This is a genomic window from Staphylococcus sp. HMSC62D11, from assembly GCF_001839145.1.
In the GTDB taxonomy this organism is placed as follows: Bacteria; Bacillota; Bacilli; order Staphylococcales; family Staphylococcaceae; genus Staphylococcus; species Staphylococcus lugdunensis.
On the sequence record NZ_KV840184.1, the window covers coordinates 97381 to 212723 of the forward strand.

Annotated in this window: 119 protein-coding genes, 1 other RNA gene, 2 pseudogenes, 1 riboswitch and 2 other annotated features (1 of these 125 running past the window's edge); of the genes and pseudogenes, 7 read left to right on the plus strand and 115 right to left on the minus strand. The window is 33.0% G+C overall.

Features of this window, described 5'->3' with window-relative positions; translation table 11 throughout:
* Window positions 1–115 precede the first annotated feature (115 nt).
* The gene (locus tag HMPREF3267_RS03390; RefSeq protein WP_002459026.1) at window positions 116–946 is read right to left on the minus strand and encodes a lipoate--protein ligase family protein; all 831 of its coding nucleotides are present in this window, start codon (window positions 944–946) and stop codon (window positions 116–118) included.
* 150 nt (window positions 947–1096) lie between these two features.
* On the opposite strand from HMPREF3267_RS03390, the gene HMPREF3267_RS03395 reads away from it, so the two are divergent.
* Entirely contained in the window at window positions 1097–1483 is a 387-nt protein-coding gene (locus tag HMPREF3267_RS03395) for a rhodanese-like domain-containing protein (RefSeq protein ID WP_002459025.1), read from the plus strand.
* Window positions 1484–1788: 305 nt separating this feature from the next.
* Here HMPREF3267_RS03395 and gcvPB read toward each other — a convergent pair whose 3' ends face one another.
* The 30 genes from gcvPB to HMPREF3267_RS03550 form a co-directional block, all read right to left on the minus strand.
* Complete coding sequence (gene gcvPB, locus HMPREF3267_RS03400) at window positions 1789–3264, minus strand: aminomethyl-transferring glycine dehydrogenase subunit GcvPB (protein WP_002478135.1); 1476 nt, start codon at window positions 3262–3264, stop codon at window positions 1789–1791.
* Entirely contained in the window at window positions 3254–4603 is a 1350-nt protein-coding gene (gene gcvPA, locus HMPREF3267_RS03405) for an aminomethyl-transferring glycine dehydrogenase subunit GcvPA (protein ID WP_002478134.1), read from the minus strand. The genes gcvPB and gcvPA overlap by 11 nt, the downstream gene beginning before the upstream one ends.
* A 16-nt stretch (window positions 4604–4619) precedes the next feature.
* Entirely contained in the window at window positions 4620–5711 is a 1092-nt protein-coding gene (gene gcvT / locus HMPREF3267_RS03410) for a glycine cleavage system aminomethyltransferase GcvT (protein WP_037544364.1), read from the minus strand.
* Window positions 5712–5784: 73 nt separating this feature from the next.
* A riboswitch (glycine riboswitch) is annotated at window positions 5785–5884 on the minus strand.
* Window positions 5881–6399: a shikimate kinase gene (locus HMPREF3267_RS03415; RefSeq protein ID WP_002459021.1), complete on the minus strand. Its 519-nt coding sequence runs from the start codon at window positions 6397–6399 to the stop codon at window positions 5881–5883. It overlaps the preceding riboswitch by 4 nt.
* Before the next feature lie 153 nt (window positions 6400–6552).
* On the minus strand, window positions 6553–7011 hold the full coding sequence (locus HMPREF3267_RS12835; RefSeq protein ID WP_014533299.1) for a competence type IV pilus minor pilin ComGF: 459 nt from the start codon (window positions 7009–7011) through the stop codon (window positions 6553–6555).
* Window positions 6974–7267: a hypothetical protein gene (locus tag HMPREF3267_RS03430; RefSeq protein ID WP_002459018.1), complete on the minus strand. Its 294-nt coding sequence runs from the start codon at window positions 7265–7267 to the stop codon at window positions 6974–6976. The genes HMPREF3267_RS12835 and HMPREF3267_RS03430 overlap by 38 nt, the downstream gene beginning before the upstream one ends.
* A complete protein-coding gene (comGD, locus tag HMPREF3267_RS03435; protein ID WP_225306455.1) occupies window positions 7254–7748 on the minus strand; it encodes a competence type IV pilus minor pilin ComGD in 495 nt (164 codons plus the stop codon). The genes HMPREF3267_RS03430 and comGD overlap by 14 nt, the downstream gene beginning before the upstream one ends.
* Window positions 7681–7995, minus strand: coding sequence for a competence type IV pilus major pilin ComGC (comGC, locus tag HMPREF3267_RS03440; protein WP_002459016.1), 315 nt, complete (start codon window positions 7993–7995; stop codon window positions 7681–7683). Before comGC ends, comGD begins: the two co-directional genes overlap by 68 nt.
* A gap of 14 nt (window positions 7996–8009) precedes the next feature.
* Entirely contained in the window at window positions 8010–9074 is a 1065-nt protein-coding gene (comGB, locus tag HMPREF3267_RS03445) for a competence type IV pilus assembly protein ComGB (protein WP_002478130.1), read from the minus strand.
* On the minus strand, window positions 9046–10020 hold the full coding sequence (gene comGA, locus HMPREF3267_RS03450) for a competence type IV pilus ATPase ComGA (protein WP_002478129.1): 975 nt from the start codon (window positions 10018–10020) through the stop codon (window positions 9046–9048). Before comGA ends, comGB begins: the two co-directional genes overlap by 29 nt.
* Before the next feature lie 46 nt (window positions 10021–10066).
* On the minus strand, window positions 10067–10690 hold the full coding sequence (locus tag HMPREF3267_RS03455; protein ID WP_002459013.1) for an MBL fold metallo-hydrolase: 624 nt from the start codon (window positions 10688–10690) through the stop codon (window positions 10067–10069).
* Between the two features lie 3 nt (window positions 10691–10693).
* Window positions 10694–11017, minus strand: coding sequence for an MTH1187 family thiamine-binding protein (locus HMPREF3267_RS03460; RefSeq protein ID WP_002459012.1), 324 nt, complete (start codon window positions 11015–11017; stop codon window positions 10694–10696).
* The gene (locus tag HMPREF3267_RS03465) at window positions 11017–12003 is read right to left on the minus strand and encodes an ROK family glucokinase (protein ID WP_002478128.1); all 987 of its coding nucleotides are present in this window, start codon (window positions 12001–12003) and stop codon (window positions 11017–11019) included. The genes HMPREF3267_RS03460 and HMPREF3267_RS03465 overlap by 1 nt, the downstream gene beginning before the upstream one ends.
* Window positions 12000–12203 carry a YqgQ family protein gene (locus HMPREF3267_RS03470; RefSeq protein ID WP_002459010.1) on the minus strand — a complete coding sequence of 68 codons (204 nt, stop codon included), beginning with the start codon at window positions 12201–12203 and terminating at the stop codon, window positions 12000–12002. The genes HMPREF3267_RS03465 and HMPREF3267_RS03470 overlap by 4 nt, the downstream gene beginning before the upstream one ends.
* The gene (locus HMPREF3267_RS03475) at window positions 12187–13644 is read right to left on the minus strand and encodes a rhomboid family protein (RefSeq protein WP_002478127.1); all 1458 of its coding nucleotides are present in this window, start codon (window positions 13642–13644) and stop codon (window positions 12187–12189) included. The genes HMPREF3267_RS03470 and HMPREF3267_RS03475 overlap by 17 nt, the downstream gene beginning before the upstream one ends.
* A 16-nt stretch (window positions 13645–13660) precedes the next feature.
* Window positions 13661–14197 carry a 5-formyltetrahydrofolate cyclo-ligase gene (locus HMPREF3267_RS03480; RefSeq protein ID WP_002459008.1) on the minus strand — a complete coding sequence of 179 codons (537 nt, stop codon included), beginning with the start codon at window positions 14195–14197 and terminating at the stop codon, window positions 13661–13663.
* A gap of 249 nt (window positions 14198–14446) precedes the next feature.
* Entirely contained in the window at window positions 14447–14596 is a 150-nt protein-coding gene (gene rpmG / locus HMPREF3267_RS03485) for a 50S ribosomal protein L33 (RefSeq protein WP_001830957.1), read from the minus strand.
* Between the two features lie 203 nt (window positions 14597–14799).
* Window positions 14800–16881: a peptidoglycan D,D-transpeptidase FtsI family protein gene (locus tag HMPREF3267_RS03490; RefSeq protein WP_002459007.1), complete on the minus strand. Its 2082-nt coding sequence runs from the start codon at window positions 16879–16881 to the stop codon at window positions 14800–14802.
* 118 nt (window positions 16882–16999) lie between these two features.
* Window positions 17000–17602, minus strand: a complete 603-nt coding sequence (locus tag HMPREF3267_RS03495) for a superoxide dismutase (protein WP_002459006.1) — start codon at window positions 17600–17602, stop codon at window positions 17000–17002.
* 225 nt (window positions 17603–17827) lie between these two features.
* Window positions 17828–18247 carry a Fur family transcriptional regulator gene (locus tag HMPREF3267_RS03500; RefSeq protein WP_002459005.1) on the minus strand — a complete coding sequence of 140 codons (420 nt, stop codon included), beginning with the start codon at window positions 18245–18247 and terminating at the stop codon, window positions 17828–17830.
* 2 nt (window positions 18248–18249) lie between these two features.
* Window positions 18250–19089, minus strand: a complete 840-nt coding sequence (locus tag HMPREF3267_RS03505) for a metal ABC transporter permease (RefSeq protein ID WP_002478125.1) — start codon at window positions 19087–19089, stop codon at window positions 18250–18252.
* A gap of 78 nt (window positions 19090–19167) precedes the next feature.
* On the minus strand, window positions 19168–19944 hold the full coding sequence (locus tag HMPREF3267_RS03510; RefSeq protein WP_002478124.1) for a metal ABC transporter ATP-binding protein: 777 nt from the start codon (window positions 19942–19944) through the stop codon (window positions 19168–19170).
* Window positions 19945–20055: 111 nt separating this feature from the next.
* Window positions 20056–20946 (minus strand): deoxyribonuclease IV, encoded by an 891-nt coding sequence (locus HMPREF3267_RS03515; protein WP_002478123.1) that lies wholly within the window; start codon window positions 20944–20946, stop codon window positions 20056–20058.
* Between the two features lie 9 nt (window positions 20947–20955).
* The gene (locus HMPREF3267_RS03520) at window positions 20956–22299 is read right to left on the minus strand and encodes a DEAD/DEAH box helicase (protein ID WP_062077677.1); all 1344 of its coding nucleotides are present in this window, start codon (window positions 22297–22299) and stop codon (window positions 20956–20958) included.
* A gap of 36 nt (window positions 22300–22335) precedes the next feature.
* Window positions 22336–23436: a Nif3-like dinuclear metal center hexameric protein gene (locus HMPREF3267_RS03525; protein WP_070823833.1), complete on the minus strand. Its 1101-nt coding sequence runs from the start codon at window positions 23434–23436 to the stop codon at window positions 22336–22338.
* On the minus strand, window positions 23426–24115 hold the full coding sequence (locus HMPREF3267_RS03530; RefSeq protein WP_062077680.1) for a tRNA (adenine(22)-N(1))-methyltransferase: 690 nt from the start codon (window positions 24113–24115) through the stop codon (window positions 23426–23428). The genes HMPREF3267_RS03525 and HMPREF3267_RS03530 overlap by 11 nt, the downstream gene beginning before the upstream one ends.
* A gap of 69 nt (window positions 24116–24184) precedes the next feature.
* Window positions 24185–25291, minus strand: a complete 1107-nt coding sequence (gene rpoD / locus HMPREF3267_RS03535) for an RNA polymerase sigma factor RpoD (RefSeq protein ID WP_002458998.1) — start codon at window positions 25289–25291, stop codon at window positions 24185–24187.
* A 292-nt stretch (window positions 25292–25583) separates the two neighbouring features.
* Window positions 25584–27398 (minus strand): DNA primase, encoded by a 1815-nt coding sequence (gene dnaG / locus HMPREF3267_RS03540; protein ID WP_002478118.1) that lies wholly within the window; start codon window positions 27396–27398, stop codon window positions 25584–25586.
* A 60-nt stretch (window positions 27399–27458) separates the two neighbouring features.
* Window positions 27459–28277 (minus strand): pyruvate, water dikinase regulatory protein, encoded by an 819-nt coding sequence (locus HMPREF3267_RS03545; RefSeq protein WP_002458996.1) that lies wholly within the window; start codon window positions 28275–28277, stop codon window positions 27459–27461.
* A 13-nt stretch (window positions 28278–28290) separates the two neighbouring features.
* Window positions 28291–28914 (minus strand): transcriptional regulator CcpN, encoded by a 624-nt coding sequence (locus HMPREF3267_RS03550; RefSeq protein WP_014533295.1) that lies wholly within the window; start codon window positions 28912–28914, stop codon window positions 28291–28293.
* A gap of 323 nt (window positions 28915–29237) precedes the next feature.
* Here HMPREF3267_RS03550 and HMPREF3267_RS03555 point away from each other — a divergent pair, with 323 nt between their 5' ends.
* Complete coding sequence (locus tag HMPREF3267_RS03555; protein ID WP_002478117.1) at window positions 29238–30629, plus strand: glycine--tRNA ligase; 1392 nt, start codon at window positions 29238–29240, stop codon at window positions 30627–30629.
* A 119-nt stretch (window positions 30630–30748) separates the two neighbouring features.
* On the opposite strand, the gene recO is transcribed toward HMPREF3267_RS03555, so the two are convergent.
* From recO to lepA, 19 genes are all read right to left on the minus strand, one after another.
* Window positions 30749–31504: a DNA repair protein RecO gene (gene recO, locus HMPREF3267_RS03560; RefSeq protein ID WP_002458993.1), complete on the minus strand. Its 756-nt coding sequence runs from the start codon at window positions 31502–31504 to the stop codon at window positions 30749–30751.
* 20 nt (window positions 31505–31524) lie between these two features.
* Window positions 31525–32424 carry a GTPase Era gene (gene era, locus HMPREF3267_RS03565; RefSeq protein ID WP_002458992.1) on the minus strand — a complete coding sequence of 300 codons (900 nt, stop codon included), beginning with the start codon at window positions 32422–32424 and terminating at the stop codon, window positions 31525–31527.
* On the minus strand, window positions 32424–32831 hold the full coding sequence (cdd, locus tag HMPREF3267_RS03570; protein WP_002458991.1) for a cytidine deaminase: 408 nt from the start codon (window positions 32829–32831) through the stop codon (window positions 32424–32426). The genes era and cdd overlap by 1 nt, the downstream gene beginning before the upstream one ends.
* A 14-nt stretch (window positions 32832–32845) precedes the next feature.
* Complete coding sequence (locus HMPREF3267_RS12250; protein ID WP_080513643.1) at window positions 32846–33193, minus strand: diacylglycerol kinase family protein; 348 nt, start codon at window positions 33191–33193, stop codon at window positions 32846–32848.
* On the minus strand, window positions 33189–33650 hold the full coding sequence (ybeY, locus tag HMPREF3267_RS03575) for an rRNA maturation RNase YbeY (protein WP_002458989.1): 462 nt from the start codon (window positions 33648–33650) through the stop codon (window positions 33189–33191). Before ybeY ends, HMPREF3267_RS12250 begins: the two co-directional genes overlap by 5 nt.
* A 2-nt stretch (window positions 33651–33652) precedes the next feature.
* The gene (locus HMPREF3267_RS03580) at window positions 33653–34603 is read right to left on the minus strand and encodes a PhoH family protein (protein ID WP_002458988.1); all 951 of its coding nucleotides are present in this window, start codon (window positions 34601–34603) and stop codon (window positions 33653–33655) included.
* Between the two features lie 267 nt (window positions 34604–34870).
* Window positions 34871–35578, minus strand: a complete 708-nt coding sequence (locus HMPREF3267_RS03585) for a hypothetical protein (protein ID WP_002458987.1) — start codon at window positions 35576–35578, stop codon at window positions 34871–34873.
* Between the two features lie 16 nt (window positions 35579–35594).
* Window positions 35595–36581: a flotillin-like protein FloA gene (floA, locus tag HMPREF3267_RS03590; RefSeq protein ID WP_002458986.1), complete on the minus strand. Its 987-nt coding sequence runs from the start codon at window positions 36579–36581 to the stop codon at window positions 35595–35597.
* A 17-nt stretch (window positions 36582–36598) separates the two neighbouring features.
* Window positions 36599–37306, minus strand: a complete 708-nt coding sequence (locus HMPREF3267_RS03595; RefSeq protein WP_062077682.1) for an NfeD family protein — start codon at window positions 37304–37306, stop codon at window positions 36599–36601.
* Window positions 37307–37817: 511 nt separating this feature from the next.
* Window positions 37818–37994, minus strand: coding sequence for a 30S ribosomal protein S21 (gene rpsU, locus HMPREF3267_RS03600; protein WP_000048060.1), 177 nt, complete (start codon window positions 37992–37994; stop codon window positions 37818–37820).
* Window positions 37995–38117: 123 nt separating this feature from the next.
* On the minus strand, window positions 38118–39464 hold the full coding sequence (gene mtaB / locus HMPREF3267_RS03605) for a tRNA (N(6)-L-threonylcarbamoyladenosine(37)-C(2))-methylthiotransferase MtaB (protein ID WP_037540772.1): 1347 nt from the start codon (window positions 39462–39464) through the stop codon (window positions 38118–38120).
* A 5-nt stretch (window positions 39465–39469) separates the two neighbouring features.
* The gene (locus HMPREF3267_RS03610; protein ID WP_002478113.1) at window positions 39470–40222 is read right to left on the minus strand and encodes a 16S rRNA (uracil(1498)-N(3))-methyltransferase; all 753 of its coding nucleotides are present in this window, start codon (window positions 40220–40222) and stop codon (window positions 39470–39472) included.
* A gap of 1 nt (window position 40223) precedes the next feature.
* Entirely contained in the window at window positions 40224–41162 is a 939-nt protein-coding gene (gene prmA, locus HMPREF3267_RS03615) for a 50S ribosomal protein L11 methyltransferase (RefSeq protein ID WP_037544379.1), read from the minus strand.
* A gap of 3 nt (window positions 41163–41165) precedes the next feature.
* Complete coding sequence (gene dnaJ / locus HMPREF3267_RS03620) at window positions 41166–42299, minus strand: molecular chaperone DnaJ (protein ID WP_002478111.1); 1134 nt, start codon at window positions 42297–42299, stop codon at window positions 41166–41168.
* Window positions 42300–42502: 203 nt separating this feature from the next.
* Window positions 42503–44338, minus strand: a complete 1836-nt coding sequence (gene dnaK / locus HMPREF3267_RS03625; protein ID WP_002478110.1) for a molecular chaperone DnaK — start codon at window positions 44336–44338, stop codon at window positions 42503–42505.
* Between the two features lie 56 nt (window positions 44339–44394).
* On the minus strand, window positions 44395–45015 hold the full coding sequence (grpE, locus tag HMPREF3267_RS03630; RefSeq protein ID WP_002478109.1) for a nucleotide exchange factor GrpE: 621 nt from the start codon (window positions 45013–45015) through the stop codon (window positions 44395–44397).
* Between the two features lie 28 nt (window positions 45016–45043).
* Complete coding sequence (gene hrcA / locus HMPREF3267_RS03635; protein WP_002458977.1) at window positions 45044–46024, minus strand: heat-inducible transcriptional repressor HrcA; 981 nt, start codon at window positions 46022–46024, stop codon at window positions 45044–45046.
* Between the two features lie 102 nt (window positions 46025–46126).
* A complete protein-coding gene (gene hemW, locus HMPREF3267_RS03640) occupies window positions 46127–47248 on the minus strand; it encodes a radical SAM family heme chaperone HemW (protein WP_062077684.1) in 1122 nt (373 codons plus the stop codon).
* A gap of 182 nt (window positions 47249–47430) precedes the next feature.
* Window positions 47431–49254: a translation elongation factor 4 gene (gene lepA, locus HMPREF3267_RS03645; RefSeq protein WP_002478107.1), complete on the minus strand. Its 1824-nt coding sequence runs from the start codon at window positions 49252–49254 to the stop codon at window positions 47431–47433.
* A gap of 356 nt (window positions 49255–49610) precedes the next feature.
* On the opposite strand from lepA, the gene rpsT reads away from it, so the two are divergent.
* Complete coding sequence (rpsT, locus tag HMPREF3267_RS03650) at window positions 49611–49859, plus strand: 30S ribosomal protein S20 (protein ID WP_002458974.1); 249 nt, start codon at window positions 49611–49613, stop codon at window positions 49857–49859.
* 47 nt (window positions 49860–49906) lie between these two features.
* Here rpsT and holA read toward each other — a convergent pair whose 3' ends face one another.
* The 33 genes and pseudogenes from holA to HMPREF3267_RS03810 form a co-directional block, all read right to left on the minus strand.
* The gene (holA, locus tag HMPREF3267_RS03655; protein WP_002478106.1) at window positions 49907–50881 is read right to left on the minus strand and encodes a DNA polymerase III subunit delta; all 975 of its coding nucleotides are present in this window, start codon (window positions 50879–50881) and stop codon (window positions 49907–49909) included.
* Between the two features lie 66 nt (window positions 50882–50947).
* Entirely contained in the window at window positions 50948–53149 is a 2202-nt protein-coding gene (locus tag HMPREF3267_RS03660) for a DNA internalization-related competence protein ComEC/Rec2 (protein WP_062077686.1), read from the minus strand.
* A 5-nt stretch (window positions 53150–53154) separates the two neighbouring features.
* Window positions 53155–53616: a ComE operon protein 2 gene (locus HMPREF3267_RS03665; protein ID WP_002458970.1), complete on the minus strand. Its 462-nt coding sequence runs from the start codon at window positions 53614–53616 to the stop codon at window positions 53155–53157.
* A gap of 141 nt (window positions 53617–53757) precedes the next feature.
* Complete coding sequence (locus HMPREF3267_RS03670) at window positions 53758–54438, minus strand: helix-hairpin-helix domain-containing protein (protein ID WP_104013900.1); 681 nt, start codon at window positions 54436–54438, stop codon at window positions 53758–53760.
* Window positions 54439–54525: 87 nt separating this feature from the next.
* Window positions 54526–55251: a class I SAM-dependent DNA methyltransferase gene (locus tag HMPREF3267_RS03675; protein WP_037540780.1), complete on the minus strand. Its 726-nt coding sequence runs from the start codon at window positions 55249–55251 to the stop codon at window positions 54526–54528.
* Window positions 55252–55605 carry a ribosome silencing factor gene (gene rsfS / locus HMPREF3267_RS03680; RefSeq protein WP_002478103.1) on the minus strand — a complete coding sequence of 118 codons (354 nt, stop codon included), beginning with the start codon at window positions 55603–55605 and terminating at the stop codon, window positions 55252–55254.
* Window positions 55606–56190, minus strand: a complete 585-nt coding sequence (gene yqeK, locus HMPREF3267_RS03685) for a bis(5'-nucleosyl)-tetraphosphatase (symmetrical) YqeK (RefSeq protein ID WP_002458966.1) — start codon at window positions 56188–56190, stop codon at window positions 55606–55608.
* Window positions 56180–56752 (minus strand): nicotinate-nucleotide adenylyltransferase, encoded by a 573-nt coding sequence (locus tag HMPREF3267_RS03690; protein ID WP_062077688.1) that lies wholly within the window; start codon window positions 56750–56752, stop codon window positions 56180–56182. The genes yqeK and HMPREF3267_RS03690 overlap by 11 nt, the downstream gene beginning before the upstream one ends.
* Complete coding sequence (gene yhbY, locus HMPREF3267_RS03695) at window positions 56753–57043, minus strand: ribosome assembly RNA-binding protein YhbY (RefSeq protein WP_002478102.1); 291 nt, start codon at window positions 57041–57043, stop codon at window positions 56753–56755. It abuts the gene before it with no gap.
* Window positions 57037–57852: a shikimate dehydrogenase gene (gene aroE / locus HMPREF3267_RS03700; RefSeq protein ID WP_062077690.1), complete on the minus strand. Its 816-nt coding sequence runs from the start codon at window positions 57850–57852 to the stop codon at window positions 57037–57039. Before aroE ends, yhbY begins: the two co-directional genes overlap by 7 nt.
* Before the next feature lie 12 nt (window positions 57853–57864).
* Window positions 57865–58965 carry a ribosome biogenesis GTPase YqeH gene (yqeH, locus tag HMPREF3267_RS03705; protein ID WP_062077692.1) on the minus strand — a complete coding sequence of 367 codons (1101 nt, stop codon included), beginning with the start codon at window positions 58963–58965 and terminating at the stop codon, window positions 57865–57867.
* On the minus strand, window positions 58966–59493 hold the full coding sequence (locus HMPREF3267_RS03710) for a YqeG family HAD IIIA-type phosphatase (RefSeq protein WP_002458961.1): 528 nt from the start codon (window positions 59491–59493) through the stop codon (window positions 58966–58968).
* A gap of 22 nt (window positions 59494–59515) precedes the next feature.
* Window positions 59516–60202, minus strand: coding sequence for a 5'-methylthioadenosine/adenosylhomocysteine nucleosidase (locus HMPREF3267_RS03715; protein ID WP_002492909.1), 687 nt, complete (start codon window positions 60200–60202; stop codon window positions 59516–59518).
* 144 nt (window positions 60203–60346) lie between these two features.
* Complete coding sequence (locus tag HMPREF3267_RS03720; RefSeq protein WP_002458959.1) at window positions 60347–61579, minus strand: NRAMP family divalent metal transporter; 1233 nt, start codon at window positions 61577–61579, stop codon at window positions 60347–60349.
* A gap of 12 nt (window positions 61580–61591) precedes the next feature.
* Window positions 61592–62347 carry a 5-oxoprolinase subunit PxpA gene (pxpA, locus tag HMPREF3267_RS03725; RefSeq protein WP_002478099.1) on the minus strand — a complete coding sequence of 252 codons (756 nt, stop codon included), beginning with the start codon at window positions 62345–62347 and terminating at the stop codon, window positions 61592–61594.
* Window positions 62347–63708 (minus strand): acetyl-CoA carboxylase biotin carboxylase subunit, encoded by a 1362-nt coding sequence (locus HMPREF3267_RS03730; protein ID WP_002458957.1) that lies wholly within the window; start codon window positions 63706–63708, stop codon window positions 62347–62349. The genes pxpA and HMPREF3267_RS03730 overlap by 1 nt, the downstream gene beginning before the upstream one ends.
* A gap of 12 nt (window positions 63709–63720) precedes the next feature.
* Window positions 63721–63954 (minus strand): annotated as a pseudogene (locus HMPREF3267_RS12840) (acetyl-CoA carboxylase biotin carboxyl carrier protein subunit); the annotation flags it as partial.
* 101 nt (window positions 63955–64055) lie between these two features.
* A pseudogene (locus HMPREF3267_RS12845) lies at window positions 64056–64164 on the minus strand (acetyl-CoA carboxylase biotin carboxyl carrier protein subunit); the annotation flags it as partial.
* 2 nt (window positions 64165–64166) lie between these two features.
* Window positions 64167–65171, minus strand: coding sequence for a 5-oxoprolinase subunit C family protein (locus HMPREF3267_RS03740; protein WP_037545699.1), 1005 nt, complete (start codon window positions 65169–65171; stop codon window positions 64167–64169).
* Window positions 65161–65892 (minus strand): 5-oxoprolinase subunit PxpB, encoded by a 732-nt coding sequence (gene pxpB / locus HMPREF3267_RS03745; RefSeq protein WP_037545702.1) that lies wholly within the window; start codon window positions 65890–65892, stop codon window positions 65161–65163. Before pxpB ends, HMPREF3267_RS03740 begins: the two co-directional genes overlap by 11 nt.
* Window positions 65893–66227: 335 nt before the next feature.
* The gene (greA, locus tag HMPREF3267_RS03750; protein ID WP_002458953.1) at window positions 66228–66704 is read right to left on the minus strand and encodes a transcription elongation factor GreA; all 477 of its coding nucleotides are present in this window, start codon (window positions 66702–66704) and stop codon (window positions 66228–66230) included.
* Between the two features lie 24 nt (window positions 66705–66728).
* Window positions 66729–67355 carry a uridine kinase gene (gene udk / locus HMPREF3267_RS03755; protein ID WP_002458952.1) on the minus strand — a complete coding sequence of 209 codons (627 nt, stop codon included), beginning with the start codon at window positions 67353–67355 and terminating at the stop codon, window positions 66729–66731.
* Window positions 67355–68623 (minus strand): peptidase U32 family protein, encoded by a 1269-nt coding sequence (locus HMPREF3267_RS03760; protein WP_002478095.1) that lies wholly within the window; start codon window positions 68621–68623, stop codon window positions 67355–67357. The genes udk and HMPREF3267_RS03760 overlap by 1 nt, the downstream gene beginning before the upstream one ends.
* 11 nt (window positions 68624–68634) lie before the next feature.
* Entirely contained in the window at window positions 68635–69558 is a 924-nt protein-coding gene (locus HMPREF3267_RS03765) for a peptidase U32 family protein (RefSeq protein WP_002478094.1), read from the minus strand.
* On the minus strand, window positions 69555–70196 hold the full coding sequence (locus HMPREF3267_RS03770) for an O-methyltransferase (RefSeq protein ID WP_002478093.1): 642 nt from the start codon (window positions 70194–70196) through the stop codon (window positions 69555–69557). The genes HMPREF3267_RS03765 and HMPREF3267_RS03770 overlap by 4 nt, the downstream gene beginning before the upstream one ends.
* 362 nt (window positions 70197–70558) lie before the next feature.
* Entirely contained in the window at window positions 70559–70867 is a 309-nt protein-coding gene (locus HMPREF3267_RS03775) for a DUF1292 domain-containing protein (RefSeq protein ID WP_002458948.1), read from the minus strand.
* A 12-nt stretch (window positions 70868–70879) separates the two neighbouring features.
* Window positions 70880–71308 (minus strand): Holliday junction resolvase RuvX, encoded by a 429-nt coding sequence (gene ruvX, locus HMPREF3267_RS03780; RefSeq protein ID WP_002458947.1) that lies wholly within the window; start codon window positions 71306–71308, stop codon window positions 70880–70882.
* Between the two features lie 3 nt (window positions 71309–71311).
* Window positions 71312–71572: an IreB family regulatory phosphoprotein gene (locus HMPREF3267_RS03785; RefSeq protein WP_002458946.1), complete on the minus strand. Its 261-nt coding sequence runs from the start codon at window positions 71570–71572 to the stop codon at window positions 71312–71314.
* A gap of 65 nt (window positions 71573–71637) precedes the next feature.
* Window positions 71638–74268, minus strand: coding sequence for an alanine--tRNA ligase (alaS, locus tag HMPREF3267_RS03790; protein ID WP_062077694.1), 2631 nt, complete (start codon window positions 74266–74268; stop codon window positions 71638–71640).
* 267 nt (window positions 74269–74535) lie between these two features.
* On the minus strand, window positions 74536–76923 hold the full coding sequence (locus tag HMPREF3267_RS03795) for an SF1B family DNA helicase RecD2 (RefSeq protein WP_002478091.1): 2388 nt from the start codon (window positions 76921–76923) through the stop codon (window positions 74536–74538).
* Window position 76924: 1 nt separating this feature from the next.
* The gene (locus tag HMPREF3267_RS03800; protein ID WP_062077698.1) at window positions 76925–77596 is read right to left on the minus strand and encodes a tetratricopeptide repeat protein; all 672 of its coding nucleotides are present in this window, start codon (window positions 77594–77596) and stop codon (window positions 76925–76927) included.
* A gap of 141 nt (window positions 77597–77737) precedes the next feature.
* Window positions 77738–78850 (minus strand): tRNA 2-thiouridine(34) synthase MnmA, encoded by a 1113-nt coding sequence (mnmA, locus tag HMPREF3267_RS03805; RefSeq protein WP_002458942.1) that lies wholly within the window; start codon window positions 78848–78850, stop codon window positions 77738–77740.
* The gene (locus HMPREF3267_RS03810) at window positions 78850–79992 is read right to left on the minus strand and encodes a cysteine desulfurase family protein (RefSeq protein WP_062077700.1); all 1143 of its coding nucleotides are present in this window, start codon (window positions 79990–79992) and stop codon (window positions 78850–78852) included. The genes mnmA and HMPREF3267_RS03810 overlap by 1 nt, the downstream gene beginning before the upstream one ends.
* Before the next feature lie 229 nt (window positions 79993–80221).
* Here HMPREF3267_RS03810 and HMPREF3267_RS03815 point away from each other — a divergent pair, with 229 nt between their 5' ends.
* Window positions 80222–81223, plus strand: coding sequence for an LLM class flavin-dependent oxidoreductase (locus HMPREF3267_RS03815; RefSeq protein ID WP_002458940.1), 1002 nt, complete (start codon window positions 80222–80224; stop codon window positions 81221–81223).
* A 201-nt stretch (window positions 81224–81424) separates the two neighbouring features.
* Here HMPREF3267_RS03815 and HMPREF3267_RS12435 read toward each other — a convergent pair whose 3' ends face one another.
* Together HMPREF3267_RS12435 and cymR are read right to left on the minus strand one after the other, a co-directional pair.
* Entirely contained in the window at window positions 81425–81565 is a 141-nt protein-coding gene (locus HMPREF3267_RS12435; RefSeq protein WP_002458939.1) for an SAS049 family protein, read from the minus strand.
* A gap of 109 nt (window positions 81566–81674) precedes the next feature.
* Window positions 81675–82097, minus strand: a complete 423-nt coding sequence (gene cymR / locus HMPREF3267_RS03820; RefSeq protein WP_002458938.1) for a cysteine metabolism transcriptional regulator CymR — start codon at window positions 82095–82097, stop codon at window positions 81675–81677.
* 83 nt (window positions 82098–82180) lie between these two features.
* Between cymR and HMPREF3267_RS03825 the strand changes: the two genes are divergently transcribed.
* Complete coding sequence (locus HMPREF3267_RS03825) at window positions 82181–83449, plus strand: replication-associated recombination protein A (RefSeq protein ID WP_002458937.1); 1269 nt, start codon at window positions 82181–82183, stop codon at window positions 83447–83449.
* 31 nt (window positions 83450–83480) lie between these two features.
* Here HMPREF3267_RS03825 and HMPREF3267_RS03830 read toward each other — a convergent pair whose 3' ends face one another.
* From HMPREF3267_RS03830 to HMPREF3267_RS03940, 24 genes are all read right to left on the minus strand, one after another.
* A complete protein-coding gene (locus HMPREF3267_RS03830; protein ID WP_062077703.1) occupies window positions 83481–84272 on the minus strand; it encodes a tRNA threonylcarbamoyladenosine dehydratase in 792 nt (263 codons plus the stop codon).
* 87 nt (window positions 84273–84359) lie between these two features.
* Window positions 84360–84550: non-coding RNA, 6S RNA (gene ssrS / locus HMPREF3267_RS03835), on the minus strand.
* Between the two features lie 109 nt (window positions 84551–84659).
* Window positions 84660–86426, minus strand: a complete 1767-nt coding sequence (aspS, locus tag HMPREF3267_RS03840) for an aspartate--tRNA ligase (RefSeq protein WP_002458935.1) — start codon at window positions 86424–86426, stop codon at window positions 84660–84662.
* Window positions 86427–86448: 22 nt separating this feature from the next.
* Window positions 86449–87708: a histidine--tRNA ligase gene (hisS, locus tag HMPREF3267_RS03845; RefSeq protein ID WP_062077705.1), complete on the minus strand. Its 1260-nt coding sequence runs from the start codon at window positions 87706–87708 to the stop codon at window positions 86449–86451.
* Between the two features lie 334 nt (window positions 87709–88042).
* Complete coding sequence (locus HMPREF3267_RS03850) at window positions 88043–88918, minus strand: N-acetylmuramoyl-L-alanine amidase (protein ID WP_002458933.1); 876 nt, start codon at window positions 88916–88918, stop codon at window positions 88043–88045.
* A complete protein-coding gene (gene dtd, locus HMPREF3267_RS03855) occupies window positions 88915–89367 on the minus strand; it encodes a D-aminoacyl-tRNA deacylase (protein WP_002458932.1) in 453 nt (150 codons plus the stop codon). The genes HMPREF3267_RS03850 and dtd overlap by 4 nt, the downstream gene beginning before the upstream one ends.
* A gap of 15 nt (window positions 89368–89382) precedes the next feature.
* Window positions 89383–91572 carry a RelA/SpoT family protein gene (locus HMPREF3267_RS03860; protein WP_002478083.1) on the minus strand — a complete coding sequence of 730 codons (2190 nt, stop codon included), beginning with the start codon at window positions 91570–91572 and terminating at the stop codon, window positions 89383–89385.
* Between the two features lie 259 nt (window positions 91573–91831).
* Window positions 91832–92350, minus strand: a complete 519-nt coding sequence (locus HMPREF3267_RS03865) for an adenine phosphoribosyltransferase (RefSeq protein WP_002458930.1) — start codon at window positions 92348–92350, stop codon at window positions 91832–91834.
* Between the two features lie 19 nt (window positions 92351–92369).
* A complete protein-coding gene (gene recJ / locus HMPREF3267_RS03870) occupies window positions 92370–94646 on the minus strand; it encodes a single-stranded-DNA-specific exonuclease RecJ (protein WP_062077706.1) in 2277 nt (758 codons plus the stop codon).
* 260 nt (window positions 94647–94906) lie between these two features.
* A complete protein-coding gene (gene secDF / locus HMPREF3267_RS03875; RefSeq protein WP_002478081.1) occupies window positions 94907–97195 on the minus strand; it encodes a protein translocase subunit SecDF in 2289 nt (762 codons plus the stop codon).
* A gap of 185 nt (window positions 97196–97380) precedes the next feature.
* Window positions 97381–97641: a preprotein translocase subunit YajC gene (gene yajC / locus HMPREF3267_RS03880; protein ID WP_002458927.1), complete on the minus strand. Its 261-nt coding sequence runs from the start codon at window positions 97639–97641 to the stop codon at window positions 97381–97383.
* 18 nt (window positions 97642–97659) lie between these two features.
* Window positions 97660–98799, minus strand: a complete 1140-nt coding sequence (gene tgt, locus HMPREF3267_RS03885; RefSeq protein WP_002458926.1) for a tRNA guanosine(34) transglycosylase Tgt — start codon at window positions 98797–98799, stop codon at window positions 97660–97662.
* Window positions 98800–98817: 18 nt separating this feature from the next.
* A complete protein-coding gene (queA, locus tag HMPREF3267_RS03890) occupies window positions 98818–99843 on the minus strand; it encodes a tRNA preQ1(34) S-adenosylmethionine ribosyltransferase-isomerase QueA (RefSeq protein ID WP_062077710.1) in 1026 nt (341 codons plus the stop codon).
* A 2-nt stretch (window positions 99844–99845) separates the two neighbouring features.
* Window positions 99846–100850, minus strand: a complete 1005-nt coding sequence (ruvB, locus tag HMPREF3267_RS03895) for a Holliday junction branch migration DNA helicase RuvB (protein WP_002478078.1) — start codon at window positions 100848–100850, stop codon at window positions 99846–99848.
* 38 nt (window positions 100851–100888) lie between these two features.
* Complete coding sequence (gene ruvA, locus HMPREF3267_RS03900; RefSeq protein ID WP_002492123.1) at window positions 100889–101497, minus strand: Holliday junction branch migration protein RuvA; 609 nt, start codon at window positions 101495–101497, stop codon at window positions 100889–100891.
* Between the two features lie 12 nt (window positions 101498–101509).
* Window positions 101510–101965 carry an ACT domain-containing protein gene (locus tag HMPREF3267_RS03905; RefSeq protein ID WP_002458922.1) on the minus strand — a complete coding sequence of 152 codons (456 nt, stop codon included), beginning with the start codon at window positions 101963–101965 and terminating at the stop codon, window positions 101510–101512.
* 11 nt (window positions 101966–101976) lie between these two features.
* Window positions 101977–103269: a GTPase ObgE gene (gene obgE, locus HMPREF3267_RS03910; RefSeq protein WP_002478076.1), complete on the minus strand. Its 1293-nt coding sequence runs from the start codon at window positions 103267–103269 to the stop codon at window positions 101977–101979.
* Between the two features lie 188 nt (window positions 103270–103457).
* A complete protein-coding gene (gene rpmA, locus HMPREF3267_RS03915; protein ID WP_002458920.1) occupies window positions 103458–103742 on the minus strand; it encodes a 50S ribosomal protein L27 in 285 nt (94 codons plus the stop codon).
* 11 nt (window positions 103743–103753) lie between these two features.
* Window positions 103754–104074, minus strand: a complete 321-nt coding sequence (locus HMPREF3267_RS03920; protein WP_002458919.1) for a ribosomal-processing cysteine protease Prp — start codon at window positions 104072–104074, stop codon at window positions 103754–103756.
* A 5-nt stretch (window positions 104075–104079) separates the two neighbouring features.
* Window positions 104080–104388, minus strand: coding sequence for a 50S ribosomal protein L21 (rplU, locus tag HMPREF3267_RS03925; RefSeq protein ID WP_002458918.1), 309 nt, complete (start codon window positions 104386–104388; stop codon window positions 104080–104082).
* A gap of 13 nt (window positions 104389–104401) precedes the next feature.
* Window positions 104402–104485: a sequence feature (ribosomal protein L21 leader region), on the minus strand.
* A gap of 59 nt (window positions 104486–104544) precedes the next feature.
* On the minus strand, window positions 104545–105039 hold the full coding sequence (gene mreD, locus HMPREF3267_RS03930; protein WP_002458917.1) for a rod shape-determining protein MreD: 495 nt from the start codon (window positions 105037–105039) through the stop codon (window positions 104545–104547).
* Window positions 105039–105881: a rod shape-determining protein MreC gene (mreC, locus tag HMPREF3267_RS03935; RefSeq protein WP_002478075.1), complete on the minus strand. Its 843-nt coding sequence runs from the start codon at window positions 105879–105881 to the stop codon at window positions 105039–105041. The genes mreD and mreC overlap by 1 nt, the downstream gene beginning before the upstream one ends.
* A 195-nt stretch (window positions 105882–106076) precedes the next feature.
* Entirely contained in the window at window positions 106077–106208 is a 132-nt protein-coding gene (locus tag HMPREF3267_RS12720; protein WP_002458915.1) for a hypothetical protein, read from the minus strand.
* A gap of 78 nt (window positions 106209–106286) precedes the next feature.
* Window positions 106287–106757 carry a DUF4930 family protein gene (locus tag HMPREF3267_RS03940; protein ID WP_002478074.1) on the minus strand — a complete coding sequence of 157 codons (471 nt, stop codon included), beginning with the start codon at window positions 106755–106757 and terminating at the stop codon, window positions 106287–106289.
* A gap of 166 nt (window positions 106758–106923) precedes the next feature.
* Between HMPREF3267_RS03940 and HMPREF3267_RS12255 the strand changes: the two genes are divergently transcribed.
* On the plus strand, window positions 106924–107106 hold the full coding sequence (locus HMPREF3267_RS12255) for a hypothetical protein (protein ID WP_002458913.1): 183 nt from the start codon (window positions 106924–106926) through the stop codon (window positions 107104–107106).
* A 260-nt stretch (window positions 107107–107366) separates the two neighbouring features.
* Here the strand turns inward: HMPREF3267_RS12255 and radC are convergent, their stop codons facing one another.
* From radC to HMPREF3267_RS03960, 4 genes are all read right to left on the minus strand, one after another.
* The gene (radC, locus tag HMPREF3267_RS03945) at window positions 107367–108044 is read right to left on the minus strand and encodes a RadC family protein (RefSeq protein WP_002458912.1); all 678 of its coding nucleotides are present in this window, start codon (window positions 108042–108044) and stop codon (window positions 107367–107369) included.
* Complete coding sequence (locus tag HMPREF3267_RS03950) at window positions 108041–108751, minus strand: prepilin peptidase (protein ID WP_002478073.1); 711 nt, start codon at window positions 108749–108751, stop codon at window positions 108041–108043. The genes radC and HMPREF3267_RS03950 overlap by 4 nt, the downstream gene beginning before the upstream one ends.
* A 173-nt stretch (window positions 108752–108924) precedes the next feature.
* Window positions 108925–110202: a bifunctional folylpolyglutamate synthase/dihydrofolate synthase gene (locus HMPREF3267_RS03955; protein ID WP_037540795.1), complete on the minus strand. Its 1278-nt coding sequence runs from the start codon at window positions 110200–110202 to the stop codon at window positions 108925–108927.
* A gap of 12 nt (window positions 110203–110214) precedes the next feature.
* On the minus strand, window positions 110215–112845 hold the full coding sequence (locus tag HMPREF3267_RS03960; RefSeq protein WP_062077712.1) for a valine--tRNA ligase: 2631 nt from the start codon (window positions 112843–112845) through the stop codon (window positions 110215–110217).
* A gap of 40 nt (window positions 112846–112885) precedes the next feature.
* Window positions 112886–113122 (minus strand) — a binding site (T-box leader).
* Window positions 113123–113178: 56 nt separating this feature from the next.
* Between HMPREF3267_RS03960 and HMPREF3267_RS03965 the strand changes: the two genes are divergently transcribed.
* Window positions 113179–113739 carry a DNA-3-methyladenine glycosylase I gene (locus HMPREF3267_RS03965; protein WP_002478070.1) on the plus strand — a complete coding sequence of 187 codons (561 nt, stop codon included), beginning with the start codon at window positions 113179–113181 and terminating at the stop codon, window positions 113737–113739.
* Between the two features lie 178 nt (window positions 113740–113917).
* Here the strand turns inward: HMPREF3267_RS03965 and HMPREF3267_RS03970 are convergent, their stop codons facing one another.
* Entirely contained in the window at window positions 113918–114991 is a 1074-nt protein-coding gene (locus HMPREF3267_RS03970; protein WP_002478069.1) for an AbrB family transcriptional regulator, read from the minus strand.
* 75 nt (window positions 114992–115066) lie between these two features.
* Window positions 115067–115343 carry the 3' end of a glutamate-1-semialdehyde 2,1-aminomutase gene (hemL, locus tag HMPREF3267_RS03975; RefSeq protein ID WP_002458906.1) on the minus strand. Its footprint extends 1007 nt past the window's final position, so the window shows 277 of its 1284 coding nt (coding positions 1008–1284); the start codon falls outside the window, past its right edge; it ends in the stop codon at window positions 115067–115069.

The following is a 115343-nucleotide window of genomic DNA, read 5'->3' on the forward strand; positions in this document are numbered from 1 at the left end:
CAATACGAAGTATTGTGAAAATAGAGAACAGCAGTAAGATATTTTCTAAAAATTATCTTACTGCTGTTTATTATGGATTTACACCGTCCCAGACCCTGTTTTATTAAAGAAGTGATTATTTTCTATAATTCCATTCATCTGAACGATATTTATCTTCGAGTTTTTTTACTTCTTGCAATTGTTCATCTGTTAAAGTGAGTGGCTTTAATTCTATACCTAATCCTTGTTTGAAACCTTTTTCAAATGCTTGTTCCATATCCGTGATAGAAATATAGTGATCAGCAATATCATTTAGGGCAACAGCTTTATCTACAAAAGCAGCTTTCATTTTACTTTTTAAACGCTCGTTTTTGAAGATAAACATATCAAATAATTCATCAACATCAACATCTTGAAGTAATGAACCGTGCTGAAGAATAACCCCTTTTTGTCTTGTTTGTGCACTTCCTGCAATTTTTCTCCCTTCAACTACCAATTCATACCAACTTGGTGCATCAAAGCATACTGCACTACGAGGTTGTTTAAGCTTTTCTCTTTCTTCTTTTGATTTAGGTATAGCAAAGTAAGCGTCTAACCCAAGTTCTTTATATCCTTCTAATAATCCCTGTGAAATAACGCGATACGCTTCTGTTACAGTAGAAGGCATATTAGGGTGAGATTCAGGAACAATAACACTGTATGTTAGTTCTTTATCATGAAGAACACCACGTCCTCCGGTTTGACGTCTTACAAGTCCGAAACCTTTTTCTTTTACTTTATCAATATCAATTTCTTTCGTTAATCGCTGAAAGTATCCCACTGATAATGTTGCAGGATTCCACGTATAAAAGCGAATAACTGGCCCAATGTCACCACTGGCAACAAAGTTTAATAAGGCTTCATCCATAGCCATATTATAAAAAGGATCATGACTACCAGTATTGATAAAATTCCATGTTTCAGTCATAAAAAAACTCCATTCACTAATCTATATATTTCTATGCTAGCATTAAAGTAAAATTACTAAAATAATTTACGGAATTAGCATTAAATTATTTTGATAATTTGCGCCAACAGTCTTATAATTATAATATCGGTAATTTAGGGAGGATGCAAGATGAATATCTCTTTGATCATTGCTATAGCGATTATTGTTTTAATCATTCTTTACATGCTATATAATTGGATTTTGAACAAAAGATCCGTAACAGAATTAGATCAAAATGAATTTCATAGTGGTCTAAGAAAAGCACAAGTGATAGATGTGCGAGAGAAAGTTGATTACGATTACGGACATATTAATGGTGCCCGAAATATTCCTATCACGATGTTTAAACAAAGATTTCAAGGTTTGAGAAAAGATCAACCTATTTATCTTTGTGATGCAAATGGTATCGCAAGTTATCGTGCTGCAAGAATATTAAAGAAAAATGGCTACAAAAACCTTTATATGTTAAAAGGTGGCTATAAAAAATGGACTGGTAAAATCAAGTCCAAAAAGTAATACGATAAAAATTAGATGCGTTTGGGACATCATTAGAAAAATTAGCCAGTAAGTGAGTTTCTTGTAAATTCATTTACTGGCTAATTTATTGACTACACTTCCTATGATTGGCTTTCTTAGAGGACAGCTTTCAGCCACTTCAACTCGCCCCGCTTGAAAAATGGCTTCGCATTTCTTTGTGCTGGGGCCCCGCCACTAGCAATGTGCGCTCATGTGTTTTTAATATATGGAACTAAGATATTGGATTTTAGAAAAAATAAATCCCTTATAGAGAAACGTGCTTGTCTATAAGGGATTATTTATGATTATTCTTTTTCAGCGTGCAAATTTTCGAATTTTAATACTGGTTTACGTGCTGCTTGTGTTTCATCCAAACGATCAATAATAGTGGTATGTGGTGCTTCTAATACTTTATCAGGATCGTTTTTTGCTTCTTCTGCAATTTCAATCATTGCATTAATAAAGTGGTCGAGTGTTTCTTTAGACTCAGTTTCTGTTGGTTCAATCATCATTCCCTCTTCAACATTTAATGGGAAATAGATTGTTGGTGGATGTACACCAAAGTCTAGTAGACGTTTTGCCATATCGAGTGTACGCACGCCATGTTCTTTTTGTTTAGAACCGCTAAGCACAAATTCATGTTTACAATACTGTTCATAAGGTATTTCAAAATAGTCTTTCAAACTAGCTTTAATATAGTTAGCATTTAATACTGCAGCTTCAGATACTTCTTTAAGACCTTCAGCACCCATCGTTCTGATGTAAGTATACGCTCTTAAATAAATACCAAAGTTACCGTAAAATGGTTTGACACGTCCAATAGAATTTTCAATGTCATTGTCGTATTTATATGTTTGCCCTTCTTTAATAACCATAGGTTTAGGTAAATAGCTAGCTAATTCTTTTTTTACACCAACTGGTCCAGAACCAGGGCCGCCACCACCATGTGGACCTGTAAATGTTTTGTGAAGGTTTAAGTGTACGGCATCAAATCCCATATCTCCTGGGCGTACTTTATCCATGATAGCGTTTAAGTTCGCACCATCATAATAAAGTAATCCTCCTGCTTCATGTACGATTTCACGAATTTCCATGATGTTTTTTTCGAAAATTCCTAATGTATTTGGATTAGTTAACATAATAGCTGCTGTATTTTCATTAACAACACGTTTCAAGTCATCAATATCAACTTCTCCACGTTCATTTGATTTTACAGTGACAGATTTAAATCCGGCAAATGATGCAGAAGCAGGATTTGTACCATGAGCAGAATCAGGAACAATAACTTCATCTCGATGGCCTTCACCATTTTTTTGATGATACGCTTTGAAAATCATTAATGCAGTCCATTCACCGTGAGCACCTGCAGCTGGTTGAAGTGTGACTTCATCCATGCCAGTTATTTCTTTAAGTTCTTCTTGTAGGCTATAAATAATTTCTAAAGAGCCTTGAACTTGATCCTCATCTTGGAGCGGATGAGATTCAGCAAATCCTGGAATACGTGCAACTTTTTCATTAATTTTTGGATTATACTTCATCGTACAAGAACCTAAAGGATAAAACCCAGAATCAACACCAAAGTTTTTGTTTGATAACTCTGTATAGTGACGAACTAAGTCTAACTCAGCAACTTCAGGTAATTCCGCTTTTTCTTTTCGGATAAATTTCTCATCTAAAATTGATGATACAGCGTCGGTTTTGATATCAGATTGTGGTAATGAATACGCATATCTTCCTTCTTTAGATCTTTCAAAAATTAATGGGCTAGATTTACTTACCATTTAACTCACCAGCTTTCTTAACGAATGTATCAATTTCTTCTTTTGTTCTTAATTCAGTAACTGCAATCAACATATGATTGTTCAAGTCATCTGATACGGCACCAAGATCAAATCCGCCAATAATACCTTCGTCTTTTAATTGAGCGTTGATATCTGCAATTGGTTTATCAAATTGAACCACAAATTCATTAAATGATGTACCATCTAAAACTTTAAAATCATGAGACTTAAATTGTTCTTTTGCATAATTTGCATGTTCTAGATTTTGAACTGCAATATCATAAATCCCTTGTTTACCAAGCGCAGACATAGCAATTGATGAAGCTAGTGCATTAAGTGCTTGGTTTGAACAAATGTTAGATGTGGCTTTATCACGACGAATGTGTTGTTCTCTAGCTTGTAAAGTTAAAACAAATCCACGATTTCCGTGGTCATCTTGTGTTTCCCCAACTAAACGACCTGGTACTTTACGCATTAACTTTTTGGTCGTTGCAAAATATCCACAATGTGGCCCACCAAATTGTGCTGGAATACCGAATGGTTGCGTATCGCCTACTACAATATCTGCACCAAATGAACCTGGAGGTGTCAGTAAGCCTAACGCTAATGGATTTGCATAGACGATAAATAATGCTTTTTTATTTTCAATAAATGAATGGATTTTTTCCAAGTCTTCAATTGATCCATAGAAATTAGGATATTGTACTGCAACTGCAGCTGTATTATCATCGATAGCTGCTTCTAATTTGTCTAAATCAGTAACTGTACCGTCAAGATCTACTTCAACAACTTCGAAATCTTTGCGTACTTTCACATACGTGTCTAAAACTTGTAATGCTTGATAATGTAAACCTTTAGATACAACGATTTTGTTTTTCTTAGTATGGTTAAAAGCTAAGATACAAGCTTCGGCAAAACTTGTTATGCCATCATACATTGAAGAATTGGCAACATCCATATTTGTTAATTCACAAATCAATGTTTGAAATTCAAAAATAGCCTGAAGCTCACCTTGAGAAATCTCGGGTTGATAAGGTGTATAAGCGGTATAGAATTCTGATCGTGAAATCATTGCATCTACGACAGATGGTGCGTAGTGATCATATACACCAGCGCCTAAAAATGAAGTATGCGTCTCTTTCGTAATGTTTTTATTTGCTATATTGTTTAAACGTTTCAATAAAGTGGTTTCAGACTCTCCACTAGCAATATTTAAATTCCTATTTAAAAGAATATCTTTAGGTACATCTCCAAATAGGTCATTAATAGATTTCGCACCAATAGTATCTAACATTTCTTGCTTATCTTTATCAGTTAATGGAATATAACGATGACTCAAAGTACACACCCCTTAATTATTTTTCAATTTGATTCTTTTTAACAATTTTAGCTTTTAATTGTCTTTTTCTAACTTGAACTAATAATTCCCGTCCCATTTCAAATTCGTCACGATTAATAATTGCTAAAGCAATAGATTTTCCAGATGTTGGTGATTGAGTACCAGAAGTGACTTCTCCAATCACGTTACCATCTAAATCCATAACTTCATAACCAGTACGAGCAATGCCTTTTTCTAATAATTCTAGGCCTACAGTTCTTCGTTTAGAACCATTTTCTTTTTGATCTTTCAAGACAGATTTACCGATAAAGTCTTCTTCAATTAAAGGTTTAGCTGCAAAGGCAATTCCGCCTTCATATGGTGTAATACTCTCTGTTAAATCTTGACCATGTAATGGCAACCCAGCTTCTAAACGTAATGTATCACGTGCACCAAGGCCACATGGTACAACATCGTGTTCTAACAAGCCGTTCCAAATATCAACAGTATCATTAATATCACAATAGATTTCAAAGCCGTCTTCACCAGTATATCCAGATTGTGATAGAATTACATTTTTTCCTAATAATTTTACATTTTGTTTGAATTCAAAAGGTTTCATTTCACTAACATCTATATCAACTAATTGACTGACTAAATCTCTTGCTTTTGGTCCTTGAATAGCTAATTGACCATATTTGTCTGAAACATTTGATACTGTCACATCAAACTTTGAACTTTGCTTTTCTATCCAAGTAAAGTCTTTATCAGTATTTGCAGCATTGACGATTAATAAATAATCATTATTTTCTAATTTATAAATTACTAAATCATCAATGACACCGCCTTCTTCATTACATAAAGCAGTGTATTGAGCTTTATTATCAGTTAAGTTGTTTGTATCATTTGAAAGTAAATATTGGACAAATTTACTAGCATCATTACCTTTAATAGCTATTTCTCCCATATGACTGACATCGAACAACCCAATATCATATCGAACTGCTTTATGTTCATCTTTAATACTAGTAAATTGAACAGGCATAGCCCATCCACCGAATTCTACAATCTTAGCACCACTATCTACATAGTTTTGATACAATGGTGTTTTTTTTAATTCGCTTGTCATTTAAAAACCCCCTATTATTTTATAAAAAAACAGGATAGCCAAAGCTACCCTGTTTATAAACGAATTCAGGATGCGTTACAGTATTATCCTTTTGCCTGAGAGTTTCGTTTATACAACTTGCACCTTCGGCGACAAAGTAGTTTAACTACTTTATGCTCTCTAATACTGATCAATCGCGATTTATGCTATTGATAATCTCTTCATAAAGTTGTTGAATAGAAAAACTACTATTCACTTTTATGAATGCGATTTCATTATATCTTGAAACCCTTGTTAAATACAAGCTTTTTAATTGGGATTTGGTTTTGCTTTTAGCATTAGGTCGATGTGAATCGTTAACAATTCTTTGATAAATTATATCGATGTCGCAATCTAACCATATCACATTTTGTTGCGTTTTTAGATAATGAAAGGAAGCATCATTTTCAATAATTCCCCCACCTGTTGCAATAATATCAAATTGCTGTAACGCTTCTTTTAAGTAATGATATTCTAACTCACGAAAATGTTGTTCGCCACGTGTTGCAAATATTTCAGGTATTGATTGCTGCTCGTTTATTTCAATGAATTGATCTAAGTCAACAAAAGATAGAGTGAGCTTTTGAGCCATAAATTGTGCTAACGTTGATTTTCCAGTACCCATAAATCCAATAAAAATAATTGGTTTTGTAAAATTAAACAATGTCATCTTCCTTTTTTGAACGTCTCAATAATCTGATTATTGTAATACATTTCTAAATTATTTAAAGTCTTAAGCTTTACTGTATATTGTACCGTATATAAAAATAAAAGTGATAGATAAATTGTAAAAATTACAAGAAGCGCGATACTTATAAAAGCTTTATTGTGATAGGTATAAGTTTTTTTCATAAATATTCATGACACCTCCACTTTGCAAATGAATTTTAATAAATTGATGGTTCACAATAGTAAAGGACGCTGACTGTACATCGTTTAATAAAATAATATTACCTTTGTGTGGATATTCTAAAATTATTTTATGAGATTGATATTTGAGCCATAGTAATTCATGATTCTTTTTTATCAGTATCTTCTGAGGAGTTTTGACTTCAAAAGTAGCATGCTGAAAAACTTTATTTTGGTGTAATGATATAGCAAATAATTCATATTCAACATCAAAAGCATTCGTTGCTTGATGAAAATAGTAATTTGCATTATGAATAAAGAGAGGAAGCAACATACAGAGGGTGAAGGTTATAAAAAGGGTTAATAGCATCTCAATTAACGTAAATGAAGCGATCCTAAATTTTAATACATGTTTTAATATGTGTCTGTGCATTTAAACCACAAATTGATGATGAGTTTAAATGAATATAATACTCATCAACAGTAACTCCTTTAGCTAATTCTTGAAATTTGTAGTGCTTAACTGCGTTTAGCATGACGTTTAAATTATCCAAATGATATAACTCCTCTTGATAATTATTATTTAATTGTTGAAATGAACTGATTATCGTCGTATATATTAAAACAACGATTAACAGTCCGAATAGACTATCAATAAGTAGTACACCTTGAAGTCTATATTTTTTCATAACGTATTCTCCCTTGGTCGATATTAAAAATTATTCTATAAGTTGCAGTTGGATATTTTATATAAAGAGAACCAAATTGGTTGATTTCTCCTTGGGCATTGAAAGTTAGAAGTGAAATATTAGATATACGGTAAATATAACCATTAGAGATACTAAAATGATACTTTTGACCATGTTGTTCAATCACTTTTATTTGATTACTGTTTTTTGAAAATAATAAAGTAATGGATTGATGATTCCGAAGTGCTTTAGATTTATAAAAGTCAAATTGATTGATTAGTAATGTTACATTATTATTGTGAGCAGATTGAATGTAATGATAAGTTGAAAGATAGCTTATTGAGATGAAAAGAAGAAGTTGTATGATAAATAAGGCAAGCATTGTTTCAATTAAAGTGAATGCTTTAGCTTTGTTAATTTGCAACTGCCTCACCATTTGATATGCTGATGGTTTCCCCAGATTTGCAATTCTTTTGACCATCTTTAATAAAACCCTCAGAAATTAAATCATCAATGCTTTTTGGAGATCCATTATGCTTTAGAGTATAGGCTTCTATTTGGCTATTGACCATCTTTACTTGTGCTTCACAACCTGTTGATTGTACATGTGCTGTTTGTTTGGCAATGTTTGGAATAATTAAGATAAGCAAGACACTAATAATTAGTAATACTAATAACATTTCTATTAGTGTAAACGCTTTGCATTTTTTATAAAAAGAAAATTTCATAATTAGCTCCTTTATTATTTAATTGTTTGAATCAAATTGAACATTGGTAACATGATGACTAGATAAATAGTGATGATAAAGCAACCTAAAATAATAAAGATGAAAGGCTGAATAAATTTTAAATGTTTATTGACTCTTTCTTCAAATTGCTGAATAAGGATTTGACTATAAAAGTGCAATTCCATATCTAATTTGCCACTCTTTTCTCCTTGTTCTAAAAATTTAATTAAATCATTTTGAAAACAAGCTTCATCTTTGAGAATTTGTGATAATGATTGACCTTGATTAGATTTTTCTAATAATCGCTGTCCAAGGTAATTTAAAAACATATCATTGTTCTGCTCAGTATATATAGATACTATTTTTTGAAGTGATATACCATTCTTATAAAACAATGCTAGTTCGTTAGCTAATTTATATGTCATTAGCAATTTATAATAGTTGTTAGCAATAGGTATATGAGTTATAAATTGTATTTGCTTATATACATCGATACGTTTTAAAAAGTATTTTATTATGAGTACAGAAATCATTAATAAAGTTGAGAATAGTAAAATAATATTAGGTAGGTAGCTGATAAGTATTGTAAGGAGATGTTGTCCTCGTGATACAGGAACATTCATAGTGTCATAAAGTTGTGTAAATTGAGGTAAGACAGTTAATTTTAAAGTTGTCAGTATGCCAAGAAAAACAATAATTAAAACGATTGGATATTGTATGGTTTTAATAAACCGTTCTTTTGCTTTGATATGTCGTTGCATATATTGAGCTGTTTGTCTTAATGAATTAGTAAATTCACCATACTGTTCTGCAAAATAAATTTGTGAAAGAATACCTGGAGAAAATGTTAATAATTTTAAAACTTCGTAGCAATTACCTCCGCTTTTTATAGTGCTTATTACTTGTGATGCTAACTGTACATTTTTAGAAAGATAATAAAAATTAAGGAATTTAAAGCTTTCAAGTAATGTAAAACCATTGTCTAACAGATTACACAAGCTTAATAACAACTCTGCTTGTTGTTTGTGAGTTAAAGGCTTGCGATGATAATTAAGTATATTTATTAGCAGTTTCTTCACAAATGACCCCTTCTTTTGACATGTTACCAATTAACTGTGATAAATGATGAAATGATTTAGGCAAGGTATGATTATGTTCAAAAAAGTATTCTATTTGATGATTTATCATCATTTCGCAAACCAATGCTCGTTGTTGATTTAGGGTGGTAATGAGTCTTTGATTAGAGATTAAATTAATTGATTGACATATTTCTTGAACTGAAATTCCCATTTCTAATAATCTTAATAAAGTTCCTTTGCAGTTGTTTGCGTGAATTGTAGATAATACTAAATGGCCACTTAAACTTGCCTGAATAACACATTTTGCGATACTGGCATCTCTAATTTCGCCAATTAAGATAACATCAGGATCACAGCGCAGAATAGCTTTAAATGTTGATACATAATTAATGCCTGCTTTATCATTTACAGATACTTGTGTAATGCCTGATATCAACTGTTCAACTGGATCTTCAATTGTAATAACATTTAAATTAAGCTCTTGTTGTGCATATAAAACCATTTGATACATCAGTGTACTTTTACCAGATCCAGTTGGACCACTAAATAATAACAATCCTTGCTTTTTATTCATAAACTGTTTGAAATCATTAAATTGGTAACACGTTTTATGTTGTTGAAAGTATTGTGGTACGATACGAATGACGCAACTTTCTGTACCTAATGATAGTGGTAAAGTTGAGATTCTTAAGTAATATTGTTGCTTATATTGATAGGTATATCTTCCACTTTGGGCGATTTGATGTGTTGATACATCTAAGCCAGCTTGAAATTTCATAAACGTTAACAGTTTAGTATAGATGCTTAAATTTAATTCTTCATAATCTACAAGTTGGTCATTAACACGAAATTTAATGATGACAGTAGTTTGACTTGGAATAAAGTGAATATCACTTGCATTCTGTTGTATCGCTTTGTTAACAATTTCCTTAAATAATATTTTCATAAAAGCACCTCCTACATATATAAACGTAGGAGGTGTTATTTTTACTTTAACCATTTAAATAGGGATTTAATTGTTCATCATCAACTGTCGTATAATCTCCGTGTCCAGGGAACAAAGGTAAATCGCCATCTAATTCAAAGAGTTTATCTTTGATAGAGTCAACTAATGTTTCGTAATCACCACGATATAAATCTGTTCGTCCTATGCCATTATTAAATAGTGTATCACCAACTATTGCAAAGTCATTAAAGACATAAGATAAACTACCTGGAGAATGTCCTGGTGTATGCAAGACATCAAACTCAAAGCCTTGAATATTTGCATGGCCTTCTTGAAGCGGCTTAGGTTTAGCTGTGCTAACAACTATTGGCATACCATATTGTTGGAATTTTTCAGATCCGTTCTTTTCTGGTGTAGTCAGAAAGCTGAATTCTTCATCATTCATATATAGGGGAACTGGATATTTTGCTAATACTTCATCAAGTGCGCCTATATGATCAAAATGCGCATGTGTTAATAAAACAGCTTGTAATGGTTTGTTAATTTGATTTAATTTTTTAAAGATTTTATCTACTTCACCTGCGGGATCAAATAAAATAACGGAATGATCATTTTCAACAAAATAAGTATTGGTATCAACTAAACCTAACGTTAGTTTTGAAATTCTCATAATTTATTCACCTTTGTTGTCCAAATGTTTTTGGACAGATTTTAGTTTATCATTCATTTTACGTTTTTTATCTCTTCGATCATCTATACGTAAATTCGTACAAACTCGGTCTAATCCTTTATCAAATGGTAATTCGTGTATGGCTTGTACTACTTCAAATAAATCTTTTAAATCGCCTTCTATTAAAGTATTCATAGGTGTTAATTGATAATCAATTTTCCCTTGGTCTTTAAACTCTTTTAATTTTGTTTGTATTTCTGCAATATATTTACTTACACTTGGTCCTTCTGTACCTACTGGAATAACAACTACATCTACAATAGCCATTATTTAACACCATCCTTTTCAATAATATAAGTTTTAATTAAACCGGCAGCGCCTGTAATACCAGCATCATTACCTAGTTTAGCTTGAACAATCTCTGTATTGTGCTGAGCCGGTTTGAACGCATAATGATGAAAATCAGTTTTGATGTTTTCTATTAATATTGCACCTGCTGTAGACATACCACCACCTAGCACAATATATTTAGGGTTACTAGTTACACTAATGATACTACATAAATAGCCAATATGATTAGCAACCTTTTCAGTGATAAAAATACAGAATTGATCACCAGCTTTTGCTGCATCAAAAACTGCTTTTGCAGTAACTTTATTTTCTTTAATTAAAGGTAAAATTGATGATTTAAAAGTTAATTTTGGATAATAAAAGTTAACTAAATTAACCACACCAGTAGCTGAAGCAACAGTTTCAATACAACCAGCATGTCCACAATTACAATCAAATCTTTGATCAAAATCTGTTCGAATGTGTCCTAATTCCGCACCTGAACCATTGTGTCCATGAACTAATTTTCCGTTAGAGATTACGCCTCCGCCAAGTCCAGTACCAAGTGTAATAGCTACAACATCATCGGCACCTTTGCCGGCACCTTTATGTTTTTCGCCAAGTGCTGCAACATTAGCATCATTATCTACATAAATTGGACAATCAAGCATTTTGGAAAAAATTTCTCTTACATTTACATGGTTTGTCCAATGTAGATTAACAGCACCATATACAACACCACTTTCAAAATCAACAGGACCAGGAACTCCTATCCCAAGGCCTATTACATTGTCCATTGTGTAATTTTGTTGTGGTAGTTGTTTTTCAAATGATTGTTTAATTTGTGTTAATAATGTCACACCTGATGGATCAGAAGTATCTGTATGAATCGACCATTTTTTTAATTGATTCAATTGTTCATCAAAGATGCCTAGTTTACAAGTTGTGCCACCAATATCTGCTGCTAAAATTATGTTCTTCATTTGTGTTCATTCCTTCTTTGGTTAATAATCAATAAACTTTTTAAATAAGTATCTTTTGAAATAAGCTGATAATCAAATAAGCTTCTAATCTCTTGTGCCATCATTTCACACGTATCTTTTGGATTTTTAAAATAAATAATATAGCCAAATTCTTTAAGTAATTGTTGAACATCATAAAAACTATTAATTTTTGTCTTCATTGACTATTTTCAACTCTTTTTTTAAATTTAAATAATCCGCATTGTTGGGTTCTACCTTTAAAGCATGATTAATATATTTTTCAGCTTTTTTATTGTCACTAAGTGATCGATTTGCGATAGCTAATTCATAATTTAATAATCCTGAATTAGGATAATTGCGCAATCCCCTTTCCCACTCAGCGATGCTCTCAGCTTTAGATTTGGTAGCTGCTGTAATTAACCCCTTTAAATAGTATGTTTTAGCATCATCATAATGATTATCCAACGTCTGTGAAACTATTTTTTCGGCTTCGTTATAGTTATAATGATTCATTTCATCTTCTATAAGAATATTGTAAATATTATCTTCTTTAATCGTGAATATTCTAACCTGCAATAAAATGAAAAGTATTAAAAATACGATTAAGAGCAACCAAAAAATATTCCGATTCGCTTTATAATAATAGCCTATATAGATTAGTAATAAGCCAGATATAAAACCACCAAGGTGTGCCATGATATTAACGTTTGATAATAACAGCGAAAACCCAATTAGTATAACTAATGCAATCAATAATTGGCCAATCATCTTACGAGAATAAACTTTACTTATTATCATCATTGCTATTATGGCACCTATAAGCCCAAAAATTGCCCCACTAGCACCAGCTGAAACAGTATCAGTATTAAAAGACAAAGATAAAAAATTTCCGAAAAGTCCAGAAATAATATATAAAATCAACATTTTCATTGGGCCTATAATCGCTTCAACAATTTTACCAAATATAAAAAGCGATAGCATATTCATCAATATATGTTCAAAATTAAAGTGTAAGAACATCGAAGTAATAAGTCTATACCATTCTCCATGAACAACGTTAAAGTGGACTAAACCACCCATGTCTAAGAGCTTTATATTTGAAAAGCGATTTAATAGTAATATCATGCTAAGCCAAATTACAATATTTATAGTAATTAAACTATAGGTAGCAGGAGAAAATTTTGCCATATATTTGTCTAGAGGATTTTGATTTAGCACTCTTTTTTTGTAATAAGCTGTTGTTTTACTATCTTTTTTATTAAAAAGACGACGTAAAAATTTATTCGGTATACATTGTTGCGCATCAGCTTCAGACGCTATTATTTTAACACTTATTTTTAACGGCTGTAATTCTTGTAAATCTTCAATGGGGACAGGTTTGTCCGAAAAGTAGTAAAAATCACAGGTTTTTGGTTGGAAGTTAAATTTTAGCGCAATATCATTGATGTTTTCTTTAATCTTTGATTTGTCAAATCTAATTTCTTGTGATGAGTTAACGGTATCTTTAATAATAATGAGAGACTGTTTTTTTCTATTGCATAACCATAGTTCATGCTGTTCGCTATTTTGATATATATAGTCATAGTTTAAATATCTAATCCAGTAATAACTTGATTTCCAATAAAGTTTTTCTAATTTCATGGCGTCCTCCATAGCGCTATGTTGTATAAATAATTAATTGATCCACAGCCTGATCATAATAATCAGTTGCAAAGTTCACGATTTGGAAATCATAAACTAAACTAATCGTATGAGAAGGATGTTCACTTAAAAAGCGGTCATAATATCCGCCCCCGTAGCCTATTCTATATCCGTCTTTATTAAAGGCTACACCAGGGACAATAATTAAATCTAACTCATTGGTTGTAGCCGTGTTTGAAGTAGAATAATTAATTCCTTTTGCATCTTTACTTATATCATTTAATGATAATAATTGCTTAAATGTCATATGATTTTCATTATAATCAGTGTGAGGAACATATATTTGTTTTCCCATTTTAATTGCCGTTTCTATAATGTCATATGTATTCACTTCATGGGGCATAGAAAGCACGATAGAAATTTTTTGAGCTTTTTGAAATACTTCTTGCTGGAATAATTGACCCTTTAGCCATAGGTCTGCAGTTTTTTTAGAAGAAGCATCAAAAGATTTCATCTTTGAAATCATATTTTGACGAATTTGTTTTTTAGTCAATCTATCACCCTCTTATCCACTTATTATAACGTTTATAAAATATATTGTCATTTATACAAAACGATAATTTGTAATAATTAAAACGGTTTGAACATAAATAAAACGGATTAAAATTGCAACACCTAAATCTTTTTATCTGTATGATTTCTATTCAAAGCCAATAAAAAAGCCAGTAAATGAATTTACAAAACTCACTTACTGGCTAATTTATCTAGGAATAATGTCCTAGCTTGTCAAACCATTACCAAATTATTTAGTTTCACGGTGTAAAGTATGTTTATTATCACGTGAACAATATTTTTTCATTTCAACACGTTCAGGATTATTTCTTTTGTTTTTAGTTGAGATGTAGTTTCTGTCACCACATTCTGTACAAGCTAATGTAACGTTTACGCGCATGATTATACCTCCTTACCTTATCTAAATACGACTTATTAATCATACCACTATCATACTTAATTGAAAAGTACTATTTTTAATTGGCTGTGTTAATAGCTGCTAAATGAACACCTATACTTCTGCAATGAATATTAAGTCTTAAGTGGATTGTTGATGTATTAGACGGCTATTATTGTTAGCTTAAACCTATATACATTTTGATGTTAATCTGTTTCATTATTACCATCGTTATCCTTTTTATCGGCATGATCTTTAAAATAGTAATTAATAATATCTCTTCCTAAATCGCCACCGTTTAACCATGGTGGTGGCACCGGTTGATTTGTATAAACGATAGAAAATGCTAATTGTGGATTATCTATCGGTGCATATCCAATATATGTTGAATTAACACGTGATTCGCCATTTTGGAAGACTTCAGCTGTACCTGTTTTTCCTGCAGAAGGCACAGTGGTTTTATGGAAACTTGCATATCCAGTACCGTCTTGTTTATTAAAGGCCATTTTAAAGCCTGCTTTAACTTCATCAAGTTGATCTTGTGTATTATTGACTCTATTTAATACGTTACCCTTAATTTTTTTCTTAAGTGGTCCTAACTCATCGGTATTTGTAGAATCATGTATTGCAAGACCGATATGAGGTTGTATGCGATATCCGTTATTAGCAATTGTAGACACATATTGCGACAATTGTATTGGCGTATAGGTATCGTATTGTCCTATCGCTAAGTCTAAATAATTACCAGGATTATTTGTCAATGGTGCCGTTTGACCTGCAGTTTCGTTTGGTAAATCAATGCCAGTTTTTACTCCTAAGCCTACTTGATTAAGGCCTTTACGAAGTTTTTGCCCCGCTGCTGAGATATCGGTTGGTAATGTCATGCCAGATGAATATGGATCTCCAGCTAATTTTAATGCAGTTTTAAACATATATACGTTCGATGAATGCATTAAGGCTTCTTTGTCATTGATTGTAATACGATTATTTTTATTAAAATAAGAGCGTTTAGTGAGTCCGCCTCTGAAATGTAGTGGTTCGTCTACCATTTCTTCACCAACTTTTATGGCGTTATTTTGATATCCAGCAAGTAGTGTGCCACCCTTCACTGATGACCCAACTGCGAACTGTGCTGTGAAGTTACCAATGTCATAGTCAGTTAGCTTACCATTTTTATCAATTTGTTTACCAGCCATTGCTAAGATATCACCGTTTTTAGGGTTTTGAACAACAATCATAGCGTTATCCATATCTTTTGCACCCTGACTTCTTAATTTATTAATTTGCTTTTCTAATAACTCCTCAGCTTTTTTCTGTAAATCTATGTCTATAGTTAGTTGTAAATCATGACCACGTGCACCTGGATTGATTACTTCAGAATTAATAACACGTCCTGATTTATCGGTCGTATATTTCATTTCTTTTTTCTTACCACGTAACACATCTTCATATTGATATTCCAAATATGACTTGCCCACACGATCATTTCTAGAATAGCCTTTAGCAAGATATTGTTCCGTTAATTCTTTAGGTACACCTTCAGCAGGTGTAGAAACATTACCAAAAATACCTCTTAGGCTATCACCATAAGGATATTTACGATCCCAATCCATAGTTGTATTAATGCCAGGTAATTTATTTAACTGTTGAGATACGGCTGCATATTCTTTTTCTGAAACATCTTTATTTTTAATCATTTGTGGGTCTAAAGTTGAACCAGCTGACATTTCTCTATAGATTGCTAGTACTTGCAAATCATCTTTAGAGAATGAATTTAATTGCTTTTTACTTATTTTATTATGAAGTGCTTCATCGTATTGATCTTGAGTAATACTACCATCATCAATTAAGTTTTGTTCTTTTGTCATCATTTGCTGGGCTTGTTTCGGATGAAGTTGTATCCAAAAGTCTTGTTTGTCTCTAGTTGTTATTTTATCTGTATCCATATGAATTAATTTGGCTAACTTTTTAGCCGTGTCTAACATTTCTTGTTGGGATGTTTTCTTAGATCTCGTATATGTAATAGCCATTTTTGAAGCATTATCTACAAGCACTTTGCCGTTTCGATCTAATATACGTCCCCGTGGTACAGATTCATTTACAGTGATATTTTCGTTATCTTTGATTTCTTGTTTGTAATGTGAGCCTTGTGCGATTTGCAAGTATCCTAATCTGAGTACAATTATTACAAAAATAAAGACAATGAGTCCGAATATAAAATTAATGCGGTGATTCATTGTATTTCTTATTTTTTCATCGTTTGATTTTTCCTTTAACCTTTTAAGCAAAATAACCTACCTCTATTCAACTTCTCTACTATCAAATGATATATGAAATCGCGAGATATTTCTATTATTTTGGTAAAAAAATAACGGTCTCGATAGCGAGACCGTGATATGTGACTAATTATTTTTGAGCTTCATTATATAATTCGTCAACTTTTTCCCAATTTATCACATTCCAAAATGCACTAATATAATCAGGACGTTTATTTTGATATTTTAAGTAGTATGCGTGTTCCCATACATCTATACATAAGATAGGTGTTTTTCCTTCAGTTAATGGGTTGTCTTGGTTAGGCGTTGTAACAATTTCTAATTTACCGTTATTTACAACTAACCATGCCCAACCTGAACCAAAACGACCTGCAGCTTTGTCAGCGAATTCTTTCTTGAATTCATCTAAAGAACCCCATTGTTCTTTAATTTTATCAACTACAGTACCTTTTTCTTCAGAATTAGGAGTTAAAAATTCCCAGAATAGTGAATGGTTTAAGTGTCCACCACCATTATTACGTACAGCTGTTTGAATGTTTTCAGGAACGCTATCTAAATTGGCAATAATTTCCTCAATAGATTTAGACTCTAAGTCTGTACCTTCAACTGCAGAATTTAATTTAGTCACATACGTATTATGATGTTTATCATGATGGATTTCCATTGTTTCTTTATCAATATGTGGTTCTAATGCATCTGCTTCATATGGTAATTTTGGTAATTCAAAAGCCATTATTAATCATCCTCCTAAATATGTTCTAACTCATAATAACAAGTAATCTGGGATACAACAAAGTATTTGCTTATCCATATACTATATTATTATTCTTACTATATTACTATAGCGCATTTGAAATTATTTTAAACATAAAACTAATATAAATACTTAAATGGAAGGAAATTCAGACTATTGACCTATATTTAAACATTTATTGGTATAAATATGATTGATGAAAAGTTAATGTGATTTATGTTGACAAGACTCACATGTACCATATATTTCAAGTTTATGCGTGTGGATATCAACGTTTGGTAAAAATTGTTTAACTTCATCAATTGGGCAATATTCAATGATTTTAGTATCACCACATTGTTCACAAATAAAATGGTGATGGTGGTGATTTGTACATGCAATTCTAAATTTCATTTCTCCGTCTAGTTCTGTACTTTCAATGATTCCTAAATCTTTAAATAAATGTAAGTTTCTATAGACAGTATCAAAAGAAATTCCAGGATAATGTTGATCTAATTGTTGTTGGATATGCTTTGCGTTAATATATTTATCTTTTTCAACAAAAATATCAAGCATGTGTTTTCTCTTATCTGTATATTTTAAACCATTATCTTTAAGGATTTTAATAGCATCATTTGTATTCATAATTAAACACCCTTTTTAAAATTTACTTTTTGTAGTAGCATAGTTAATCCTAGCATTATCACTAATAAAGCAACGATAACACCGCCAGGAGAAATGTTCATATAAAATGCTAATACTAAACCTAATACAACTGACAATTCCCCTAGTATAATACTACTGATGATAAGTTGTTTAAAGCCATTTGTAATTCTCATAGAAATTGCAATAGGCAAAGTGATTAATGCACTTACTAATAAAATACCAACTACGCGCATGGATGCTGAGATTACCATAGCCACAATAATAATAAATAAGAATTGTATCCATTTTGGAATGCCGATAACGGTAGCATATTCTTCATCAAATGATAGGATAAACATTTCTTTGTAAAATAGCATGACAAAGCTGAATACAATTATAGTAATAATAATAATTGTCACTAAATCACTTAAACTTACTGCGCTAATCGATCCAAAGAGTAATCCAACTATTTCTTGATTAAAACCATCTGCCAAAGATATAAATATGGCACTTAAAGCGATACCTGCACTCATAATTATTGGGATAGCTATTTCTTGATAATTTGTATAAGAAGTACGTAATTTTTCAATAAGTAAGGCACCTATGATTGCAAAAAGTATGCCAAACCACATTGGATTTATGATAATGAGCGCAGGAAAAACGGTTAGTATAAACATGCCAAAAGATATTCCGCCTAAAGTGACATGACTTAAAGCATCAGCAATAAGGGATAATCTACGAACCACAATAAATGCGCCGATCAATGGGGCAATAAAACCTATTAAAAGTCCGCTAATCAATGAGTATCTCATAAAATCAAAGTTTAATAATGCATCGATCAAAAGTAAACACCTCTAATCAAACTTGTGTGATAACGATATACATTTAATAACATAATCTGACTCCTAGTGATATTAGTATTATGATTTTTGACAACATTGTCGGTTATGTTGATGGTCAACAAATTGTATTGGGTGACCATAAATTTTAGAAATTTCGACTTCATCCAAAGATTTAAACGCTTCTGTTGTACCATGAAAATGAAGATGTTTATTTAAACAAGCCACTGTTGTTGCAGTATCTGCTACAACGCCTATATCATGTGTAACTAAAATGATAGTGATGCCTTCTCTCTTTAATGTTTCTAATGTTTCATAAAATTCACTAACATGTTTAGCATCAATGCCATTAGTGGGCTCATCCAATACAAGTACACTAGGGTTAGATATTAGTGCACGTGCAATAAGGACGCGTTGTTGTTGACCGCCAGAAAGTTTGGCAATATTTTTATGCATTAAATGACTAATATTCAATTTGTTTAAGACATGTTCTACTTGTTGATAATCGTTTTTATTAAAGTGTTGAAAAAGTCGCTTTGTTTTCGTTAAGCCACTCATAACGACTTCTCTTACACTTGCAGGAAATCCTGCATTAAAAGCAATTGCTTTTTGTGATACATAGCTTATTTTTAATGATGACTTTTTCTTTTTATATTGTTGCCCATCTACATAAATGTCGCCAGTTTGCAATGGCAATAATCCGAGGATAATCTTTAACAACGTTGACTTCCCGGCACCATTTGGACCGACAATTGCTAAAAAGTCACCTTTATTTATTTTAATATTAATATTTTCAAGAACTTGCTTATGATCATAATAATAATTAATATTTCTCAATTCAAATACTGGTGTTGACATCTTTTTCACCCCGCAATTTACTATACATATATTTATAAAATTTGTAAATAGTAACCTTTACGATAGAATTGCAAAAACTGAGACTTTATCAAAATCTCAGTTTTTAAATAGTTATTGCGTTAGCAATTTATCTTTGAGTTGTGGATCAAATTGTTGTGCTTTTAGCATCTCAATTTCAAGCTTGTAAGGTGCTTTTTTATTTTTCTTATCTTCACCTACAAAAGGTGTTTCAAGAATTTTAGGTATATCTTTAAAAGCATCATGATGGACAATATAATTTAATGCATCAAAGCCAATGTATCCAAATCCAATATTTTCATGACGATCCTTATGTGCACCACGTTCATTTTTACTATCATTGACGTGAACAACCTTGATGCGATCAACACCAATTATTTTGTCAAATTCATTTAAAACACCGTCAAAATCTTCTTTAACATTATATCCAGCATCATGAGTATGACATGTATCAAAACAAATAGATAAACGTTCATTGTTGTTTACACCATCAATAATGCGTGCAATCTCTTCAAAAGAGCGTCCAACTTCAGAGCCTTTTCCTGCCATTGTTTCAAGTGCGATACGAACGTCATTATCATTCGTTAGTACTTCATTCAAACCTTCAATAATACGTTTAATACCGGCATCTGCACCAGCACCAACATGTGAACCAGGGTGTAAGACGATATCTTTAGCTCCTATCGCTTGAGTACGTTCAATTTCATTTTGTAAAAAATTGACGCCTAATTCGAAAACTTCTGGTTTTGTAGTATTAGCGATATTAATAATGTAAGGCGCATGTACTACAATATTTGATAGGCCATAGGATTTCATTGCTTCATGACCTTTTGCGATATTTAAATCTTCTATCTTTTTTCTACGTGTATTTTGTGGCGCACCGGTATAAATCATGAATGTTGATTCTCCGTAACTATGCGCATCCTCAGCAGCACCTTGTAACATTTTTTTACCACTCATTGACACATGAGATCCTAATAGCATAACTATCACCTAACCTTTTTTGTTTTTTCTATTCTGTCTATTTTGTCGTTTGCTATATTGTTTTCTTTCTTGACGCTTCATTTGTTCAACCTGTTGTTTAAATTTCTTTTTATAGCCAGGCTTCACTTTATTTTTAGATTTACTACGTACTTTTTGCTTTACTTCATTAGTTAAGTGGTCGTCTTTACGTTCGCGCTTTTTCCGTGTATTGAATGATTTCACTGGTTGTAATTCATTGTTTTTGATATCGACCGTTTCAAATTGATAACCTTTGTCCTCAATTAATGAAATATTATGTTCATCATCAGGACTATATAGTGTAATAGCTACGCCTCTATAATTACCTCGACCTGTTCTTCCAACTCGATGTGTGAAGAAATCGATATCATTTGGTACATCAAAATTGATAACATGGCTCACACCTTCAATATCGATTCCACGAGAAGCTAAATCACTTGCAATAACAAATTGGAAGTCTAAATTGCGAATGCGTTTCATTTGCTGTTTACGTTCACGCGGTGTTAAACCTCCATGTATCATGCCGACTTTGATGCCAGATGCATTTAGAGAGTCTGCTAATTCATTAGCATTTTCACGACTATTGCAGAAAATAATACATAAATAAGGATTTAAAATATCAATTAATTGTAATGTTTTTTCAACTTTAGCTGTACCTTTTGTTGGAATAAGATAGAATTCGATATTTTTCTTATTTTGAGATTGATTATCGACAACTATGAACTCTGGTTGATTTAGATATTTGTTTAAAAATGGATGCAGTGATTTAGGTATAGTTGCGCTAAAGACTGCAATATTTGACGTATCATTTAGACGCGCTGCAATTTGATCTACTTGATCTATTAATCCTAAATCAATCATTAAATCTGCTTCATCGATAATTAAGTACGAAGCTAAATGAACATGTAAATGACCACTCATTGCTAAATCATTAATCCGTGTAGGTGTACCAATGATGAATTGTGGTTGTATATGCGTACGTTGTTTGTCTTTTTCAATGTCAGTTCCCCCGATAAACAATGAAACCTTAACGTTTGATTTGAATTGTGCCAAATGCTGAGTAGCCTGATAAAGTTGTTGAGCTAGTTCTCTGGTTGGTGCAACCACTATCACTTGAGGCTCTTTAAGATCTATGTCAATTAAATGCATGAGTGGCAATAAAAAAGCGTGTGATTTACCTGTACCAGTTTGAGATTGTCCGATTAAATTTGTTCTTTTTAATATTTTAGGAATAATACGATTTTGTATTTCCGTAGGCTTTTCAAAATTTAAATCTTTAATCGCATCTAGCATGGTTGATTCTAAATTAAATGTTTCAAATGGATGCTTGGACATGAAAATGCCTCCTAATTTATGTTTATTTTACTATGATTAATAGTATTGAAATGGATCAGTATTGATAGAAGAAGATGCTATTGTTATATCAGCTTCATGATCAGTTAACCAATCAGATAATAGCTGTTTCAAACCATCTTTCATGACGTATTCACTATAATGGTTGATATCTAAAATATTCATGCCTTCTGTTTTTGCATCGAGCGCATCATGATGTTTAACATCTCCAGTTACAAAAATATCTGCTCCTCTTTGAAATGCTACGTGCTCAAAGCCGATACCTGAGCCGCCAATGATTGCAACTCGACTAATTGTTATATCAGGTTTTCCAGCATAACGCAAGCTTGGAATAGCTAGAGTGGATTTTGTTTCTTGAATAAAATCTTTAACATTTTGAGGTGTTGCTAAATTTCCAATCATTCCTAAACCGCTATCAGCTTCTTTTGATAGTTCAATAAAATCATAAACTGGTGTTTCATAAGGATGATACTGTTGAATTAAATGTTCTGCAAGTTTACGTTGTTGTGATTGAATCATAAATTCAAGCTTAACTTCATTCACATATTCAATGTGAACTATTTTACCGATAAAAGGATTAGCTTCACCTACTGGTTTAAACTGTCCCGTACCTTTACTTTCAAAAAAACAATATTCATAGTTGCCTTCTTGTGCTAATCCAGCTTTACTAATTTGGCGTTTAAATTGTTCCAAATGTTCTTCGGGAATAAATGTTTGAACTTTGTAATATGTTGTAGTTTGAGGCACTAATATTTCAGTATCTTGCAATTTTAATTTGGTAGCTAGCATAGCGTTGACACCTTTGTAATAGTGATCTAAATTAGTGTGTAACGCGATAACTTGGATATCGTGTTGAATTATTTTACGTATCAACCGTCCATAACCGTCATCTGTAATGGATGTCAGTCCTTTAAAGATTAAAGGATGATGACATATAATAGTGTTGATTTCTTTTGTTAATGCTTCTTCAACCACTTCATTTGTGCAATCTAACGCAGTTAAAATTCCAGTCATCTTTGTATGTTTGTCACCAATTAATAAGCCAACATTATCCCATGATTCGGCAGTTTTTAAAGGGACATGTTTTTCAATTATTTGCATTAATTCATCAATTTTCATTGGCTAACACCTCTTCAATCAACTCGACTTCAAGAGAGACCTCTTGAAGTCTCTCCTGATGTGTCGTTGGATTTAACTGTTTTTTTATATGTTTTAGTGCAGTAAGTTCATGATGCCACTTCGAAAAGAAAATATCATTTTTATTGCGCAATAAGATGGGACCAAATTTAAGTTCGTATTTAGTATATTGTGGTTTCTCATTGCTATACTTTGCGACAACAATTTCGTAAATATGACCTTTTTCTATCAAAATTTCTTCCGCAATAATAGTAAAGTTTAAATTTACTAGCGTTTTACGCAACGTCTCAGTTTGAATATTACTTTGAAGGATAAGTCGTGTTTGTTTTGATAATTTTGCCTGGCCTTCAGTTAATATTTTAGCAATGAGCGGTCCACCCATGCCACAAATTGATATTGAATCAATTACGTCATTATCATAAATAACTGCTAAGCCGTCGCCTAATCGAACATCTATTTGTTGTGTTAAGTGATGTGCATGGACATTTTGTTTAGCTGCCTTAAACGGTCCTTCGATAACTTCTCCTGCTATTGCGTTATTACATAAATGATGTTGAACTGCATAGATGGGTAAATAAGCATGATCTGAACCAATGTCAGCCAAAACGCCTGGTTGAATATATTTGCTAACAGTTTGCAATCTTTTATTTAGTGATATCATTGATTTCTCCTTTATGTAAAAGAGGCTGAGACATCTTATATTGTCTCAGCCGAATAAAGCGGATATGATTTAGTCCATAAAGTCTTTTAAGCGTTTGCTTCGACTTGGATGTCTAAGTTTTCTCAAAGCTTTTGCCTCTATTTGACGAATACGTTCTCTTGTTACACCAAATACTTTACCAACTTCTTCTAAAGTGCGTGTTCGTCCATCGTCTAAACCGAATCTTAAGCGCAGTACATTTTCTTCTCTATCAGTTAATGTATCCAACACATCTTCGAGCTGTTCCTTAAGCAATTCATAAGCTGCATGGTCAGAAGGACTTTGAGCTTCTTGGTCTTCAATAAAATCACCAAGATGACTATCATCTTCTTCACCGATTGGCGTTTCTAAAGACACTGGTTCTTGAGCAATTTTTAGTATTTCTCGAACTTTTTCAGGAGGTAGGTCCATTTCTTCACCAATTTCTTCAGGTGCAGGATCTCGTCCTAAATCTTGAAGTAATTGACGTTGAACGCGGATTAATTTATTAATCGTTTCTACCATATGCACTGGGATACGAATTGTACGTGCTTGGTCAGCAATTGCACGAGTAATTGCTTGTCTAATCCACCACGTTGCATAAGTTGAGAATTTAAACCCTTTATTGAAGTCAAACTTCTCCACAGCTTTAATTAGTCCCATGTTGCCTTCTTGAATTAAGTCAAGGAATAACATGCCTCGTCCTACATATCTTTTAGCTATGCTTACCACAAGTCTTAAGTTTGCTTCAGCTAAACGTGATTTAGCAATTTCATCGCCTTGTTCAATACGTTTTGCTAATTCAATTTCTTCTTGTGCATTAAGAAGGTTAACACGTCCAATTTCTTTTAAGTACATGCGGACAGGATCATTTATTTTAACGCCTGGAGGTGCACTTAAATCATTTGGATTAAGTTTTTCATCGGTATCTGAACTATCTTTTTCGTTTACTAGTGAAATGTCATTATCATTCAATTGATCAAAAAATTCATCCATTTGATCGGTGTCCATATCGAAGTTTTGCATTTTTTCTGCAATTTCTTCATGGCTCAAATGGCCTTCTTTTTTACCTTTTTCAAGCAATTGTTTTTTTACATCTTCTAAAGTTAAAGTAGGATCAATTGTTTGCTTTTTAATTTTTACTTTGTTATCAGACATGAAAAGGCCTCCCGAAAATAATATAAGCTTTCAATAGCGATATTTAATTATATAACAAACTTATATAATGTCGATAGTATAATTAAAAATTCATAACAATTACGCACAAGTATTGTCGTTATTTTTATTTACTACGTTATAATCATTTTGAATTAATAGACAAATATCAATCACAGACTATATTTACCCATTAAAAGCGCATAATAACCATTATACAATATAAACCTTAAAATAGAAACAGTCTGTGCACTAATATTATTATGTTTTGAAATACTTATCATTTGTTACATCATCACATTCGTTGTTGATTTTTTTGAACAATCATTTGTAAATAGTATTTAACCATATCAATATCGCCGGTACGCTGCGCTTCGTTTAACTTGTGATTTAAGATTTCAATCGAATCTTCATCATTATTTTCCATTAAGGTCGCGATATAGTCTTCAATTTCATGGTCAAAAGGCTCTAAATTTAAATCATAATTATCTAGTGAAATCATCATTTCTCTCAAATCACTAGAATCTGTATATTGAATGAAATCGCTGATATGATAATTGTCATTTTCAGCATAAAAATCTTTTAATATCTCAAATATTTGTTTGAAAGAGGGATTAGAAAAAAGTTGACTATTGATATTTGCTGCATAATTTAAAAATGTATCTTTATCATTCATAAAATGTTTTAGTAAGCCACGCTCTGCTTTTTCACGTTTATTTAAATGATTAAAATTGTCTATTTGAGGCGCATGCATAGGCTGATTATCATGAAAATATGCACCAGAATAATAGTTATCGTAATCATATTCAGTAATTGAATGAGATTGTTGAGCTATTTCATTATTTAAACGATTTGCCTCAATATTAAACACACCAGCTACATCTTGAACAATTTTGTTTTTCAGAATATTTGATTGTACAAATGCGACATCTTGTATAGCTTCCTTCAAATATCGTTCGTAGGCTAAATCATTATGTTGTATTTCGTCTTGTTTCGTCTTGTATTTAAAGACAATAAAAGATTTCTTTTCAGTAGCTACAAAATTCAAAAATTCCTCTTTACCATATTTCACTATATATTCATCTGGATCCATATCATTTGGTAACTGTATAATATAAACATTAAGTCCTTGTTGTAATAATACTTGGCCTGTTTTAAGTGCAGCTTCTCTACCAGCAAAGTCGCCATCAAACATAAGGGTAACATTGCTGGTTAATTTTTTTAAAAATGTTATATGCTCTTGTGATAGAGCTGTTCCCATGCTGGCAACTACGTGTTTTAATCCTGCAGCGTCTGACTTAATGACATCCATAAATCCTTCTAAGAGAATAACTTCATCATTTTTACGTATACGTTTTCTAGCATAATCAAGATTATATAATAACCTTCTCTTTTGGAATATAGGTGTTTCAGGACTGTTTAAATATTTGGGCTCTTGATTACGATAGGTTCTGCCTGAATAGCCTACAATACGTCCTTGTGCATTGTTTAATGGAAACATGATGCGGTCTCTAAAGCGATCATAGTAGCTAAAGTTTTCTTCATTTCTGGACAGTAGCCCTGCTTCGTATGCAAGTTCAATATCATAGTCATTCTTTGTTAAAAAATCTAAACAGAAGTGTGCATTATCTGGGGCATATCCTATGCCGCGTTGTTGAATTAACTCGTCGGTAAAACCGCGTTGTTTTAAATAGTTTAATGCTTCTTCCCCTTCAACTGTTTTTAATAAAGCATATTGATAATATGTTTGCATCAATTCGTGCATCTCTATCATTTTTAAGTCATCAGATGCGATTTGTGGTGTTTCTGAAGGTGTACCAATATCAACGTTTATATTGACACGTGCACCTAATTCTTTCACTGCTTCAACAAAAGAGATATCTTTTATATCTTGTGTAAATTGAAAGACATTTCCACCCTTTTTACAACCAAAGCAATGACAAATTTGCTTATCTTCAGAAACTGTAAATGAAGGTGTTTTTTCATCATGAAAAGGACACAAACCTATATAATTGCGCCCTCTTTTTTCTAATTTAACGTATTCACTTACCAAATCTAAGATATCAGTTTTTTCTTTTATTTCATTAATCACGGATTGTTCTATTCGCAATTTCGATCACCTATTACTTGTTAGTCGTCAAATTATAACGCTTTTTTGTTTCAAAAGATATTATTTTGATTGACGCTGTTCTATAAGTGCAATAACATCATTTGCAGTTTCCTCAATCGCCTTGTCAGAAACATCGATAACAGGACATCCTACCCGTGCAACAATGTCTTCGAAGTATTTAATTTCTTCTTTAATTCTAGCGTCGGTTGCATAACGTGCAGAATCTCCTAAGCCAAGTTGTTTTAAACGTTGCTTTCGAATACGATTTAATTTATCTTCACTAATTTTAAGTGCAATACATTTTGCAGGATCTATTTCAAATAGTGCATCAGGCGGTGTAACCTCTGGTACAATTGGCACATTCATTACTTTATAACTACGATGAGCAAGATATTGAGATAGCGGTGTTTTCGATGTTCTTGAAATACCTATGAGCACGATATCTGCTTTTGGCAAACCTTTTGGATCTTTACCATCATCATATTTTACAGCAAATTCAATCGCATCTATTTTTTTAAAATAAGCATCGTCCAATCGATGAACCATTCCAGGCTCATAATAAGGTGTTTGTTCAACTGACTCTGATAATATACTCATCAATGGACCCATAATATCAACAGACTGAATCTGTTTATCTTTAAGTTCTGCTTCCATATATTTGCGCATTTCAGGTTTAACTAATGTATAAACAATGATAGCCTTTGTGTCATGCGCAACTTGAATGACTTCATCAATATTTTCAAACGATTCGATATAAGGATATCTTAAAAATTCATTTTTGCATTGTTTAGGATTAAATTGAGACACACAAGCCCGTGCCACGAGTTCAGCTGTCTCTCCAATTGAATCTGAGGCAATAATAATCTTTATATTTTCCATTAATGTATACCACCTATTCTTTAAATAAAGATACAAAAAGTTTTGTTATTGTTGTTTTTGAAATACGACCCACAACTTCGTATTTATTATTGTCTTTTTTTCTAACTACAGGTAAAGCATCAATTTCTTTTTCTATCATTTGATTTGCAGCATATACGACTAATTCCGATTCCTCTAAATATGTGACGTTTGGCATTCTTGTCATATTGATACTAATCGGCATAGTATGTATATCCTCACCAATCATAGAAGCGCGTAATAAATCTTTGCGAGAACAAATGCCTATAAAATCATTATTGTTATTCACAATGAACAATGTGCTCGCATCTTCTAAGAAAATCGTGCAAATGGCATCGTAAACAGTCATATCTCCCTTTACTACAACTGGATGTGACATGTAATCTTTGACATTATATTGGCGCAATTGATCTTTAAATATTTTATTTTTAGATTTACCAGAATAAAAATAGCCAACGCGAGGTCGTGCTTCTAAAAAACCAGACATAGTTAAAATAGCTAAATCAGGTCTTAAAGTTGCTCGTGTAAGATTTAGGTGTTCAGCAATATGCTCACCAGTGATAGGTCCTTCATGCTTAACAATATCAATTATTTGCTCTTGCCTTTTACTAAGTTCTATAGGTCTTCACCCCTCTTAATTTCTATTATATTATAACTGTAAATGGTTGTTGCTACAAATACATATAAATACTTGCTTAAAAAAATACTTTCAATTAGAATGAACTTAAGCGAGTTAAGGACGGTGCAAGCTTAACGATGACATTGGCATAACAATTTGATAAGTAAAGAGAGTGGCTACACTAATTTGGGTGGAACCGCGGGTTAATATGTTAATAAACGAATATTTATTATTCGGTTAAAAATAATGACTCGTCCCAAAGATGGAGATATATTATATCAACGTCTTTGGGACGTTTTTGTGTACAAGGAGAGGATAAGCATATGGTAAAAGATATGGATACAATTGTTTCGTTAGCAAAGCACAGAGGGTTTGTATTCCCTGGCAGTGATATATACGGAGGGCTTTCAAATACATGGGATTATGGGCCTCTTGGTGTAGAATTAAAAAATAACGTTAAAAAAGCATGGTGGCAAAAATTTATTACACAATCACCTTATAACGTCGGGATTGATGCAGCGATTTTAATGAATCCTAAAACTTGGGAAGCTTCTGGACATTTAGGTAATTTTAATGACCCTATGATTGATAATAAAGATAGTAAAATTCGTTATCGTGCAGACAAACTAATTGAAGATTATATGCAACAACAAAAAGGAGACGAAAACTTTATTGCTGATGGCTTGAGTTTTGATGAAATGAAGCGCATTATCGATGAAGAAGGCATTGTTTGTCCTGTAAGTGGTACTGCAAATTGGACAGATATTCGTCAATTTAACCTTATGTTTAAAACTTTCCAAGGTGTAACAGAAGATTCAACAAATGAAATTTTCTTACGTCCAGAGACTGCGCAAGGTATTTTTGTTAATTACAAAAATGTGCAACGCTCTATGCGTAAAAAGTTGCCATTTGGTATTGGTCAAATAGGTAAATCATTCCGTAATGAAATTACACCAGGTAACTTTATTTTTAGAACAAGAGAATTTGAACAAATGGAATTAGAATTCTTCTGTAAGCCTGGCGAAGAAATCGAATGGCAGAACTATTGGAAAACTTTTGCTAGTCAGTGGTTAAAAGACTTAAATATTAGTGAAGAAAATATGCGTTTAAGAGACCATGATGAAGATGAGTTATCTCACTATTCTAACGCTACGACTGATATAGAATATAAATTCCCATTTGGTTGGGGTGAATTATGGGGTATTGCAAGCCGTACTGACTTCGACTTAAAACAACATAGTGAGCATTCAGGAGAAGATTTTAAATATCATGATCCTGAAACAAATGAGAAATATATTCCTTATTGTATCGAACCGTCTCTTGGTGCTGACCGTGTAACATTAGCGTTCTTGTGTGATGCCTATGATCAAGAAGGTGTTGAAGGCAGTAAAGACGCTCGTACGGTTCTTCATTTCCACCCTGCTTTAGCGCCGTATAAAGCAGCAGTGTTGCCATTGAGTAAAAAGCTTTCAGGAGAAGCGATTAAGATTTTTGAAGATTTAAGTTCAAAATTTGCTATTGATTTTGATGAATCCCAATCAATTGGTAAGCGATATCGTCGACAAGATGAAATTGGAACACCTTATTGTATTACATTTGACTTTGATTCATTAGAAGACAATCAAGTAACTGTTCGTGATCGTGATTCTATGGATCAAGTACGTATGCCGATTGCTGAATTAGAAGCATTTTTAACAGAAAAAGTTAAATTTTAAGATATACGTAAAGGTTAATACTTGCTAATTCTGTGCGCAATAGATTATCAATAGCTAAATAAAACCTCCCGTAAAAAGATTGTCTAGAAATGGACAACAGTTATGGGAGGTTTTAATAGTTATTTGGGTTCTAATCTATTGAGTTGATTAATTAATTTTTGACTTTTAAAAAATACACCAGCATATTCTCTATATAACATAATCATAAAGTCAGACATTTCGTTTATAATCTCTTGATGGATGCTAAGTTGATTCATTTTTTCAATGGGTAATTGTTGTAATATATTTAACAGGTACAAGGTTTTATTTGATATTAATAAGGCATGTGGATCTCGATAAGCTGCTTCTTGTGAAATAGCACCATGAAATTTAAAACTGTACCCTATTAAGTTAGACGGATTAGTTGAACCAGTTATGACACAATGGTTAAAGTTTGCGGAAAAGCCATATTTATGCATACATTTCAACATCGTAATTATCGACATTAGCTGTGCAGAAGTACCTGCAGTAATTTTTGTTAAAACAAAATGCAATAATTCATAATAATATTTTGAAATTTCTTGATCGTCCATGGCTTTGTCTATAATTTCAGCACTAAGTGATGCGTAGCTATGTGTGTATAAATCAAGCCTTAACTCGTAATGCTGATTTATAACATCAATAGAATTAAGGGTTCCCATTCCACGCCATTGGTTATAAATAAATAAGCCATACACAAATAATTGTGTATGAGCTTGAAAACCACTTTTGGCTTTTTTTGCACGACGTACCATTAAGGGTACTTTAGCGCCATGTTCATTAAGGATAGTAATTACTTTATCTGATTCACCATAATCCACAGACTTAATAATAATCCCTTTTTGTTTCATGAGCATAAATAACACCCACTCTCTGTTTAATCTTGGTCTTCAATATATCCAATTTGACGTATAAAATTCACTTTATTTCTCCAATCCTTTTGAACTTTTACCCACAATTCTAAATATACTTTGGAACCAAGTAACATTTCAATATCATGACGTGCACGTTTACCTACTTCTTTTAATTTTTTTCCACCTTTACCAATAACGATTCCTTTTTGAGAATCACGTTCAACATATATCGTTGCTTCAATGCGAACACGATCTTCATTTTCTTTAATCATTCTATCGACATTCACGCCAATAGCATGAGGGATTTCTTCGCTAGTTAAGTGTAATATTTTTTCACGAATGATTTCACTAACAACAAATTGTTCGGGATGGTCTGAAATTTGATCGTCAGGATAATACTTTGGTCCTTCTGGTAAATGGCTTTTAAGCACATCTATAAAATGGTCAACATTAAGTCCTTCTAATGCTGAAATAGGTACTATCTCAGTGAAGTTCATATATTTTTGATAAGCTTCGATACGTGGCATCAAAGAATCTGGATGTACTAAATCAATTTTATTTAATACTAAAAATACGGGTGTCTTCACATTACGTAGCATGTCCATGATATATTCATCACCACGTCCGATATCTTCGTTTACATTGACCATAAACATGATAGCATCAATTTCAGACAATGTATTTTTAGCCACGCGCATCATATAATCACCAAGCTTATGCTTTGGCTTATGAATACCTGGTGTATCGATAAAAATAATTTGCGCATCATCTCGCGTCATTACGCCTTGAATTTTATTACGCGTTGTTTGAGCTTTATCTGACATTATTGCTATTTTATGGCCAATCACTCTATTAACAAATGTTGATTTACCAACATTTGGTCGACCTATAATTGAAACAAAACCTGATTTATGTACTGTCATTAATTTTCTAAATCCTTTCCGGAAAATCCAAATGGTAACAATTCTGAAACTGAGGAAGCACGCATTTCACCTGTATTATTTGTCATATATATGGGCATATCATCATCACATAATTCTTTTAAAACTTGTCTACAAATACCACATGGCGATGTTGGTTTTATACTATTAACTGTCACAGTTATTGATTCAAAATCCCCAGGCTGATATCCAAGAGCGATTGCTGCGGCAAGACTGGATTGTTCTGCACAAATTGTTGCAGGATAAGATGCATTTTCAACATTGGCACCATAAAAGCCTCTGCCATCCTTAGTTTTCAAATAAGCGCCTACTTTAAATTGACTATAAGGCGTGTAAGCGTTACTTTGAGCTTTTTGAGCTTCTTCAAAATAATGTTGTTGATAACTCATTGTAACAAACTCCTTTACGAAAATATATGAGGAATAAAAATAATTAGTCCAGTAATAATAGCAAAGATAGATACTAGCATGACACTAAAAGCCGCGATATCTTTGGCGTACTTTGCAAACTCATGATAATCCAATGTTACTAAATCAACAACAAATTCTATAGCCGTATTCAGTGCTTCTAATGTTAAGACAAGAAATATGGATAATAGGATAAAAAGCCACTCATATCTGTTAAGTTGAAAGACAAATCCTAAAACAATAACAAGTATTGAAATGATAAGATGAAGTAAGAAATTATGGTCTTTAACAAGCAGTGCTTTAAAACCATTAAAGGCGTATCTAAAACGTTTAAACTCTTTAATCTCTCGTCAGTCCATATGCAGTTAATATTGTTTCTTGCCGACCAAACATTTTCTTTTCATCTTCTTCATTCATATGATCATAGCCTAATAAATGTAAAAATCCATGAAGAGCAAGAAAGCCTAACTCTCGTTCAAATGAATGACCATATGTCGTAGCTTGTTCTTGTGCTACATCTGTACATATAATAATATCACCTAGTACGCGAGGTATCTCCAAGCCTGTTATTTCAGGTTCATCCTCTTCCAAAGCAAAGGATATAACATCGGTTACTTTATCTTTATCTCGATATATTTTATTAATTTGTTGAATTTCTTCTTTATCTACAAATGTCACGGATAATTCTGCATCTTGTGTAATACCTTCTTGTTCTTTTGCAAAGTTAAGTAAATCGTCAATTTGTTGAAACCATGCTTCATCAACCATTTGCGTGTGGTCACTAAAATCTATGGTAAACATGTTTATTTTACCTCCCCATCATATCTTGCGATAATTTTACCTACTAAAGGATGTCTAACAACATCGGATTGATCCAAATTCATAATATGAATACCATTTACCCCTTGCAATTTGCTTATAGCTTCTTTCAAACCACTTTTAACGCCTTTAGGTAAATCAATTTGGGTTTGATCTCCAGTAACAACCATTTTTGAATCGAAGCCTAACCTTGTTAAAAACATTTTCATTTGTGCATGTGTTGTGTTTTGTGCTTCATCTAAAATCACAAAGGCATCATCTAATGTACGACCTCTCATATAAGCAAGTGGTGCAATTTCGATAATTCCTCTTTCAATAAAACGTGCTGTTTGTTCACGACCTAATACCGTATTTAAGCCATCATATAATGGTCTTAAGTAAGGATCTACTTTTTCTTTTAAATCACCTGGTAAAAATCCTAAAGATTCACCAGCTTCAACAGCAGGGCGTGTTAGCACAATGCGTTTGACTTTCCCTTTTCGTAATTGTTTAGCTGCATAAACAACAGCTAAAAATGTTTTTCCAGTGCCAGCAGGACCCACGCCAAAAACTAAATCATTTCGTTGCATTGCATTGACATACATACGTTGTCCCATAGTTTTTGCACGAATGGTTTTACCATATGCATCTTTTGTAATTTCATCCTCATATAAATCTAATAAAAATTGCAAAGTATTATTATCAGCCATTTTAATAGCAGCTTCTACGTCTTTAAGTGTAATAACATGGCCGAGTTCTATAACTTTTAATAAATTTTTAAGAATTTGTTCTGCCTTTTCAACATGCTCCAGACGTTCGCCTTTAACAGCAATTTCTTGACCTCTGGCATGTATGACAACATCATATGCATCCTCTAGCGCTTTTAAATGCTCATCATTATTTCCGATTAAAGCTTGAGATTGATTAATGTTGTCGATTTGAATTATTTCTGGCATAAACGGGCTCCTTTACAAGTAACATTATTTATCAAATTTTTACTGCATGATATAAATAGGTCAATTTATGATTATTATATCATGATAACTAGATAACCTTGGATGTGAAAATTATTAAAACTCACTTTCAATAAAAGTTTACTAAACAATCCATATTGATACAAATTAATGTGTTTGTAAATTTAAAAAAGATTGGCTAATGGGCTCAAAATATAAAAAATAACATATCCCACTACATACAATTTAATTAGTGGAATATGTTATATATTATAATTGCTTTGGTTTATTCAATATTTCTTGCCAAATTAAACCATTAACTACAGGATTGTTATCAAATTGTAGTGCTTGATGGGTCATATTTTGTTCGATTGATTTGGTGTTTAGCAATTGCTTTAAGCGATATTGTTTAGCTCTAGGTGATAAATATTTATCGCTAATAATTTCTTTTGCTTTTTGCTCAATCATTGCGAGTTGCTTTTCTTTTTCATTATCAATATCTAAACGAACACGTTTTAAATCATCCATAAGTGTATGTTCTAAATCTTGATTTGAAGGCTGCTTATTCACAACATCTCTTGATGATGGCTGTGTTTGTAAGGTATCATTATTGCTATTTTGAGATTGTGTTAGTTGCCTTGATGATCTTTGAACTGTAGGACGTGCTTTATCTTGTGTTTCCACCTTAATCTCTCGTTCTAATTTACGATCTTTATACACAGGTTGAGAGGTATTTTTATCGTGTTGTACTTTTTTATGTTTCGTATGTTCACCTGAAATTTCTTCATTCATTTCATTTAGCTTATCTCCAACTTTATCTAAGAACGAACCTTTTTGTGGTTGACGTGATGTTGGTTTAGACTGAGCTTTCTTTTTAGGTGGTTTTTGATTCTGACGTTGTTTATGACTCTTATCCCCCATCGCACTGATAATTGAAATGATGACCGAAATAGCAAATATGAGAATACCAATGTTCATGACATCACCCCTTTAATTATTTTGGTGATTCTGGGTCTTCTTTGTCTGTATGTTTATTGATAGCATTTCTCATTCCTGTATCAGCTTCTATATTTTTTAAATTATAATAGTCTTTGACACCTAAATTACCGTTGCGTAGTGCTTCTGCCATAGCAAGAGGTACTTCAGATTCTGCCTCAACAACTTTTGCACGCATTTCTTGTACACTTGCTTTCATTTCTTGTTCTTTAGCTACTGCCATCGCGCGACGTTCTTCGGCTTTAGCTTGAGCAATGTTTTTATCTGCTAGTGCCTGCTCAGTTTGTAAATCAGCACCAATATTTTTACCGATATCTACGTCAGCAATGTCAATGGATAAAATTTCAAAGGCTGTACCTGAATCTAAACCTTTACTTAATACAGTTTTAGAAATATTATCTGGATTTTCAAGAACTTGTGTATGATGTTCACTTGAACCGATAGTTGAAACAATACCTTCACCTACACGAGCAATAATTGTTTCTTCACCAGCACCACCGACTAATCGAGAAATATTAGCTCGAACCGTAATACGTGCTTTAGCTCTAACTTCGATACCATTCATAGCCACACCAGTAATAAAAGGTGTTTCTATAACTTTAGGATTAACAGACATTTGAACAGCTTGTAATACATCACGACCGGCTAAGTCAATCGCAGCACCGCGTTCAAACGGTAGATTTATATCTGCACGTTGCGCAGCGATGTTTGCATCAACAACTCTATCAACGTTACCACCAGCTAAGTAGTGAGATTCTAACTGATTAGTTGTTAAGTTTAAACCAGCTTTATGTGCTTTTATTAATGGCGCAATTACTTTTCTAGGCGAAACGCGACGTAAACGCATACCAATGAGTGTTCCGATTCCAACCTTAACGCCTGCTGCAATTGCTGAAATCCACAGTCCAACTGGAACAAATGAAAATAAAATAAGAATTGCTACAAGAATTATAATAGCAATTACAATAAATCCAATACTAAACATTAAATCACTCCTATAAATTAATCTATCTCTCTTACTACAACTCGAGTGCCTTCTACTTCTAATATTTTGACATCTTTATTTCTTAAAATAAATGAACCATCTGACACAGCATCTATTCTTTCATCATTTATTAAAATAATGCCTGCTGGACGTAAGTCTGTAGAAGTACGAGCTATTTTGCCAACTAAGTGAGAACGGTCATCGTGAGATCTATAACCAGCTTCAGCATTTGTCGAATCTTTAAGTACAACTTTTTCAAAAAAAGGTATTTTTCGATTTAAAAGTTTTACTAAAATGACCCATTCAACAATACTAAGAATAACTGCAATAATGACATTGAATAACATAATAAACAAGTTATCACCAAGCATTATTAAGCTTAATGAGATTAGAACTATGCCAAAAAAGCCTATTATTGCACCTACAATAAAGAGCTCTATAATAACAAAAATTACCCCTATGCCAAATAAAATTACCGATATCAAATTGACGTCGCCATTGATGAGAAATCCTAAAAATAATAGTAATAAACATAATGCTGCAACTACACCTATTAAATTAATTTTAGGAGAGTATAATTGATATAAAAATCCTAAAAATATAGCGACTGTCAGAATAAGTGTCATCAATGGATGTGTAAGAATTTGAGCTACATCAAATATCCAAGAGACATCAGAAGAAAAGTTCAGCAAGAAAAAGGTATGTATTCCATTTATAACTGTCATAAATTCACCTCGCTCCCATTTTGATTATACATGAATCATGACTAAGATTATAGGGATATAAAAGAGAATCTATAAGATTTCCAACAACAATATATTAAATAAATGAATAATAGCTGGTATTTATTTTTAACGATATAATGAGTCTGATAAAATCAACAACCTAAATAATAAAGTTTAATGATTTTTGAAATGCATTTAGAATTTTTAATTATATTTTTTATATTGTAATATCACTTGTATAATATGTTGTTATCACTTAACCCCTGCTTGGTACTACTTTCTCTACAGTTCCATGAAACGATAATTCATATTCAAATATACTTTTGCAATACATCATTAAAATATATGAAAAGATAATAACTTTGCAAACTAAAAAACAAAAGTATAACAAAATGGCAATTTCTACGTTATTTCAATAGAAATTGCCATTTTTCGTTGGTTGGAACCTATTTATAGTCCTAACCTAATATATAATTAACATTCGTGTTGAGGGAGTCAACAGAGCTATTAATTATTTGAATTTACGTTTACGCGCAGCTTCAGATTTCTTTTTACGTTTAACACTAGGTTTTTCGTAAAATTCACGTTTACGTACTTCTTGAATTGTACCGCTTTTTGATACTGAACGTTTAAATCTACGTAACGCATCTTCAAGTGATTCGTTTTTACGTACTACTGTTTTAGACATCTGTATTTCCCTCCCTCCAAATATCAACGGAACTTTAATAATTATGTGCATAGTACAATAGACTATGCTTTATTTAGTATAATATATCTCCATTGTGCGGTCAATTAGTAAAGCGCGGAAAGTTTACACTAGTACTTCTTGCTCAGATAAATTAGAAGCATGTTCAACTACTCTTAATGCTTCACCTTTATTTAGCGGATAATCAGCATGTACAATCTTTACTTTGACAATTTGACCTATCAATGATTCATCACCATCAAATTGTACTTTCATGTAGTTATCTGCATAACCAACCAGTGAACCATGGAAACTACCTTTTTCTTCAGGAATAACTTCCAATACGTCATCTTCAAACTTAGAAGCATATTCTTTAGCTAATTGATCACTTAAAGCAATTAATTTGTGAACACGTTCATTTTTAACATCTTCATCAATCTGATTATCCATACGAGCAGCAGGTGTACCGATTCGTGAAGAATATGGAAATACATGTAATTCAGAAAACTTATGTTTTGCTATAAAATCAAAGGTTTCTTGAAACTCTTCATCAGTTTCTCCAGGAAAACCTACTATAACATCACTTGTCACTGCCAAATCTGGCAACGCTTTATGAAGTTTTGATAGACGTTCTGAAAAATGTTCCATCGTGTATTTACGTCGCATACGTTTAAGCACGCTATCTGAACCTGATTGTAACGGAATATGCAAATGACGGACAACTTTATTAGATTTTTCAATGACATCAATCACTTCATCTGTTAGTTGACTGGCTTCAATTGAAGAAATACGAATTCTTTCTAGACCATCAATCGTTTCTAAATCGCGTAACAGTTGTGCTAGATTATAGTTTTTCAAGTCTTGACCGTAACCACCAGTGTGAATACCAGTGAGCACAATCTCTTTATAACCTGCATTGACAAGCGTTGTGGCTTGTTCAACAACCTTTTTCGGATCTCTAGAACGCATTAAACCTCGAGCCCATGGTATGATGCAAAATGTACAGAAATTATTACAGCCTTCTTGAATTTTTAATGAAGCACGTGTACGATCTGTAAAATACGGTACATCTAATTCCTCATAGGTGCGATTTTTCATAATGTTTCCTACACCATTAATAGGTTGGCGCTCTTTTTGAAACTCATCTATATATGATAGTAATTTATGACGGTCTTGCGTACCAACTACAACATCAACGCCTGGAATTTCCATAATTTCTGCTGATGATGTTTGTGCATAACAACCAGTGACGCATATAACTGCATCAGGATTTTTTCTAATAGCACGACGTATGACTTGTCGACTTTTTTTATCTCCAGTATTTGTAACCGTACATGTGTTAATAACATACACATCTGCATTGGTTTCAAAATCTACTCTTTCATAATTTGCTTCTTTAAATAATTGCCAAATTGCTTCTGTTTCATAATGGTTTACTTTACAACCTAATGTATGAAAAGCTACCGTTGACATGTCATTCACCCCAATAATTCATTTTCATAGCTCATTGCACTTAGTGCATACAATGGTGCTGTTTCTGCCCTTAAAATTCTAGGTCCTAAACCTACTGTGTGACTATTATCCTTAAACATCTCGATTTCTGACTCTGTTAACCCACCTTCGGGACCAAATATCATTAAAACGCGATCGTTTGGCTTAAAACATTGTAATAATTGTCTGAAATGGCTTCTTTCATTTTGCTTTGCTTGTTCTTCATATGCAATCAGAATATAGTCATAATGACTTATTTTATCATAAACGGATTTCAAATTCGACATGTACTTTACTGAAGGTATAGTAAGTCGATAACTTTGCTCGGCAGCTTCTTTGACAATTTTTTGCCATCTATCAATTTTCTTCATAGCTTTTGTTTGATTTAGTTTCACAACCGAGCGCGCCATATCTACTGCCCAAAACTCATTGGCACCTAGCTCTGTAGCTTTTTGAAGCATCCACTCATACTTATCTGCCTTAATGAGCCCACTACAAATTGTTACATACAGAGGTAATTCAGTATGTATGTCTAATTTGACTTTCGGCATTATTTGAATATATTCATCATTAATATCTGTAATTTCACACTCGAATACGCTTTGATTTTGGAATGTAATAATGATATGATCTCCAACACAATTGCGCATAACATTAATAATATGATGACGGTCATTTTTATCTCGAATAAAAAAACGCTGACCGTCATCAGCGTTTTCGTTAATAAAGTATCGTTGCAACTTATTCACTCACTTTCTGACCAACAAGGCATACCCATCCATTATTTTGTTCAATTGAAATGATATCAAAGCCAACCTGTTTCATGTGTGCTTCTATTTCTAAATGTTTTTCAGTGATAATACCAGACGTTATAAAATAACCATCTTCATTTAATGTATTATAAGCATCTTCTATCATTTCATCAATAATATGAGCTAAAATATTTGCAATGACTACATCGTATTTTTTAGTTTCATCTTTGAGTAAATTACCAGTGTTAGCTTCAATAACAGCATCACAGTGATTCTTTTTAAAGTTCTCTATTGCTACTTTAATTGCCATATCATCAATATCTATCGCTTTGATGTGCCGTACACCTAATAAATGGCATGCAATACTCAAGATTCCAGATCCAGTTCCGACATCAATGACATTTTTGTCAGAGGAAACGTATTTCTCTATAGCGTGTAAGCACATACTTGTCGTTGGGTGATCACCCGTACCAAAAGCCATACCAGGATCTAATTCAATACAGAGCTCCTCGTTACTATCTTTGGTATAGGTTTCCCAACTGGGTACAATTGTAAATCGTTTCGAAGCTCTAAAAGGATGGAAATAGTTTTTCCATTCATTCTCCCAATCTTCTTCAGCCACAGGTTGCGTATTATAAGTAAAAACTGTGGTATCTAATTCGGTTAAATTTAAAATTTCTTTTTTTATTTGTGTTGCTAAAGACTTTGTAAATTTAATTTCGTTAAAATAGGCCTTCAAACGGACGCCAAATTCAGGATAATCTTCAGATTTTAATTCATAAATTTCACCGTATTTATCGGCAGGTGGTTGTATCAAGTCATGAGAATCTTCAATAACAACACCATTTGAACCGAAATTTTCTAAAATGTTAGTGACTAAAGGTTCTACTTCATGGTTAACTACGATTGAGAGCTCTACCCAATTCATTGCTTATTCACCTCTGAAAAATTTACGTGCTTTATCTTTAAAATTAGAATGTTGTTCTTTAATTTCTTCTCCACTAACTTCAGCAAATTCTCGCATTAATTCTTTTTGTTTTTCATTTAATTTTGTTGGTGTTACAACTTTAATATTAACGAATAAGTCGCCATAACCGTAGCCATGAACATTTTTAATACCTTTATCTTTAAGTCTAAATTGTTTACCCGTTTGTGTACCTGAAGGAATAGTTAACATGACATTGCCTTTTAACGTTGGTACTTTTATTTCATCTCCAAGGGCAGCTTGTGGGAAACTAATGTTCAAGTTGTAATAAATGTCGTCGCCATCACGTTCAAATTTCTTAGAAGGACGAACACGGAAAACAACATATAAATCACCGTTAGGGCCACCGTTCTCACCTGGAGAACCTTCACCACCTAAGCGAATTTGTTGTTCGTTGTCAACGCCTTCAGGCACGTTAACTTCTAGTTTAACTACTTTGTTTTCAGTACCTTTACCATGACATGTTGGACATGGTTCTTCAAATTCTTGACCAGTACCTTGACATTTAGGGCAAGTTTGTTCAGTTCTTACACGACCAAGTATAGTATTTTGTTCAACAGAAGTACGGCCTGATCCCTTACAGTAACTACATGTTTTTTTGCTGGTTCCTGGTTTAGCACCTTCACCATTACATGTATGACATTTTACATCTTTTCTAATAGATATCTCTTTTGTTGCACCAAATACTGCTTCTTCAAAATCAATAGTCATTGTATATTGTAAATCATCGCCTTTACGTGGGGCGTTAGGATCTCGTTGTCTAGATCCTCCAAAGAAAGAACTGAAGATATCCTCGAAACCACCGCCGAAGCCACTGAAATCTTGACCACCAAATCCTTGGTTGCCGAAACCTCCTTGAGGACCACTATGGCCAAATTGATCATAATTAGCTCGTTTATTATCATCACTTAAAATTTCATAGGCCTCAGAAATTTCTTTGAATTTTTCATCTGCACCTTCTTCTTTGTTGATATCAGGATGATATTTTTTTGATAATTTTCGGTATGCTTTTTTTATTTCATCTTTTGAGGCATCTTTGCTGACACCTAATACTTCATAGTAATCTCTTTTATTGGCCAATTCATCTCGCTCCTTTTAATTGATAAATTTTTAAGCACTTACTACTGTTTAATGCTGTTTGAGAGGCGAATGTCATTTAAACTAACATGTTAAATAAAAAGTCAAAGCCAATGCTCAATTGACTTTGACTTTTTGGCTGTCAGTTTATATATATAGTCTTACTATTTAAAATGGTATATGACTTATTTATAAACGATTAGCTATTATTTTTTATCTTCGTCATCTTTAACTTCTTTAAATTCAGCATCTTCAACAGTGCTATCGTTTTGTTGGTTACCTTCAGCACCTTGAGCTTGTTGCGCTTGTTGTTGTGCTTGTTGATAAACTTTAGCAGATAATTCTTGAACTACTTTTTCAAGTTCTTCTTTTTTAGCTTTAATGTCATCAATGTCTTGACCTTCTAATGCAGATTTAAGAGCATCTTTTTTCTCTTCTGCATTTTTCTTATCATCTTCGCTAATATTGTCGCCTAAGTCTTTAATTGTTTTTTCAACTTGGAATACTAAACTATCAGCTTCATTTCTTAAGTCAACTTCTTCACGACGTTTTTTATCTGCTTCAGCATTTTCTTCAGCATCTTTTACCATACGATCAATTTCTTCATCAGATAAAGAAGAGCTAGATTGGATTGTAATATTTTGTTCTTTATTAGTACCTAAGTCTTTAGCAGTTACGTTAACAATACCATTTTTATCGATATCAAATGTAACTTCGATTTGAGGTATGCCACGTGGAGCTGGTGGAATATCAGTTAATTGGAATCTGCCAAGTGTTTTGTTGTCAGAAGCCATAGGACGTTCACCTTGTAACACATGAATATCAACTGATGGTTGGTTATCAGCAGCAGTTGAATAAACTTGTGATTTAGATGTTGGGATTGTAGTATTACGTTCAATTAACGTATTCATACGACCGCCCATGATTTCGATACCTAATGATAATGGCGTTACATCTAATAATACAACGTCTTTAACATCACCAGTGATAACACCACCTTGAATAGCAGCACCCATCGCTACGACTTCGTCAGGATTTACACCTTTATGTGGTTCTTTACCGATTTCTTTTTTAACTGCTTCTTGTACAGCTGGAATACGTGTTGAGCCACCTACTAAGATAACTTCATCAATTTCTGATGTTGATAAGCCAGCATCTTTTAACGCTTGACGTGTTGGTTCCATAGTACGTTTAATTAATGAATCAGCTAATTCTTCAAATTTAGAACGAGTTAAGCTAATTTCTAAGTGTAATGGACCATTTGCTCCAGCAGAAATGAATGGTAATGAAATTTGGGTTTGTGATACACCTGATAAATCTTTTTTAGCTTTTTCAGCTGCATCTTTAAGACGTTGTAATGCCATTTTATCTTGAGACAAATCGACACCGTTTTCTTTTTTAAATTCAGATACTAAATAATCGATAATGACTTGGTCAAAGTCGTCACCACCAAGTTTATTGTCACCAGCAGTTGAAAGTACTTCGAATACACCGTCACCTAATTCAAGAATAGAAACGTCAAATGTACCGCCACCTAAGTCGAATACTAATACTTTTTGATCTTTTTCAGTTTTATCTAAGCCATAAGCTAATGCTGCAGCTGTAGGTTCATTGATGATACGTTCTACTTCTAAGCCAGCGATTTTACCAGCATCTTTAGTAGCTTGACGTTCACTATCATTGAAGTATGCTGGAACAGTAATTACTGCTTTATCAACTTTTTCTCCTAAATAACTTTCAGCCGTATTTTTTAAGTTTTGTAAAATCATAGCTGAAATTTCTTGAGGTGTGTATGATTTTCCTTCAATATCTACTTTATAATCTGAACCCATGTGACGTTTAATTGATTGAACAGTGTTTGGGTTAGTGATTGCTTGACGTTTTGCAACTTCACCAACTTGTGTTTCACCGTTTTTAAATGCAACAACAGATGGTGTTGTGCGGGCACCTTCAGGATTTTGAATTACTTTAGGCTCGTCACCTTCTAAAATAGCGACACATGAATTTGTTGTACCTAAGTCGATTCCAATTACTTTACTCATAATAAAATTCCTCCAATGTTCGTTTTGTAATATATTTGGTTATTTTCGTCAACGTTTTATTGATTTACTTTAACCATTGATGGTCTTAATACGCGGTCTTTCAATTTGTACCCCTTTTGCAGTTCTTGAGTAATTTCACCAGATTCATAATCTGGATTATCATCTTGAACTACAGCTTGGTGCACATTAGGATCAAATGTTTGACCTTCAGTTTCAATCACTTCAAGACCATTGTCTTTTAAAGCTCTTAATAAGCTTTCATGAACCATTTGAACACCTTTTTGCAGCGATTTAAATGATTCATCATTACCTTCAATTTGTAATGCACGTTCAATGTTATCAATCGTAGGTAAAATATCGGTTAACACGCTTTGAGCTTTGTATGCACGATTTGTTTCATTTTCTTTTTGAATACGACGTTTATAATTTTCAAACTCTGCATATAATCTCAAATATTTTTCTTCATTATCATTAGCTAATTGTTCTAGCTCGTTAATTTTTTCTTCTTGTGGATCAATTTTTTCAGATTCATTGTTTGCTTCTTCTTGTTGATTCTGTTCTGAACTTTGATCAGCTTGACTTGCTTCATCGTCAGTTTCCGTAGCATTAACAGTGTGATCTGTTTGTTCTACTTCTTCAGCATTATTTTGTTTCACTGATTCTTTTTCTTCTGCCATTTTCTGCCCTCCGAAATAATCCAAATTACTACCAAATTCTACTAAGTAATTGAATTACATTTTGATAATGCATTGCTGTTGGTCCAATAACAGCAATCTGACCTTTGAGCGAATCATCGAAGTGATAGTCACTTGCAATAATTGAAATATCGCTCAGATTTGCGTCAATCTCCTTGCCAATTTTGACATCTACTTGAGAGTTTGCAAAATCATCTAAAAGTTCCATAATTCGATTTGATTCAATATATTGTAGAATAGGTTGAATTGATGAAACATTCGTTTCATTTAACGCATTGATTAGTTTAACCTTTCCACCCATGTAAATGCTATTACTTTGTTTATGAATATGTTGCCTCATCATTGTTATGACTTTAATAATAAAGTTCTTTTCGCTATCTGACTGCGAAAATCGGTTTAACTCGGCCATTAAATTAAAAGTGCGCTGGCGATTAAAATAATCACTAATAAAACTTGAAATTTGAACCAATCGAGCACTAGATAATTTATCTTTAGTTGCAATATGAACATTTTCTACATGACCTGATGAAAAAATCATAATAAGAATAACAAGTAATGGGTTAGCTTGAATCAAATGAACTTTATTTAGTACATCCAGTTTGTGATTTGGACGAATAACCAAAGTTGCGTATTGAGATTCAGTTGACAACTCATTTGCAAAATAACTCAATGCCGATGAAATATCGTAGTGATTTTCAATCAACAATTGATGAAAACGTTGTTCTTTTTTAAACGTTTGATGAGATGTATCTTCTAATAATTGATTAACATAAAATCTAAAACCTTCTTCAGATGGAATACGTCCAGATGAGGTATGTGTCTTCTCAATGAAGTTTAAATCCTCTAAAAATTTCATTTCATTTCTAATGGTTGCCGGACTAACATCAAGATGATGATTTTCAATTAAGGTTTTAGAACCAATTGGTTGTCCAAAATCAACATAATCTTCAACAATCGCATTTAATATGCTTAATTGTCTATCAGTAATCATGTTTCCACCTCATTAGCACTCTTTTCTTCCAAGTGCTAATTATAATTTATCAAATTGGTCAAAGTAAGTCAATGTTAAAGGCTTGGATTTGTAAAAAAATTTTTAGCTTAATAAAAATGCTTCAAATACTTCATTACCAATGACTTTTCCGCGTTCAGTTAATGCGAAATAGTTACTATTTTGTTTAATTAATTCCTTTTGACTTAAATCATGAATTGTTTGACCAAAGACTTGATAAATGGATTGGTCAAATTTTTGTTTGAAACGGATAATATTAACGCCCTTATTCATTCTTAAACCTAAAAACATTTCTTCTTCCATTTGTTCTTTGATTGTAGGTATTGTGAAAGATAATATTGGAGGTTTATCAGCTTGTACTGCTTTGATATAGTGATTTACTGGATTAACATTGGTATATCTTTTGCCATTTACATAGCCACTTGCACCGGCGCCAAAACCATAGTATTCCTCGTTTTTCCAATAGGTCATATTGTGCGTAGAAGCATGACCTTTTTCAGCAAAGTTCGATATTTCATATTGCTGAAACTTTGAGTGATTTAAACGATGCATTAAATACTGATACATATCAGCGCCTAAATCTTCATTTGGTAATTTTAGTTTTCCCTTACGATATAAGTTATAAAATTGAGTTTTTGGTTCTAAAATCAAACCATAACTTGAGATATGATTTATATCCATACTAAGCGCTCGTTCTATACTATCTTTAAAGTCGTCTAAAGTTTGTTGTGGCAGATGATACATTAAGTCTAAACTTATGGAAGAAATGTCCACCTTGTTTGCATAGTCAACAGCTTGATAGATGTCTTGTGTATTATGTGTACGTCCTAAAATTGTTAATAGTTCAGGTTTAAATGTTTGTACGCCCATTGAAATGCGATTTACGCCGTAATCTTTTAGTAATTTAACTTTTTGAAAGGTTAATTCATCGGGATTAGCTTCGAACGTATATTCACCTGAAATTGTAAATAACTTATTAATCGCTTTTAATAACTTTTCTAACTGTTTAATATTTAAGGCAGTTGGAGTTCCGCCACCAACATACATTGTTTCAATATTTGGATTAAGTCTTGTATGCATTTCCTTTATTAAAGCATCTAAATAGTCATCAACTGGCTGTTTTGCTATAAAATATTTATTAAAATCACAGTAGGTGCAAATTCTTACGCAAAATGGGATATGGATATAAGCACTATTTATTGTCATTTTGCCACCTTCTCTACTTTATCATAGTAATCAAACGAAATAGAGGCTAAGACAAAAAACATCTATTGCTAAAGCTAATAACGTTATTACTTCAGTTCAATTGAAGACCACGTTAGCGTCGAATGTGGAAACGTTATTTAACTTTAAACGTATGTGTTCTTGTATCTTGACCTCTATTTTCATTATTCATCATCCATTTTTAAGACGGCTAGGAAAGCATCTTGTGGTATTTCAACGTTACCCACTGCTTTCATTTTAGCTTTACCTGCTTTTTGTTTTTCTAATAATTTACGCTTACGGCTAATGTCCCCGCCATAACATTTGGATAACACATTTTTACCCATAGATTTAATGTTCGTACGCGCAATAATTTTTTGACCGATTGCAGCTTGTACAGGGACTTCAAATTGCTGTCTAGGGATTAATGTTTTCAACTTTTCAACTAGAGCTTTACCTCGCTCGTAAGCAAAGTCTCGATGGACAATAAAGCTTAATGCATCAACCTTATCACCGTTGAGTAAAATATCCATTTTAACAAGGTTGCTTTCTTTGTTTTCAATGAATTCATAATCGAAAGAAGCGTAGCCTTTTGTATTAGACTTTAATTGGTCAAAGAAATCGAATACTACTTCTGATAATGGTATTTCATACACGATATTAACGCGAATATCGTCTAAATAATCCATATTAATAAATTGTCCACGTTTCCGTTGACACAGCTCCATTACAGCACCTACATAGTCATTTGGTACCATCATCGTGGCTCTTACATAGGGTTCGTATATACTTTCAATACGATCACGTTCAGGCATTTGTGCTGGGTTATCTACAGTCACTTTAGAACCATCTTTCATCAAACATTGATAGATTACTGAAGGTGCAGTGGCAATTAATTCTATACCAAATTCGCGTTCTATACGTTCTTGAATGATTTCCATATGCAACATACCTAAAAAGCCAGTACGATATCCAAATCCTAATGCTTGAGATGATTCTGGTTCAAACTCTAATGACGCATCATTTAACTGCAATTTTTCTAAAGCTTCACGTAAATCGTTGTAATCTCTATTATCTATTGGGAACAATCCACAATAAACCATAGGATTCATTTTTTTATACCCTTTTAATGGTTGTTCGGCTGGATTATTTGCAAGCGTAATGGTATCACCCACACGAGAATCATCTACGTTTTTAATCGACGCAATGATATAACCGACATCGCCAACTGTTAATTCTTCAATCGGTAATTGTTTAGGTGTGTTAATTCCAACTTCGGTAACTTCAAATTCCTTGCCAGTTGCCATCATTTTAATACGGTCTCCAGCTTTTACAACACCGTCAATCACACGAATAGACGAAATAACTCCGCGGTATGGATCATATTCAGAATCAAAAATAAGTGCTTTTAATGGTGCTTCTGGATCGCCATCTGGTGGTGGTATGACGTCTACAATTTTTTCTAATATATCTTCGATTCCAATGTTTGATTTTGCACTTGCTAAAACAACATCGTCCTTATCTAAACCAATAACATCTTCTAATTCTTGTTTCACACGTTCAGGTTCCGCGGCAGGTAAATCAATTTTATTTACTACTGGCAATAATTCTAAATCATTGTCTAAAGCAAGATAGACATTGGCCAAAGTTTGTGCTTCAATTCCTTGAGCTGCGTCTACAACTAAAATTGCACCTTCGCATGCTGCAAGTGAACGAGAAACTTCATATGTGAAATCGACATGTCCTGGTGTATCAATAAGATGGAAAGTATAAGTCTGTCCATCTTTAGCATCATATTTTAACCGTACAGCATTTAATTTAATTGTGATACCACGTTCTCTTTCTAAATCCATAGAATCTAATAATTGGTCTTGCATATCACGAGATTCAACAGATTTAGTATTTTCTAATATTCTGTCTGCTAACGTAGATTTGCCGTGATCTATATGTGCGATAATAGAGAAATTTCGGATGTTTTCCCTTCTATCATAGCGATTTTGCTTATCCATTATATTAATCCTTCTCACTTTCATAAATTTAACCCTTATATGTATACATCTTTGACATAATAACGTTTTTAACATTCATTTGCAAATATGTCTTTTCAGAAATTGAAATGCTTCAATTTTAAAGGTCATGCAATTGATCGATAAATATATGAGCTCAAGTAATTTTTATCATTTTTATTTATAGTATAATTATAAAGTGTTCTATTACGCATTCCAATATAAATAAGTAAAATATCTGTTTTAATTCCGCAAGGGTCAATTAATGATTGCACAAACATAGTAGTTTTGATAAAATATTTCTTGTTGCAATCAAATATAATTTGATAAGATAACTTCACTTTTAGGAGGTGACAGTAATGCCAAACATCAAATCTGCAGTTAAACGTGTGAAAACAACTCAAACAGCTGAAGAACGTAATATTTCTCAAAAAAATGCGATGCGTACAGCAGTAAAAAATGCTAAAGCAGCTATTGCTTCAAATGCTGACAACAAAGCAGAATTAGTTAATTTTGCAATTAAATTAGTTGATAAATCTGCTCAAAGTAATTTAATCCACTCAAACAAAGCTGATCGAATTAAATCTCAACTCATGAGTGCAAAGTAAATATTAAATTAACAGTCTGGATATCATTTCCAGACTGTTTTTTATTTTTAAATAGAAAGAATAAATAACTCTAGTATAAGTTGTTTATCCATATATGAAGATTTAAGCTTATAGTCAGTTTCAGCACAAGCATTAATAATATCCAAAATATCATTCAATTGATAGTGTCGTATTTGTCCTAATGCTAATTTAACGCGATATGGATGTGCATTCACCGTTTTGGCAATTTGCTGTGCGCTATATCCTTTTTGGCTTAATATTTTACATTGATAATAAAGACGGTAGTTACTAGTAATTAATGCGAGTAATTTAATTGGTTCTTCTTTCATAATAATTAAATCTTTAACTAAATTTATTGCTTTTTGTTTTTGATTCTTTTGAATGTATTCAGTGAGCAAAAAGACATTCTGTTCTAAACTACGATTGATAATCATGCTGACATCCTGTTTATTGATTGTTGGTCTATCCCCTATGAACAACATTAGCTTTTCCAACTCTTGTTGCACAATGTTAAAATTAATTCCTGTCAATTCAATAAATAGATTTAAAGCATCTTGTTTAATGTCTTTATAATTTTCGTGTAATTGTTGCTGAATCCAATTTTTTATATCTTCTTCTGACATTTGTTCAATTTTTTTAATTTGTCCATGCTTTTTAAGCGCTTTTGTTAACTTTTTTCGTTCATCTAATTTGTTTTGGTATACTTCAAAAATAATAAGATTGTCACCATCATATTTATCAATAAATTCTAATAATTTATCAGTGTTTGTTGATAAATCTTTTGGAACTTTTTCTCCTGTAAATACATAAGCATTTTTAACTAAGATAGCCTTTTTTTCTGAAAAGAAAGGTAATGTCAGTGTTTCTTCAATAATAGTCGATATATCATGTTCGTATAAATTAAATTTCACAAAATTAAAATCATCTCTTTCTTGTTGTAGATATGTTTGAATGATTTCTAAGCTTTGTTTTTCCACTAATTCTGGAACATCACCATAGACGGCAATTAAGTTTTGAGGCATGCTTATATCTCCTTATTCATTTATGTAAGGTATCTTATAATTATAGCATTGATATATCTTTTAGCTCTAGTGATTACCATGATTTAATTTTATCGTTAATTTGGAATCAAGTGACACACTGATTTCGCCTTTATCTTGCGTATTAAATAATTTACTGTGTATAGATAATAATTTATGAATAGTTTCTATAGATGGATGATGATATTTGTTATGTTTACCGCTAGAAATAATACTTATTTTAGGTTGAATTTGTTTTAAAAATATCATAGAGCTACTCGTTTTGCTGCCATGATGCCCTACTTTCAAAATATCTATGTGAGGTAAATGGTACTTTTTCATAAGTATTTTTTCATTACGTTGACTAGCGTCGCCCATTAGCAATATCGTTTTGTAATGGTATTTGATTAATAAAACAATAGACTGTTCGTTTTTATCTTGACTGTCATAAATATAACTTCTCAAAAATTGAATTGTTGAATCATCAAAGTGCATAGTGTTGATATGATCAGCATTAATCAGTATTATATTGTATTTTGAACACCATTTTTTTATCACATTTAATTGAGAAATAGGAAAGCTTTTACTATTTATTACTAGTTGTTTGATTCTAATATGCTGCATAAGATAAGTTAATTCACCCATATGATCAACGTGTGGATGTGTAATAATGACTTCATCTAATTTGGATACGCCACGTTTTTTTAATGATGGGATAATATGATATTTGGCAATATTATGTGTAATTGTAGAATGATTTTGTGCTGTTTTTCCCCCTGTATCGATAAGTATATTATGATTTCTTGATGTTTGATACAGCAAGCTATCACCTTGGCCAACGTCAAAGCTAGTTAATGTAGGTACGTGACTATGTGCAGTATAGCTTACAATGATTAAACTTAAAATTATAAGTGCTAAAGACTGAATATACTTTTTGTGAATGAAAATGATGAAACTTAAAATCACTAAGATACTTAAAAACATTATAGTCATATTACTTAATTGTGGAATGTTCCATTGGTAATTATTTAGTTTTAAAAAGAAATATACTAATTGGTCATGTAAAGCAAATAAATAATCGATGATGAAATTTAATAATTTAATATTTATGAAAATGTGAGAGATTAAAAAGAAAAATAGAGTTAAAGGAAAATAAATAAAGGAATATAGAGGTACGAAAATTAAGTTTGTCAAAATGCCAATCCATTGAACTTGGTTAAAATGGTAAATTTGTATAAGTAATGCGCCTAACTGTGCAATATATGTGATTACAAAAAAGGCCTTTAATCTTGACAGATGATGAATTGATGGCTGTGCTAATATAAGAAAAAGCGAAATTAAGAAAGAAAATTGGAATCCGATATCATATAAAAAATCAGGTTGTACGATAAGGAGTAATAAAAAGACGAAAGCTAATATATTTAGGCCTGATAGTGAGGTCCTTTTTGGCTTAAATAATATAATTATCATAGCAATAATTGATCTTAGTGCACTTGGTGCAAACTGAGTTTCAACAGCAAAAATAACTAAAATGCAGACACAAAGTAATTTAATAGTAATAAGTGGTGTATTCCATCTTACTAGCGATTGGTAAATAATCAATGTGATTACAGCAACATGGGAGCCACTCACAGCTAAAAGATGATATATACCTATGTCCTTAACAGCGTCTTTTATAGTACTGTTTAATTGAGAAGTATCTCCAGTTATTAAGGCGATAATGCGGTATGGATATTTTGTACCTGAATGAACAATCTGATTATTAATAAAATCAATGTGACGTTGAATGAAATTAGGATTTGAATTTATTTTACAGCTTTTAAAATCTATGCTTTTTACTACAAGAAGGGCATTTTGAGATTCTGAATGAGTAAGATTGCCGTTTATTTTGCAAGTGTAATGTTTTAACTTGTGAATATACTTACCTTTATCTTGTTTTTTAATATAGTAAATATAATTATATTCTCGATTATAGACTATAAGATGTCCTTTAATAAAATCGTTATTTTGGACAATGGCTGATGTGACATGAGCAAATGCTGAGATTTGCTCATGATGTTTATTAAAAATCTCCTGCTCTTTGATTGAATTGTTAAGGTTGCTATAGATATTGTAGCTTAATATTGAAATGAAAATTGAAAGCACAAAACAAATAAGTGTTAACCTTTTAATAGCAACAAAATAAAGTAAGCATACAAAAATTAATAGTGAAATATAAAAATTAGAATACCAAAGTGCTCCGGCAAGAAATGCTAATGCAATATAAAACACTTAAATCACGACTGTGTTAAATATTTTGCTACATATTCAGCAGAAAATGGAATCTTTTTGTATGTAATACCAGATTGATCCAATAAACGTATTGCATATTCATGGTTATGATAATCTTGAGCATAATAAATTGTTGTAATACCTGCTTGAATAATTGACTTTGTACAATTTAAGCAAGGAAAATGAGTAACATAAATCGTTGCCCCTTCAGTTGATACACCTTGTTTCGCACACTGTAATAACGCGTTCATTTCTGCATGAATTGTACGTATACAATGACCATCTTCAATTAAACAGCCTTCATCAATACAGTGAACCTCTCCAGCTACTGAGCCGTTATATCCACCAGCAATAATACGATTATCTTTCACAATCGTTGCTCCTACAGATAAACGTTGACAAGTTGAACGTAATGCTAACAAATGGCTTTGAGCCATAAAGTATTCTTCCCATTTTATTCTTTCCATTTTTTACCTCCGTGATGTACTTTGCTAAGTTCTATGGTTTTAGTATATATGTTGTTTATTATTTTTCAATCTTTTTTAGACCGTAGTCAAGCGTTATCACTCCACGCTTGCTAGTGTGTACCCTAATTATTATAGAAAAATTTAAACAGTAAAGTATTGCTTTAATTTTTCAAATGTTTTTTCACCAATACCTTTTATTTTTTTTAATTCATCAACACTGGTAAATTGGCCGTGCTGTTCTTTGTAATTTAAAATTTCTTTTGCTTTTGAAGGACCGATACCAGGAACTTTTGTAAGTGATGCTTCATTAGCAGTATTTAAATTGATTTGACTTTGCCCTTGAATAGTTTCATTTGAGTTTGTTGGTTGTTGATTGTTATTAGTTGATACATATTGCTCATTTTTGGTCGGTATATAAATCATCTTTTGGTCAACAAGCTTTTCTGACAGATTTATATGTGAAATATCTGCGTTTGATTTTAACTTTGCTTTTTTGATTAAATCATTTACTCTTGCTGTTGACGGCATTTCATAAACATCTGGGTGTTCTACAGCCCCCTTCAAATCGACAAAAACTGTTCCCTTTTGTGAATCTGATGCTTTTCCTTTCTGATCTTTAGACTCTTTTACATTAGAATTTTGTTGTTGATCGTTATCTATCAATGCAGCACCGTCATTATCCATGTTTGCAGAAGGCTGATGCATCTGAAATACAAAATAACCTATCAATAGTATTATGCAAGCTAGCGCAATTAAAAAATAATATTTCCATCTAGTAAATATGTTTATCAACTGTTGCTTCCATTGAAACAAAAAACTCACCTCTCTAAAGATATAAACGATAGAAAGCGTGAGTTTACTTGAGTTTGTTATTTAAATTCTTAATATTTACTACTTATGCTATAAAAATTACTTTTGAACGATAAAAAACAATCTGAGTCCGTTATCTGAATGCTCATTCATATTAAAATCAGTAAAAGTTTTGATATGATTGAAACCTGCTTGCTTCAACATTAGTCGATACTGTGTTTCATCGAAAGTTCTTTGATAATGTGATTCGTCAAAGCGTTGATAATTTTTATGATCATTAAGCTTAAAGAAAGTCATTTCATGATAAACACTTAATGGTACTTCTCCACGGAAGGCTTGCCATGCTAGAAAAGTATCATTTTGTTCTTCTATATAATTCTGATTATTAAATAATGTTTCCATTTTGTATGGTGTATGTACATCAAAAATAAATATACCATCATCGGAAAGATGATTGAAAATATTAGCAAAAGTTTGTGTAACATCATTCGTTTCAGGTAAATAATTTAATGAATCACAAAATATTGTTATTAAATCAAATGAAAGATTTAAGTCAAAATCAGTCATATCACCTTCAAGCCATTGAACTTGATTAGATTTTTGTGTTGCAATTGCTAACATGTCCACGCTTAAATCCATACCTGTAACTTCACCAATATTTGTTAGCATTGATGTTAAAGTCCCAGTACCACAACCGATATCAAGTATTTTGGGATTTGAAGGTAAACTTACAGATAGTTGTTGAACAATATCGAACCACAAGTCATATGGTTGGTCTTGAGTAAATAAATCATAAAAATTACTCATGTCTTGATATTGCATCATTTAATATACAGCCTGACCATATGATTCTATTGGCGCATCTTGATATAGTTTCTCAATATTATAATAGCTTCTTTCGTCTTTATGGAATACATGAACAACGACATTGACTAAATCTATTAAAATCCAGCGTGCACTTTCATAACCCTCTATACGTTTTAAGTTAAGACCTTGTTCTTGAGCCATTTCTTTAACAGCTCTTGCAATGGATTGAACTTGTCGTTCATTGTTACCGTGACACACAACAAAATAGTCAGTCATATCACTGATTCCCTTCATATCTAGAGAAACAATATCTTCAGCTTTCTTATTTTCTGTCGCTTTGACAGTCATTGTTAACAATTGTTCTGAGCTCATTTAATCATCCTTTATTCTTTGATCACTATAGTTATAATAGTTTAAACATGCTATCGTTGCACCATACACTGTAATATCTTTGTCAATTAAGAATAATACTGTTCGCTTAGAAATTTCATAAATTGTTTTATCTAAGCTACCTTGATTGTATGCCATATCTCGAATTTCTTCAACTCCTGGGGTTTTTCTTCCAGGTTCAATGTAATCTGCAATAAATACTAATTTTTCTGTTTTAGTCATGTGTTGTCGACCTGTAGTATGATAATGAATCGCTGATAATACCTCTTCATCTTCAATACCATATTTGGCTTTCATCAACGCAGCACAAACAGGGCCATGTAGTATCTCACCACCATAACTAAGTAAATCATTATCCAAATCATATTGTCTTACAACTTGATACATGGAACTTAAATCATCATATTTACAGTAGTCATGTAATACACCTGCTAATTCAGCTTTAGCAACATCGCCATCATATATTTCTGCTAATTTCACTGCAGTTTCAGCAACACGTAAAGAATGATCGAAACGTTTTTTAGGTAACTTTTCTTTTGTTAGTTTGACAGCTTTTTTAATTTTCATATAATCCTTCCTCTCTGATATAGCTTTCTACATTTGGTGGAACGAGTACTTGGATGTTTTTATTGTTTTGAACTCGTTTACGTATCATGGTAGAACTAATATCTATCCTAGGAATATCTATTGAAATCATTGACGGATCAACTATTTGATGTGACGTATCTCTATTTACGATAACAAATGTAATTATTTCTTTAAGCTGATTGATGTTATGCCATTGTTCAAGTTGATTGTATTGGTCTGTTCCAATGACAAAATAAAATTCTGCATCTTGATTTTTACTAATCAAAGATTGTATCGTATCGAAAGTGTAACTTGTTCCTTTGCGTTCCAGCTCTTCATAGCAAATCTCTCCAAAACCTAATATATCAATAACAAGTTGAATCATTTTTATTCTATGCTTTGTGTTAAGGTGTTGTTTATGATCTTTTAATGGTGACATATAACTAGGTAAAAAATAAAAATGATCTGGTTGGATAAAATGATAAACTTCAGTAGCAACCACCATATGCGCCGTGTGTATCGGGTTGAATTGTCCGCCATATAAAACAATTTTTTTAGTCATTTAAGGTAAATTGATGTGCTTATTTTCTTCTGATTCTTTATATAACACAATCATTGACCCGATTATTTGAACGACTTCGCTTTTAGTTGAACTAGCTAATTGTATTGCTAAATCATTTTTATCATCAAAATTATTTTGTAAAATATGAATTTTTACAAGTTCTCTTTTTTCTAATGTATCGCTAATTTGGTTACACATATTTTCATTTATTCCAGATTTGCCAATTTGAAATGTTGGATCCGTATTATGTGCTAAACTTCTTAAATATCTTTTTTGTTTACCAGTTAACATGAGGATGCTCCTTTTAGTTTATTAATTACTGTTTGCTTCATTGTATTTATGTTTGCAGTTTGGCCAGTCCATATATTAAAACTTGCTGCTCCTTGTAATATAAACATATCTAAGCCATTATATATCGGATTACCATTTTGTTCAGCTTGGTCTAAAAATGGTGTTTTTGCAGGTATATATACAATGTCACTTACTAAAGTTTGTGGTGATAAATTTGAAAGTGATACAACTGATGCTTTACTTTGAGACATACCTACAGGCGTTGTATTAATTATAATATCAAATTGATTTAAATGTCGTTCAGCGGTTTTCAACGAAATTTTATTTACGTCTAAAGTCCATGAATCAAAACGTTTAGCTGTCCGATTGGCTACCGTTATTTTAGGTTCAACGTATTTTATAAGTTCATGGGCAATGCCTTTACTGGCACCTCCAGCACCTAGTATCAATATGTAGGCATGCTCAATATCAGGATAAATATGCTTTAACCCAGTTACATAACCTATACCATCTGTATTGTAGCCAATCCATTTACCTTGTTTTATTGCAATGGTATTCACTGCTCCTATGTTTTTAGCAGTATCATCTATAACATCTAAGTATGGAATGATGGCTTCTTTGTGAGGTATTGTCACGTTAAAACCATCAATTTCCTTTTCGGCTATAATGTCTTTAATATGATGAAAGTGTTCTCTTGGAACATGAATAGCTTCATACGTATGTCTCATATTAAGGGCTTTAAAGTTAGCATTATGCATTAATGGCGATAAAGAATGTGAAATCGGATCTCCGATAACTGCAAATTTCATAAATATCACACCTTATAAAATTGAATTTCTTAACACTACATCGACGTTTTTGGGTACTCTGACAATGACTTTGGCACCTGAATCAATCGTAATAAAACCTAACCCAGATATCATAATGTCTCGTTTTTCTTTTCCTGTTTCTAAGCGCACAGCCTTTATATCTTTCAGATTGAAATTTGAAACATTATTTGGGGGTGTAAGTAAATCACCTAATTGGTTTTTCCATAACTCATTGGCTTTTTCTGTTTTAGTGCGGTGTATATTTAAATCATTTGAAAAGAAGCAAATGAGTGGTCTTTTTCCACCTGAAACATAATCAATTCGAGCGAGTCCCCCGAAAAATAATGTTTGTGATTCATTTAATTGGTATACACGTTGTTTAATTTCTTTTTTTGGTATAATCGTTTTCAATTCTTTTTCAGTAACTAAATGTGTCATTTGATGTTCTTGAATAATGCCAGGGGTATCATACATAAATGATGTTTCATCTAATGGAATATCAATCATATCTAATGTTGTGCCTGGGAACCTAGAAGTTGTAACAACATCCTTTTCGCCAACACTTAACTCAATTAATTTATTAATTAGTGTCGATTTACCCACATTTGTCGTACCTACAATATAAACATCTTCATGGTCACGGTTTTGATTAATAGCTGTTAATAAGTCTTCAATTCCCCACCCTTTTTCAGCAGAAATTAGCACAACTTCTTCAGCTTCTAAACCATATTTTTTTGCTGAGCGCTTTAACCATTCTTTCACACGACGATGATTAATTTGTTTCGGCAATAAATCTAATTTATTAGCAACGAGTATGATTTTTTTATTACCTACAATGCGTTTTAAGGCATTAATAAAAGACCCCTCAAAATCAAAAATATCTACAACATTAACAATGATACCCGAGCGATCAGATAGACCATTTAATAAATTTAAAAAATCTTCACTATCCATTCCTACATCTTGTACTTCATTATAGTTTTTCAATCTAAAGCATCGTCGACAAATTACATCTTTGCGAAATAAATTGTGTTCTGGTACATAACCAGGCGCGTTTTTATTTTCGGATTGCAATGGTGCACCGCAACCAATACATTTTAAAGTCTCAGTCAATCAATTTTCCTCCCATGAGATATAGCCCTTATTTTTGAAGTGGTTTAAGAGTCGTCTTTCGATAATTCTATTAAATTTAGTTATAAATCCATCTGTTCGTTTCACTGGAACTACCATGATTGTATACAAACCATTGCGATTGCCACCAAAGACATCAGTCAACATTTGATCGCCGACAACTACAGCTTCTTCGGCTTGTATATTCATATACTTTAATGCCTTTTTAAATGCTTTACCCATTGGTTTACGAGCTTTAAAAATAAAATCAACATCTAAATCTTTTGAAAAACTAGCAACACGTTGCTCATTGTTGTTTGAAACAATAGTGATTGTAATTCCAGCTTCACTTGCTTTTCTAAACCACTCTTTGATTTCTATAGTAGGTGTTTTTACATCCCAGCCTACTAGTGTATTATCTAAATCTGTAATAATACCTTTAACTCCGGATTTTGCAAGTTTATCTATATCAATTTCAAATACCGATTTCACGTATGAATTCGGCATAAAATATTTTTTTATAATACCCATAATTTTCACCTTTAAATTATATTTATATTTGTTTAATTAAACGTTCAACTGTTTTACTAGAAGACAAGGCAGCTTGTTCAATAAATTGTTCAAATGTGATATCGGCGTTGCCGTTTGCCAAATCTGAGATTGCTCGTGTGATAATAAATGGTTGTTTAAACTGATGGCATGTTTGTGCTATGGCAGTGGCTTCCATTTCAACTGCTAACGCTTGCGGAAATCTTTCTTTAATCAAAAGGCGTTGGTCTGTGCTTCCGATAAAGCTATCACCACTAACAATAAGTCCAACTTTTGCATTTAAAGACTGTGCTTTTAAAACAACTAACACATTATCTAGTAAATGTTTATCAGCTTCAAAATGGAGTGGCATTTGTGGTACTTGACCATACTGATAGCCAAAAGCTGTTGCATCTACGTCATGATAAATAACGCTGTCACTTACTACAACATCACCTATTGATAAGTCTTCATCCAGAGCGCCTGCTGAACCGGTATTAATTATCATTTCAGGTTTAAATTGTTGAATGAGCAGCGTAGTAGAAATAGCTGCATTGACTTTACCAATGCCACTTCGTGTAAGTACAACATCGACGTCATTTAATTTTCCTTGATAAAATTCAACATGAGCAATCGTATGATATTGTGTATTTATTAATTTTTCTTTTAAAATTGTAATTTCTTCTTCCATAGCACCTATAATGCCAATCATAAATCCACCTCATTTATATTTCTTAGCAAATGTTATTCTATCATATTTTAGCCTTTACCACGATACACAAGAATAAAGTTTATTATAATACATAATAAAAAAGACTCTCTATTTAATAGAGAATCTTTTTTATTAAGCTCATTGTTAACTATGCCATAGTGCAGCTAAGTCTTGAAGTGAAAAGATAGCTGTTACAATTGTCACAATAACTGCAACTATACCAAATAACAACATCCAAGTTGGGTGTTTATAGTCTCCTACAACAGATTTCTTTTTGCTTGCGATAAGTATGGCACCTAAAGTAATTGGCAAAATCCAACCATTGATAGCTCCAGCAATAATAAGTAAGCTAACTGGTTTGCCGATAAATAAGAAAATCAGTGTAGATATTACTATAAATGTTATGACAATCAAATTATTTTTATTAAACAGTGATTTATGAAGTGTTTTTAAGAATGTTGCACTTGTATATGCAGAACCGATAACTGATGACATAGCAGCTGCAAAAATGACAACACCGAATATATTTTTACCAATAGGTCCTAGAGCATGTTCAAATACAGAAGCTGGTGGATTGTCTGCGCTTAAAGTCACACCTGTAATAACAACACCTAATACAGCTAGAAATAGCAATGTTCTCATGACGCCTGTTGTTAAAATACCAGCTATTGCAGAACGGTTAACAAATGGTAAATATTCTTTACCCTTCATGCCTGAATCTAAAATTCTATGTGCACCAGCAAAGGTAATATAGCCGCCTACTGTACCGCCAACTAAAGTTATAATTGGTAAAATCAATTTAAGTGGATGTTCAGGCGTAACCATATGTACTACTGCATCGCCATAAGGTGGATTAGATACTACCATAACCCAAGCAACTACAACAATCATAACGACACCAAGTATCATTGATACGACATCCATGATTTTTTGACCACTTCTGCTAACAAAAATTAAAATTGAGAAAACTGCAGTAATTGCGGCACCCCATTTGATATCTAAGCCAAACATTGCATTTAAACCAAGTCCAGCCCCAGCGATATTACCAATGTTGAAGGCTAAACCGCCAAAAGCTATTAATATTGACACGATTGTACCTAAACCAGGTAAAACTTTATTAGACACCTCTTGACCACGTAATCCAGTAACTACTAATACTCGCCAAATATTGATTTGTGCACCTATATCGATGAGAATAGAAATCAATATTGCAAAGGCAAAGCTTGCATAAAACTCTGCTGTGAATACTGCTGTTTGAGTTAAAAAGGCTGGACCTATGGCAGACGTAGCCATTAAGAAAACTGATCCATAAAGTAAGCGCCTGTGACCTTTAGTAAAAGTAAAATCTTTTTCCTTTTTATTTAGTTTTTCTCCCATATAATTTACCCCCTATAATGATTGAATATCAATGCCTTCTTTCATTAATGTCTTTCTTATTTGAGATACAAAATCTAGTGCATGTGCACTATCGCCGTGCACACAAATCGTATCTGCCTGTAACGTAATATCTTTTCCATCTCTTGAGGTCACTTTATTTTCTTTAACCATTTTTATGACTTGTTGTAATGCTTCGTCAGTATCAGTTATCACCGCATCATTTTCACGACGATTGACCAATTGACCATTATTCTCGTATCGGCGATCAGCAAAAACTTCAGAAGCTGCGTGTAAACCAATTTTTTCTGCTTCAGAAATCAGTAATGTATTAGCTAAACCAACTAAAATGAGTTCTGAATCAAAATCATATACAGCTTGCGCTATAGCTTGAGCAACTGTACTATCAATAGCCCCCATATTGTAAAGGGCACCATGCGGTTTTACATGATGAATTTTAGTATTATATAATTTACAAAATCCATTCAAAGCACCGAGTTGATAAATAATTGCATTATAAATTTCTTGATAAGAGAGCGCCATTTTACGTCTTCCAAACCCTTTCAAATCTGGAAATCCAGGATGTGCACCTATCTTAATTTGGTGTTTAACTGCTAATTTAACGGTTTCATTAAGTACATTTTCATCTCCAGCATGAAAACCACAAGCGATATTAGCTGAGGTAATGAGCGGAATAATTGCTTCGTCATTACCAAATGAATAATTTCCATAGGCTTCACCTAGATCACAATTTAAATCGACGGTTACCATTACAAAGTCACCCCTTTTACGATTTGATGTTTTTCTAAGAATTTAATATCTACTTCACTTGCATCGCCATCAGCATATAATGGGTAGCTAAGGACAGCATATAAGAAATCAGCTGTCGTTGTAAATCCATCAATGACCATTTCATCCAAAGTTACTTTGAGTTTATTGATGGCGCTCGCTCTGTTTTCTGATTTAACGATGACCTTTGCTACTAGAGAATCATAGTAAGGTGAAACTTGATAACCCGAATAAAGTAGTGAATCTACTCTGACATTAAATCCTTGTGGTAGATGTAAACGTTTCACTACGCCAGGACATGGTTGAAATTTTTTCTCAGGATTTTCAGCATTGATGCGCGCTTCAATGACATGACCATTAAATGTGATGTCTTGTTGTGCAAATGGTAACTTATCATGCATTAACAAATATAATTGTGCAGTTAATAAATCACGATCAGTTCTCATTTCTGTGACGGTATGTTCAACTTGAATTCGCGCATTCATTTCAATAAAATAATGCGCATCTTCAGTAACTAAGAATTCGATTGTACCTGCACTTCTATATTTTGAGGCTCTAGCTACTTTAACAGCATCATTACAAATTTTTTCTCGGCGTTCTTCAGTAAGTGCCGCACATGGTGACTCTTCTATTAGCTTTTGATTTTTTCGTTGAACTGAGCAGTCTCTTTCTCCTAAATGTACATAATTATCTTTGCCATCACCAATGACTTGAACTTCAACATGTTTTGCTACAGGTATAAAGGCCTCTACATATACACGGCTATCGTTGAAATACTTTTGTCCTTCACTTTGAGCTTCTTTTAAAGACTTTTCTAAATCAGCTGGATCTTTAACAATTCTAATTCCTTTACCACCACCGCCACTAGCAGCCTTTAAAACAACAGGATATCCGATATCTTCAGCTAACTTTTCAATTTCTGATACATTGTTAACTGCGTCTTTCGATCCCGGAATTACAGGTACGCCAGCAGCATCAACTGTTTGTCGAGCGGTTATCTTATCTCCCATTAACTCCATAGTTTTTTTATTTGGACCAATAAAATGAATGTCGTTTTCTTCAACTTTTTCAGCAAATGTTGTGCTTTCTGATAAGAAGCCATAACCTGGGTGAATTGCATTAGCCCCGGATAATTCTGCAGCACCGATAATACGTTCGATATTTAAATAACTATCAAGTGGATTTGCTTCACCAATACAAATTGCCTGGTCAGCTAAGCTTACATGAAGACTAGCTTCATCACCTTTAGCATATATCGCTACGGTTTCTATTCCTAATTCGCGACAAGCACGAATGATACGCACAGCGATTTCTCCTCTATTTGCAATTAAACAACGATACATAGCTAGCCCCCCTTATTTTATTTGTATCAATGCTTGGTCATATTCCACATTTGTACCGTGATCAACTAAAATTTCAACAATTTCTCCTGATACATCACTTGTAACCTCGTTCATCACTTTCATCGCTTCAATATAACCTACAATGTCTCCTTCTTGAATTTTATCACCCACTTGTACAACTGGTTCAGTTAATTCTTTACTATCTTGCAAAAAGAATGTACCTACCATTGAAGCTTTGATTTGTTGCGTTTCTTCTTTAGGATTTGCTTCGTCTTGTTTATTTGAATCGCTATGATTTGTAGAAGTTGTTTGTATATCATTTTTATTAGCACTTACGGGTGAAATATCTTCTGTAAAATCTAATTCTATTTCATGTTCAAAATCTTTATATTTAAATTTTTTAACTTCATTCTTTTTAACTAAATCTATTATTTGTTCTATCTTATCTAAATTCATTTTTACTGTTCCTCCCTAATTAATTGAGCTATTTTTTTTGATGTCGGACGTAAATGCTTGAGTTCGAATTTTGGAGTTGATTCTATTTCATTTATTGTTGAACTAAAGACTTGCTCAAAATGTTTTAAATTTTTGATTGCTTGTTCAATCGTTATCCATTTGAATAGAATTTCTTCTCCTGGTTTAAATTGAGCCAGTTTATGTATATCGGCTTGGGAAACACTAGCAATCTTAGTGTAACCTCCTACGGTCTGTCTATCGTGTAATAATATGATGGGGTGACCATCATTAGGAACTTGAATACTGCCTAATGCAACGGGCTCTGAAATGATATCCGCACTTTCTATAGGCGGTATAGGCGTTCCTTTAAGTCGAATGCCCATTCTGTCAGAACTATCTGATATCTCATATACTTGTGCTGTTAGTTGTTCATGACATTCTGCAGAAAATGCATCATATTGAGGTCCTTTGATGATATGAACGATATTATCTTCTGGTACTGCATTGAATTCAATAGTTTTGCCCAATTGTTGTTTATAAGATTGATTTGTAACAACAGGAATGCTATCGTTTTTCTTCAATGTACGTCCATAAAAACCGCCCATTTGTGTTCTAGTATGAGTGGCATAGCTATTTGCTACGATTGGTATATCAAGTGGTTGACCAAAAAATATATACCCCCTAGCACCTTGTTGAACAGGACCAATTTCTAAAATATCTCCTTTATTTGCTTGTACAACCACATTTTGGTTTACAGCAGTGCCATTTAATTTGGCTGCAAAAATAGCCCCTGTTAAAACAAATGAATTTTCGCTGGAGAATTCAATTTTAGGGCCAATAATTGTAAATTCGATTGCAGGCCCATCTTGCTGGATTAATGTTTGTCCAATAAGATAGCTATATTGATCTATGGCACCAGCGCTTGAAATACCAAGATGTTGAAATCCTGTACGTCCTAAATCTTGTATAGTTGAAAATAAACCAGGTTGTATAATTTTAATTCCCATTACGCATTGTCACCCACTTTTCTTTATTAAAGCATCCCTTATCAATGTCATCTTGAATTTGTTGATAAGTATGTTGATCGATGGCATAAAATTTTATTTTATCACCAGCTTGATAAAGCGTCATAGGCTGATCATCTTTATTAAATACTCTAATAGGCGTACGACCAATAATTTGCCAACCTCCTGGTGAATCTAGAGGATATAAGCCAGTTTGATTATTAGCAATTCCAACTGAGCCTGCAGCAATACGTACTCGAGGTTCAGAGCGTCTAGGCATATGTATGCGTGAATCTAAACCACCCAAGTATGGGAAGCCAGGCATAAAGCCAAGCATATAAATTAAATATTGTTTACTTGTATGTATCTCTATTACTTCTTCAGAGGTAAGTCCGTTATACTTTGCTACTTCAGATAAATCTGGCCCTGCATCTGAACCATATAAGACGGGAATATGTACAACTTTATTATTAGATGTTTTATCAATGTGCTTATAATTAATAGAATCAAGTTGAAGTTGTTGAATCAACTCATCGATATCAATTTTATGTTGGTCAAAAGTAACCATGATAGCTCTATAAGATGGAATAATTTCGTTGATAGCTTGCAAGTTTTTATTTTTAATGTATTGAGTTGTATAAATAATTTGATTATATGTGTCTTCACTAATTTCGTTTTTGAAATAAATCATTAAGGTTTGTTCGTTAATGATAGTTGCTTCCATTTTCTAACCCCCTTTGTATAAAAAAATAGAAACATAGACAAATAAAATTATAAATGACTAATTCAATAAGAATTATATCATTTATCTTATCTGTCTGTTTAATAATCATTTGTAATTAAAAGCGATAAGTAATAAATATTACGCTTTGTAGATTGGTTGATTCTACTTCAAAAAGTTGTACATATTCAATTAAATCATACTTGTAATTAATTGTCATGGAGAAAACAAGTTTAACAAAAGTATGTGGCACAATATAAAAATACTATAAATAAAAAACCAGTAAGCAGAATGCTAAACTGGTTTTTACTATATAGCTTATTAATGAGGATATTGTCTTATTTAATATCTACAATCTTAACTCTAATTTCACCACCGTTAGGTAGCTGTACTCGAACTTCATCGTTTAATCCTTTGCCAATAAGAGATTTCGCCATTGGAGATTCGTTTGAAATTTTCCCTTTAAATGCGTCGGCTTCTGCAGAACCAACGATTTGGTAGCTTTCTTCTTCATCACCAGGTAATTCTACAAATGTGACAGTTTTCCCGATTTGTACGACGTTATTATCGCCTGTGTCTTCAATAATAAGTGCGTATCTTAGCATATGTTCTATACGTTGAATATCTTGTTCAATAAACCCTTGTTCGTCTTTTGCAGCGTCATACTCAGAGTTCTCAGATAGATCTCCAAAAGAACGTGCTACTTTGATTTTTTCTACAACTTCAGGTCTTTTAACTGTCTTAAGTTCTTCTAACTCTTGTTCTAAATTGTCATATCCTTCTTGTGTCATAGGATATTGTTTTTGATTTTCCATTACGTCATCTTCCTTTTCTTGATATTACTCTTGTTTACTTACAAGTGTTTGTATTTTGGTTGTCATAATATCGATAGCAACTTTGTTACTACCACCTTCAGGAATAATAATATCTGCATACTTTTTAGTAGGTTCGATAAATTGATTATGCATCGGCTTAACTACATTCAAGTATTGATTAATTACAGATTCCATTGACCGTCCGCGCTCTTTAGTATCTCTTATCAATCTTCTTAAGATTCTAATGTCTGCATCCGTATCAACATATATTTTAACATCCATCATATCACGTAGTGTTTTGTTTTCTAAAGCAAAGATACCTTCTACGATAATAACATCTTTTGGTTCAAATGCAATGGTTTCATCACTTCTAGTATGATTTGCATAGTCATAAGTAGGCACTTCTACTGATTGACCATTTTTTAAATCCTTTAAATTTTTTATTAATAAATCGTTATCAAAGGCAAAAGGATGGTCATAATTTGTTTCTAACCGTTCTTCAAACGTGAGGTGGGATTGGTCTTTATAATAATAGTCTTGGGCCAATAAAGCAACACTATGACCTGCTAAATTTTTCATAATTTCATTAGTTACGGTGGTTTTACCTGAGCCTGAGCCACCAGCAATACCGATAATCGTTGTTTGAGACATTAGCTAATTTCCTTTCTCATCATATTATTTGGGTAGATTGGGTGGTCAACTTTAATTTGTACAATTTGTAGTGGATGTCTTGCAGCATCCAAAGAATTCCCTTCTTCATCATAAATTGCATCAATAACTTGTTTAAAGCTATTAATTTCAGGTCCGAAAAATTCAATTTCTTGTCCAGGTTTAAAATTATTACGTTGTTGTATCGTGGCGATGTGTGTATTTGCATCATATTCAAGAACTAAACCGCAAAAATCATATGGTGATTTTTTGGATTGTTGCATACCAAACATTTGCTCTTCATAACCTGGTGTCCCCTCGAAGAAAGCAGGAGCTGTATCACGATTGGCACATTTATCTAATTCTATTAGCCATTCAGGGTCAATTTTGAAATTTGCTGGATCTTCAGCATAAGCATCGATGACTTTACGGTAAACTGATACAACTGTAGCTATATAGTGAATAGATTTCATACGGCCTTCTATTTTTAATGAATCAACGCCGATATCCATCATTTTAGGAATGGCTTCTATTAATTTTAGATCTTTGGGACTCATAGCAAAAGGGATGATATCACCTTGTTGATAATACATATCTAAATCGCCATCTTGATCAATGGATAATAAATCGTAATCCCATCGACAACTTTGGCAACAGCCACCACGATTTGAGTCTCGTGCTGTCATATGATTGCTAAGTGTGCAACGACCAGAGTATGCAATACACATGGCACCATGAATAAATGCTTCTATTTCTATGTCAACCTTTTCTTTCATTTCCTTCATTTCCATGGCACCAGTTTCTCTAGCTAACACAACACGGTTTAATCCTTCTTCTTTCCAGTATTCTACCGCCTTATAATTTGTTAGAGACTGCTGAGTAGATAGATGTATCTCTAAGTTAGGTGCAACACGTTTGCATGTTTCAATGATTAGAGGATCTGCTACAATAATTCCCGTAGCTCCTGTAGCTTGTAATTGTATTAAATATGCTTCTAAGCCTGGGATATTCTCATCATGTGCAATGATATTGGTAGTAACATAGATTTTTGCGCCGTAAGTATTAGCAAATTGGACACCCTCAGCAATTTCTTCCATAGTAAAATTATCGGCATTTGAACGTAATCCATATTCTTGACCGCCTAAAAATACTGCATCTGCGCCGTAATGTACAGCTATTTTTAGCTTTTCTAAATTTCCAGCAGGAGCAAGTAGTTCAGGCTTTTTCATTTTAGTTTGTTGTGATGGTGATGCTTTTTCTAAAATTTGCATGATTAAGCCTCCTAATATACGGTTTGTTTAAATAAGAAACCTTCATCAAAAGGACGATGTGCTGGCTGTATATCTTCAATTGGATCAACAAGCATGAATTTTTCATCCTCATAGGTTTCAGGATCATCATTATATAAATCAATAGCCTCGCGATATTGACGTGTTGTTACATTAATATATTCTTCAGTTTGCAAGATACCATCTATCTTAAACGAATCAATTCCTGCACTAAATAATGGTTCTAATTCTTCAATTAAACAAATATCATTTGGAGACATTATATGTGTACCATTGTAATCTTCAAAAACAGGATATTTATTATCTCTTTCTTCATCATATAATAATAAGTACTGTTCATCCTGTTGACGCTCTATTTTCATTTGTTTATCTTGGAATGTGTAATAATTACCTAGCAACATTCTTTTCGATTGAAACATGCAAGTCATGCCATGAACTTGCACTTCAATTTCAACATCTGATTGCTCTTTAATATTGATTATTTCTTCTAAGCTTAATTCACGAGCAAGAACGGCACGTTTCGCACCTTTTTGTCCCCAGTAGTTACATTGAAAATGATTTGTTACTAATGCTTCAGCATCCCAATTTAATGCAATTGGATGTGGTTGAGCTTTGACGTACATAACAACGGCAGGATCTCCAAATATAATACGATCTACATTGATTTCATGTAAAAATGTTATATAGTCTTCAAGTGCCTCCAAATGATAATTATGAAATATACCGTTAACAGCAGCATAAACTTTTTTATTATGTTTGTGGGCTATTTCCACAGCTTTTTTCATATCGGTACGTTTAAATTCACCGGCTAAGCGTAATCCGAATTTTTGTTCGCCAATGACAAACGCATCTGCACCAAAATCAATAAGTGTTTTTAAATGCGCAACTGATTTAGGTGTTACAAGTAATTCAGTCATTCTGATTCTCCTTTGATAGAAATTGCTAGTCCATCATCTATATTGACAAAATTAGTAGAATAATTTGATTGTGACATGAGCCATTCATTATATTGTTGTACTTTTTTAACCATCTGTTTGACATTTCGTGAACGTACAATTGATATGTCTGCAACAAAACCATGGTAAAGGACATTATCAGTAATTACTATACCCCCGTTATTTAATAATGGTGTATAAAGTTCAAAAAATTTACGTGATTGTGCTTTCGCTGCATCAATGAATATCATATCGAAATGTTTATTTTTCAGCTGAGTAAATTGTTCCAGTGCGTCGCCTTTTATAATGTCAATCTGTGATTCGTAGCCAAATGTTTTAACATTGTGTTGGGCTTGTTGAAACATATCATCATTACGTTCAATCGTTGTGATATGTATGTTTGAATCAACTGATGCAAATTGCATTGAACTATATCCTATCGCTGTTCCAATTTCTAGAATTGACTGTGGTTTGTGGATTCTAATTAACTGTTTTATCAAATCAAGTGTTAAGCGGTCGACGATTGGCACAGCATGCTCAATTGCATATGGTCTGAGCCGTTCAATAGGATTATCTAAATGCTTATGTAAATCTACTAAATAGCGTTCATTGTCCTCCATAGACGTTACTTCCTTCTTAAAAAAGTTATAAATAATGAAAATAAAAATCAATCAGTCGTGGTTATTGATTAATTACGTGTAGGATCAAATAAACTGACTGATTGGATTATTTTGATTGCTGTGTACTTAGCAAATACGAAATTAACTTTACATATTTTATCATAAATTATGCATTAAATTAAGTGCTATCTTAAAAAGGAGCGGGATAAAGCCAAATTCGACTTTATCTTCCGCCCCACAAAACAAATCATTACGCTAATTACTTTAAATTTTCATGCACAGAGAAAAATTTTCTGTGATTTTGACTCAGTAATTAAATCATATATCTAATGTTTTTATTAATATAAATTCAAAGTTGTATTTTATTCATCAATTTCAGTATTGACTACTTCTTCAATCATATCCCATTCTTCATCTGTTTCGATAGGAATTAATTTACCGCCATCTCCTGATTCGTCTGGTTGATTTATCATTGGGATTAATTCAATCATGTCATCATCATCAGATTGTGCACCTTCTTCAGACAAAATAACATATTCTTTTTTGAATTCTGGATGATAAAATTCTAATATTTTGCGATAAAGTACTTCATTGCCATCTTCATCATATAATGTTAAAAGTTCTTCTTCGTTATTAAGTTCTAATTCAGTGTCGTGATTATGTTCAGTCATTTAAATTCTCCTTTATTGGATAGAGTCTAAATAGCCTTGAAGTATAAAAACTGCGGCCATCTTATCTATTACTTTTTTTCTTTTTTGTCTAGAAACATCGGCCTCTAACAATGAACGTTCTGCTGCCATTGTGCTTAGTCGTTCATCCCACATAATAACTTTCATATCAGGCATCGCTTCAAGAATTAATTCTTTATAGTGTATGGAAGCTTCTCCACGAAACCCTATAGAATTATTCATATTTTTTGGTAAACCAATAACAATTGTGTCAACGTTATTGGACTTAATAATATTAGTGAGTTGTTCAATACCATATTCTTCTTGTTCTTCATTGATGCGTAGAGTGTCTAATCCCTGAGCTGTCCAGCCCATTAAATCGCTAATTGCAATGCCTACAGTCTTGCTTCCTACATCTAATCCTAATATTTTATGCTGGAGCATATATTAATTATTTTTCTCTTTAAGATAGTATGAGACAAGTTCTTCCATAATGACATCTCTATCCACATGTCGTATTTGGTTTCTAGCTTCATTTTGACGTGGTATATAAGCAGGATCACCAGATAATAAATAACCAACAATTTGGTTTACAGCATTATATCCACGCTCTTCTAATGTACGATGCACGTTGCTTAACACAGATCTGACATTCTCTTTAGGAATTTCTTCATAATCAAATTTCATTGTTTTATCAAAATTTTCCATTGATTGACACTCCTCTATCTACGATTTAACTTACATATTTTATATTACACTAGAAAGGTATATAGTTATAGTTTTTTAATGTAATCTTTAATAAAGCGTAAAGATTCTGTGATATTTTCAGGTTGTGTACCGCCACCTTGTGCCATATCCGGACGGCCACCACCTTTGCCACCAACAATAGGAGCCATATTTTTAATGATATCGCCAGCTTTAATTTTGCTGGTATCAGCTTTTGGTACTGTAGCTATCAATGAAACTTTGCCTTCAACTTCACTTATTAATATGATAATTGTGTCTTGTAATTTAGATTTAAAATTATCCATTGTTTCTCTGATTGCTTTTGGATTAGCAATATCTACTTGTGTAGCTAATACTTTAAAACCATTGATTTCTTCAACTTGGTCTTCAATATTACCCATTTTTAATGTTGTAATTTCTTTATTACGTTGTTCTAATTGTTTATTTACATGTTTCACTTCTTCTTGAAGCTGAACGACTTTTTCCATAACTTGATCATCGGATTTGACTTTTAAATATGTTTTAGTTTGATTAAATTTATGCTGAATGCCTTCTAGATACAAGAATGCTGCTCTACCTGTTAAGGCCTCAATTCGTCTGACGCCTGCACCAGTACCTGATTCGCTAATAATTTTAAATAAGCCGATTTCAGATGTGTTTTGAACATGAATACCACCACAAAGTTCCAAAGAAAATGGTGCCATATTTACAACTCTAACTACATCGCCATATTTTTCACCAAATAAAGCCATTGCACCCATCTCTTTAGCTTCAGCAATTGGCATTTCTTGAATATTTACGGAAATACCACGCCATATTTCTTCGTTAACACGTCGCTCAACGTGTTCAATTTCTTCATTTGTCATTGGACCAAAGTGTGAGAAGTCGAAGCGTAAACGTTCACTTTCAACGAGAGAGCCTGCTTGGTTAACATGATCGCCTAATACTTCTTTCAGAGCGGCATGCAGTAAGTGTGTTGCACTATGGTTCTTTTGAATATCTCGTCGTTCATCTTTATTAACGTTTGCATCAACATGACTATTAACAGTTACATGACCAAATTGAACGGTTCCTTTATGCAAGTTTTGACCATTTGGTGCTTTCGTTACTTCTTCAACAGCAATTTCAAAATTGTCGTTACCAACTGTACCATGATCTGCAACTTGACCACCACTGACCGCATAAAATGGCGTTTCTTTTAAAACAAAATAAATGATGTCTTCAGCTTCTGCATGACTAACAGCTTGGCCATTGTAGATAAGATCTGTAATCTCAGTTTGATAATCAGTCGTTTCATATCCAACAAATTTGCTTTTTGTAGTTATGTTTTTAAGCACTTCGCTTTGAATTTGCATTGATTGTGAATTTTGGCGTGCCTGTCTAGCACGGTCACGTTGTTGTTGCATTTCATTTTCAAATGTTTCCATATCAACAGTGATGCCTTCTTGTGTAGCTATTTCTTCAGTTAATTCGATTGGGAAACCATATGTGTCATATAATTTAAATGCATCTGAACCATTAATTTCTTTTGTCGTCAGTTTTGCTTTAGCAATCAGTTGATCTAAAATTGATAGCCCTTCTTGTAATGTTTCGTGGAATCGTTCTTCTTCTGATTTAATGACCCGTTTAATGAAATCAGCTTTTTCTTTAACATTTGGATAATAAGGTTCCATGATATCTGCAACAATATCAACGAGCTTGTACATAAATGGTTCTTGAATATCTAATGTTTGGCTAAAACGTACAGCTCTACGTAACAAACGACGTAAAACATAGCCACGTCCTTCATTTGCCGGCAAAGCACCATCTGAAATTGCAAATGCGATTGTTCTAATGTGATCAGCAATGACTTTAAACGCCACATCTTGTTCCGGTATTTCAAGATATTTCTTGCCGGAAACTTTTTCAACTTCTTCAATGATAGGCATGAACAAGTCTGTCTCATAATTTGTACGCACATTTTGTGCTACAGAAGCCATGCGTTCTAGGCCCATACCAGTATCAATGTTTTTATTTGGTAATGGCGTATAAGTATGATCTTTATTATGATTAAATTCACTAAACACAAGGTTCCATACTTCTAAATAACGTTCATTTTCACCACCAGGATACATTTCTTCAGCAGGGTCGTTCTTGCCAAATGCTTCACCACGGTCATAAAAGATTTCTGTGTTTGGTCCTGATGGTCCTTCTCCAATATCCCAAAAATTGCCTTCAATACGTATAATGCGACTTTCTTCTAAGCCGATATCGTTATGCCATAAATGATATGCTTCTGTATCTTCGGGATGAATGGTTACATACAGTTTGTCTGGTTCCATTGCCATCCATTTGTCACTTGTTAAAAATTCCCAAGCAAATTCAATAGCTTCTTTTTTGAAATAGTCCCCAATAGAAAAGTTACCTAGCATTTCAAAGAATGTATGATGACGTGCTGTAAAACCTACATTTTCAATATCATTCGTTCTAATTGCTTTTTGCGAATTTACGATTCTAGGTTTTCTTGGTGTTTCTCGACCATCAAAATATTTTTTTAATGTTGCTACACCTGAATTTATCCATAGTAATGAATTATCATCAATAGGAACTAAAGGTGCAGATGGTTCAACCATATGTCCTTTTTCTACAAAGAAATCAATATACATTTGTCTTATTTCACTAGCTTTTAAATTTTTCATTGGGTTTCACTCCTCAAATTCTTAGTCACAATTAAAAACGTTCATCCACAAGGGACGAACGTTTTCGCGGTACCACCCTAGTTATAAAGATACGAATCACTATTGATTCCACTTTATCACTTCATTGTCTTATCCATATTAGCACAAAGTAGCGTTCAGCAAACTGTATTGTACTTTACACCAACCAGCACATCTCTTTGAATACTCATTTGCTTACTCATCTTCATGATTATTCACATTTTATTTTAAGTTGTGTTGTCTAAATTGTCAACGTTCAATAAAGTCATATGGCGTCATTTGATTCATGTTGATCATCGGATCTATTTGATAAATTGTCGCTGCTGATAATGTATCTTTTTTATGTTTAGCTATGATATTATCATCAGTAGAATTCTGCGTTTCGTGTCCAAAATATGCTTCTAATAAATCATATAATTGCGTCATTCTAACTTGACCATTTGTTTTAAGACCAATGTCAAAGGCTTGTGGATCCCCTAGTAATACTAAAGATTGTTTAGCTCTAGTCAAACCAGTATAAAGAATAGGTTTTTGTAACATTCTAAAATATTGTTTCACTACGGGCATAATAACGATTGGGAATTCTGAACCTTGGGACTTGTGAATCGAAGTGCAATATGCATGCGTTAATTCAATTAAGTCTTGTCGTGTAAATGTAATTTCATTACCGTCAAAATCGACGATAATAACATCTTTATTTAAAGCATTTTCTTTTGCCCAAAAAATGCCAACAATAATACCAATATCTCCATTAAAAATATTGTCATTAGGACGATTTACTAACTGTAATACTTTATCGCCTTTGCGGAATGCAGCATCACCAAATTCAATTTCACGGGCGTCTGGTTCTTTAGGATTTAAAATTGTTTGCAGAATTTGATTTAAACGTTTAATACCTGCACTTCCTTTATACATGGGAGCAAGTACTTGAATATCACTCATGTCATATCCTTTACTAACTGCACTGGATACTACTTTCTTAACAACGTCAGGAATTTGTTCTGCACTACAATTAATGAAGCTTCTATCATGATAACGTTTTGTAATATCTATGGATTCGTTTTGTTTCATGTGGTGAGCTAATTCAATAATACTTGAACCATCTTGTTGTCGGTAGACTTCAGTTAAATTGACACGTGGTATTTTTTTAGACTGGATTAAGTCCTTAAATACTTGTCCAGGCCCAACAGAAGGCAGTTGGTCTTCATCTCCAACAAATACAATTTGGGCATCTAAAGGTACCGCATTTAAAAACTGATGAAATAACCAAGTGTCAACCATAGACATTTCATCTATGATAATTAATTTTGCTTTAATTTCATTATCTAAAATGTCTTCTGGTTGTGTATCTTGATTCCATCCTATAAGTCGGTGAATGGTCATTGCCTCTAAGCCAGTAGCTTCTTGTAAACGTTTCGATGCTCTGCCTGTAGGAGCTGCTAATACTACTGGGAAATCATCATCAGTGTAATCCGCATAATCTAAAGAAAGTCCATGAATTTCAGCGTATAACTCTACAATACCTTTAATGACAGTTGTCTTACCAGTTCCAGGTCCGCCAGTTAATAACATGATTTTTGAGTTTATAGCTGTTTGTAAAGCCTCTTTTTGTGATGCAGCATAATGTACTTCATTGCTATCTTCTATCTCTCCAATATGCAACTGTAAATCAGATTGCTCAAGTTCATTTAATTTATGGGTATGAGTTAATATACGATATAAGTTTTGTACGCTTTTTAATTCTGAGTAGTAAAGACTGGGGATGGCAATTTTTTGTTGATCAAGAATCAACTTATCTTCTTCCATTAAAATTTGCAACATTTCTTCAAGTTGATGTATTTCAATTATTTCATCCCCTTGCGTACTTAACATTGTTTGTGCTGATTTAAGAATTGTTTCAGCAGGTAAATAAGTATGCCCTTGTTTAATACATTCTTCCTCTAGTGTGAATAATATGCCAGCTTTTAATCGTTCTGGGTCATTAAAGTCGATGCCGATATTACGTGCTAATGTATCAGCTTTATTAAATCCAATTCCTTTAATATCATATACAAGTTTATACGGGTTATTATCAACGACGTTTATTGTTTCACTTTGATAAAACTGATAGATTGCCATTGATAGTTTAGGGCCAAATCCTAAATCATGTAAGTGTATCATGATTTTTTCTGATTCTTGATTGGCTGCTATTTGTTGTGCAATTTGCTCTTGTTTCTTTTTAGAAAGATTTGAAACTTTTGTTAATATGTCTGGATGAGCTAAAATATCATTTATTGCATTTTCTCCCAAAGTATTAACAATATTTTGTGCTGTCTTTTTACCAATACCTTTAAATAAATCACTTGATAAGTAGGTAATAATAGCATCTTTCGTTTGTGGTAATTCTTTTTCAAATGTATCAGCTTTTAGTTGTTTGCCATATTTTGGATGCGCAACAACCTGTCCTTTAAAGGTGTATACGTCGCCTTCAACAATATTTGGGAAAAACCCTACAACCGTTGGCATCGTATCGAACGATTCATTAGATTCAATGGTATCAACTTTAAGTACAGTATAGAAATTATCTTGATTTTGGAACAAAATAACTTCGACGGTGCCCTTTAACATCGTTGGTTCAAATAGTGTAGGGTTATCCATATTAATCCTCCTTGTTCTTCATAGATAAAAAAGTGGCTTTTGCGTGCTGACTTAATAAATGTTTAGGATCAATGGCAATTGCCCGCTCAAAATACGAAATAGCTGTATCTATGTCTTCAGTCTTCATATATATCGCTAATCCTAAGTTGTATAATGCGTCAGTATGTGATGAGTCAAGTTGTAAGACGTATTTAAGTTGTTGAATAGCTTGTTCAAACATTTCTAATTGACATAATACAAGTCCGTATTGAAATTGAATTTCACTATCCCTATTTTCATCTTTTTCAGCTGCAGTCATTAAATATGGCAATGCTTCTTTAAATGCTTCTAATTGGTTGAATGCCATACCTATCATATAATTACAATCAACCATATCCATGTGATATTTTAATGATTTTTGATAGAGTTTGATGGCTTCATTGAAACGACCTTGATTATAATAAATATTTGCTAAATTATAATAAATTGCACCGTTTGTATCATCAATTGTTAATGCACGTTGAAAAAACTTTTCAGCCTGTACGATTTCTCCAATATCAGCCAGAATAATGCCAGCATTAATGTAATTTTCAATCACGTTTGGATTTTCTTCTATGTTATTAAATAATGCTTTCAGGGCTTTATCTCTCTGCCCTTTTTGTATGTATTGATATATTTGTTCTTGTTCAGTCACTAGAATACCTCATTTCATTCATCATTATATCATGTCCAAACTTTTAATAAATAAAAACAACCGCTTATTCTAAATAGCACTTGTGAATAAACGGTTGAATATCAACTCTAATTAACAACAGTAAAGTTTATTTAAAAGTAATTAAACGACATAGCTTAATTGCCCAGAAGTTTTGTAAACATCATCAATCGTTGCGCCACCTAAACAGATTTCACCATCATAGAATACAACTGATTGACCAGGAGTAATCGCTCGAACTGGTTCTTTAAAAGTCACTTTTATCGAGTGATCATCGACGCGTTCAACAGATACCTCCGTATCTTGTTGACGATATCTAAATTTAGCAGTGCAGTTAAATCCGCGTTCTAAATCTACTGGATTGACGAATGAATAATCTGATGCTATTAAATAATCACTATATAATGCATCGTGATGGAAACCTTGTTCAACGTATAAGACGTTGTCTACTAAATTTTTGCCAACAACAAACCAAGGATCACCATCTCCACCAATACCTAAACCATGACGTTGTCCTATCGTATAATACATCAAACCACTGTGCACGCCCATTTTTTTACCATCAAGTGTTCGCATATCGCCGGCTTGAGCAGGTAAATATTGTGATAGAAATGATTTGAAGTTTCTTTCACCAATAAAACAAATGCCTGTAGAATCTTTTTTCTTTGCTGTAGCTAGCCCTTGTTCTTCCGCTATTCGACGTACTTCTTTTTTCTCTATATCTCCAATAGGAAACATGACTTTGGATAATTGTTGCTGTGATAATTGATTTAAAAAATATGTTTGATCTTTATTATTGTCAACGCCACGTAGCATTTCAACGTGGCCGTCGTCATAACGTTTAAGGCGAGCATAATGACCAGTTGCTACATAATCAGCACCAAGTTTAAGTGCGTGTTCTAAAAAGGCCTTAAATTTTATTTCTTTATTACACATCACATCAGGATTTGGTGTACGTCCTTTTTTATATTCATCTAAAAAATAAGTAAATACTTTATTCCAATATTCTTCTTCAAAATTTACAGCATAATAAGGAATGCCAATTTGATTACATACAGCAATCACATCATTATAATCTTCTGTAGCTGTACATACGCCATTTTCATCAGTGTCATCCCAATTTTTCATGAAAATACCTATAACGTCATAACCTTGTTCTTTTAATAAATATGCGGTAACCGAGCTATCAACACCGCCTGACATGCCAACGACAACGCGAATATCTTTATTAGACACTATGATTCCTCCTTAAACTTATGATAAATTTTATGAATTTCCGCTACGATATATTTGATTTCATGTTCTGTAGTTAACTCGCTGAAACTAAATCTTATTGAATGTTTTGAACGTTCTTCATCCTCATACATGGCAGATAACACGTGAGATGGTTCGGTTGATCCTGCAGTACAAGCGGATCCTGACGAAACATAGATATTTGCTAAATCTAATAAAGTTAGCATCGTTTCAACATCTATAAATGGAAAATATAAATTTAAAATATGACCCGTTGTTTCTGTCATTGAACCATTTAACTCAAAAGGAATAGCACGTTCCTGTAAGCTAACTAAAAATAATTCTTTTAATTGCATTAATTTGACGTTATTTTCATTTAAAGCATTATTTGCTAATTCTAATGCTTTTGTAAAACCAACAATTTGTGGTACGTTTTCAGTTCCGGCACGACGTTTCATTTCTTGTTCTCCGCCTAATTGTGAAAATTGTATTGGCGTATTTTCTTTAACAAGCAGCACACCCACACCTTTTGGTCCGCCAAATTTATGGCCAGTAATACTCATTGTGTCGATTTTAAAATCATGAAAATTAATTTCTAAATGCCCAATTGCTTGGACAACATCAACATGTAACAATGCATTACTCTCAGCTACAATTGTTTCTATTTCATATATAGGTTGAACTGTTCCTACTTCATTGTTTACAAACATAATAGATACAAGAATGGTATCATCAGTAAGTGATTCTTCTAGCTGATCTAAATCAACTTGACCAGTATCATCTACATCTAAATATGTGACGTCATAGCCTTTACGCTCAAGTTGTTCAAAAACATGTAGTACAGAGTGATGTTCAATCTTTGTAGTTATAATATGATTACCGATATGCTCATTTGCATATACTAACCCCTTAATAGCAGTATTATTAGCTTCTGTTGCACCACTAGTAAAAATAATCTCATTTCGCTTAGCACCTAATAGTTCTGCTACTTTTTGGCGTGATTGATCTAAATATTTACGTGCATCACGTCCAACAGAATGTATAGATGATGGATTACCATAATGCTGTTTATATATATTCATCATTTCATCAATAACTTCAGGTCTAACTGGGGTCGTCGCCGCGTAATCTGCATATACTTCCATGTAATTTACACTCCTTGAGATAATATCAATGTTCCTATAATAGCACCAATGCTATTATTTTTCTATAGTTCTGTTTATGACTTTCACTTATTAGTTTAACATTTTAATTAATAGTAATGATACAGATAATATACTTACTGAATTCGTGTTAAATTGAGCATCTAAATATAAAAGTATTCTCACAATTGTTATACTTTATGCACTATTATCATAAGGGGTATATAAAGTTATGAAAAAGATAAAATATTCTGCATTAAATTTAGTACCTATTAGAGAAGGACAAAATGAAAATGATGCGCTTGCTGATATGGTTACACTTGCACAACAACTTGAAAAATTAAATTATGAACGTTATTGGATTGCGGAGCACCATAATGCGCCAAACTTAGTAAGTTCTGCTACTGCATTGCTAATACAACATACTTTAGAACATACGTCATATATGCGTATAGGTTCAGGTGGAATTATGTTACCTAATCACGCACCACTTATTGTTGCAGAACAGTTTGGTACGTTAGCCACGCTATATCCTAATCGCATTGACTTAGGATTAGGTCGTGCACCAGGTACAGATATGATGACAGCTAGTGCATTAAGAAGAGATCAACATAATGGTGTATATCAATTTCCTGATGAGGTAGAACAATTACAAAAATATTTTGGACCAGAAAATCAACAAGACTATGTTAGAGCCTACCCCGCTGTGAATAAGCAAGTACCATTGTATATATTAGGGTCTTCAACTGATTCTGCTCATTTAGCAGCACGCAAAGGCTTACCTTATGTTTTTGCAGGTCATTTTGCACCACAACAAATGAAAGATGCCATAGACATATATAAGGAATTATTTGAACCTTCTGATGTACTTAGTGAACCTTATGTCATAGTCTGTTTAAATGCTATTATTGCTGATAGTGATGAAGAAGCTCAATACTTGTCTACAACCCAAGCTCAAGTGATGATTAGTATTACCCGTGGACGTATGCAACCAGTCCAACCGCCAACAGATAATTTACAAAGTTTGCTAACACCTCGTGAGTACGAAATGGTTAAGCAACGGCAAAAATATTCACTTATTGGCTCAGAATTAAGTGTGAAGCAACAACTTGAAGATTTTATTCAGAAATATGGAGAAATTAATGAATTAATGGCGGTAAGTTATATTTATGATCAAGACAAACAACTTGATTCATATCGTCGTTTAAAACGAATTATTGAAGCTGACAAATGAGTAAAAGATTTATAACAGCAAATCAGTAGAAAATAGATAATTAAATAACTGCGAAAGGACTATCGTTTAAAGTTAATAAGTAGAATAGTAAGTTATAAAATTGAAGTATACGAAAAATAAGCTCAAAAATGAATTTGTTTAAATTCATCTTTGAGCTATATTTCTCTTCTATATGATTACTTTACCATGACACAACAAAGATTAATCTTTTTTATCTTCTTTATCTTTGTTGTCATTACCATCTGTAAATTCATTAATTTTATCTTTTGCTTTTTGTACCTGTTCATTATCACTATCTTTAAATTTGTTAGCTGCATCTTTTGCTTTATCCATGAAACCCATAAATAATATGCTCCTTTCAGATTTTAAATAATTTTAATATCTGTTATTTCGATGCTGTTATGATACATTTTCCCAGGTTAAGAACTAAATAAACATATTTTTTAGCTATTTAAATGTAAAACATGTAACCATCTAAATCGGCTTCAGTTTCAACATAATCAGCTAAGTATTTTAATGTTGTATTATCTAATACATCTCGTACCGCATCACGCATACGCAACCACAATTGTTTTTGTGCAGGTGGCTCGGATTCGATACTTTCAACAAATGTGATGGGCCCTTCAAGTAAGCGAATAATATCACCAGCAGTAATTTCTTCTGCTGGGACTCTAAGTTGATAGCCACCTTTAGCACCACGCACACTTCGAATTAAACCAGCATTTCTTAAAGGGCCTACTAATTGTTCAAGATATAAATCACTTAAACTGTTTTCAGCAGCGATTGATTTCAATGATACACAGCCTTGCCCTTCTTTTTTTGCAAGAGATATCATTAAAGTTAAACCGTATCTCCCTTTCGTTGATATTTTCATAACATTACCTCACTTAATTCGATATATATATTCCCATTCTATCATTTTTTAAGTTAATATAGAATTAGAAAGGATGAAAAATTGTGACTAATGAACCATTAGCTTCTCGAATGCGACCTAAAAATATAGATGAAATTATTTCTCAACAACACTTGGTTGGTCCAAGAGGTATTATACGCCGTATGGTAGAAACCAAACGTTTATCTTCGATGATTTTCTATGGACCTCCAGGTATTGGTAAAACAAGTATTGCTAAAGCTATTTCTGGTAGTACTGCATATAAATTCAGACAATTAAATGCTGTCACGAATACCAAAAAGGATATGCAGCTCGTTGTTGAAGAAGCCAAGATGTCAGGGCAAGTTATCTTATTATTAGACGAAATTCATCGATTAGATAAAGCTAAACAAGATTTCTTATTACCGCATTTAGAAAATGGCAAAATTGTACTTATTGGTGCAACAACTTCAAATCCATATCATGCGATTAATCCAGCAATACGTTCTAGAGCACAAATTTTCGAATTATATCCATTAAATGAAGAAGATATAAAAGTTGCGTTGATGCGAGCAATTGAAGATGATTCTAGAGGATTGGCCTCTTATCATCCTCATATTGATGAGGATGCAATTGAATATTTTTCTACGCAAAGCCAAGGAGATGTTAGAAGTGCGTTAAATGCGTTAGAACTCGCTGTCTTAAGTGCAGATGAAGACAATGGTGAGCGCCATGTAACGCTAACCGACGCTCAAGATTGTCTCCAAAAAGGTGCGTTTGTAAGTGATAAAGACGGGGATATGCACTATGATGTTATGAGCGCGTTTCAAAAATCTATTAGAGGCAGCGATGTTAATGCAGCGTTACATTATTTGGCAAGACTTATTGCAGCTGGTGATCTTCCTACGATTGTACGTCGCTTGCTTGTAATTAGTTACGAAGATATTGGTTTAGCTTCTCCGGGTGCTGGACAACGGACATTAGCAGCAATACAAGCGGCAGAACGCTTAGGCTTTCCAGAAGCACGTATTCCGTTGAGTCAAGCTGTTATTGAACTGTGTTTATCTCCTAAGTCAAATTCAGCGATAACGGCAGTGGATAGCGCTTTAAGCGATATTAATGCTGGAAATATCGGCCAAATACCTGATTACTTAAAGGATGGACATTATTCTGGTGCCAAAAAATTAGGCAGAGCAATTGGCTATAAATATCCCCATAATTATGACAATGGTTATGTTGCTCAACAATATTTACCCGATAAATTAAAAAACAGAGAGTATTATACCCCTAAAACAACTTCAAAAACTGAACAACAGTTTAAGGCTGTTTACGATAATTTAAAACAACAAAAATGATGGCGTTAATTCACTACGCCATCATTTTTGTTTAATGTTTATTATTACTTTGTGTACCTTTGTCCTTAATTCTTGTGATAGGAACATCTTTTAAAATATCATTGACTACATAACTTGTACAAATTAGGCCAACGACACTTGGTACAAAAGCATTTGAAGATGGTGGCATTTGACCTTTGCGGTTAATTGCATTCGCATCACCTACTGTTGCTTTTACATCTTCACGGATGACAATTGGACTTTCATCCGAGAAAACAACAGGAATGCCTTTTTTAATACCTAGCCTTCTAAGTTTATTTCTAATAATTTTAGCCATTGGATCCATGTATGTCTTAGATATATCTTCAATTTTAAAGCGCGTTGGATCTGTTTTATTTGCAGCTCCCATACTCGATATGACTTTGATTCCTCTCTCAAAGCACTCTCTCATTAAATGAACTTTATAAATAATTGTATCACTAGCATCGATAAAATAATCTATTTCATAGTTGTTAAATAAATCTTCATATGTTTCTTCAGTATAAAACATATGTAATGGTGTTACTTTACAGTCAGGGTTAATTAATTTAATTCTTTCTTCCATAAGCGTTACTTTACTTTGGCCTATGGTTGAAGTAAGCGCATGTATTTGTCGATTAACATTGGTTATGTCAACATCATCTTTGTCTATTAAAATAATGTGACCAATATTTGTCCTAGCTAATGCTTCGGCCGCAAATGAACCTACACCACCTATACCTAATACGACAACAGTTTTTTCTTTTAGTAAGGCTAAACCTTCTTTACCATATGCTAACTCATTTCTAGAAAATTGATGCTTCATATTTAACTCCTTATTCAAATCACTTTTAACAGTATTCTACCAAAAGCAAGACAAAATAAAATACGCAAGACAAAGTCTTGCGTACCGATAGAGTCCATAGGTGCCGTAGTTATCATAGCTTGATCATTCGGCCTGCTATATACAGGTGGGTGCCCTGTTTCTTGTTTTGCAAGTCCTCCAATTGAGGCGTGTGCGCTGCAAGAAAACCTATTAGGCTCCCTGATCAAAGAGTGTTAGGCCCAAATTAAAAAGCAAACTTACGTACACCACAGATGACTATCTTATGACTACATCATAGCACCATTATAGATAATTTGAAACTAAAACGATTCGATATGTTAAAAGTTACGCGCAATAAAGTTGTAAGATTGACATAAACATTCTTAATTAATGTCGAATTCTAAGTGATAATTCTTGTAATTGTTTATCAGACACGTCGCTAGGTGCATCGGTTAATAGACAAGTTGCTGATGCAGTTTTAGGGAATGCAATTGTATCTCTTAAGTTAGTTCGATTTGTCAATAACATAACTAATCTGTCCAAACCTAGAGCTATTCCACCATGTGGCGGTGCACCATATTTAAAGGCATCTAATAAGAAGCCGAACTGTTCTTGGGCTTGTTCTTTAGTAAATCCTAAAACTTCAAACATTTTTTCTTGTAAGTCACCATGATGAATTCTAATAGAACCACCACCTAATTCATAGCCATTTAATACAATATCATATGCATTGGCTTGCGCATTTTCAGGTTCAGAATCTAATTTTTTAATATCTTCTTCTTTTGGTGAAGTAAATGGATGGTGTGCTGCAACATATCTTTTTGCATCTTCGTCATATTCAAGTAATGGCCAATCAGTTACCCATAAGAAGTTTAGTTTTGTTTCATCAATTAGACCTAGCTCTTTTGCAAGTTTGATACGCAGTGCACCTAGGCTTTGTGCCACAACATTAGGTTTATCAGCCACAAACATAACCAAATCTCCTGGCTCTGCCCCCGTTAACTCAGTTAATGTCGCTACATTAGCATCTTCAAAGAATCGAGCAATAGGGCCACTTAACCCTTCCTCAACTACTTTGACCCAAGCTAATCCTTTAGCACCATATATATTAACAAATTCAGTTAATCCATCCATATCTTTACGTGTATAGTTGTCGGCTGCACCTTTGGCAACAATTGCTTTGACTTGACCGTTTTGATTAACTGTATCTTTAAATACCTTAAAGTCCATTTCTGTTCCAAGTTTCGACACATCAATTAATTCCATATCAAAACGAGTGTCAGGCTTATCAGAACCATAACGACTCATAGCTTCGTTGTATGTCATGCGTGGGAATGGCCCTTCAACATCAATACCTTTTACGTCTTTAACAACTTTTCGTAGCATTTCTTCGCCCATAGCCATTACATCTTCTTGGTCTACAAAGCTCATCTCAATATCGACTTGAGTAAATTCAGGTTGGCGATCAGCACGTAAGTCTTCATCGCGGAAACATTTAACAATTTGATAATATTTATCGAAACCACTAATCATTAATAATTGCTTAAATAGCTGTGGAGATTGTGGTAAAGCGTAAAATTCACCTTCGTGGACACGAGAAGGAACTAAATAGTCACGGGCACCTTCAGGAGTCGATTTTGTTAAAACGGGTGTTTCAATGTCGAAAAAGCCATTATTATCAAGATAGTGACGAATTGATTGCGTAATTTGATGTCTCATTTTAAATGTTTGTGCTAATTCGGTGCGTCTTAAATCTAGGTAGCGATATTTTAAACGTATATTTTCATCTACATTTTGATTTTCTTCGTTGATTGAAAATGGTGGTGTTTCAGATTTATTAATTACTTCAATATGAGAAACTTGAACCTCAACTTGTCCTGTTTTGATTTTAGGATTTATAGTTTCTGGATCACGTTTTGTTACTTGTCCCTGTACTTCAACTACATATTCTGAACGAACAGTTTCTGCAATATTAAGTGCTTCTTGTGAGAAAGCAGGGTTAAATACGATTTGAACAATACCCTCTCTATCTCTTAAGTCAATAAAAATTAAACCACCTAAATCACGGCGATTATGCACCCATCCTTTTAACGTTATTTTTTCTCCCAATAATTCTTCTGTTACAAGGCCACAGTATGTTGTTCTCTTAGTCATGTATCATGTTCCTTTCTCTTACTTATTTAAAATAACTTAATAAATTCTCAAATTTAACAGTTTCTGAATTGCCTGATTCCATATGTTTAACTTCTACAATTTGATTATCAAGTTCTTGGTCGCCAATAACAATTGTATAAGTTGCATTCAAACGATCAGCTTGTTTCATTTGACCCTTAATTTTACGATTTAAATAATCTTTATCAGCACTTATGCCATTTTTACGACAATCATTAAGTAATTTTACTGCAAAATGATTGGCTGCTTCTCCCATCGTAACAATAAATAAATCTAATGTTTCATTTTCAACGATGTCGATATTTTCTTCTTCTAGTGCCAATAATAAGCGTTCGATACTTAGTGCAAAGCCAATACCAGTTTGATTAGGACCGTCCAATAATTGCAATAAACCGTTATAACGACCGCCACCACATAAAGTTGTTATCGCGCCGTCATAATTAGGGTTATCCATCATTAATTCAAATGCCGTGTGGGTGTAGTAATCTAAGCCCCGCACAAGGTTTGAATCTTCAACATAAGGTATGTTTAAATCATCTAAATATTGTTTGACAGCTTCATAATATGCCTTAGATTCATCATTTAAATAGTCAGTAATCTTTGGTGCAGTTTTAATGGCTTTTTTATCACGGTCTACTTTACAATCTAATATTCTCATTGGATTCGTGTGTAAACGTGATTGACAATCAGAACAAAAATCATCAATAACTGGTTCAAAGTGTTTTACTAGCGCTTCATTGTATTCTTTTCTTGATTCTGCATCACCAATGCTATTAATTACTAATTTAAGATGCTTTAAACCAAAAGATTGGTATATTTGCATTACCATTGCTAGAACTTCAGCATCAATACTTGGATCTTCAGCACCTATTGCTTCGACACCAAATTGTGTAAATTGACGATAACGCCCCTTTTGTTTACGTTCGTATCTAAACATTGGTCCGTTATAATATAACTTAACTGGTTGATTAGGTAAGCCTTGCATTTTATTTTCGATATAAGATCTTACAACTGCTGCTGTACCTTCAGGACGCAATGTAATACTTCTATCACCTTTGTCTTTAAAAGTGTACATCTCTTTTTGTACTACATCAGTAGAGTCACCTACACCACGTGCAAATAAATCTGTACTTTCAAAAATAGGGGTTCTTATTTCTTGATAATTATATAATTTCATAAGTTGAGCTAATTTATTTTCAATATAGCGCCATTTAGCAGTTTCTTCTGGCAGTATATCTTGTGTACCACGAGGAATCTTAATCATATCATCACTCCTACTATTAATTTTTTCAAAAATTAAACGCCCCTTGTACAGTAAAAAACTATACAAGGGACGAATATCCGTGTTGCCACCCTAATTGATTGAAATATATCAGTTCAATCCACTCATTACGTGTAACGTACGCATGACGGCTTTACTTTCATAAAGCACCTGTTCTTGTGTTCAAAGACATTAATTACTCCGTATAATCTTACAGCCAAGGATTATATCTCTACGCAATGATTGCTACCTTTTCATTAATTCTTTCAAGAATATGACCGGTTTTGTTTATAAATTTCATATTTAATATTAACGATTTTTCGCTTAAATTGCAAGTTTATGAAGCAAAATATTGTTTTAGCCCATCGACAACACCTTCAAGTACAATATGACGATGATGTTGGTCTCTAATCATTGTTTCATCTGTAGGATTACTAATATAGCCAAGTTCTAAGAGCACTGCCGGTATTTTAGATTGTCGTAACACTTGATAATTTTCTTGTTTGGCACCTCTATTAGATAATAATGCCTTTTTTTGGATTGATGCATTTAGCGTTTCGGCTAACTTGCTTTGACTATCTTTATACCAATAAACTGTAGCGCCATTTGCCACAGAACTTTCAAGAGAATCGTTATGTATGCTCATAAATATATCACCTGATGCTTTACGGTCCTCAAGTTTTACGTATTCATCATCACTTCTGGTCATTTTAACATGTGCGCCTTCTTTTTCTAGTAAGGTCTTTAGTTCTAAGGCGCTTTTAAGTGTATAATTTTTTTCTAAGCTTTTTTTGTTTGTTCTACTTGAAGCTCCCTGATCACTACCACCATGACCAGGGTCAAGTACAATTGTTTTCCCTTTTAATGGTTCTTGACTTTGACTAACATCTTTCTTGATATTTAAGCTCGTATGCCAGCCTGCAATCCATCCTTTTTTAGTTTCTTGCCGATTCTGTACTTCAATCCATTTGCCTGTTTGATTAATCTTTGTAAAACCTTCGCCCTTATCTACCTTTTCGATAACGGGATATGCTGCGTTAGGACCGGTTCTTAATTCTGAGTTTTCAACTACAGTAATACGATCACTTTTTTGGTCGTTATGATTCAAAAATAAAAATAACAAGATTAAAAATAATACAAAGGAAATCAATGCAATCATAGTGGGCTTATTTTTTATTTTATATTTTGATAGCCAGGATTGTATTTTATTCATAAAATTTTGCCATCCTGACTTTCATATATAATTGTTACAGGTCCATCATTAATAATTTCTACTTCCATATCAGTACCAAATTCTCCAGTTTGAACATTAATACCATAATCATTTAACGCTTTATTAAATTTTTCATAAAGTTGATTTGCTTCATCCGGAGGCATCGAGTTTGAAAAGCCAGGACGATTTCCTTTTTTAACATCGGCGAATAAGGTAAATTGTGAAATCGACAAAATTTCACCTTCAACTTGTTGAAGATTTAAATTTAATTTTCCTGCATCATCTTCAAATAATCTTGCATTAACGATTTTCTTTGCCAAAGTTTCAATATCTTGTTCTGTAGATGATTTGCCAAAGCCTACTAACAAACAGTAGCCTTGTTTTATAGAATGGTGAATATTATTATTTTTGACACTTGCACGTTTTACACGTTGTAACACAATTCTCATAGATATGCGCCTCCATTAATTCCATACTCTAGTTACAGTATATACATCACCAAGGGATTTGATTTTATCGACTACTCGATATACTTCGTTTACATTTTTTACCATAACGCTTAAATTAATAATGGCATTTTTATCCACATCAGAACGTCCCGCTACCTTTATCAAGCTACCATTTGTTGAATTTACGGCTTGTAGCACTTCATTTAGCAAGCCATTTCTATCATAGGCATTTACTTCTAAATCAACTTGGTAACGCTGTGTAGCATCTTTTGATTTCACCCATTCTACGTGAATCAGACGCTCATGTTCATTTTTGATGTTTGGACAGTCTGTACGGTGGACTTTGATACCGTGGCCTTTTGTGATATAACCTACAATATCATCTCCTGGGATTGGATTACAGCATTTTGATAACTTTATAAGTACATTTTCAATTCCTTCGACATAAACGCCACTATCAGTAATAATGTCTTCTTTAATTGGTAATGTCTTAGTGACTTCTTGCGCTTGATTTAATGCCTTTTGCTTATCCAAAATACGTTGTTTTTCAGTCAATTTATTGACGATTTGAAGGGCAGTCACGCCACCAAAACCCACAGCCGCATATAAATCTTCTTCATTTGCAAAATTATATTTTTCATTAACAATTGCAATATTTTTTTCTGTTAAAATATCTTCTGTTCGAAATCCTTGTTCTTTAATTTCAGCTTCTACCATAAACTTACCTTTTTCAATGTTTGAAGAGCGATCTTGTTTTTTAAAGAAACTTTTGATTTTACTTTTAGCACTTGAAGATTTAACGATTTTAAGCCAATCACGACTAGGACCATATGAATGTTTACTTGTTCTTATTTCAATGATATCGCCGGTTTGTATTACATAATCGATGGGAACAATTTTGCCATTGGCTTTGGCACCTATCATTTTATTTCCAACTTCACTATGAATTGCATAAGCAAAATCAATTGGTACAGCGCCATATGGCAATTCGATAACATCGCTGGCAGGTGTAAATGCATAGACTTTGTCACTTTGTAAGTCGTACTTAAGTGATTCCATAAATTCTTGTGCATCATTAGAGGTATGATCCGCTTCAGCAAGCTCTTTTAACCAATTTAATTTATTTTGAAAATCCTGTGTTTTCTCGTCAACAGTCTTTCCTTCTTTATATGCCCAGTGTGCAGCAACACCGTGTTCTGCAATTTCATGCATTTCATAGGTTCGAATTTGTATTTCTAATGGATCTCCGTTAGGACCAACTACAGTAGTATGTAAAGATTGATACATGTTTTGTTTAGGCATTGCAATATAGTCTTTGAAACGCCCTGGCATTGGTTTCCATAAAGTATGAACGAGACCTAGAATGGCATAGCAATCATTAATTGAATTAACAATTACACGTATTGCTAATAAATCAAAGATTTGATCAAATTGTTTTTTTTGCTTCATCATTTTACGATAAATACTATATATGTGCTTTGGTCTACCGTTAATTTCGCCCTTAATTTTCATTTTTATCATTTCAGCATCAATCATATCAATAGCATTTTTAATATAAGCCTCACGTTCACTGCGTTTCTTTTTCATGAGATTGACAATGCGGAAATACTGAACACTATCAATATATCTTAAGGCCGTATCTTCAAGCTCCCATTTTATCGTATTAATCCCTAAACGATCTGCAAGAGGCGCGTAAATTTCAAGTGTTTCTTTAGATATTCTGATTTGTTTGTCTCTTGGCATCGCTTTTAATGTACGCATATTATGTAATCTGTCAGCTAATTTTACTAAAATAACTCGTACGTCTTTAGCTATGGCTATAAATAGTTTACGGTGATTTTCAGCTTGTTGTTCTTCTTTAGAACGGTATTTGACCTTTTTAAGTTTAGTTACACCATCAACAATACGTGCAATTTCTTCGTTGAACATCTCTTTGACATCATCAAACGTATAAGCGGTATCCTCTATGACATCATGTAAAAAACCAGCAACAATGGTTGGTCCATCTAGGCGCATTTCAGTTAAAATACCAGCTACTTGAATTGGGTGCATAATATATGGTAACCCATTTTTACGAAATTGCCCTTGGTGTGCTTCATATGCAAGGTGATAACTTTTCAGTACATACTGATAATCATCTGGAGATAAATATGATTTGGCTTTAAATAGAACTTCATCTGCACTATATGGATATTCGTTATTCACGATAAGCACCCCTACTTTTAAAAAATATAATATGTCGTTTCGCCCAACTGTTTCTAAATTTATGTATATACATTTCCATTCTACCAAAATTAGTAGATTGTGATAAAGTGGTTTAAATTTTTATAAATAATAGCTCTATTTTACTACATCATAAAAGATAAATAAATGGGAGTAGAGAAACAAAGTCAAATTTGTACTTTGTATTCTACTCCCATTAAAATATGGTTGAGCAAAGAATGCTCATAATAAACTTCTATGCTTATTCATCATATGAAATTAGACTCATCACGTCATAGTCTTTGATTTTCTCTATACCATTTAAATATTTTAATTCAATAATAAAAGCGATGCCAACAACAATTCCGCCTAACGCTTCGACAAGCTTTATTGCGGCTTCAATAGTTCCACCTGTAGCTAGCAAATCATCTGTAATTAGAACACGCTGTCCTGGTTTAATAGCATCTTTATGCATAGTCAATACATTTGTGCCATATTCTAAATCATATTCATAACGAATAACTTCACGTGGTAATTTACCTTCTTTTCTCACTGGTGCAAAACCTATACCCATTGAATAGGCAACAGGGCAACCAATAATAAATCCTCTTGCCTCAGGACCTACAACAATATCTACTTCTCTTTCTTTGGCATAAGTAACAATTTGGTCAGTTGCATAACCATATGCTTCTCCATTATCCATGATTGTTGTAATATCTTTAAAACTAACCCCTGCCTTAGGCCAATCTTGTACTTCTGATACATATTGCTTTAAATCCATCTTTGTTTCCTCCTAATAGTTAACCCATTTGCTCGATAATCCAATGTTTCAAATGCTGAAAATCATCATACAGCATTAATTTTTCAACTTCTATTCTTGCTTTTCTCGTTTGATAAACTTGACTTGCTTCTATATCCTGTTTATTAGGATTTTGATTTACTGATATTATACCATTGCTATCTATAATAAAGCCTAGTTCAAGAAAAACTTTTAACATAAATTTTAATGTGTTAGGCTGAATCCCCAAAAATTTCGATAATGCCATCCCATCGTTGACTAAATTTACTTTTTGTTTTGACATCAGTATTTTAAAGCAAGCTTTGAATGTTTTTTTATCAGGCATACCTTCGAAATAAATTGAATGTTGATGTTGTAAAACAACATATATTTGAGAAAATTGATGACCATTCATACTTTCTGATAAATGTGCTAATGAAAGGGGTAAATCACGTAATACGACACGATTTACATGTTCATCAATAGTTTCGCCATAATGATAATAATTATGATCTAATTTTTCTTTTTGTGGATGAATTAATATGGCTAATTGCTCGTCATGAAAATCGATTGATAGCTGTTTCCGTTTACTTCTATAATCCAAAATTTGCTGTTGATTGATAGCAATATCCTGAATGATAAATTGTGGTGATTGATTGCCATTCCATTCATTGATTTGTAACTGACCTATCATGTTAATTGGTTGGTTCAGCTCTAACTCATCGACTAAACTTCCGCTATTCCAATAAAGTGTAGCCAAATTAGAGTTACCAATTGTCATTTTTAAATGATTCTTATCTTTTCCAATCGCTTTCAATGAATTAACATTGACATCATCTAATTCAAATAATGGTTTATTAAAGTCGATTCCAAATGGTTTTAATCGCTCTATATCGTAAATGTTATTAACGGTAATCTCGTCTTCTGTAATTTTCACATCTATTTGTTTTTTCTGATCAAACGATGTCGTCTGAGCCAAATTTGCCATCCATGCATTTAGGCCTTCTCGCAATTCAGATATGTTTTCGATAGGCATTGTCATCCCAGCAGCCATATGATGGCCACCAAATTTAGATATTAAATTTTGATGGTCACTTAAGATTTCAAACATTGAAACTTGTTCAATGCTACGAGCTGATCCTTTTGCATAATGTTGTTCATCATCAATATTAAGAATGAGCGTTGGCAATCCATATGTTTCTACAATTCTAGACGCTACAATTCCCAACACACCTTCGTGCCAATTTTCTTTTGCTAACAGCAGAAATTGACGCCCTTTAGCCACTTCTTCTTTGGCAAGTAACAAAGCCTCTTCTGTAATTTTTGATACAATATCTTTTCGTTCGTTGTTAAAATGATTAACTTGCTCTGCTAAAAATGCTGCTTCTTCAGCATCTTCTGTCATAAGTAATTCAGCAGCTAATGATGCGTCTTCTAATCGTCCAACAGCATTTAATCTCGGGCCGATGATAAAGCCAATTGTTTCTTCATCAATGGGATCGTTATAGTTTGCTTCATTTAATAGTGCTGCAATTTGAATAGGCTGATAATCATTTAATATAGATAACCCCGTTTTTACAATGGTTCTATTCTCATCTGTTAACGATACTAAATCGGCAATGGTTCCTATTGAAGCAAGAGCAATATAATATGGCGGTACATTATTTTTTAGTAGCGCTTGCGAAACCTTATAAGCGACCCCTGCACCACAAAGGTTCGGACATGGATAGTCGAATTCTGGGTGCATGGGGTGAACAATCGCAAAAGCATCTGGTAAAGTGATTCCCATTTCGTGATGATCTGTAACAATAACATCTACGCCTAATTCTTGAATCATTTCAATTTCACGATGTCCTTGAATACCATTATCAACTGTAATGATAAGTGAAACACCTTCATCATAAGCATTTTTAAACGCTAACTCATTCGGACCATAACCTTCAGAAAAACGATTTGGAATATACCAACCTACTTCTGCTCCTAAAGATTGAAGCGTTTTTACCATAATCGTTGTTGATGTCACACCATCTGCGTCATAATCACCATAGATTAAAATGCGCTCGTGTTTATCAATTGCCAAATTAATGCGTTCTATGGCTTTGGTCATATCACTTAATAGCCATGGCTCATGCAATTGTTGTTGCCCATTCAATAATCCTTCAATATCTTTTTCATTTACGATATGTTTACTTTCTAACACTTTTTTTATAATTGGAGAAAGTTTATATTTCTTTGCTATTTGTTCATCTATATATTGAGTTGGTTCATTGTGATTCCAAGTATATTTTGATTTAATCATTAGCCTTCCTCATTTCCAAAAGCCATTATATCGAAAATCTGCTTAAATAAAAAGCTTCAACATATATTTTTTTAAGTTTTATGATGTTTGTAAAAATCTTCTTTGTAGAAGTACTATCGTTTTTTTATAAAGTTAGTAGAAAGCGTAAAGAAAATCATAATTTTGCCAAGCATTTTAAAAAATCTGTTGTTCTTAAGTAATATAGCAATAAAAAACATCATCGAACCACTAATTAGATGATTCGATGATGTTTCAGTTGATTAAACTAGAATTTTTTCGTCATTTGATTTTTTCTCTTTATAGACAACCAACTTACCTTTATCAGATTTTTTCAATTGTCGTTTTTTCATAATACCCCAAAGCGGTACAGCAATAAAGATTGAAGAGAATACACCAGAAATTAATCCTACAAGTAAAGCTAACGAGAAATTAAAGATACTTGGTGCACCGAATAGTAATATGGCAACTACAACAACTATGACGGTAAGCACAGTATTGATTGAGCGTGTCATTGTTTGTCGAATTGATCGGTTAACGATATCGTCAATTTGTTCTGGCGACGTAATTACTTTTAGCTTATGCAAGTTTTCACGTACGCGGTCAAACGTTACAATCGTATCGTTGATGGAATAACCAATGATTGTTAATACAGCAGCTATAAACGTGATATCTACTTCAATACGGAATAAACTAAAGACTGCCACAATCATAAAGGCATCATGCAATAATGCGAGTACTGAGGACAATCCCATTCGCCATTCAAAACGCAATGATACATAAATGATAATACCGATTGAAGCATATATTAAAGCCTTCAAAGCATTTTTAGCTAACTCTTGACCTATGACAGGTGACACTGTATTTACAGAAGGACTATGTCCAAATTCATTTTTAAATTTATCATTTAATTTGGCAATGTCTTTTTTAGCTAAATCATGTTTAAACATAATAGTTGCTTGCTTTTTACCATCACCATTAATTTGTATTTCATCGGCTTTTAAGCCAACATCTTTCATTGTCTTCTCAACTTTAGCTTGTGATAGTGAATGATTCGATTCAACATCAACACGAGAACCACTTGAGAAGTCAATACCTAAATTCAGTTTGAAAATACTTAGAATAACAATACCAACGATTAAGATAAGAATACTCAAACCAATTAACGGTTTGGCTAGTTTTACAAAGTTCCATCTTTCGAAAGATGTTTTCAAATCGTGAACATCTTTACCTTCATTGATATCATGACGTTGTTTTTTCTTAACACCAAATAACCAGAATTTTTTCTTGAAGTAATTAGATGATACCAGTAATGATAATAGCCCTCTAGAAAGGAAGACTGCAGTTACAAAAATCATTAATATCCCTAATAACAGCATTGTCGCAAAACCTTTAACCGAACTTTCACCAAAGAAGAATAATACAGCGGCTGCAATAACTGTTGTTAAGTTTGAATCAAAAATGGTAAGGAACGAACTTCGATTTGCTTTAGTATAAGCTTGCTTAAGCGTTCGACCAATTCGCAATTCATCTTTTATTCGCTCGTACATAATGATATTGGCATCCACTGCCATACCTACGCCTAAAACAAGCGCAGCTAGACCAGGTAATGTTAATACACCAGAAATGAAATTAAATGCGACAAGTGTTAAATAAATATATGTCGTTAATGCGATAATTGCTACAAAACCTGGTAATCTATAGAAACCAACCATAAATAGATAAATAACAGCAATACCTATAAATGAGGCAAAAATAGTTTTATCTAATGCATCTTGCCCGAATTGTGCACCAACTGATGTAGATGTCAACTCGTCAAGTTTAACTGGTAATGAACCAGCATTGAGCAATTCTGAAATTTGTTTAGCTTTTTTAACCCCTTCTTGGCCATGGAAACCACCAGATATTTCAACACTATCAGAATTAATTGGTTGATTTACAGAAGCAGCTGACACATATTTTCTATCATTTTCATTCTTTTTCTGAAGTTCTTTGTGATAACTATCTCCTTTTTCATAATCAAGCCATACAACCATCATATTTTCTTTTTTCTTAGAGATTTCTTCAGTTACCTTTTTAAACTTATCACGATCTTTTAATTTAAATGTAACGGTAGGTTCATTAGTTTGTTGTTTAAATTCTTGTTTTGCTGAACCTTGTACGATATCTTTTCCTGTCAGTTTAACATTATCATTCGCATCCCGAATTGTTAAATTAGCTTGGGAAGATAATACGTCACGAGCTTGGTTTTGATTTTTAACGCCTGCAAGTTGAACTCTAATTCTGTCTGGATCTTCAACTTGAATTCGTGGTTCTGATACCCCCAGCACATTGACACGATTTTCTAAAGTTTGAGCCGTTGATTGAAGCGCTTTTTTATCAATTTTATCGCCTTTTTGCAATGGCTTAACTTGATAAAGGACTTCGAAACCACCTTGTAAATCTAAACCAAGGTTAACATTTTTAATTACATTCTTATATGTAAGCCCCATTCCTGCAAAGAGGAGGACAATAAGTAATATAAATGCAACTATTCTACTACCTTTTTTCACATAAACACCTCATTATTTACTTATGTATCTAGAATAATCCAAACAAACGATAGCTCGCAAGTTAAAAATGGACCTTATAGACATATATAGACTTATATATATTAACATATTCAACTATAATGTGAAAATTTCTTCTTCATTCATAAAAAAACCAAGAAACACAAATGCTTCTTGGCTCACAGTGATTAAGATGGATCTACTTGTTTAATTGCAGGTTTTTCAAAAGTCATTTCAGTGCCATGACCATTAACAGTGATAACAACTGTTGTTTCATCAACAGCTTTAACTGTTCCTTTCAAACCGCCAATTGTTGTGATTTTTTGACCTGCTTCAACTCTATTAACCATTTCACGGTGCTCTTTAGCACGTTTTTGTTGTGGACGAATAATTAAAAAGTAGAATACAAGTAAAAAAAGTACTGGTATTAAAATTGCTGTTAAATTCATTCTGTACTTACTCCTTATTTAAAAATTTTTAGGGTTTTCAACATTAAGTCCATATTGTTCAAAGAACGCTTCTTTAAAATCTAAAAGTCTATCTTCTCTTATGGCCTGTCTAATATCTTCCATTAATTTTAGCAGAAAATGAAGATTATGAATAGTAGTAAGACGAATACCAAACGTTTCCTCTGCTTTAATTAAATGTCTGATATACGCTCTGGAATAATTTTTACATGTGTAGCAATCACAATTTTCATCTAGTGGACGGAAATCATTAGCAAATTGTGCATTTTTAATTACAAGACGTCCAATTGATGTCATACAAGTGCCATTTCGTGCAATACGTGTAGGTAGTACACAGTCGAACATATCCATGCCTCTTATACTACACTCAATCAAGGCATCTGGTGAGCCTACGCCCATCAAATATCTAGGTTTATCTTTTGGCATAAACTGTTCTGTATGTTTCACCATATCATACATGACAGGTTTGGGTTCGCCTACAGATAAACCACCAATCGCATATCCAGGAAAATCTAATGCGACAAGTTCTTTAGCGCTTTGTTCACGTAAATCTTTATACTCTCCACCTTGAATAATGCCAAATAATGCTTGATCATCAGGTCGTTTATGTGCTTTTAAACAACGTTCTGCCCACCGAGAAGTTCGTTCAATTGAATCTTTTACGTATTTATATTCTGAAGGCATCGGTGGACATTCATCAAAGGCCATCATAATGTCAGACCCTAAATCATTTTGAATTTCCATGGATTTTTCCGGACTTAAAAAGAGTTTCGAGCCATTCGTATGATGTCGAAACTCAACACCTTCTTCTGAAATCTTACGTAAATTACTTAAACTAAAAACTTGAAAGCCACCTGAATCAGTTAAGATAGGACCATTCCAATTCATGAACTTATGTAAGCCCCCAGCCTGTTTGATAATATCATTTCCAGGTTGTAACCACAAATGATAGGTATTACCTAATATAATTTTAGCTTCTATATCTGTTAATTCTTCAGGACTCATAGTTTTAACTGTCGCCTTTGTCCCCACAGGCATAAACATTGGTGTTTCAAACGAGCCATGTGGCGTGTGAACAATTCCTAAACGCGCGCCAGATTGTTTACAAGTCTTGATATGTTCATATGTTACTGCTGGCATAATTAAACCTCACATTCCTTAAATAATTAACATTGCATCACCAAAACTAAAGAATCGATATTCTAATTCTACAGCTTTACGGTATGCCGTTAAGATAAATTGTCTACTACTAAATGCTGACACAAGCATGACTAATGTTGACTTAGGCAGATGAAAGTTAGTAATAAGTGCGTCAATGGCTTTAAACTCAAAACCAGGATAAATAAATATATCTGTCCATCCACTCGTAGCAATGAATTGTGAATGATCTCGACGAATCGTTTCTAAAGTTCGTGTCGACGTTGTACCTACTGCAATGATTCGATGACCTTGTAACTTTGTATTGTTCAATAACTTTGCTGTATTTTCGGTCATTTGGTAATATTCGCTATGCATCTCATGTTCATTGATATTTTCTACACTCACGGGCCTAAATGTTCCTAAACCAACATGCAGTGTGATAAAAGCTATATTAACACCTTTAGCTTTAATATCTTTCAATAAATTATCAGTGAAATGTAGTCCAGCAGTGGGCGCAGCGGCTGAACCATTCTCTTTAGCATAAACAGTTTGATATCGATCTGGATCGTCTAAACGCGCTTTTATATATGGTGGTAAAGGCATTTCACCTAACTCGTCTAGCCTTTCCTGCAATATTCCTTCATAATGCAATCGCATGATTCTGCCACCTTGGTCTAATTCTTTAATACATTCTGCTATTATTTTCCCTTCACCAAACGACAGTTGGTTACCTACTTTGATTCTTTTGGCTGGTTTAAGTAAAACTTCCCAATCGTTATTTTCGATTTGAGTTAGCATTAACATTTCTACTTTAGCACCCGTCTCTTCTTTAACTCCGAATAAACGTGCAGGCATCACGCGTGTATCATTCAGAACTAAAGTATCTCCAGGATTCAAATAATTAATGACATCTTTAAAATATTGGTGTTTCATATCGCCTGTTTCTTTATTTAATACTAATAGGCGACTTTGATCTCTATTTTTTAAAGGTGTTTGTGCAATTAAAGATTCTGGTAAATGATAGTCAAAATCCTCAATATTCAAATTTACTCCCTCTTCTCTTTCGATTTCATAAAGTGTTCATAAGCAAATGCAGTTGCTTTACGACCTCTAGGGGTACGTTCGATAAATCCTTTCTGAATTAAAAAAGGTTCATAGACGTCTTCAATCGTTACTCTTTCTTCTCCAATAGATACGGCAATAGTATCTAAGCCAACTGGTCCACCTTGATACTGGTTAATGATGCAATTCATCATTTTATGATCAATATAATCTAAACCTTGCTCATCAACTTGTAGCAACTTTAAAGCTTTCTTAGTCGTTTCTATATATATTTGATCATCACCATTAACTTGCTGAAAATCTCTAACTCGCTTCAATAGACGATTTGCTACTCTTGGTGTACCTCTAGAACGTTTAGCTAATTCAACTGCACTTTCATCATCAATAGAAGTACCTAAAACATCTGCTGTACGAATAATTATTTCTTTTAATTCGTGTTCATTATAGTATTCTAAACGCAAATGCACGCCAAAACGGTCTCTTAAAGGTCCTGTTAAACTACCGGCTCTTGTCGTTGCACCTATTAATGTAAACGGAGGTAAATCAATACGAATGCTTCGTGCTTCATCACCTTTACCAATGATGATATCTAGGAAAAAATCTTCCATTGCTGGATATAAAACTTCTTCAACTACACTACTCAGACGGTGAATTTCATCTATAAATAAGACATCCCCAGGTTGTAATCCAGATAAAATTGCAGCTAAATCTCCAGGTCGCTCGAGAGAAGGACCAGATACAGTTCTAATATTAACTTCCATCTCATTTGCAATAATATTTGATAATGTTGTCTTACCAAGACCAGGGGGACCGAACAATAATACATGGTCTAAAGGTTCTTCTCTTAATTTTGCGGCTTGAATAAATACTTCTAAGTTACTTTTAATCGTTGTTTGACCTATATATTGCTTTAAATATGTTGGTCTTAATGAATATTCAAATGCAGAATCTTCTTGGTGAAATGATTGGTCAACCATTCTATCGTCCACAGTTTGACCCCCTTTCTTTTAGAAATTATTATTAAACATTAGGAAATTAAGGATTGTAAACCTATCTTAACCGCTTCATCAACTGACGTTACTACTTGCTGTTGTAGCGTTTTTTCGACTTTTGAAATTTCACGCTTTGAATAACCTAAAGCTTCTAACGCTAATAAGGCTTCCGCAATATAATTATCTTTCTGAGAGGTACTAGATATATCATCTATATGGATTGAATCATTAGATGATGCTTCTGTATAATTAACTTTTCCTTTTAAATCAAGTATGATTTGACGCGCAGTTTTCTTTCCAATACCAGGAAATTTAGTTAGATATGCGTCATTTTCATCCTCAATTGCACGTTTAACCTCATTAGGTGTGCTCGTAGCCAAGATAGCTAATGCTGATTTAGGTCCAATGCCTGTAACTTTAATCAGATTTAGAAACATTTCCTTTTCTTCTTCATTAATAAAACCATAAAGTAACTGAGCATCCTCTCTAACAATCAGTGATGTGTAAATCGTTACTGCTTGATTATAAAATTGTTGGAACCGATATGAATTTGGTGTTTGTATTTCATAACCGATACCTTGTGTTTCAACCACTACATGGGTTGGGAATAGCTGAGTTAATTGCCCTTTAATATATGCGTACATCATCTACCATCCTTACATGCTCATACTGATTAAATCTACTTTAAATACATGGTCAATTGACCGCAACGCTAGAATCACTTCGTCTATTGTAAGTTCTGTATATTGTGCATTAAGTGACAATGTGATAGTCGCTTCTTCATTAATAGGCACGCTTTGATGGATTGTTAAAACAGATAACTGTAGTTGAGAAATTGTGTGAAGTACCGTTGCTAGAGTACCTACCACATCATTAACATAGAGTATTAACGTGAATTCTCTATGTTCTAGCATTTTTTCATCAACAGGAAAAATGGTATCTCTGTATTTATAAAAAGCACTGCGTGACAAATCAAAACGTTGTACAGCATCATAAATGGACAGCTTAGAATTTTCTTTTAAAGCATCTTTAATCTTCAAAGTTTTAATGACAGATTCAGGAAGTACATCCTCTCGTATTAAATAAAACTTATGGTATTCTTTCTTGTCCATTTAACTGCCTCCTATTCTATAAATTCAAATTCTCCGCCTAGAATTCTTACTATATCACCATTAGCGCATCCACGTGCTCTTAATGCATCATCAATACCCATTGAACGCATTTGACGAGCAAAACGACGTACAGCTGGATCACTGTTGAAATCTGTCATTTTGAACATTCTTTCAATAGCATTTCCACTTACAACATAAGCGCCATCATCGTCTCTAGAAATCGTAAATTTATCTTGAGATGGCGTATGTTTATATAATACTCGATTTACACCAATCTCTTCATCTTTTTCGACTGAGAAGTCTATATCTTTAACTTCTTCTAATTTATCTGCAATAGCATAAAGTAAAGTATCAATATTATCTCTAGTAATAGTAGACACTGGTATTACCATGATATCAGCAGCTATACTATCCTCAAATTTCTGTAAATTGTCTTGCGCGCCTGGAACATCCATTTTATTAGCAACAATAATTTGGGGCCGTTCTTCTAAACGTTGTTGATAATTGATTAATTCTTGATTGATGACGTGATAATCATTAAAAGGATCTCTACCTTCTGAACCACTCATATCTATCATATGCACAATAACTTTCGTTCGCTCAACATGACGTAAAAATTGATGTCCTAATCCTACTCCATCGGATGCACCTTCAATCAAACCAGGTAAATCTGCCATAACAAAACTTCGTTGATCAGGCGTTGATACCACACCTAAGTTTGGCTTGATAGTTGTAAAGTGATATGCCCCAATTTTGGGCTTCGCTTTAGATACGATCGATAATAATGTTGATTTACCCACACTTGGAAATCCAACCAATCCCACATCGGCTAATAACTTTAACTCTAGAGTGACATCTAACTCTTCACCTGGCTCACCATTTTCACTAAAATCAGGTGCAGGGTTTCTAGGTGTAGCGAATCTAGAATTTCCTCGACCTCCGCGTCCACCATGAGCTACTACTGCACGCTGACCATCTTCCACAAGGTCGGCTAACACTTCTTCAGTTTCTACATTTTTGATAATCGTTCCAGGTGGTACTTTTAGAATTAAATCTTCAGCATTACGCCCATGCATATTACTGCTTTGTCCATTTTCTCCTTTTTTAGCTTTAAAATGACGTTGGTATCTAAAATCTAGTAAAGTTCTTAATCCTTCATCTACTTCAAAAATAACAGAAGCGCCTTTACCACCATCACCACCTGCTGGTCCTCCAAATGGAACATATTTCTCTCTACGATAAGCAGTGATTCCATTACCGCCATCACCTGCTTTAAGAGATATTTTTACTTGATCGACAAACATATATCTCACCTCTTTTACATGTAATCATTATCTTGAATTATATCATTAACTATATTGCTAATAAATCATAAGTGTTATAATTTACAATCAACTTCTTTGTAGTAGAAGTTTACTTTAATAGGCGATTTATTATGATTTACGCAAAAATAAAACACCAGAAGTATGTACTTCTGGTGTTCCTTTGACAATTATTCAGCAACTGCATAAACAGAAACTTGTTTTTTGTCACGACCTTTACGTTCAAAACGAACAACGCCGTCGATTTTAGCGAATAATGTATCATCGCCACCACGACCTACATTTTCACCAGGATAGATTTTAGTACCACGTTGACGGAATAGAATAGAGCCACCTGTTACAAATTGACCATCCGCACGTTTAGCACCTAATCTTTTAGATTCAGAGTCTCGTCCGTTTTTTGTAGAACTTACCCCTTTTTTAGATGCGAAGAATTGTAAGTTTAATTTCAACATCGGGATACACCTCACTTATAATTTAATCTGATATTTTCATTATATTCGTCTTCAATCGTTTGTAAAGAAACTAACATTGCTTGAAGAATCAGTTGCGCGTCATCATTATCAAGATTCACACTTCTAATATGGAAATGACCACCGTCATCATCATAATCGATATCTGGCTTCTCTGAAGTCAAACCCATAATAGCATTTACGCTGCCAAACAGAACTGCTGAGGCACCAGCACATACGATATCATGACCATAATCGCCATAATCAGCATGACCATCCATGATAACATCAGTTACCTTGCCTTCATCATTTACTGTAATATCAACAGTTATCATATTAATTAAGCGTTGATTTTATCAACAGTTAATTTAGTATATGGTTGACGATGGCCTTTTTTACGTTTTGAGTCTTTACGACGTTTATAAGTGAATACTGTGATTTTTTTACCACGGCCTTGTTTATTAACTGTAGCAGATACTGTTGCACCTTCAACTGTTGGCGCACCAACTTTTACAGAATCTCCACCTACAAATAATACTTTATCAAAAGTAAAAGTTTCGCCTTCTGCTACGTCTAATTTTTCAACGTAGATTTCTTGACCTTCTTCAACTTTGATTTGTTTTCCACCTGTTTCAATAATAGCAAACATACTTTGCACCTCCTATATTTATAAGTCACGCCATACATAGGTGACTATTGCAAATTGAATAGTACTTAAACCCATATTTGAGCGGTTGTATGTAGCTATAAAACTACTCAACTACTGCATCTTACCATTAGTACCTTGTACTGTCAATCTTTGAAATTAATTTTTGAGATATTTATAGCAAATTGGGAACATAATAATTAATAGTATTAAATTGAGAATAAATGTAGGTAATAATCTCAATAAGATAAAATCCCATATGTCAAACTCAATAAAACCTACTGCACCATATATCAGTGCTGCATACATTTGAAATACTAATGTTGCACATATGATGACGAAGAAAATCATGATGTAATCACGATAAAATACTTTGAAAAATTTATCAATAATAAAAATAAGTAGAATATACCCAAACATATAAATACCATACAGACTTCCAATATAAATATCGGTCATTATTCCCAAAAACGTACCTAAAATTAAAGAAATCCCAAAATTTCTATAGACTGTCAGCATTAGCAAATACATTAAAGTTAGTTGTGGCACGAATTTAACAGCGTGATTGCCTATATTAAATGGTATGATTAGTCCAATTGTAATGTCGATATAAAAAAGCACAATTCCAAAGAACAGATATAAAAATGATCGCATTATTCATCCCTGCTTTCATCATCGGGAAGCGTTTTTGGATCTCTTTTCGCAATATAAACGTGATTTAAATCTCCTAAATCTGCTGCTGTTTTAACTCTCAATTCTTTTGCTAGACCATATTGGTCATTTTCAACTTGCGTCACTTCTCCGACATATAAATTACTTGGTAGTTGATCACCTAATCCGCTTGTAACCACCTTGTCTCCTGCAGAAATTTTGTTTTTATTATTGACTTCACTAATTATTAGTTCTTGTTTCTTACTATCATAACGATCAATTAATCCAAACACTTTCTTATCACCATGTTGAATATTAACCGAAAGTTTACCAGTTCGTGCGTTTGTCGAGATTAAATCAACCTGTGCAGAAAATTGATTTACCTTCGTAACTCTTCCAACAAGACCTTGTGATGTCATCACTGCCATATTATTTTGTATGCCAGATTTAGCACCTTTATCTATGATGACTGTGTTCATCCATTGATCTGGGTTACGCGCAATCACAGTGCTTGAAATTGGCTCATACTTTGAAATATCTTTGATATCTAGTTCTTTTTTGTATTTCTTATTATCTGCTTTTAACTGTTCATTTTCAGCTTCTAATTGCTTTATTTTAGCTTTATTATCTTTTGAATCTCCAGAATTGAAAAAATTCCCGATCTCTCCAGCGACAAAATTGACAGGATAACTAATGATTCTTTGACCAGTAGATACTGTATCCCCTATAAATTGTTCAGGAGGCGATTGAGTTGAAGACCGAATAGATAAACCTATAAGCGCAATAAAAACAATGATAGCGCAAAAAACAACAATCAGCTTGTTATTTTTAAAAAACTTTAGCAAAAGGAACACCTCTATTAAACTTCATTATCCTTTTCTATTTTATATTACTCTAGTCTTTAAATAAAGCACTAACTTTTATTAGATAATAAAAGTGATCTTCAGATGAATAGTATCAATAAAAAAACTGCTGATGATTAAATCACCAACAGCACTTCTATCAATATTTTCATTGGAAATTGCTATACTTTTGATTGATTATTTTTCTTCTTTAGTTGCGTTCTTTTCATCTTCTTTATATAGTGTTTCTTCTTTTCGCCACTTTGCAAAAAGATTCTGGGCCTTTGCTTGTTCATTAGCTTGTTTGGCTTTAGATTGTTGTTGTGTCATAAAATCACCAATCCTTTTTATTTACTATACTTCAAGGCTAACGTATTTACAGTATGATTTCAAATGAGAGTGATAAAGTTAATATGCGTTTAATTCTTTAAGTGGAATATGTTGTTTAAGCCTTATCAATTCTTGTTCCATCTCAATTTCAGTATTAAATACCTTTATCTTATCAGACCCTAATTTATAAATTATGAAATGATCATCACGTTGGCCTGCTATATAATCATCGTTATAACCCATTCGTCTTAAACCAGATACAGCCATAAATTCTTGTTTATCTATGATTTTAAAAACATTTTTTATCTGACTTTTAGGTATGTTTTGAATTAAATCATTATCTTCAATTGTATATGGTTCGTTTTGTTGATTGTATTGTGTCTCGGGAACTGAATTTAAATTATTAATGTCTGATGTTTCAGATATTGAACTAACCGGGTTCCATTCTTGATCTCGTAAAAAAGGTGCGTATCTAAGGGCGATATATACAATCATCATGATGATAACTATGGCAATAATGTTTTTTATAGTACTCAGAATGAAATGCATACAGTTTCCCCTTCCTAGTGATCATTTAGAGTATTATAATAGAATTAGGATATCGATGCATCAGTCTTAAGTACGAGTCAAGCTTTAATCTTAGGACTGATGCGTATTATTAAATTTAAGAATATAATAAGACGTAGTAAACGAATATTAGAAAGGATGACCGCTAATGAGTATTCTCACTATTATCTTGATTGTTTTATTAGCAATTTTATTATTTAGAGTGGGATTTTCAATATTGAGATTTTTAATATCAGCGGCGCTTGTAGTTCTTTGCCTTTACCTTGCATACCAAGGCATTTTATGGGTTTATGAAAATTATCAAGGCTTGACTGGATATTTCCATTTTTAATATAAAAATTAGAGGTAACGCACCTGCAAGTTGTTAACTATATAATTTCACAAGTTTTGATAGATTTAACTTTGAGCAACATTTCTTAATGTAAACATACAAGTTGTCATATTATGTTTGCACGCTTCAATTTGATTGTCATTTAGTCACGATTTAGCATGGCATACTAGCATATTGTTAGTATGCTTGTTTTAGTTTTTAGAGCACAAATCATGCATATCACTTTCTTCAATTAATCAATTGCGAAAATGCTTTACATATTATTCTATATATCCTTCATCACATAAACTAGTAAATTTATTATTACCAATGATAATATGATCTAGTAAAGATATTCCTAAAATATCTCCACATTCTTTTAAACGTATTGTAGTTGCAATATCTTCCGATGATGGTGTTACATCTCCAGATGGATGATTATGAACGACAATTAATGAATTAGATGTATAACGCAACGCTGCCGCAAATATTTCACGTGGATGTATAATGGTTGAATTTAATGTGCCAACAAAAATTGTATGTTCTTTAATAACGATATTCTTTGTATCTAAAAATAACGCTACAAAGTGTTCCTGTTCTAAGTCTTTGAGTTTAGATGTCATTAGATTTGCCACATCTTCAGGAGATTTAATCTTAACCTTCTCACTTAAATGTGTCGCATTCATCCTTTCTCCTAGTTCAAATGCGGCTTTTAATATAACTGCCTTATGTAAGCCAATCCCTTTAATTTGAGTTAATTGATGAATGGTCATACATTTTAATTCTTTTAGTTGATGTTTTCCAAACATAATTTCATTGGCAATCTCAATACTCGAACTGCCTTTGCGTCCTGTGTTAATTAAAATTGCTAATAATTCTGTGTTAGATAAGCTTTTCTCTCCATAATGTAGTAGACGTTCGCGAGGTTTTTCAGAAGTAACCATATCTTTAATTTTCATAACATCATTCCTTCAACGTAAAACTTAAGCATTTTAAAACAAAATGCATTTAAAATAAATGAGATAAAAACAAATGGAATAAGCGGTATTTGCATTCTTTTCGTCTTATATTTAACAATTAAAAAAAGACTATATAGCGTAGCTAATAATATTGTGATAAATATAAAGTAAAGCATAAACGATTGTGGGAAAATAAGTGATAAAAATGAAATTAAAATTATATCGCCATAACCAAGCGAGTTATGAACAAATAAATAAATTGCATGACTTACTAAAGTATAAATAATAAAGTTAATGAGATAAAAGTGGGAAATAAACAATAGACATATAACAAATAAAGCGAAAAATTGTAAATTTAAGTATTTAGTTTCTATATCATAAATTGCCATAACTAGGAGAAACAAGAAGACGAACGAAAAAATCGTTGGATTTATGTCAATGTCCCAAATTAAGCTCATAGTAGGAATAATAAAAGCAATTAGCTCTCCTATAAGATAATACTTATTTAATTTGTGATGACAACAAAGCGCTCGTCCTTTTAAAAATAAAAAACTAACTATTGGTAATAAGGAATACCACGGTAATTTTTGGTGACAATAATCACAAGTTGAACGTGCTTTTAAAATACAAAATGATATACGTTCGACACCATTCAATTGATATAAATAACTAAAAAGAACACTGTATAAATAGCATATGATAACCACATATCAACCTCCTTACAAAAATTATAAGGAGCTCCGTTCCAATTGTAAATATTATAAGCAATATTAAAAGATAAATATTTTACAACTATTTATTTAATGAAATTAAACATAAAAAAAGCAGCAGATTTAAAATATCTGCCGCTTAAATATCAAGCATACTTTGCATCTATTCATTATTTGTCAATTTCAACAAACTCTACATTATCTTTAACTTCGCTTATAAAATATAAACTTCCGGTGATTAATAATCCTTTTCCAGAATAATTGTTTATAAATGAATGATAATCTTGAATATACTCAACAGTTATATCTTGAATCAAATCTTTAAACTCATCTGCTGTTATTGCTTTTGGAAAATCAAACTCAGTAAAATAAAAGACATCAGCAATTTCTTTTAACTTATTCATCATACTGGCAATTGGTTTACCCTTAATTGCCGAGAACAAAATATCCATCTTTTCTTTATTATAATAAGTTTTAACAGTTTCGATAAGTGCCTCAATACTCTCATTATTATGTGCACCATCAATAATCATCAATGGTTCTTCTTTAACCTGTTCTATTCTTCCAGTCCAAGTCACTGATTCAATCGCATCAATCATTTTGTTGAAGTCTAACTCAATAAGACCTGCTTCATTTAACTCAATTAACGCTGTAATTGCTAGTGCTGCATTTTCTTTTTGATGTTCTCCAAGCATGTTTAAGATAATCGTCTCTAATTCATACGATTTATAGCGATACGTAAACTCATCATCTTCAGACACAATAATGATTTCACGTTCTAATTCAATGGGCTTTGCATTCTCACTAACTGCAAGGTCACGTATATATTTTAATGCTTCATCATTTTTCACAGCATAAATGACTGGGATGTTGGGTTTAATAATAGCACCTTTATCTTTGGCAATATCTAAATACGTATTACCTAAAATATCGGTATGATCTAATCCAATACTAGTTAATATCGATATAATGGGATTAAAGACGTTCGTAGAATCATTTTTAATACCCAAACCTGCTTCAATAACTACAAAATCCACAGGATGTATTTCACCAAAGTATAGAAACATCATCGTCGTAATTATTTCAAACTCAGTTGCAACGCCTAAATCAGTATCTCTATCCATTGCTTCACTAATTGGTTTAACGCGTTCTACTAAAGCGACAATTTCATCGTCTGAAATTGGTACGCCATTTAGACTGATACGCTCATTAAATGATTCTATAAATGGTGATGTAAATGTACCGACTTCATAACCATTACTGGCTAAGGCAGAACGAAGATACGCTACTGTTGAACCTTTGCCATTTGTACCACCAACATGAATACCTCTTATATTATGCTGAGGATTATTAAATTGTGCAAGCATCCATTCCATACGTTTGACGCCAGGTTTGATACCAAATTTAGTACGTTCATGTATCCAATACAAGCTGTCTAGGTAATTCATCATCTAATACTCCTATGCTTTTAATTGTTCAATTCTTGCTTTAACACCATCATATTTTTCTTGGTAACGTTCCTTTTTATCTCGTTCTTCATTAATTACTTTTTCAGGTGCTTTTTTAACGAAGTTGTCATTTGCTAATTTTTTATCAACGCGATCTAGTTCGCTTTGAAGCTTTTCTAACTCTTTAGTTAACCGAGCAATTTCTTTATCCATATCGATAAGCCCTTCTAATGGTAAAACAACTTTACCAGCTACAACAACTGATGTCATTGCTTTTTCAGGAATTGTGATATCAGTATCAATAATTAGTTCGCTCGGGTGGCAGAATTTATCAATATAGTCCGCATTCTCAATTAATGTCGCTTTAACGTCTTCATCTTTGGCTTGAATAAAAATTGGAATGGCTTTAGATAAAGGTGTATTAACTTCAACTCGAGATTGTCTAACTGATTTGATTATTTCCACTAATTGTTGCATCGTTTGTTTACTATCTTTAAAGCTGAATTCTTCTTTAACTGTTGGCCAAGCAGCTTTGACAATGGTATCACCTTCGTGAGGTAAACTTTGCCAAATTTCTTCAGTCACAAATGGCATAAACGGATGTAACATACGCATCATTTGATCAAGCGTATAACTTAATACAGAACGTGTTGTTTGTTTTTGCGCTTCGTCTGCACCATTCATTGGTATCTTACTCATTTCTATATACCAATCACAGAATTCATCCCAAATAAAGTTATATAATACGCGACCTACTTCACCGAATTCATATTTGTCACTTAAATCAGTCACCGTTTCTATCGTTTCATTTAAACGCGTTAAAATCCATTTATCAGCTAGTGATAAGTTGCCAGATAAATCAATATCTTCTACAGCAAAATCTTCACCAATATTCATTAAGCTAAACCGTGCACCATTCCAAATTTTATTGATAAAGTTCCATACAGATTCAACTTTTTCAGTAGAATATCTTAAATCATGACCTGGAGATGAACCCGTCGCTAAGAAATAACGTAAGCTATCTGCGCCATATTCTTCGATTACATCCATCGGGTCAACACCATTGCCAAGTGATTTACTCATTTTACGACCATCTTCGGCGCGCACCAATCCATGTAATAATACATCTTGGAAAGGTCGTTGTTCGGTAAACTCTAAACCTTGGAAAATCATTCGAGCCACCCAGAAGAAAATAATGTCATATCCGGTAATCAATGCATTAGTTGGATAATAACGTTTAAAATCATCTGCACTTTCGTTAGGCCAGCCTAATGTTGAGAAAGGCCATAAGGCACTAGAAAACCATGTATCTAGAACGTCTTCATCTTGTTCCCAGTTTTCTATATCTTTTGGCGCTTGTTCAGCAACATAAATTTCACCTGTTTCCTTATGATACCAAGCTGGGATTTGATGACCCCACCATAATTGTCTAGAAATTGTCCAATCTCTAATTTCTTCCATCCATCGATTAAATGTATTCTCAAATCGTGGTGGATAGAAATCAATGCGATCTGTTGTTTTTTGATTGTCTAACGCGCGCTGTGCTAATGGTTTCATTTTTACAAACCATTGTGTGGATAAATATGGTTCAACAATTGCACCGGAGCGTTCTGAATGACCTACCGAATGCATATGATCTTCAATTTTAATTACTAAATCTAATGCTTTTAAATCTTCTACAAGTTGTTTACGACATTCAAAACGATCTAATCCTTGGTATTTTCCTGCTTGGTCATTCATGGCACCTGTTTCATCCATCACAATAATACTATCTAAGTGATGACGTTGACCAATTTCAAAGTCATTTGGATCGTGAGCCGGAGTAACTTTCATAGCACCACTTCCAAATTCAGTATCAACATATTCATCTGCTAAAATTGGCAATTCTCGACCAACAATAGGCAAGATAACAGTTTTACCTATAACATCTTTATAACGTTCATCATTAGGGTTTACAACAATCGCAGTATCCCCTAACATCGTTTCCGGCCGGGTTGTAGCAATTTCAATGTAACCATCCCCATCAGCATAAGGATATTTAAAATGATAAAAATGCCCTTGAACATCTTCATGTATGACCTCTATATCTGATAATGCTGTACGTGCTTTAGGATCCCAATTTATAATACGTTCGCCACGATATATGATACCTTTATTATATAAATCAACGAAAACTTTTTTAACAGCTTGACTTAATCCTTCATCTAGGGTAAAACGTTCACGACTATAATCTAAACCTAGTCCTAATTTAGCCCATTGTTGTCGTATAAATGAGGCATACTCTTCTTTCCATTCCCAAGCTTGTTCTAAAAATTTTTCTCTTCCAATATCATGTCTAGAGATGCCTTGTTCATTAAGTTTCGCTTCAACTTTAGCTTGTGTAGCTATACCAGCGTGATCCATGCCAGGTAGATATAACGTATCATAACCTTGCATACGTTTCATACGTGTAATGATATCTTGTAAGGTTGTATCCCAAGCATGTCCCAAGTGTAATTTCCCAGTTACATTTGGTGGTGGAATAACAATCGTATATGGTTTTTTTGACTTATCCGTAGATGTATTAAAATATCCGCTATTGACCCATTCATCATATCTACCTGATTCTACTTCTCGCGGATTATATTTAGGTTCCATTTTCATCAATAATGACCTCCTTGAAATAAAAAAACCGTCCTAATATATATAGGACGGAATTTCCGTGGTACCACCTAAATTCAAGAAAAAAGTTCTATAAAATCAAACTTAATTCTTGCACTTAATTATGATTAACGCTCAAACACGCTTTTATCTACTTAATATTACTGTTCAATAAAAGATCTAGTGGGCTACCTTCAGTAAGAACGCTATGCATATTCTCACCAACCATATGCTCTCTGAATTACCATTCATACTTACTCTTCCCAAACATATATTTTGCTTCTTAATTATAGTATAATGGAAATCGCTATAAGTCAATCTCTTGGAGGTATATTTATGAATGAGTGCGCATTTAGCACGAAAGATCCTATTTATTTAGATTATCATGATAACGTATGGGGAAAACCTTTATATGATAGTAAAGCCTTGTTCAAGCTCCTGGCACTAGAATCTCAACATGCCGGACTTTCCTGGTTAACTATTTTAAAAAAGAAAGACGCATACAGTGAAGCATTTCATAATTTTGAGCCTCAAAGAGTAGCACAAATGACTGAAAGCGATATTGATAAGCTAATGAGCTTTCCCAATATTGTTCATAATCGCAAAAAATTAGAAGCAATCATTTCACAGGCTAAAGGATATTTAGACATTGAAAAAGAATTTGGTAGTTTTAGTCAGTTTCTATGGTCATACGTTGGCGGTCACCCCATTGACTTACATTATAAGCATGCTTCTGACAGAATAACTGTAGATGAACGAGCAACACAGCTTTCAAAAGATTTAAAGTCATATGGTTTCAAATTCTTGGGACCTGTTACTGTGTTTTCATTCCTTGAAGCATCAGGGATGTATGATGCTCATTTAAAAGATTGTCCACATAAACCTGTTCATAAATGACGATAACAATCTAGTACAATAATGTTATAGATTTTATTCATAAGACAACTTGGGCTGACTGGATAGCAACCTATGAAAACTTAGATATACCATACGAAGTATTGATAATAAAAGAAGCACAAAGATGATTTATGTCAAAACATCTCTGTGCTATTATTTTGGAATTTATGCCCCACTCTTATTTCTTGTCATATCTTTTCAAACTCAATTTCAATAAGTAACTAATAATCGGTGCAACTATGAATAAAATAAAGAAGATTCTAAAGATATGAAAACTTGAAATCATTGCTACATCGGCACCTGTAGCTATAGCCACAATAACAATTTGACTCATACCTCCAGGCGCACCACCTAAGAATAATTCATTTATAGAATCATTGGTAAATAAATGAACGAAATAAACCATGATAAAAGCACTGATAATTAATAATACATTCTGATAAATGATTGCAATCGCAATACGACCTTTCAAATCACCAAGTAATTGAGCTATTTGCAATCCGATTCTTATCATGTATATAACTTGAGCTGATGCTAAAATATAATTATCTAAGGTAAATGTGATATGCGTAATTAAATTCCAACTAATCAATACCATGATAGGTGCTAATAACTGTTTAGTAGGAAAGTTGATTTTTGCCATTATAAAATAAACAAGTGCAATTGCCATGATTATCAATATAATCTCTGGAAAATGGAGTACCTGCGTTAATGGCTTTGCATGACTAATACTTTGCGTAGCTGTTTGATTGCTACTAAATAAATAAGAAATAAGCGGTACAAGAATGACAACGAAAATAACACGTGAAGTTTGTGTCAAACTCACAACAAGTATATTAGCCCTCTTATTCTCTTCTGCCATAATGAGCATTTGACTAAGTGCTCCAGGAATTACACTTAATATTGCAGTTTCAGTATTCACACGTGCTATCTTTTTAAAAAAGTATGCGATAATTAAAGATAATGCGATGAGTAATACAGTAACAATGATAATTGTTGTCCAGTCATCTTTAATATCATTAATAACTTCTGTTGTGAATGTCGATCCTATTTGAACACCCAATAAAATCAGCCCGACTTGGCTAAACCAGAATGGCCACTTTATATTTAATTTTAAAAATTTAACAACAATTATAGCAGCAATAATAGGACCAAACATAAATGGTAACAGTACATGTGCAAAATATAATATTAAGCTCACGATGATTGCTGTTGTTAAAAGAATTAAATTATTAAGCCATATTCTTCTCATCATGACCCTTCTTTCATTAAAAAGAGGTTAAGACATCCTCAGTATGAAAGTCCTAACCTCATATTATTAAATTCATTATACAATACGACTTAAAGCAGTATCAAATGCTTGAATTGTTGTTTTTATGTCGTCTTTAGTATGTGCCGTAGATAAAAATGTACCTTCAAATTGTGATGGCGGCAAGAATACCCCTTCTTTTGCCATTTCACGATACATTTGGCTAAAGAGTTCTAAATCACTGCTATTTGCTTGTTCAAAGTTAGTTACAGGACCATCGTTTAAGAAATAGCCAATCATTGATCCAGCTCTGTTAACAGTGATAGGTACATTATGTTTAGCAAAGATCTCTTTC

Excerpts from the sequence above, each read along its gene's own strand:
- floA (WP_002458986.1), bottom strand. The coding sequence starts at position 36,581 with ATGTTTAGTATTGGATTTATTGTAATTGCTATTATAATTCTTGTAGCA.
- HMPREF3267_RS03475 (WP_002478127.1), bottom strand. The coding sequence starts at position 13,644 with ATGAAATTAGAAAAACTTTATTGGAAATCAAGTTATTACTGGATTAGA.
- mtaB (WP_037540772.1), bottom strand. The coding sequence starts at position 39,464 with ATGTCAACGGTAGCTTTTCATACATTAGGTTGTAAAGTAAACCATTAT.
- HMPREF3267_RS03595 (WP_062077682.1), bottom strand. The coding sequence starts at position 37,306 with ATGACAGTTATAAATGGAATACATACCTTTTTCTTGCTGAACTTTTCT.
- HMPREF3267_RS03515 (WP_002478123.1), bottom strand. The coding sequence starts at position 20,946 with ATGCTATTAGGATCTCATGTGTCAATGAGTGGTAAAAAAATGTTACAA.
- hrcA (WP_002458977.1), bottom strand. The coding sequence starts at position 46,024 with ATGATTACTGATAGACAATTAAGCATATTAAATGCGATTGTTGAAGAT.
- obgE (WP_002478076.1), bottom strand. The coding sequence starts at position 103,269 with ATGTTTGTCGATCAAGTAAAAATATCTCTTAAAGCAGGTGATGGCGGT.
- grpE (WP_002478109.1), bottom strand. The coding sequence starts at position 45,015 with ATGGCAGAAGAAAAAGAATCAGTGAAACAAAATAATGCTGAAGAAGTA.
- HMPREF3267_RS03470 (WP_002459010.1), bottom strand. The coding sequence starts at position 12,203 with ATGAAGACAAAAATTAATAGTTTTTATGATGTTCAACAATTACTTAAA.
- HMPREF3267_RS03495 (WP_002459006.1), bottom strand. The coding sequence starts at position 17,602 with ATGGCTTTTGAATTACCAAAATTACCATATGAAGCAGATGCATTAGAA.
- HMPREF3267_RS03720 (WP_002458959.1), bottom strand. The coding sequence starts at position 61,579 with ATGGGAGAAAAACTAAATAAAAAGGAAAAAGATTTTACTTTTACTAAA.
- dnaK (WP_002478110.1), bottom strand. The coding sequence starts at position 44,338 with ATGAGTAAAGTAATTGGAATCGACTTAGGTACAACAAATTCATGTGTC.
- HMPREF3267_RS03920 (WP_002458919.1), bottom strand. The coding sequence starts at position 104,074 with ATGATAACTGTTGATATTACAGTAAATGATGAAGGCAAGGTAACTGAT.
- HMPREF3267_RS03580 (WP_002458988.1), bottom strand. The coding sequence starts at position 34,603 with ATGCCAGAAATAATTCAAATCGACAACATTAATCAATCTCAAGCTTTA.
- greA (WP_002458953.1), bottom strand. The coding sequence starts at position 66,704 with ATGGAAAATCAAAAACAATATCCTATGACACAAGAAGGATATGACAAT.
- alaS (WP_062077694.1), bottom strand. The coding sequence starts at position 74,268 with ATGAAAAATTTAAAAGCTAGTGAAATAAGACAAATGTATATTGATTTC.
- HMPREF3267_RS03965 (WP_002478070.1), top strand. The coding sequence starts at position 113,179 with ATGAATGAGTGCGCATTTAGCACGAAAGATCCTATTTATTTAGATTAT.
- lepA (WP_002478107.1), bottom strand. The coding sequence starts at position 49,254 with ATGGATAAGCAAAATCGCTATGATAGAAGGGAAAACATCCGAAATTTC.
- HMPREF3267_RS03415 (WP_002459021.1), bottom strand. The coding sequence starts at position 6,399 with ATGACATTGTTTAATTTTACAAAACCAATTATTTTTATTGGATTTATG.
- HMPREF3267_RS03545 (WP_002458996.1), bottom strand. The coding sequence starts at position 28,277 with ATGGAAAATATAAAGATTATTATTGCCTCAGATTCAATTGGAGAGACA.
- hemW (WP_062077684.1), bottom strand. The coding sequence starts at position 47,248 with ATGACAATAAATAGTGCTTATATCCATATCCCATTTTGCGTAAGAATT.
- HMPREF3267_RS03760 (WP_002478095.1), bottom strand. The coding sequence starts at position 68,623 with ATGCAAATTTTAGAAAAAGCATCACCATCACAACAAACTAAAATGAAA.
- HMPREF3267_RS03555 (WP_002478117.1), top strand. The coding sequence starts at position 29,238 with ATGGTAAAAGATATGGATACAATTGTTTCGTTAGCAAAGCACAGAGGG.
- HMPREF3267_RS03770 (WP_002478093.1), bottom strand. The coding sequence starts at position 70,196 with ATGGAGGACAATGAACGCTATTTAGTAGATTTACATAAGCATTTAGAT.
- HMPREF3267_RS12720 (WP_002458915.1), bottom strand. The coding sequence starts at position 106,208 with ATGACACAACAACAATCTAAAGCCAAACAAGCTAATGAACAAGCAAAG.
- cdd (WP_002458991.1), bottom strand. The coding sequence starts at position 32,831 with ATGAGTTATCAACAACATTATTTTGAAGAAGCTCAAAAAGCTCAAAGT.
- prmA (WP_037544379.1), bottom strand. The coding sequence starts at position 41,162 with ATGAATTGGGTAGAGCTCTCAATCGTAGTTAACCATGAAGTAGAACCT.
- HMPREF3267_RS03430 (WP_002459018.1), bottom strand. The coding sequence starts at position 7,267 with ATGAAAAAATATAGACTTCAAGGTGTACTACTTATTGATAGTCTATTC.
- HMPREF3267_RS12435 (WP_002458939.1), bottom strand. The coding sequence starts at position 81,565 with ATGGGTTTCATGGATAAAGCAAAAGATGCAGCTAACAAATTTAAAGAT.
- HMPREF3267_RS03675 (WP_037540780.1), bottom strand. The coding sequence starts at position 55,251 with ATGATGCAATATCAAGACATGAGTAATTTTTATGATTTATTTACTCAA.
- HMPREF3267_RS03905 (WP_002458922.1), bottom strand. The coding sequence starts at position 101,965 with ATGGACAAGAAAGAATACCATAAGTTTTATTTAATACGAGAGGATGTA.
- recO (WP_002458993.1), bottom strand. The coding sequence starts at position 31,504 with ATGCTCATGAAACAAAAAGGGATTATTATTAAGTCTGTGGATTATGGT.
- HMPREF3267_RS03765 (WP_002478094.1), bottom strand. The coding sequence starts at position 69,558 with ATGACTGAATTACTTGTAACACCTAAATCAGTTGCGCATTTAAAAACA.
- pxpB (WP_037545702.1), bottom strand. The coding sequence starts at position 65,892 with ATGGAAGCAACTATCATTAACGAACAAACCTTAATGATTTATTTCAAA.
- mreD (WP_002458917.1), bottom strand. The coding sequence starts at position 105,039 with ATGCGATCATTTTTATATCTGTTCTTTGGAATTGTGCTTTTTTATATC.
- HMPREF3267_RS03390 (WP_002459026.1), bottom strand. The coding sequence starts at position 946 with ATGACTGAAACATGGAATTTTATCAATACTGGTAGTCATGATCCTTTT.
- HMPREF3267_RS03810 (WP_062077700.1), bottom strand. The coding sequence starts at position 79,992 with ATGGAAGTATATGCAGATTACGCGGCGACGACCCCAGTTAGACCTGAA.
- comGC (WP_002459016.1), bottom strand. The coding sequence starts at position 7,995 with ATGAAATTTTCTTTTTATAAAAAATGCAAAGCGTTTACACTAATAGAA.
- HMPREF3267_RS03715 (WP_002492909.1), bottom strand. The coding sequence starts at position 60,202 with ATGATTGGCATTATAGGTGCTATGGAAGAAGAAATTACAATTTTAAAA.
- gcvT (WP_037544364.1), bottom strand. The coding sequence starts at position 5,711 with ATGACAAGCGAATTAAAAAAAACACCATTGTATCAAAACTATGTAGAT.
- rpmG (WP_001830957.1), bottom strand. The coding sequence starts at position 14,596 with ATGCGCGTAAACGTTACATTAGCTTGTACAGAATGTGGTGACAGAAAC.
- HMPREF3267_RS03740 (WP_037545699.1), bottom strand. The coding sequence starts at position 65,171 with ATGGGAATTAAAATTATACAACCTGGTTTATTTTCAACTATACAAGAT.
- cymR (WP_002458938.1), bottom strand. The coding sequence starts at position 82,097 with ATGAAAATATCAACGAAAGGGAGATACGGTTTAACTTTAATGATATCT.
- HMPREF3267_RS03665 (WP_002458970.1), bottom strand. The coding sequence starts at position 53,616 with ATGGAAAGAATAAAATGGGAAGAATACTTTATGGCTCAAAGCCATTTG.
- yqeK (WP_002458966.1), bottom strand. The coding sequence starts at position 56,190 with ATGAAAATTAAAAAAGCTGTCAAACTAACAAAAGAAAAGTTACCTAAA.
- recJ (WP_062077706.1), bottom strand. The coding sequence starts at position 94,646 with ATGATTAAATCAAAATATACTTGGAATCACAATGAACCAACTCAATAT.
- rpsT (WP_002458974.1), top strand. The coding sequence starts at position 49,611 with ATGCCAAACATCAAATCTGCAGTTAAACGTGTGAAAACAACTCAAACA.
- radC (WP_002458912.1), bottom strand. The coding sequence starts at position 108,044 with ATGAAAATTAAAGATATGGTTACTTCTGAAAAACCTCGCGAACGTCTA.
- HMPREF3267_RS03455 (WP_002459013.1), bottom strand. The coding sequence starts at position 10,690 with ATGAGAATTTCAAAACTAACGTTAGGTTTAGTTGATACCAATACTTAT.
- ruvX (WP_002458947.1), bottom strand. The coding sequence starts at position 71,308 with ATGCTCCAGCATAAAATATTAGGATTAGATGTAGGAAGCAAGACTGTA.
- HMPREF3267_RS03730 (WP_002458957.1), bottom strand. The coding sequence starts at position 63,708 with ATGTATCGTTGTTTAATTGCAAATAGAGGAGAAATCGCTGTGCGTATC.
- rpmA (WP_002458920.1), bottom strand. The coding sequence starts at position 103,742 with ATGTTGAAATTAAACTTACAATTCTTCGCATCTAAAAAAGGGGTAAGT.
- udk (WP_002458952.1), bottom strand. The coding sequence starts at position 67,355 with ATGTCTCAAACAACGATTATCGGTATTGCTGGTGGCTCAGGCTCAGGT.
- holA (WP_002478106.1), bottom strand. The coding sequence starts at position 50,881 with ATGCCTCAAAACTTAATTGCCGTCTATGGTGATGTTCCAGAATTAGTG.
- ruvA (WP_002492123.1), bottom strand. The coding sequence starts at position 101,497 with ATGTACGCATATATTAAAGGGCAATTAACTCAGCTATTCCCAACCCAT.
- ybeY (WP_002458989.1), bottom strand. The coding sequence starts at position 33,650 with ATGTTTACCATAGATTTTAGTGACCACACGCAAATGGTTGATGAAGCA.
- HMPREF3267_RS12835 (WP_014533299.1), bottom strand. The coding sequence starts at position 7,011 with ATGCACAGACACATATTAAAACATGTATTAAAATTTAGGATCGCTTCA.
- dtd (WP_002458932.1), bottom strand. The coding sequence starts at position 89,367 with ATGAGAATTGTGTTACAACGTGTAAAACGTGCAAGTGTCAAAAATAAT.
- aroE (WP_062077690.1), bottom strand. The coding sequence starts at position 57,852 with ATGAAATTTGCAGTTATCGGAGATCCGATTTCACATTCTTTATCGCCA.
- comGD (WP_225306455.1), bottom strand. The coding sequence starts at position 7,748 with ATGGTCAAAAGAATTGCAAATCTGGGGAAACCATCAGCATATCAAATG.
- rpoD (WP_002458998.1), bottom strand. The coding sequence starts at position 25,291 with ATGTCTGATAACAAAGTAAAAATTAAAAAGCAAACAATTGATCCTACT.
- HMPREF3267_RS03815 (WP_002458940.1), top strand. The coding sequence starts at position 80,222 with ATGAAAAAGATAAAATATTCTGCATTAAATTTAGTACCTATTAGAGAA.
- rplU (WP_002458918.1), bottom strand. The coding sequence starts at position 104,388 with ATGTTTGCTATTATTGAAACAGGTGGAAAACAAATCAAAGTTGAAGAA.
- HMPREF3267_RS03500 (WP_002459005.1), bottom strand. The coding sequence starts at position 18,247 with ATGAATACAAATGATGCTATTAAAATCCTTAAAGATAATGGTTTAAAA.
- HMPREF3267_RS03830 (WP_062077703.1), bottom strand. The coding sequence starts at position 84,272 with ATGAAGCATCAATTTTCTAGAAATGAGTTAGCATATGGTAAAGAAGGT.
- gcvPB (WP_002478135.1), bottom strand. The coding sequence starts at position 3,264 with ATGGTAAGTAAATCTAGCCCATTAATTTTTGAAAGATCTAAAGAAGGA.
- HMPREF3267_RS03395 (WP_002459025.1), top strand. The coding sequence starts at position 1,097 with ATGAATATCTCTTTGATCATTGCTATAGCGATTATTGTTTTAATCATT.
- HMPREF3267_RS03970 (WP_002478069.1), bottom strand. The coding sequence starts at position 114,991 with ATGAGAAGAATATGGCTTAATAATTTAATTCTTTTAACAACAGCAATC.
- HMPREF3267_RS03940 (WP_002478074.1), bottom strand. The coding sequence starts at position 106,757 with ATGCATTTCATTCTGAGTACTATAAAAAACATTATTGCCATAGTTATC.
- tgt (WP_002458926.1), bottom strand. The coding sequence starts at position 98,799 with ATGCCAGCAGTAACATATGAACATATCAAGACTTGTAAACAATCTGGC.
- HMPREF3267_RS03510 (WP_002478124.1), bottom strand. The coding sequence starts at position 19,944 with ATGTCAACACCAGTATTTGAATTGAGAAATATTAATTATTATTATGAT.
- aspS (WP_002458935.1), bottom strand. The coding sequence starts at position 86,426 with ATGACTAAGAGAACAACATACTGTGGCCTTGTAACAGAAGAATTATTG.
- HMPREF3267_RS03585 (WP_002458987.1), bottom strand. The coding sequence starts at position 35,578 with ATGAACATTGGTATTCTCATATTTGCTATTTCGGTCATCATTTCAATT.
- HMPREF3267_RS03465 (WP_002478128.1), bottom strand. The coding sequence starts at position 12,003 with ATGAAGAACATAATTTTAGCAGCAGATATTGGTGGCACAACTTGTAAA.
- HMPREF3267_RS03775 (WP_002458948.1), bottom strand. The coding sequence starts at position 70,867 with ATGACTGAACATAATCACGACACTGAATTAGAACTTAATAACGAAGAA.
- HMPREF3267_RS03785 (WP_002458946.1), bottom strand. The coding sequence starts at position 71,572 with ATGGAAAATTTTGATAAAACAATGAAATTTGATTATGAAGAAATTCCT.
- HMPREF3267_RS03960 (WP_062077712.1), bottom strand. The coding sequence starts at position 112,845 with ATGAAAATGGAACCTAAATATAATCCGCGAGAAGTAGAATCAGGTAGA.
- HMPREF3267_RS12255 (WP_002458913.1), top strand. The coding sequence starts at position 106,924 with ATGAGTATTCTCACTATTATCTTGATTGTTTTATTAGCAATTTTATTA.
- rpsU (WP_000048060.1), bottom strand. The coding sequence starts at position 37,994 with ATGTCTAAAACAGTAGTACGTAAAAACGAATCACTTGAAGATGCGTTA.
- rsfS (WP_002478103.1), bottom strand. The coding sequence starts at position 55,605 with ATGAGCTCAGAACAATTGTTAACAATGACTGTCAAAGCGACAGAAAAT.
- HMPREF3267_RS03710 (WP_002458961.1), bottom strand. The coding sequence starts at position 59,493 with ATGGGTATTATAAAAAAATATTTTATGCCGAATTCATACGTGAAATCG.
- hisS (WP_062077705.1), bottom strand. The coding sequence starts at position 87,708 with ATGATTAAGATTCCTCGTGGTACACAAGATATACTGCCAGAAGAAACT.
- era (WP_002458992.1), bottom strand. The coding sequence starts at position 32,424 with ATGACAGTACATAAATCAGGTTTTGTTTCAATTATAGGTCGACCAAAT.
- HMPREF3267_RS03955 (WP_037540795.1), bottom strand. The coding sequence starts at position 110,202 with ATGAATTACCTAGACAGCTTGTATTGGATACATGAACGTACTAAATTT.
- HMPREF3267_RS03690 (WP_062077688.1), bottom strand. The coding sequence starts at position 56,752 with ATGACTAAAAAAATTGTTTTATATGGCGGACAATTCAACCCGATACAC.
- yhbY (WP_002478102.1), bottom strand. The coding sequence starts at position 57,043 with ATGTTAACTGGTAAACAAAAAAGATATTTAAGAAGTTTAGCACATAAT.
- HMPREF3267_RS03865 (WP_002458930.1), bottom strand. The coding sequence starts at position 92,350 with ATGGATTTAAAGCAATATGTATCAGAAGTACAAGATTGGCCTAAGGCA.
- HMPREF3267_RS03460 (WP_002459012.1), bottom strand. The coding sequence starts at position 11,017 with ATGGCTATTGTAGATGTAGTTGTTATTCCAGTAGGTACAGAAGGACCA.
- comGA (WP_002478129.1), bottom strand. The coding sequence starts at position 10,020 with ATGAAAATATTATTTAAGGAAATTGTTAACAAAGCGATACAACAGAAT.
- pxpA (WP_002478099.1), bottom strand. The coding sequence starts at position 62,347 with ATGGTAACCGTCGATTTAAATTGTGATCTAGGTGAAGCCTATGGAAAT.
- HMPREF3267_RS03525 (WP_070823833.1), bottom strand. The coding sequence starts at position 23,436 with ATGAAAATTGATGAATTAATGCAAATAATTGAAAAACATGTCCCTTTA.
- HMPREF3267_RS03850 (WP_002458933.1), bottom strand. The coding sequence starts at position 88,918 with ATGAATAAAATACAATCCTGGCTATCAAAATATAAAATAAAAAATAAG.
- yajC (WP_002458927.1), bottom strand. The coding sequence starts at position 97,641 with ATGAATTTAACAGCAATTTTAATACCAGTACTTTTTTTACTTGTATTC.
- HMPREF3267_RS03530 (WP_062077680.1), bottom strand. The coding sequence starts at position 24,115 with ATGATATCACTAAATAAAAGATTGCAAACTGTTAGCAAATATATTCAA.
- HMPREF3267_RS03520 (WP_062077677.1), bottom strand. The coding sequence starts at position 22,299 with ATGTCCAAGCATCCATTTGAAACATTTAATTTAGAATCAACCATGCTA.
- HMPREF3267_RS03795 (WP_002478091.1), bottom strand. The coding sequence starts at position 76,923 with ATGGATAACCCTACACTATTTGAACCAACGATGTTAAAGGGCACCGTC.